The following is a 114,801-nucleotide window of genomic DNA, read 5'->3' on the forward strand; positions in this document are numbered from 1 at the left end:
AGGCCACAAACTCACCGTCAAGCAATTGCTCAATCTGTCCTTTAATGACGACATACAGATACTGCAATTCTTCGGCAGTTAGATGCTCATTTTTGGCAAGGTAGCGAATTTGAGTGTTTTTTCTAATGCTTTGGCGTTCAGCCAGACTCAACACATCAAAGGGCGGCTGGGTAAAATCAAGATGGGGCATGGCATCATCCTTGATGGCATATTTGATAAAAGCCACTTTACTATAGCATTATTAAAGCAAAAAACCTCTAATAGCCACAGTTAAATTGTGGTTATTAGAGGTTAATATCTCGCTTAATACTTTTAAATAGACTGCCTACGCACCCAGTAGTTTACGAATACGGCTGATCGCTTCACGGCTCTCATCGACACTAGCGACAAGCGCAATGCGCACATAACCTTGCCCAGGGTTTTTGCCATTGACTTCACGTGACAGGTAACGCCCAGCTAGTGCATGGATATTGGCCTGCTCGTACAAGGCTTTGACAAATAGTTCATCATCACCATTGAACTGCTTAGGTGCTTTGATCCAAAAGTAAAATCCAGCTTCTGGCATCCGCAATTCTAGTAGCTCACCAAGCTCAGACATCCATAAGGCAAACTTTTCTTGATACAGCGCACGGTTATGCTCAACATGCTTTTCATCCTGCCAAGCCGCGATAGAGGCAAGCTGATGGGGTATTGGCATTGCGCAGCCTTGATAGGTACGATATTGCAAATAAGCCTGCAAGATTTTGGCATCGCCTGCCACAAATCCAGAGCGTAAACCCGGTAAGTTTGAACGCTTGGATAACGAGTGGAATACCACGCAGTTTTTAAAGTCATGGCGTCCAAAAGCAGCGCAGGCTTGCAATAGACCAATCGGCACCGTATCAAAATATAGCTCGCTATAGCATTCGTCGCTAGCAATAATAAAGTCGTATTGATCTGATAGGCGAATGAGATATTCCCAATCATCCATTGTCATGACCGAACCTGTTGGATTATTCGGACTACAAACGAATAGTAACTGCGTGCGCATCCATACTTCTTTTGGTACCGCGCGATAGTCACCTTTAAAATCATCGTCTAGTGTACAAGGCACAAAGTAAGGCGTTGCTTGTGCCAGTATCGCCGCACCTTCGTATATTTGATAAAACGGATTGGGCATAACTACAGTAGGAGATAGACTGCTCTCCGGATTCGCTACGTCATGATCAACAACCGCTTGTACAAAACTAAAAATCGCCTCGCGCGTGCCCATGACTGGCAATACTTCCGTGTTGGCATCGACATGATTTAAGAAAAATCGCTTTTCTAGCCAATGGGCGATGGTTTGACGTAGCTCAAAAGTACCATTAGTAGTGGGATAACGGCTTATTTTGTCCAAGTTTTCACGTAATACGTCCAGTACAAATTCAGGTGGTTCATGTTTTGGTTCACCAATGCCGAGCTTGATTGCACTGTAGTTATGGGCTGGCGTGCTATTAGCAAGTAACGTTGCCATTTTAGCGAAAGGGTAAGGATGCAGAGAGGTTAAGTTGTGATTCATAAGTAGGGTAACTATAATAGACAATTAATAATAAAGTTATAAAGAAAATTTACATTCAAGCAGTGTAGCACTTCTCTTATTTTTTGTCTTTTGCTTATCATGGCTAATTTATCTCCTCTCGAATAGAGGCTCACAGCAAAATTGTGACGTGATAAGTAAATCTAAGGCATTGGCATAAGTTTGGTGCTTTATAACTGATAATAATATAAAAGTGACTGTCAGCGGTAACGACAGATTATGGTAAGGATAATTTGACATGGCTAGTGTCTCAAAAACTGATGATCTCAATGCCAAAAATATCCAGAATAAAAATTTGGGTAACAGTACGCCGCGCACAGAGTTATACAAACAATTGAAACAGCGTGAGAATCATTGGTGGCAGGCGCGCCATCATTTGATTCGCCTGCAAGAGCGGCAGATGTTTTGGTTCGGTGACAACAGCTTTATGATGTGGCTACTGTGGCAGTTGGTCAGCTATGTGGTCGTGGCTACGGTACTTATGTTACTTAGTAGGCTATTTAGCATATCGCTACCTTTGTGGCAGTATGTCGCTTTATTTGTGCTACAAACGCTGATTTTCATCATTATGCTGGCTTTCAAAGGTCGATTGGCCAACAACTTGCAACGCCGAATTAATGAACAGGAAGTACTGCGGGAAGAGGCACTAAACGAGATGATTATCTTGGCAGATGACAGTCTCTATCTCGATGTTCATGCCAAAGCACCTATTTCCTTGCAAGCGCTTTATGAGCATTATGATGCCAAGTTCCATCTTTCAAGTTTGCAGTGCTTGCTAAAAAAAGAGGTCGATGCTGGACGATTACTGTTAGGTCAACAACAGGTAGAGGCAAATATCTTGCCACCAGATTTGGCTGATGACGAGCTCAACGCTCATGCCAGCGAGATGATATATAGAAGTATCCTATAAACTCTGCTATCTATTCCGATAACTTTTTATCATGAAAGTAAGATTTTTACTGTATGAAAAATAGATTGATGCTAAACGGCATGACCTGCTTATCTAGCACCAATCTACTTTTTACGTTAAAGCGCCAATCCCAATCCACAATATTCGTTACTCGTTAAACTTCTTAATAGACCACACTGCTTAAGTTGCAGCACTATCGCTATGTAAGCTCAGACTCGTTGTCAATGCCGTTTTTAACGTTTCTAACTTGTCGGCAGACAAAGGCTCGTCATTTTGATCACTGATATAAAACATATCCTCTGCACGCTCGCCTAGTGTGGTAATGCGAGCCGCATGTACCTCAATTTTCTCCTGCAAGAATACCTGTCCCACCCGTGCCAGTAGCCCTGGCTGATCGAGGGTCTCTAAGCTCATAATGTGCTGACCTGATGCTTCATTAAACTCAAAATTAATCACCGTCTTCACCTCAAAATGTCTGAGCTGACGCGGCATTCGTTTATTCGTAAGCTTCAGTACGGTGGGGTCTTTAAAGGCATTGATTAAGCGCTGCTTAAGCTCTTGCTGACTGTCTTCATCGACCAATAATGTGCCACTAGGATCTAGCAGTACATAAGAATCCAACGCAAAATCACGAGTGGCAGTAATGATGCGTGCGTCTAAAACATCTAGATTCATTTGATCAAATACGGCCATAGTGACGGCAAATAGGTTTGTCTGATCTTGGGTGTAAACGAAGACCTGCACAGCATCAAGTGCCAGCTCGCGATGCTCTCGCAGTACAACCAATGGTGGGCTATCGGCATTAGAGGCAAGTCCAATCGGTGGATGGTTCAAAATGGCTTCGGTATGCCATAAAATATCTTCAGCAATCTCACGCAAGAAGTACTCATCACCTAAGTCATCCCACAGTCTAAGTACCTCACTGCGGTTCATGTGCTGATTATCGACGTTATCCAACATGACCATTGCTTGCTTGTGCGTGGCACTGATCATGTCTTGACGATTGGTTGGCGCATCGATATCAGCACGTAAAATACGACGCGTTTGCGAGTATAACTGTTTCATCAAGGTCGCCCGCCAGCTGTTCCACAACTGTGGATTGGTCGCGTTCATATCAGCGACGGTCAGTACGTACAGATGATTCAGGTGGGTAACGTTGCCAACCAAATCAGCGAAAAGTGTCACCACTTCTGGATCTGAAATGTCTTTTTTCTGCGCGGTCATTGACATCAATAAATGGTAGCGGGTCAGCCAACCAACCAAATTGGCATCTGCTTTACTCATGCCATGTGCCAAGCAAAACTCAATCGACTCAGTTTCACCAAGCAAGCTATGATTGCCACCGCGACCTTTCGCAATGTCATGAAACATGGCTGCTAATACTAAAATTTCTTTGCGCTCAATACGCTGAAAGAGGGAACTGACCAGTGGAAAGTCTTCATAAAAATTCGGATCGGTAAAGCGGTGCAAGATGCGGATCAAAAACAACGTATGGGCATCAACAGTATAACGATGGAATAAATCATACTGCATCAGACCGGTGACTTGGGAAAAAGCAGGAATATAATTGCCCAAAACGCCATAGCGGTTCATGGTACGCAGGCGATGAAACAAGTAGTTTTGTTCTTTTAAATTGGCCAAAAATAGCGTTTGGTGATTAGGGTTGTCGCGGTAAGTTTGATCGATACCGCGCGCGGCGATTTTTAGTGCTCGTAATGTATGCGTCCGGACGTTTTTGATACCGTACTGACCCATGAGTAAAAACATCTCTAGAATCGACTCAGGATGCTGAGCAAAAACGCGATGATGCGCCATGGCGATTTGGTCGCCAACTTGATTGAAACGCGCATTAATAGGCTGCTTTTTTGGGCGCTCATCATCAGGTAGATTGGGCTCTATGATTGTCTCATAATAGTGATTGGTCAGCATCTCAGACAGCGTTGATATCTGCATGGCACAGCGATAATAGTCGCGCATAAAGCGCTCAACAGCGGCATTGGGTTGATCATCCGGCTGTGCCTCATAACCCATCAGCTGGGCAATGTCACGTTGGTAATCAAACAGTAGCTTGTTTTCGTTACGTCCAGTCAATTCGTGCAAGTAATGCCGTATTTGCCATAAATAACCTTCGGCAAAGCTCAGCTCGTCGAACTCTTTTTCGGTCAAAAAGTTCTGCTGTACCAGATCATAGAGCTTAGTGACCCGAAAATAACGTTTGGTTACCCAGCCGATAATATGGATGTCACGCAGGCCACCAGGTGCTGTTTTGATATTCGGTTCTAGATTATATTCCGTCGCATTATGCTGCAAGTAACGCGCTCTGGCTTCCTCGGTTTTTACCTCAAAAAAAGCGCGCGGCGACCATTGCTTATTGACAATTTGAGCTGGAAAATCTTGCAAAGTATCATTACCAATCAGGAGCCGAGCTTCTAACTGCGCACTGGCAATCGTATGATCAAGCGCAGCTTCCAAAGCATCATTCACGCTACGTACAGAGAGGGCGGGCTCCAGCCCTATATCCCACAACAGCGCCACCAACCGATCGATTTTCCCACTGGCATCAGTGCCAACCTCATCAGGAGAGAGTAGTAAAATATCAATATCTGAATAAAGCGACAGCTCACCGCGACCATAACCACCGGTGGCAAATAATGCCAAATCGGTCTTATCCAGCTCAAACCATTTAAACAAGGCGATGAGTAAGCCATCAATAGCACACGCGCGTACTGCCACTAATTGACGAATATTGACACCACGCTCAAGCGCGCGGCTGATATCCAAATTTATTTGGGTTAACCATTCAGGAATACCGAGTAGGGTTTTTTCCGTTGCATTCGTCGCCGGTTGCAAGGAGTCGACAGTCGCGGTCTTAGATGAAAATGAAGGGAGCGGTGTCAGATCAATCGATGCGGCATCACAAGTAAACATGAGTGTTATCCCGTTAAGAGTTTAAAAATAAAACGTTTCAGCTGAAAAGCGTAGAATCACCAATGTGCTGGTAGCTGATAAAAGCCACAAATAGAAGTTACTAATATAAGTTATTAAGTCATCAGAGTATAAAGATAAAAAGCGGGTAAGCACAATACTCAATATGACCTAATTGTTGGCCAAAAAAAAGACCGCCTAAGCGATCTTTTATGATGTTACTGTGTTAAAAAACTTAAATCTTCTTCAGGGCGGGCAGTAAACACCTCACAGCCATTGTCTGTGACGACCATGGTGTGCTCCCACTGTGCTGATAGCTTACGGTCTTTGGTGATTGCCGTCCATTCATCAGGTAAGATTTTGGTCTGCCACTTACCTTCATTAATCATGGGTTCGATGGTGAAGGTCATACCTGTTTTTAGCTCGAACCCTGTGCCTTTTTTGCCATAGTGCATGACTTGTGGTTCGTGATGGAATTCATTACTGATACCATGCCCACAGAACTCGCGCACGATACTAAAGCGCTCAGGCTCGACCACTTCTTGAATCGCAGCACCTACATCGCCTAGGCGTGCGCCATCTTTGACAACACTCATGCCAGCATAGAGGGCATCTTGTGCCACTTTACAGATACGCTTTGCCATAATGGAGCCATTGCCCACGATCCACATTTTTGACGTATCGCCATAATAGCCATCTTTGATCACGGTCACATCGATATTAATGATGTCGCCATCTTTTAGCAGTTTCTTTTCACTTGGGATACCATGACAAACCACATGATTGACCGAGGTGCAGATTGATTTTGGGAAACCATTGTAATTAAGTGGCGCTGGGATAGCACCTTGTACATTGACAATATAGTCATGAGCAATTTGATTCAATGCTTCGGTGCTGACGCCCACTTTAACGTGCTCGTCTAACATTACCAGCAAATCGCTAGCAAGTTTACCGGCCACGCGCATTTTTTCTATGGCTTCTGGGGACTGGATAAGAGATTTTTTAATCATCATCATCTATCTTATAATTATGGGTTTAATGTGAGTAGATTATACCATAAATGGGTTGATGACAGTTTTACGTTAAGTGATAGCCAACCTATCATTATGATTGATAATAATTGCTTTACAGCCAAATAAGGGCGGTTATGACTGTTCAGTCACGGTAATATATTCATATTTTGACAAATTAGTTGAATGTTACAGAATATATAAGTAATGTAATTTTGTCTGCTAAAGGGATTAGCAGCAATCTTTACTCCTTTTGGGAGGTAAAGATAACCAAAATTATTGATGACAAGGATGTTGTTATGACTCTAAAGACCTCTTTTGCTGCAGCTGTTACGCCCAGCGCATTTTTACCTTCACTCGGTGCTATCGCTGCCGGCATTCTCCTGATGACCTTGCAAACCACATCTGCTCAAGCAGCTGGACAGTATTATAACTGTGCTAATGCCAACGGTTGCAAGCTGGTTGATAGTAAGTACTTCACCTCGAGCTACACTAAAACTCAGTATCCGGTCGTCATGGCTCATGGACTTGGTGGCTTCACTACGATGTTTGGGCTCGTTGATTACTTTAATGGAATACCTGGAGAATTGATGAAAGGTGGCTCAGAGGTATATACCACCAAAACATCAGCCGTCAATAACAGTGAGATTCGTGGAGAGCAGCTGCTACAACAGGTCAAGACCATCACTGCCATTTCAGGCAAATCTAAAGTCAATCTATTTGGGCACAGTCAAGGCGGTATAGACATCCGTTATGTCGCTGGTGTTGCGCCAAAATATGTGGCGTCAGTGACAGCAGTATCAAGTCCAGAGCAAGGGTCAAAAACGGCAGATTTTGTCAAAAACACGCTTGAGCCAAATAACAATACTGGAAGCCCGTCAAACATCACCACAGAGTTAGTATCAGGGCTGTTTAATTTGATTGGTGGCTTTACAGATATCGGCTCTGGTATCAGCTTCTCAGAGATTCAAGAACAAGATGGCTGGCAAACATTGATGGCGCTATCGACCGATGGTGCTGCTCAATTTAACGCTAAATTCCCTGCTGCCATGCCAACCAGTTATTGTGGTCAGCCGACTAGCACTGCTGCCAATGGCATCAAATACTATTCATTTAGTGGTGTTGGACAAATAACGAGCGTACTTGATCCTAGTGATTATATATTGGCAGTAACGGGTGTACCGTTTGCAGGCGAGTCTAATGATGGTTTGGTATCTGCCTGCTCAAGTCGTCTTGGTTATGTGATTCGTGATAATTATAGAATGAATCACTTAGATTCAGCCGATCAAGTGCTAAGTTTGACAGCATGGGGAGAGTCTGAGCCAAAATCTATTTATCGTACTCAGGTTAATCGTCTTAAAAATGCCAACCTTTAAGCTGACTTATAAGATAAGAACTCTCATTTATGTCGAATAATCGCCGTCCAGCCTATTTATCAATCGTTATAATTGCCGTGGTCACCATAGTCGTGACGGCGGCGGTTATTATGTGGTTCAAACCTGATCATACGAGTATGGCTCTAGCGCAACCAGCATCCAATGCTCTGGGCGAGGAGGCTGAGGGTACTCTATCAACTGCGCTGGCGGCGGGTCAAATGCTACCAACGACTGCGACCCAAAATCAGTCTTTATTTGTCACAGGATTGGAGCGTTTGCCGCGTTCCTTAAAGGGTACTCAAATTGATGGCGAAATCATCATTGATGAAAACAAACAGTTGGTCGTCACTCAAGGGCTACGGCGCTTATTTGATTATTTTTTATCCGCACTAGGAGAGGAGGACGAAGCCGTTATATTTGCGCGTGTTGAGAGTTACATTCGCCATCACACCCCAGAGCCTGCGGCCAGTCAAGCGGTCGCTATATTTGGCAAGTATGTTGCGTATCTTAAAGCGCTCCCAGAGATAGAAAAGCGTTATGGCAATCTACAACTACAAGCGACAAAAAGTGGTGAACTGGATTTAAATGCTGTGGCACAGCAACAACAAGATGTGACCAAGCTACGTCAGCAATATTTTGCAAAGGACACCATTAGTGCGTTTTTTGGTACAGAGGATGACTATGATGACTATAGTGTAGAGATGGTCAGAATCAACCAAAACAAACAAACCTCTGAGGCACAAAAAGAAGCCGCCAGACAAGACTATATCAGCCGCTTGCCAGATAGTGTCACCAAAGCCAATATCGTTCAGCAAGCCAATCTTGGTGAGCTTATGGCTCGTACTGAACAAATGAAAGCTCGTGGCGCGACGCCTGAAGCACTATACAATATGCGCCGAGAGCTAGTAGGTGCGCCAGCAGCAAAGAGACTGGCGCAAGTAGACCAAGAGGATGCCAGTTTTGACCAGCGCTTTACTCAATATCAAACACAAAAACAGCGTTTGTTAAGCCAAAGTGCAGATCAAGCTCAAGCGCAAATCCAGGTAAACCAACTTGAGCAGCAGCTATTTGACGATGCTGAGCGTAAACGCTTGTCAGGTTATGCGGCTCTACAAGAGACGAAGACTCAATAAGCGTATTTCATTAACATTAATTAACTTACAGTGATGTAAGAGACAAGTATGCTAAAAGTGCAAATAAGTTATGATCATTGGGAGAAGGACAGCCCACTATCTATAGCCTTAGTACAATGATATTTGTACTTTATTTGAACCAAAAGTGTTTTAAAACTATTCTAGGAGCTTATATGAAAAACATGACCAAAGCATTGATGACAGGTATTTTAATGGTGACAGTATTGGTAGGTTGCCAATCTATGTCAAGTATGACGGCACCTGCTACTGATCAGCCAAATATAACTGGTACAGACGTTATCTAAAGTGGTGGCTAATAATTTTACTGAAACCAGATTGATTATTTAAGGTATCAGTAAGCGGCACTAGCAGTCATATGCAGTGCCATATTATAGTTATACGACATCAAAACACCTCACTATTTAGTGGGGTTTTTTTATGTCAGCGCTCACCTGACACCATAGTCAGAGCACTTTTAAACCGCTACGGTGTTACCCGTCCTAGATGTACTCAGTGTACTATCTGTGGTCGGTCGCCTTGTAGCGATTCTAAAATTCCTTGACTATAAGGTGTATCATCATTTTAAGAACACTAACTATATCAATGTGCTAATTGAGGACACGCCCTAGCTGCTTTAGACAAGACATCAGTAAGGTGTTAGCATCGTTAGTGAATAAGGTCAATAGCAAAAATCCGGTCAACTTCGCATTGCAACAAAACCTACTTCAAGTAACCACTCAATTCATAATGACAGCTCATTGTGAGTCATACAAAATATCGCCATTGTTTAAAACAATGAATAAGACAATAAACGAATCATAATAAAACCAAAATTTTCACTAGGTCTGTAAAGGGTGCATTCACTGCAAGATTTATAAGTAGTGAAAATTTTAGGTTCAATAAGACGAGGAACTTATATGAAAAGCATGACTAAAGTAATGATGGTAGCTACCTTGGCCGTTGGTACGCTTGCCGCTGGTTGCCAGACTACCGCGAATCTACCTGCTCCAGTTAGTCAGCCAATCACTGCAGATATCTTACAAGCTCATCATTGGCAGCTTGTTGATGCCAAACGCAGCAATGGTGATAAGGTAACTCAGCTATTTTTTAATCCGGCAAAACCTTTAACTTTGAATTTCATGAATGACAACGGTAGAGATTACGTGGCATTTATGAACACCTGCAACAGCATGAGTGCTGGATATAGCGTTGTCAATGGCAATGTAGAGATCAAAAATGGCATCAGTACTATGATGGCGTGTCCTGAGCCGCAAGCAAGTTTTGATACGGCAACCATGGCAACCGTACAAGGTAAATATAGCATCAATAACAATGCGAATAATGTGCCTATCTTGACTATCCGCAATGACGATCAAGTTGCGTATTTCAAAGCTATTTCTAAATAATTTGATGATTGAGTAAAAATTAGATATTTCGGCTGAATTTAATAATGCCTCACTAGTCAGTGGGGCATTTTTTTATCCAAAATTTAGTCCGGTTTAGGATACACTAGAGTAATGTTTCTGTAATATATTTGATTTTTTTAGAGGGATAGTTTCGACTTTAGGCTCATCACTAGTGGTGCTCACCCTCTAAAACTCTCAACACGTTTATCATTAGGCTTTATTGGACATTACTCTATGCTAAGAACCTCTATGCTAAAAACCTCTATGTCAAAACCCGTTATAAATAGACTGACGATAAAAACGCCCATTGCCATTACGCTGTTTGTACTCCTCACAGGCTGTCAGACATTGAACAGCACATCAGTCAATAAGCCTATTAGTACAGTTGAGACCAATCCGTTGACGGCTCGGATGCCTGCGATCGATCGTCAAGGGCGCATAGCCTACGTGGATGAGCAGGGCACAGGTGCCGCAAAAATATCGACACTGTATAGCATCCGTCCTGATGGTAGCGATCGTCAATTAATTGATCAGCTTAAGGGCTATATCTATGCGCCTGCGTGGTCTGCGGATGGTCAGTGGCTTGCTTATAGCAAACAAGCACCACGTCAAAACCCCAAAATTTATATTTATGATCGTAGCAGCGATACGCGCAATCTAGTGGTAAATGCTGAAGGCAGTAACATGTCAGCGTCATTCTCACCTGATGGTCAAAAACTCCTCTATAGCTCAACCGTCGGCGGCAACGCAGATATTTATGAGATGCGTCTGAACGATGGCAATACCAAACAGTTGACTACACTATCAAGTACTGAGGTACAGCCAAGCTATGCGTCTGATGGCAAAAGCTTTGTCTATACCAGTGATAAAGTCCGTGCTGGACGCCCAAGTATCTATCGCTATGACTTTGCCACTGGCAATGCAATACCTATGCCGACTAGTGGCTATGTCGCGAGTCCTCAACTCAGTGCAGACGGTCAGCAGTTAGCGTATCTCAACGGTCGCAAGGCTGCGGTTATGACATTGGCTACTCGTCAAACCATCGATCTCGCAGAAACAGGACTTGATGAGCCTGCACGGTTATCACCATCTGGACAGTATGCGGTTTATCCAATGCGCAGCTCGCAAGTGAGCAGCCAAGGCACTAGAAATATAGGCAGCCTCGTCATCCGCTCGTTATCTGGCAACACAAGCTACAGTATTAATAGTGACGCTGGCGGGATGGTGCGTTCACCGATTTGGGGACGCTAATGGCGAAATCTATGTATTATAGAGTGAGATGTCTATATAATTAATAAAGAAACATAAGTTGATTCTATAGCTTAAGTTTTCATGAACATCATATAAATTTTATAAATGGTTCATCAAGATTCTGCGTATCAAAATACTATATAAACATGCTTTATATAGAGATACTGGATTAGGTGAGCAAAAGGAGAAAGTACGTAATGCAAGAGTCGTTTTTGATATTCATCACCAAAATCAGCTTGTACCCGACGATAGTCTTTACAGGATTGGTGATGTTTGTGACCTTGTATTGGATGGTTTCTCTACTTGGTATGGCAGATATGGATACGGTAGATATTGGTGATGCAAGTGGCGAGGGTAGTAATTTGACCTCATCAGGATTTGTGTCGGGGCTGCTGCTCAAATTCGGTCTGTATGGCGTGCCACTTATCGTCATTCTTAGCCTAATCAGTTTAATTGGTTGGTTGTTAAGTTACTTCTATACCAGTTTTTTACATCAAAATTTTGACTCAGGCATTTTATATTACCTATTCGGCACCGGAGCGCTAATCTTTGTATTGGTCATCTCCATGTGGCTGACAGGTATCATTATTTCTCCCATCCGCAACAAAATAGCCAAAATACCTAGACGCAATGCCGCTAGCAATATCGGCAAAATTGCGGTTGTGCGTACCCTTAGTGTCACGGACAAACACGGCGAAGTAGAATTGAATGATGGCGGTGCAGGATTGATACTCAAAATTCGCTCAGACATCAATGATGGCTCGCTGAAACAAGGTGATCGAGTGATGTTGGTGGAGTATTTAGAGGCAGCCAATACCTATCGTGTAACCCCTGTAAAAGATAAATAACCACTATAGTCACTCCACTATAAAAGTGTTACTGCGTTAACCTCGCTTGAAGTATTTGATATACATCTACACTCGGTTGCCTTGTACTACTTTTAAATTGAATCGACTATATAAATAATTTAGCCACTAGTAAGTAATTTAGTCACGATGATTCGCCATCGTTATTTTCAGCACATCATTATCGCTATTAGCACAGAATAAGTTCACAGAATGAACAGGGATTTAGCCAGAGGTTTTAGAAGAATCTCTGGTTTAGGCATAATATTTTTAGCAATGATTTAAAAGGTTTTAAATTTGGTGATAGTCGGTTCAGAATAATGCAGATATAAGAATGGTGCGTGACAGGGCTACAAAGCACACGTGCTATAAAAGGTGCTATAAACAGTAAATTTAACAAACCTGATAGCGTATCTGATTTATATAGAATTGATTATGGAATGTTTTAATTAAAGGAATGGATATGGACACACTCATTATCGTCGGCGTGGTTGTAGTGCTGGCGTTTGTTTTTATGATGGTCGCACTACTGATGCTCAAGGCCTTTTATTTTAAGGTCGAGCAGGGCAAAGCACTTATTATCAACGGTGTGAGTAAAATTGCCGTACGTTTTGATGGTGGTTTTGTTTGGCCGGTTATCAATAAAAAAGAATTGATGCGCATATCGCTCATCACGTTGGAAGTGGACAGACGCGGTAAAGAAGGTTTGATTTGCGCAGACAACATGCGTGCTGATATCACCGTGGCATTTTATTTACGCGTTAATGAAACCGAAGAAGATGTGCTAAAAGTCGCCAAATCGGTTGGGGTTGAAAGAGCCTCAGATAAAGTCGCTGTCAACGAGCTGTTTAATGCTAAGTTCTCTGAAGCGCTAAAAACGGTTGGTAAGCAGATTGATTTCGTCAAACTGTTTGAAAACCGCAGCGAGTTTCGTGACAGTATCGTTCAAGAAATTGGTAACGATCTGAATGGCTATGTCTTAGAAGATGTGGCGATTGATTACTTAGAGCAAACGCCAAAAGCGTCATTAGATTCAAGTAATATTTTAGATGCTGAAGGTATCAAAAAGATTACTCAATTAACAGCCTTTCAGAACGTCATCACCAACGAGCTTGAGCGTGACGAAGAGCTGGCCGTTAAGAAAAAGAATGTCGAAACCAGAGAGGCGATGCTAGAGCTTGAGCGTCAGCAAGCCGATGCCGAAGCCAAACAGCAACGTGAAATCTCGTCAGTAATTGCACGCGAAACGGCTGAAACTCGCAAGATTGAAGAAGAAGAGCGTAAAAAGTCTGAAACGGCCGTTATCTCGGTTGAGCAGGATTTGGCCATTCAGCGTGAGAATCAGCAGCGTGAAATCGAAGTAGCAGGTCAAAATCGTCTGCGTGCAGTCGTCATCGAAGAAGAAAAAGTGACGCGTGCTCGTGATTTAGAAATTGTCTCTCGTGAGCGTGAAGTTGATCTGCAACGTATCGAAGCTGAACGTGCGATTGAGCTTGAGAAAAAAGAAATCGCCAACGTCATTCGTGAACGTATCGCAGTAGATAAAACGGTCGCGCAAGAAGAAGAGCGTATCAAAGAAGTTCGCGAAATTAGCGAAGCCGAGCGTTCTAAGCAAACACGCGTCCTAGCAGCAGAAGCCGATGCAGAAGAAATCAAAGTACGTCAGGTAAAAAAAGCCGAAGCAGAAGAGCTATCTGCCAAGCACAAAGCCGTCGAAATCACCACATTGGCTGCTGCTAATCTTGAAGCATCTGCTAAAGATTCAGAAGCCAAAATTAAGATGGCCGAAGGTACCAAAGCAGAAGAGTCAGCACATGGCTTCGCTGAAGCAGCTATCCAAGAAGTCAAAGCGGCTTCTTTGGAAAAAGAAGGCATTGCGAAAGCCAATATTATTAGAGCGACTGGACAAGCTGAAGCGCAATCAGATCGTGAAAAAGGTATGGCAGATGCTGAGGTTATCGCCGCTCGTGGCGAGTCTAAGGCAAAAGCTGAGCGTGATATCGGTATGGTCGATGCAGAAATCATCGCCGCTCGCGGTGAATCTACCGCCAGAGCTGAGCGTGAAAAAGGCATGGCAGATGCTCAAGTCATCGCGGCTCGCGGTGAGTCAAATGCCAAAGCAGAACGTGAAGTTGGATTGGCAAAAGCCGAAGTTACTCGCGCACATTTCCAAGCCGAAGCAGATGGTCTGGTCGAGAAATTCAATGCCATGGGTAGCATGAGCAAAGAGGCACGTGAGCACGAAGAGTTCCGCATGAGCCTTGAGACGGCCTTGCAAGAAGCGCTTGCTTCTATTGACGCTGGTAAAGAGATTGCGAAAGAAAATGCTGAAGTATTGGCAGTTGCGTTACAGAAAGCCAAAATCGATATTGTTGGCGGCGAAGCGCATTTCTTTGACAACTTTGCTAAGTCACTGTCTATCGGTAAAGCCATCGATGGCCTAGCGGGCAAGTCAGACACATTGAGCGGTATCATCAATGGTGTGATGGCCAGTCAAGCCATGAAATCAAACCAAAAAAATGATGATAAAGCGGTTTAATGCTATATCAGGTCAAATTGACGGATATTTATATATCCAGAATTAGTAAGCAACATTAATATCAATAAATCATCTGTCGTTTAGGCGGCAGATTTTTTTGGCTAACTCAGGGTGATTCAGAATAACGAATCATGATGAGTTGGTTAATCTAAAAAAATAGCAGTGACCACTTGTTTTTTTAGATTAGCCAAGTGCTTCTTTACTTTCAATGATTCTTTATTGCCCAAAATTCTCTTGTAGTGGATTCAGTTTAAAAGAGATACAAGGCAACCGAGTGCAGATGTAACTGTGATACTTCAAGCGAGGTTAACGCTGTAGCTCTTTTATAAAGGATTGACTATATTATGTAAAAACAGAAACGGACGAGCAAAGATGGCGGACACGCAAAACTCAACAAATTCAGACAGCAACGATAACGCTAATCAAGCCAACCAAACCGATCAGGCAGTTGCTTCAGGCAATGCTTATGAGCTCATCAAAAAACGTCTGACGGAACAAGGCGGTCGTTTAGAGACGCAGACGCAGACGCTAAATAATGCGCGTCTCGAAGAGTTTGGCAGCACTCAAATGCAAGTCATTGCCCGTACCCGTATTCGTACTGAATACAACTGTGTGGCACAAGACATGGTGCAGGTCGGCGATTATTTGCTGTTTGGCTACAACGTTTTTATGGGGCTCAAACGCGCGAGCAACATCAAGGATGTATTATCGTTATATCGTCTGAACGAGCCAGCTGGTAATGAAGAAGAGTATCAGCTCGAAGAAGTCGATTTAAAAGGAACGTTTTTAGATCAAGATGCCTTTGTTCAAGACTTTAATGAGTTGTATCGATATTACAAGCAAACGCGCCTGATTCAAATAACGGTGAAAGACAGCAAATTGCTATTGGCGTTTCAGATTGGCGAGCGCATCACCGATATTCGAGTGTTTCGTTTTGCGCTAGATTTTAGCCAAGGCACACCAGAGTCAGCGCAAGTCGCTTATGTAGACAATCGAGGCGAGCGTGACATTGAACTGCCACCTGCTTATGATTTTGACTGGATTGAGACCACACGCGATCAAATGGTGAATGGCAAATATCCCCATATGAATATCTTAGACACGATATTTGTAGAAACGGTCGGTGGTGATTTGACCATTAAGATTGAGGACAATACGCAGTCGGGGCAAGGTATTTATAGCGAACCGGTCAATGACCGCACCCAGTCGCTGACGGACGCTGAGATTGCTTATGCCAAAGTTGGCAGTCTAATACTGCTCAAAATATTGCCCTATCGTGAAGAGGACTACCGTTATTTTGTTTATAACACCTTGACCGAAGCGGTGCTGCGATTGGATGCGATTGGTCAGTCGTGTGTTCAGCTACCAGAAGACCACGGCATCATGTTTCCGGGTGGTTACTATCTACAGACGGGTGAGTATAAGCTGTTTGAGGCCAATAACGTTGGCGCTACTGACTTACGGTTTAAGCGTAAAATTGTATCGCCGAATGGGGAAGATGTTTTATTCTTATTTTACGACCGAGACTTGGGCGTCACAGGGCTGTTTCCTTATAACTTGATTAAAAAGCAATTGGCAAATCCTATCTATTGTAACGGTATGGCTTTGGCTGAGAATGGCCGTTTGGTACTGTTCAGTGACCAAAGTGAGCCGTCTCGTATTCACCCGATGCAGATATGGCATACGCCTTACGCCTCGCATGAGTATGTCAGTGAGTTGCCAGAGAGCACGAGTTTCTATGGTAAGATTGGCAATAAAGAGCTGGTACGTGGTATCTCAGATCTTTATAGCATTACCCGCCTGATTGACAATCAAAGCGTGTCACAGAAGCTCTATGAAGAGCTTAGCAATAATACCAGTCGTCTCTTTGACAGCTATTACTGGTTGTCTGAGCCTGAGCTGAGCGAAGTCGCCAGTAGTATTAAAGAAGTGACGGCCACGGCTGAACTGGTCATTGACGAGTTCGCTAAAGTACAAAGTATCCAAAAGCAAACCCAAACCGCGTTAGCCGATGCCGATACGCAGCAAAGTGAGATTTTGCGGCAGATACGCGTTACTAGCTTTGAGTCGGCCAGTGATTATGTCGATCAGTTGTCAGCATTAAGACGCCAAAAAGGCCGTTTGGTCAGCTTGGAGGATTTGCGCTATCTAGATGCTGATAAGTTACAAGCATTGCAAAAGCAATTAGAGGAAGCAGAGAGCGAGCTGGCTGAAAAAACGGTATTGTTCTTAAGTGGTGAAGAGGCGCTATCAAGCTACGAAGGCATATTGGTCGATGTCAGTGAGCGCTTAAACACCGCTGAAACCAATGCTGAGCTAAAACCCGTACTAGAAAAAATCGATGAGACAGCGCAAGGGTTAGATCTATTAACCGAGTTGCTAGGGACGCTAGATGTGGCCGATGCCACAGTGCGTACGCAAATCATCGATGACATATCGACCATTTATGCCAGCCTGAATCAGAGTAAAGCCAAACTTAATCATAAACGCAAAAATCTAGGATCTGCTGAGGCCGTAGCGCAATTTGGTGCTCAGTTTAAACTGTTCGGTCAGTCGATTGCCAATGCGTTATCCATTGCCAATACGCCTGAGAAATCAGACGAGCAAATGGCAAAACTATTAGTGCAGCTAGAAGAGTTGGAGAGTCAGTTCGCTGATCCAGAGACCAATAGTGGCGATCAGTTTTTAGCCGACATCATCAGCAAGCGTGAAGAGATTTACGAGACTTTTGAAAACCATAAGCAGCAACTGCTCGATGCTCGCAACCGTAAAGCGCAAAATTTAGGTGATGGTGCGCTGCGAATGCTTGAAAGTATTAAAAAACGTACGCAAAGCACAGGTGTCACCGGCTTTACAGAGGAAGAAGCGTTAAATACGTATTTTGCGGCTGATGGTCTGGTGCAAAAAGTCCGTAATATCGCAAAAGAGCTGCAAGCGATGGGCTTTAGCGTAAAAGCCGATGACATCGACGCCCGTCTAAAAGCCATTCAAATCGAGAGCTATAAGAGTTTAAAAGACAAGTCGGACTTGTTTGAAGATGGTGGCCAAATCATCAAACTGGGTAAGCATCGCTTTTCGGTCAATACTCAGCCATTGGATTTGACCTTATTGAGTCGTCAGCAGTCAGATGGCAAGCGTGTGCTGAATTTGCATCTAACGGGTACCGACTATTATGAAGTGCTTAATAATACTGAGCTAAACGCCTTGCGCCCGTACTGGGACATGAATATTGCTTCCGAGTCTGACAAGGTATATCGCGCCGAGTACTTAGCCTATAGCATTATCGAAAGTGCTAAGAGCAGTCAAGACGGACTAACCGAAGAACGTTTATATCAAGCATACGATGCGACTGTCATTACCCTAGATGTTAATGGCGACATTGATAATGACAGCTCATTGTCTAAACTGGTCAAAGCTTATGCCACCCCTCGCTATCAGCTTGGTTATGACAAAGGCATTCATGACCATGATGCCACGCTATTATTGATGCAAATCCTGCCAACGTTGCGTGAGGCAGGGCTACTGATTTATACCCCGCAAGTACGTGCCTTGGCACAGTTGTTTTATTGGCAACTAAACATCGTACAAGCGCTTGGTTTAGATAGCTTACGCCAGTTCGGTTATGACAAATGGCTGAATGAATCAGTGCTGACACGTGCAAATAACTGGACGGATAGAGCCGCTACCGCCGAGCAACTGCGCCGTGCATTGGGCAGTGATACGGCTAAATCTTTACTGGTCGAGGACATGAGCCAAGTGATGCGTCATTTTGTTATGGCTCATAATGACGACAGTCTTAGCGCTGATAACGGTGCTAGCAAGCATTCAGAACCAGATTCAAATACCAGTGATACTCATAACGCCAACATCTTCAAACCAAGCTACGTTCAGCTTGCCTGTGAGTATCTCGTGAGTGTCATGGGGCAGTCGGCGGAATCGAATGCAGGTGCATATAACACAATAAAATGGCAAACCAGTCAACAAGCACAGCAGTTGTGTGAGCAGCTAAGCCAAACGTTGAATAGCGCTTCAGGTAGCACGCAAAATACCGCCAGTTTTGACCAACTACAATCTTCTATCAGTAAGCTTGGCTTCCAACCCAAATCAGCCTATGAGCTATTAGCCACATGGTTTCATGCACTACTTGATAAGACTTATGGTGGTACGGAGTCGGCTGATGGCACGGATGAGGCAGGCGAGACACTCAGTGAAGAGCAGCTTGCCGAGATTGAAACACAAAACGCGCTACGCAAGCAGCAATTAGAAAGTGGCCGTCATTATGTGCCCGAAGCCATTGCTGTCTTACTTACCCAGTTAAATGATGCTCAGCGTGAAGCCTTGGTGCAACGACTCATTGATTCAGGTGCTAGCTTTGATAAAGGGGCTTTTAATAAAGGGCTAAGTGCTAAAGGATTGGGCAATCAAGGTTTAAACAGTACAGGCGCAAATGCTACGCCATCAGCCTTGTCATTTTCTTCAATCACCTCGTCGGCTACGTCATCGACTACATCATTGACCAGTATTAATAATCCGCTCAATCAAGTGCAGAGCTTTGAACGTAGCACGGGTAAGGTATCGCTTGAGAGTCAGGTTAATAACTTACTGGGTGAGCATGCGCGTATTCATCAGCAGACCTTAACCTTTGCCGTCGATGATTTCTTAAATCGTCTACATCATCATGATACCCAAGTTATCCCTGCCTATAGACGTTATCTGGCCATGCGCTCAGAGATATTGCATGACTCAAAAGAGACGTTGCGACTGGACGAATTTATGCCGCATCCATTGTCCTCGTTTGTACGTAACCGTCTGATTAACGAGAGCTACCTGCCGCTCATCGGTGACAACCTCGCCAAACAGATGGGCACGGTCGGCGAGGATAAGCGTACCGATTTGATGGGTATCCTCATGATGATATCGCCACCAGGGTATGGTAAAACCACCTTGATGGAGTATGTGGCAAACCGTCTCGGACTTATCTTTATGAAGATTAACTGTCCGTCACTCGGTCATGACGTCACCTCATTAGATCCCGAAAAAGCACCTAATGCTACTGCGCGAGAAGAGCTGAATAAAATCAACTTGGCCTTTGAGATGGGCAATAACGTCATGCTGTATCTTGATGATATTCAGCATACGCATGCGGAATTTTTACAGAAGTTTATCTCATTGGGCGATGGCACACGCCGTATCGATGGTGTCTGGCAAGGTAAGACTAAGACTTATGATATGCGTGGCAAAAAGTTCTGCGTGGTCATGGCAGGTAACCCATATACCGAAAGCGGTGAAGCTTTTAAAGTGCCGGACATGCTCGCCAACCGTGCTGATATCTACAACTTAGGCGATATCATGAGTGGCATGGAAGAGGTGTTTGCACTCAGTTATATCGAAAACTCGCTGACCTCTAATACCGTCCTCGCACCAATGGCCAACCGTGACTTAAGCGATGTGCATCGTTTGATTAAAATGGCAAAAACGGACAATGCCAACCTCGCACAAGCACAAAGCAGCGATTTGACGTATCCGTATAGCACCTCAGAAGTTAACGAAATTATCGCCATCTTGCGCCATATGTTTAGGGTGCAAGAAGTCATTCTGGATGTCAACCAAGCCTATATTGCCTCCGCTTCGCAAGATGATAAGTATCGTGTTGAGCCGATATTCAAGCTGCAAGGCAGTTATCGTAATATGAATAAGATGACCGAAAAGCTATCGGCGGTCATGAATGAAAGCGAGCTGAACCAGCTGATAGACGATCATTATCTGGGCGAGTCGCAGCTATTGACCCAAGGCGCAGAGAGTAACTTGCTCAAGCTTGGCGAGATGCGCGGTGTCTTGACCGAAGCAGAAATGCAGCGTTGGGCGCAAATCAAAGCCGACTTTTTACGTAACAAAGCCATGGGCGGTGAAGATGGCGATACGGGCGCACGTATCGTTGCCCAGTTGGTCGACTTGGCCAGTGGCTTCAATGCCATCAGTAGCCAGTTTGAGACATACTTAACGAAAAACGATCCAGAGCAAATCGCTCGCTTACGAGAAGCAGGACAACAAGCGCAACTCGATGCCCAGCTAAACGCTCAATTAGAGTCACAAAAAATCCTCGCCGATAGTGTGGTCAATAATGCCAAAGTTGTCAGCGACAGTATCGATAATGGTTTTGAGAAAAGTGTGAGTCAATTGCTGCAAATATATAAGCACGATCACAATGCTGGAAAGGCAGAAGGTGAGTATCTCAAGCAAAACCAAGACGTGCAAAAAGCACTGATGGTGCAGCTGGTCGATGCCGTTGAACAACTTGCGCAAAAAATGGCGGATAGCCTGTCTAATAGTTTAACTGAGACCCTAGCTAAGAGTGATGAGAATCAATCGGCAGATAGCGATATCCCTGACATCCATCAGCAGACCGCACTGATGGCAACTGCACTCAAGCAAGCGCTAGAGCCATTAACGATGCGTATGGATGAAAAGCTAGCGATTGATACCAGTACCGATCAATCTGGCAAGCTAATCGTTAATAGTCTCAATCGCCTAAATAAAATCTTTGACGACTATGATTAATAGCTGACGATTAACAACTAATGGTTAGTTATTAACGCTTATGAGCAATGCTGATGATTAGCATTTATGAATAGGAATAGCACGTATAAATAGGGCTTATGATTAAGAGACAATGGTAATATAGTCGGCAACAGCTACTTTGGATACAATGATGGCGAGTAAGAGTGCTACAAACAGTATGTGAAGCAAGACTGACACCGTATCCGATGGTAGTGAATCGACTATATCAAACCAATGAGAAAATTATGGCGCACAAAAAAAAGAACGTCCGCAAAAAACTTTGCCCTGTCTGCGAGCGTGAATTTAGCTGGACTAAAAAGTTGGATAAAAATTGGGAGAGCATGGTCTATTGTTCCGACCAATGCCGACGGGTGAAAAAATATGAAGGACTGGATCATCAAAAAGAAGATAAGTAGGCAGTAAACATTAACCATAGATATTAGATATACGGCACAAGAGGGCAGATGATGGCACACAAAAAAGTAAATTTACCGCAAAAAATCTGCCCCGTCTGTCAGCACCCGTTTACGTGGCGTAAGAAGTGGGAGAAGGACTGGGAGCAGGTGATTTATTGTTCAGAGAAGTGTCGGCGGGGGAAGGGTAAAGATTGATTAGTTTAAATCTAAAAATTCAGCCGATCATAGATTGGCTGAATTTTTATTAAATTAATTACTACTAACAATCACACTACTTATCACTGCTACTTTGTACCTTTCAGGCAGTTGCTCATTAATTTTGAGCACAAGTTCATTGGTAAAACTGTGTAAATCATGAATCTAGTAAACCAGCCTTGATATTGGAATTAAAAAATTCACTAATTGTTTTCAATGAGTGCTTACTCTATTCGAGACCGTTATCTAATTTATAGAAGAGTTGATACCAGTCGTTTGTGTATAAACACTCTTGCCTAGAAAGACTAAAACCACTATGACTGCATAGCTTCACAGGCTGTCAGTAGCTGTTACTAGATTAAGGTCTTGAGAATTTAAACATCTCTTCATCGTCTATGACATCGTCTTGGTTATCATCTACTTCAATAGTAAGGGCAGTATTACCTGTCACTCGAGCGTAACGCGTGCGTGGTTCTGATAATCCAGTACCCGCGTTATCATCATAAATTATTGTAGTAGATAGTTGACCAGTAACAGCATTAATAGTGTAGTTTCCCCATTCCATACCATTTTCGGAATTATTGACTGAACCATCCTCATCAACTTGCACCTGGATATAAGTGCCATTTTCTAAGAATGCCAAGCCAAGTAGCTCGTTGTCATCAGCATCATCAAAATCCCAAGGTCCTAAGATACCTTCAGACTTAGTTTCTGAGAAGCGATAACTTTCGTTACTATCAATGATGCCATTTTCGTTCTCATCTACTTTCAGGATAAGCTTACTGTTAGATACTTGAGCATAACGCATGACAGAATCTGATAATCCAGAGGTACCGTTTTTATCAAAGATAGGCGTAGCGGTTAGTTTGCCTTCTGCACTACTGACGCTATAACTGCCTAATTCCATACCATTTCCAGCTTCACTGGTTGACTGGCTACCATCAACTTGGGTCTGTATATAGGTCCCATCATCCATGAATATAATTGTTGATAGTTCTCCATTAGGGGTATCATCGCTACTCCACATCCCAATGATTTCGGTATCTATATTAGGCTGATCGGGTTGTGTGATATCTGGTTGATCAGGTTGCGATGTTGGTGAGTCATCAGAATCGGAGTCGTCCCCACATCCTTGTAAAATGAGAGCAGTTGTAATGGCTAATAGTGTTAGTTTAAATGATTTCATTTTTATCGCTCCTTGATTTAAAAATATAAAATCTTACTCAGCTAAAGATAACTACCTTGAACCTCCTTAATACAATAATTAAAGAAAATATATACGTATGAACGAATATATCAAACATTTTTCAGTTAATCCAATCCAAAAAGTATTTTCTAAATCAGTAAAATGAAAAGGTTGGTTATCAGATAAAAGAGTGTAAAAACGGAAGAGGTCTATTGAAGGTAAATTTATTAGCAAAATAATCGTATTATTGAAGATTTTTTCATTGCGGATACTTTTGATGGAGGAGATTGAACAATAACAGTGTTTATTTTAAAAATAAGAAGATATACATAACGAAATACCGTCTGCTCTACTGCATTTTTACTAAATGAAGTAGAGCAGACGGTATAGCTACATATAGATTTACAGTAATTGACTGCATAATAAAGCACTCAATTACTGCAAATTAAAGAATTCCTCAGTAGTATTCTCTTGACGCATCATAATTTATGTTTTTTATAGTTTTCTGACTGATCACGGCTGATTTTACCCACGTTGAAGTATTCACTATCAAGATACAAGCAATAAAACCACTACTTACTATCTCTTTTCGCAAAAATATTCGCAACCAACGCACCACTAAAATTATGCCATACACTAAATATTGCACTAGGTAAGGCAGCGACAGGGTTGAAATAAGTTGCCGCAAGAGCAGCGCCTAGACCAGAGTTTTGCATGCCCACTTCTATCATAATCGCGCGGCGTTGTTTCTCCGTAAAGCCAAACAAGTGAGCGATTACATATCCCAAGGTATAACCCGTCATATTATGTAAGGCAACCACGATAAATACGATAGCACCACTATCCAAGATGGTCGCTTTAGACACGGCTACCACTGCCGCGATGATAATAGAGATACCCAATACTGATACCATCGGTAATACCTCGGTGACGAACTCGATCTTTTTACCCAAAAATTTATGAAAGATAACACCCAGTAATATGGGCAAGATTACGATTTTTGTAATAGTTATCATCATACTGGCCAAATCGATATCAATCAGCTGCCCCGCAAAAACACTGAGCAGAATAGGAGTCAGAAAAGGTGCAAGCAGGGTAGAGATAGAGGTAATCGCCACACTCAATGCCACATCACCTTTGGCTAAGAACGTAATCACGTTACTAGAAGTACCGCCAGGGCAACAACCAACCAAGATAACACCGACCGCGATTAAAGGATCAAGGTTGAAAATTACTGTTAATAAGTAAGCAATGAGAGGCATGAGCGTGAATTGTGCTAATAGACCAACCAGTACAGGTTTGGGGCGTTTGACAATTTCCAGAAAATCTTCCGTTTTGAGCGTCATGCCCATCCCAAACATAATGATGCCAAGTATGGGAACGATCAAAAAAGCCAACGAGGCAAAAAATTCAGGAAAAATAAATCCCAAAACAGCACTGACCAATGCCCAGATTGCAAAGGTTTTGCCAATCCAACTAGAAAGTAATGCAATCTGATTCATAGCCTATCTCACAAAGATAAAAGTAATAGAATAGACAATAATCTAGCATGGTTATTGTTAGCAAATGATGAAAGTATTTTACTATGAACGTAGCGATAAGTTTGCTGATGGTAAGCAAAATGAAATGCCATAAAAAATGGCTTACCCATATTAAATAAGTAAGCCAAAAAAGTACTATTAGGTTTCTATAAGTTGATTGGTCAATCGACTACAAATTCGGATTCAACCACTTCTCAGCAGTCTTCATATCCCAGCCTTTACGCTCAGCATAGCTCTCTAACTGGTCACGGCTGATTTTACCGACATTGAAGTACTCACTATCAGGATGCGAGTAATAGAATCCGCTGACCGATGACGCAGGCCACATCGCATAGCTTTCAGTTAGCGTTGTACCGATCGCATCTACCGTACCGAGCCAATCAAACAACTTGCCTTTTTCGGTATGCTCAGGACAAGCAGGGTAGCCAGGGGCAGGGCGGATACCGACGTATTTTTCTTTAATCATCTCATCATTGGTGAGTGACTCAGTCGGCTGGTAACCCCAATATTCTTTACGAATGAGCTCATGCAGATGTTCAGCGAATGCTTCAGCTAAGCGGTCAGACAGTGCCTGTACCATAATGGCATTATAGTCATCACCTGCCGCTTTATATTGTTCAGCGAGTACTTCTGTACCGACGATGGAGACGGTAAAGCCGCCCAAGTGATCGGTGTGAGTGTCTGATGGCGAGATAAAGTCCGCCAAGCTAAAGTTCGGCTTGCCGCTTGCTTTGTCGCTTTGCTGACGTAAGTGTTCAAACTGATAGGTTGGTTTGCCGCCATTAGCAGGCGCATTGTCATAGACTGTGACGGTATCGGCACCAGTACGACGCGCTGGCATGAGTTTAAACACGCCTTTGGCCACGAGTGATTTCTCATCGATCATCTTTTGCATCAGCTCATTGGCATTTTCAAATAAATCACGAGCCGCTTCGCCAACCACATCGTCTTGCAATATTTTCGGATACTTACCGACCAGTCCCCAAGAGATAAAGAACGGCGTCCAATCGATATATGGCAGTAGGTTGATAATAGGGTAATCATCCAATATCACTTGGCCTAACTTATTAGGCACTGGTGGCACATAGTTTTCCCAATCGTACTGAAATCCAATCTTGACCGAGTTCGCATAAGAGATCTTGGCCGCTTTTGGCTGACGCTTGGCCAGACGCTCACGTACCTTGACGTACTCTTCGCGTGTCTCATCGATCAGCGCTTGACGATGCTCTTTTGATAATAGCTTGGTGACCACACCAACAGAACGTGAGGCATCAGTGACGTAGATGACACCATCATTTTGATACTGCGGCTCAACCTTGACCGCAGTATGCGCTTTAGAGGTCGTGGCACCGCCAATCATCAATGGTAGCGTCATGCCGCGCTCTTGCATTTGCTTGGCCACGTACACCATTTCATCGAGACTTGGGGTAATCAAACCAGACAGTCCGATGATATCGACTTTTTCTGCAATGGCGGTATCGAGGATTTTTTCACAAGGTACCATCACACCCAAATCAACAATGTCATAGCCATTACAGCCAAGCACCACGCCGACGATGTTTTTGCCGATATCATGTACGTCGCCTTTGACGGTCGCCATCAGAATTTTACCTTTGGTTTCGCCTTCTACTTTTTCGGCTTCGATATACGGGTTTAGCCACGCGACTGACTGCTTCATCACGCGTGCAGATTTGACCACTTGCGGTAGGAACATTTTACCGGCACCAAATAGATCACCGACGATATTCATACCGTCCATGAGTGGGCCTTCGATGACTTCTAGCGGTTTGGGATATTTCTCCCACGCTTCTTTGGTATCGGCTTCGATAAAGGTGGTAATACCTTTTACCAGTGCGTGAGCAATACGCGCTTCGACGGTGCCTTCGCGCCAGCTCATGTCGACCGTGCTTTCTTTTTTCTTGCCACCATCTTGATAGTTTTCGGCAGCTGTCATCAGGCGTTCAGTTGCGTCCTGACCTGTTTCGCCTTGATTGCGGTTGAGCATGACATCTTCGATAGCGTCCCGCGCTTCCTTTGGAATGTCATCGTATAACTCAAGCATGGCTGGGTTGACGATACCCATGGTCAGGCCGTTTGTAATCGCATGAAACAGGAAGACAGAGTTGATGGCTTCACGAATCGGGTTACCACGGAAACTAAACGACACGTTGGATACGCCGCCCGATACCATAGCATTTGGCAAGTTATCTGTAATCCACTTAGTGGCGTTAATAAAGTCTGCACCGTAGTTATTGTGCTCAGTGATACCAGTAGCAACGGCAAAGATGTTCGGGTCAAAGATAATATCTTCAGAAGGGAAACCAACTTCGTTAACCAACACATCATAGCTGCGCTGACAAATCTGGATTTTACGCTCATAAGTGTCGGCCTGACCATCTTCATCAAAGGCCATGACGATAACGGCGGCGCCATAGCGCATACACAGTTTGGCACGCTCGACGAACTCAGCATGACCTTCTTTTAGAGAGATGGAGTTAACGACAGATTTGCCCTGCGTGCGTTTTAGGCCTTCTTCGATGATGTCCCATTTAGAGGAGTCAATCATGAGCGGTACACGGCTGATGTCTGGCTCGCCAGAAACTAGATTGACGAAATGAATCATCGCCTGCTTGGAGTCGAGCATGCCCTCATCCATGTTGATATCGACGATTTGCGCGCCACCTTCTACCTGATCACGCGCAACATCGAGCGCTTCGGTGTAGGCTTCCGTTTTGATCAAGCGCAAAAACTTTTTAGAGCCTGTCACGTTGGTACGCTCACCCACGTTGACGAACAAACTGTCTGCTGTGATGGTAAATGGCTCAAGCCCAGACAAGCGGCAGGCAGGAGCGATTTCAGGAATCACGCGCGGCGCATAGTTTTTCACCATGTTAGCGATTTGGCGAATGTGTTCTGGTGTCGTACCACAACAGCCGCCCACGATATTTAAGATGCCCGCTTTGGCAAAGCCTTCTAGCAGCGCAGTGGTTTCATCAGCCGTTTCATCATATTCACCAAACTCATTGGGTAGACCCGCGTTTGGATGCGCTGACACATAAGTATTGGCGATATTAGATAACGTTTGAATGTGTGGACGTAGCGCATCAGCACCAAGCGCGCAGTTGAAGCCAACTGACAGGGGTTTTGCATGACGAATTGAGTTATAAAATGCTTCGGCCGTTTGACCTGATAAGGTACGACCTGAGGCATCAGTAATCGTACCCGAAATCATAATCGGTAATTCAAAACCGATGTCATCAAACACGCCAGTAATGGCAAATATCGCCGCTTTTGCATTGAGCGTATCAAAAATTGTCTCAATCAATATAAGATCAACACCACCCTCTATCAAGCACAAGGTCGCCTCACGATAGTTCAGCACTAGCTCATCAAAGGTAATATTACGAAAGGCTGGATCATTGACATCTGGTGATAGCGAGCAAGTACGTGAGGTAGGGCCCACGACACCAGCGACGAAACGAGGCTTGTCAGGTGTCTTGGCAGTGAACGCATCTGCTGCACTGCGGGCAAGTTGAGCTGCCGTCTTATTTAGCTCAGGTACCAAATACTCCATGTCGTAGTCGGCCATGGATAGACGCGTACCGTTGAAGCTATTGGTCTCGATGATATCCGCACCAGCAGTCAAATGATCGTTATGGATGTCTATAATCATTTGTGGTTGCGAGAGTACGAGCAAATCATTATTGCCGCGCACGTCTTGGTCTATATCCGCAAAGCGCTCACCACGATAATCCGCTTCTTCTAATTTATAGGTTTGAATCTGCGTACCCATTGCGCCGTCTAACATCAAAATTCGTGACGCCATTTGCTCGGTGATACGGGCACGTGCGGTCAGTTGTTGTTTCTTGTAAGGAAACACGGCAGGTGGCGTGAGGATGAAATCATCAGCAGATTGCGCTGAGCTAGAGGTGGCGTCATGTTGAGAAGTAATCGTTTGAGTCATAGGAGCGCTGCTTATATCGTCAATGTCATAAAAGGAAGGAATAACAGATAGGGTGCAAAATTTTATAAAAGGAATAGGCAAATCCGCATTATTTTAGCATGAAAATAATATCCCACGCGGGATAGTGCTTATTCCTCTTTGGCAATATGGCAAATACAAAATCTGCTTTTTGAGCCATCAAGTTTGGAGTTTATTGCATAAAATAAATAGGCACAAATGACTATCATTTCGTTTAAAGATTACATAAAGCTTTGTTTTTAAGGTTAAAACCTATCAAGACTATTAAAAGTCCGACAGAACTTACATGCCTACGACAAAAAGTAGCGTAAAAGTGAATTCATAAGGCTTTTCTATATGTTAATTTAATTTCAGAAGAATTGGCTGTTGGTAAGAAAAACTTACAAGCAAGTGTTCATTGTTATTACTATTTGGTAAATATTATCAATAGCGCAATCAACACATTCTAAAGCCAATTATCTACTTTGTAAGTCAGTAATACAATAATCAAGAATGATTCAATCATGAAGGGATATATTATGAAAATTACTAAAATTGCTACTATCGGTACACTTGCTCTTTCAATCGCAGGCCTAAGCGCTTGTAATAATATGATGCCAAGCAAAAGCGCGGATATGAAAGCGCCAATGCACAGCCAATCTATGGCAAAAATGAACGTTGTACAAGTGGCTCAAAGCAATCCTGATTTTTCAGTGTTAGTAGAAGCAGTACAAGCAGCAGGTCTAGCAGGCATGTTGTCTGATCCTAATGCTCATTACACCGTATTTGCACCGACCAATGCTGCCTTTATGCAAGCATTACAAGAAACAGGTATGACCAAAGCGCAGTTGTTCGCCAACAAGCCTTTGTTAACTAAGGTATTAGGTTATCACGTCGTGAGTGGTGATATGGCCATGTACGCTAAAGACGTTAAGCCTGGTAATGTCATGACAGCCAGCAAAGATACCTTGATGGTAACTAAAGAAGGTAAGTTGATGGATGAAAATGGCCGCACAGCTAACATCTTGAAAACTGACATCGCTGCCAACAATGGTGTGGTACACGTGATCGATAAAGTATTGTTACCTAAATAAGAATAATTAAAACCTGATATCTCTATTTTCTATGAGGTAGAGATTGAACCAATAACAGCCGTTATCTGTATGAGTCAATAATCAGATAATGGCGTTTTTAGATATATGGCATGTCAAATAGTGCTACTTCAAAATAGCGTATTAGCAGTTATATCGCCAATACGCCATATCTAGAATAAAAGTCAACAACAGCGTACACGTGATTGATACAGTGTTGCTACCTAAGTAAGTACCAATTAAAAATTAAACCGTTAGAATTATAGTTATCGATATAGCGAATTTGATATCAGGACTGGATAATAAGTAGTCGGTACTGTCTGCAAGATATCAGTCACTTTTATCTTTATTCAAAATGAATATTTTTTAATCACATTATTTAATTAATTATTTACAAGGAAATACCTATGTTAAAGAAAAACTTACTATCTATCGCCGTAGTTACAGCCGCCATGTCACTAGCCGCTTGTAGTGACAAAGAAGCCGCTACTGATCCAGTTGAGCCTGAAGTTACCACCGAAGAAATGGCAGTTGAGCCAGTTGCTGAAGCTGATCCAATGGTTGAAGCAGAGCCTATGGCTGAAATGGACATGGAAGCTACACAGACTATCGCTGAAATAGCGGCAGGCAATGAGAACCTAACTATCCTTACAGCAGCGCTTCAAGCAGCTGGTCTTGATACTATGTTGATGGAAGATACCAAATACACGGTATTTGCCCCAACTGACGATGCTTTTGCTCCAGTACTAGAGAAGCTAGGCGTGACTAAAGAAGAGTTATTGGCTAACACTGATTTACTTAAGAAAGTACTTCCTTACCATGTAGTACCTATGGAAGTTAAAGCTGCTGATATCCCTTACGCTACTGATATCAAAACCGCTAACGGCGCAACGATTTCTATTAGCGATGCTAACGTCATTACAGATGCTACTGGTGGAACGGCTAACATCACTGGTACTGACATCATGGCAACCAATGGTGTGGTACACACTATCGATGCGGTATTAATGCCTGAGTAATTTTTTACAGACTACTGGTCATGACTTATCAGTAGTTGACGTATAGATAATACTGAAAGAGCCTAGCCATTGAGCTGGGCTTTTTTGTGCCAATATATTTATCTTGGTATTTTTTACGACGATCTATAAGAATATCGGCACAAAAAAGCCCGAGACAATAGTCTCGGGCTTTTTATACGCAATGAGTAGGATGTAGCAGTACCAAACTAAAGAATATTATACGTTGTCTTTACGTAGTGGATCTGCGTTCATTCTTTTTTGTTCAGCTAGATGACGCTCTTCCCAATACGGTGCGTTTTTGATACCAAATTTGGCAGGATCAAAACTATAGCGTTTCACGCCAGCTTTACGCTGAGCTTCATAATCTTTTAGCATAGTCAGTGTTGGACGAGCCACAATGAAGATGACCAAGATACCAACAATATTGAGCCAAGCCATGAGACCAACACCAATATCACCAATAGCCCAGATATAACCAGCTGAATTCAAGCCACCGTAGGCAACCATCACCATGATTAGAATTTTGACTAAGAATAGACCAGTTTTATTGGCACCGCGACCGAGGAAGCGAGTCAAGTAAGCCACGTTTACTTCAGCGATGTAGTAGTAAGCCAAAATCGTAGTAAAGGCAAAGAAGAATACTGCGATGGCAATAAAGGTATTACCATAGGTGCCATAGACAGATTCCATTGCCATTTGCGTAAAGGCAGGTGAGTTAATCTCAACACCAGCTGCAACATTCTGTACGATGAACTGACCATCTGGAAGCGTACCTTGAATGTTATACATGCCTGTAGATAAAATCATAAAGGCGGTAGCAGAACAGACTAGCAACGTATCGACATATACTGAGAATGCCTGTACTAAACCTTGCTGTGATGGATGCTCAACTTCAGCAGCAGCAGCAGCGTGAGGGCCAGTACCTTGTCCAGCTTCGTTAGAGTAAATACCACGTTTTACACCCCAACCAATAGCAGCACCGAAACCTGCTTGTGCAGTGAATGCATCACCAATGATCATACCAAATACATCTGGGATCAAGCTGACGTTAGAGAACATAATAATTAAGGCTAAAACGATATAACCTAGTGCCATAAAAGGTACAGCAAACTCGGTAAAAGTTGCAATACGCTTAATACCACCAAAGATGATGATACCTAGAACGACTAGAATGATACCTAGTGCCACTAAACGCATAGAGCCAACTTCTAGGCCTCCGACGTTCATGATAGTACCTTCACCCATCACCTGTGCGAATGCACTGATAACACCGTTTGCCTGTACGCCTGGTAAGAACATACCGCAAGCTAAGATAGAAGCGATGGCGAAGAGAATACCGTACCATTTTTGACCAAGGGCACGCTCAAAGTAATAAGCAGGGCCACCGCGATATTCGCCGGTAATCACATCTTTTTCTTTGTAGATCTGTGCAAGGGTAGACTCGACGTAGGCAGTAGATGCCCCTAAGAAGGCCACAACCCACATCCAAAATACTGCACCTGGACCACCGAAGCCGATAGCAGCAGCTACCCCAGCGATGTTACCCATACCCACGCGTCCTGCGAGTGAGACGGCAAGTGCCTGAAATGATGAAATACCTTGTGCGCTAGATTTACCGGTGAATAGTAATTTGATCATTTCACCGAATAGACGTACTTGTACGAAGCGCGTCATAATGGAATAAAACAGACCCGCACCCAGACACAGATAGATCAGTGCAGGGCTCCAGATAATTCCGTTTACTAAATTGACTAAACCTTCCATATGTATATTCCTAATACTGTCTCAAAGTGGCTATTAATACTAATACCGGCGTCAACCAATTGCTCTAGTGGCTCACTTAGTTTGCCTGCATAGACTTACACATCTCGTTAAGTCTTATATGTACTTAGCCACTCAGAATGGACTGTAGTTGTCTGTATTTATCCGCTTGGCCTATTCGCAACACTGACCATGTGTATACCGCTCATCAGAGTCAATTTCAAAATGAGCTGCAGTTGCAATCCTTTGCTGTCTTCATTATGCGGTACATCCAGTCATTACGTCATCGACGCAATAGCTGTTATAAATGGACCAGCGGATAAAACAGGCGGTTATATAATTAAATACTTATCAGTAAAGTGATAGCATTCAACTTGCTATGAGTCGTATCGATTGGCTACACTGGTAAAAGCTTGTCGATTTGTAAGTTGAGGCTTTGGCGATCCCTGAACAGAGTCAACCAGACGTTCGTAATCCTCTAATACTAAACAAACGATAAGTCCACTACCAAATGTATTCAAACCGTACGGCTACGTAACTGCAATTTGCCATATTTTTGGCACAATTACTAGAAATTTCTTTAAGAGTAGTAGGATATCTCGATGTTTGAGACGACAGACCCCACAATAAATAGCGATGAAACAAAGGAGTTTTGTAACTGCTACATTATTGTTTTACCCGCAGTCCGGAGCGAAATGGTTTATTAGTCAACATAATTAGGCTTTTGGATAAATATAACCATAGTGTAAGCAAGTATAAATGCCAATATAATTAGGCGTGGCGGTTGTGTTTTGGTAACGATGAATTGTAAAAAGTGGGTTATATCGCCATTATTGGCAGAATGTCTTGTAGGCTATAAAATGTAACCGTTACTGACGACTATCATTCTATTGAATAAAGTAGCAGTTGATGGACTGGATAATAGACGTACAGGATGGTTGAACAAGTGGTTATATCAGCTGTAAAAAACGTGTTACTAGGTATTTGTTATTTAACATTATTAGGAGAGACAACGATGACGCGTAAATCCATTGTAAAACCCATGTTGCTATCAGCAGTATTAGCGACTTCTACCGTTGGTTTGACGGGTTGTGGTTATAACAATCTGCAAGCACAAGATGAGCAGGTAACGGCTTCGTGGTCAGAAGTAGTCAACCAATACCAACGCCGCTCAGACCTAGTGCCAAACTTGGTCAAAGTCGTACAGCAATACGCAGAGCAAGAGCAAGAGGTGTTTACCCAAGTTGCTGAAGCGCGCTCACGTGCTGGTGGTATCACCGTGACCCCTGAGGTGCTCAACGACCCTGAAGCGATGGAGCGTTATGCGGCTGCGCAAGAGCAGATGACTGGCGCTTTATCGCGTCTAATGGCTGTCTCTGAGCGCTATCCTGATCTAAAGTCAGATGCCTTGTTCCAAGATTTGCAAGCACAGCTAGAAGGCACGGAAAACCGTATCGCCGTTGCTCGTAACCGCTATATTCAAGAAGTACAAAGCTATAATACGACGGTGCGTCAATTCCCAACCAATATCACTGCCAAAGTATTTGGTCTAGATACCAAGCCAAACTTTACAGTAGCCAACGAAGAAGCCATTTCAACAGCACCCAGTGTTGACTTTGGCGACGACGATGCAGCAGCTGCTCAGTAAAGTACGATGCATAATAAGGCTTGATGCTTAAAAGATAAACGAAGCTCATAGTTATTGCAGTATTCGCCATTCATTCAGCACAGACGTCATTTGAGGTGGTATAGATTAGATGAATCATTCAAAAGCAATCTTATCAGTATTACTATTCACACTGAGCATCAGTAGTGCGCCAGTGCTGTATGCGGCACCTAATGATACGGCAGTGGCTACCGATAGTGGCTCAAACAGCCCCTCGAATCTGCAAAACCGCAGTGTCGAGGATCTGGTAGCCATTGCCAAAGCAGGCGAGTCCAACGAAGCCATAAATGATGCGGTATTGGGTAACGAGGCAATTAACGAAGCCATACTGGGCAACGATGCGATCAACCCTAATGCGGCTGACAGTGACACGGCTAATAGTGAAAATCCAGCAACACGAGCGCCTGCTAAGCCAGCTGTTCAATCAAATGCTGAAAGTGTCGATGCGGACAAGCTCATATTAAACAGCCCTGTTATTGACCAAGCCAATATTTTAAACCCGCAAGAAAAGCAGCGCTTAGAGGCGCAGCTCAGAAGTATCTATCAACAAGGTTTGGCGCAGGCAGCTGTCGTCATTGTGCCGACTACCAATGGTTTGCCCATCTTTGACTATGCTTTGCAGGTTGCAGAGAAATGGCAGTTGGGTGATAAAGATATCGATGATGGTTTGCTGATTGTCGTCGCAGTCAATGACCGTGATATGTATGTCCTAACGGGTTATGGGCTAGAGGGTGTGTTACCAGATGCTGCGGTCAACCGTATTATTCGTGAAGACATCACACCATTGTTTAAGCAAGACAACTATGGCGCAGGGATACTAGCAGGTGTCGAGGCATTCAAAACGCGGCTGACTGCTGATCCTGACGTATTGGCCCGTGCCGATGCTCAAGCTGCGGAGCGTAATGTCCAACAAGGCTCAGATGAGCTACCGTCACCTATTTTCTTATTTATTATGGCAATGATATTTGGTAGTTTTATTACCAACATTTTAGGCCGAGTATTTGGTTCTATTATTACCGCAGGTGGTTTTTTTGCTGGCTCGCTGGCACTGGGCGGCGGGTTCTTCATGACATTGATTATGGCGATATTTATATGGCTGTTTTTGATCTCACGCGGCGGCGGTGGTGGCAAAGGTGGCGGCGGTAAAGGTGGCAGACGACGCGGCGGTATGATTTTCTTACCCGGTATGGGTGGCGGAAGTGGTGGCGGCTTTGGCGGTGGTGGTTTCGGAGGCGGCGGCTTTGGTGGCGGCGGTGGTGGATTTGGCGGTGGCGGTGCTGGTGGCTCATGGTAAGTAACTATTAAAAATTGGTTAGTAAAAACCAAGCAAATGAAGCCGCAGTAAAACAAACGCAAACAACCTGCAAAAATGATGTCTGTGAGGAAACAATTAAATGTCAGAAAACAATGCTCCAAAAGCCAGTTTTGCCCGCTGGTGGTGTCAGGTCTTATTCGTGCCTTTGCTGCACAGCAAATGGCTGACAGCAGAAGCCAAAGCCCGTTTGACAGATAAGGTCACTAGCGCAGAGCGTGGTCATCGTGGGGAAGTGTTTTTAATTATAGAAAACCATCTACCGATTCAGGATGCTTATCATATCGATTGCCGCGGACGTGCGGTTGATTTGTTTAGCGAGTATCGAGTTTGGGATACTGAGGAAAACACGGGCGTCTTGGTGTATGTCAATATCTGTGAGCACCAATTAGAGATAGTTGCAGATCGAGGTATTAGCGCTCATGTGAGCCCCACAGTTTGGCGGGCAATGTGTGAAAAAGCAGTATCAGGCATTGCGAATAAAAACACTGAAGAGAGCTTGGCTGAACTGTTAGACGAAGTTGGGCAAGTATTGCGCCAGTACTATCATCTTGAACATAACCCAGCAGGTAATGAGCTGTCCGATACGGTGGTATTCTTGAAATAGCGTTTATGAAGTAGCATTTATGAAGTGATGCTTATAATAAGGTAGAACGTTTTGATCTTAATCTATAGGGTTTTAGGCGAAATCCAAATATAATAGACTTTTAAACAAGAGGGCGCTTCCAAACACATCTATAGCCAGACGCATTTATAGAGAGCAATCCTCAGAAAGAAAGCCTTGAAAAAAGCCTTTATCAAAAACCATTACTGGAACACTATGATTGAGTTAATAAAGAAGCTACCAAAAGCGGAACTTCATCTACATATTGAAGGCTCGCTAGAACCTGAGCTGATGTTTAGATTGGCGAAAAAAAACCAAGTAGAGATTCCTTATACAGACATAGAAGATGTACGCAGTGCCTACAACTTCACCAACTTGCAAACCTTTTTAGATATCTACTATGCGGGTGCCAATGTCCTGCTCACAAAAGATGATTTTTATGATTTGACGTGGGAATATATTCTTAAATGTGTTGAAGACAACGTCATTCACACAGAGATATTTTTTGACCCACAGACGCATACTGAACGTGGTGTACCTTTTGAAGCCGTAATCACTGGTATCAAAGAAGCGCTCGTAGAGGCTAAAGAAAAGTATGGTATTACGTCTTGCATCATTATGTGCTTCTTAAGACATTTATCACAAGAAGAAGCGTTTGAAACCTTAGAGCAAGCATTGGCGTTCAAAAACGATATCATCGGTGTTGGTCTTGATTCATCAGAATTGGGAAATCCGCCATCAAAATTTAAAGAAGTATTCAAAAAGGCCAAAGAAGAAGGCTTTAAGTTGGTTGCTCATGCAGGCGAAGAGGCAGATTTTTCGTATATATATGAAGCTTTGGATTTGTTAGAGATTAATAGAATTGATCATGGTGTGCAGTCTATAAAAAGCCCAGAATTGATGCAAAGGCTCAAAGACGAGCAAATGCCGCTGACAGTTTGTCCGAACTCAAATGTCGAACTCAAGGTCTTTGAAAATTATAAAGAACACAATATCAAAGAGCTGCTGGATTATGGTTTGAACATTAGTGTCAATTCAGACGATCCAGCATATTTCAAAGGTTATATGAATCAGAACTTTATAAATATATGCGAAAACTTACCGCTAACGGAAGATGATGTTGTTACTTTAGTAAAGAACTCCTTTAACTCCTCATTTATCAGTGATGAGTTAAAAGAATCCTACTTAGCGAAGGTTGATCTTGCGTTGAAATAAGCTTTAATGCATTTATTTTTTAGCAGTAAAGGCTTAACGGTTGATATCAATCGTTAAGCCTTTTTTATTGTTCATTTTATACCCATACTTATAAAGCAGTAATTTCTTCTATAAGTAACGGCAAAATGACGCCAGCCTTTTCTGCTAAAGTGATATCAACGATGGTGTTTGGCGTCGGGTCGGGGTTTATCTCTATAATCTTGGCACCATTTTGCTTGGCTAGCTGTGCGAGACCTGCGGCAGGGTAAACAAGACTTGATGTGCCAATACTGATAAATACCTCGCAATTAGCCGCTGCTTCTTCTGCAATCTGCCATGCTTGTATGGGTAAGGCTTCTCCAAACCAAACAATATCCGGTCGGATATAGCCACCACAATGCGGGCAGGTCAGCAGTGCCTCATCGAAGCTCATGGTGTTTCGGTTATCGTATGAAGTTCTTGGTTGATCTTGATAGGGTGTCTGACATTGACCACAGCAGTTGCGCCACAGATGACCATGTAAATGAGTCACCGAGCTACCAGCTTGCTCATGCAAATCATCGACATTCTGAGTGATAAGAGTCACTTGCTGATCGGAAGTTTGCGCATGGTATTGCCACTGAGCCAACGCATGATGGGCTGGATTTGGCGCTTTATCTGCTACCAGCTGTCTGCGCCACTGATACCATGACCACACCAGCTTTGGATCACGAACGAACGCTTCAGGTGTGGCCAAATCCTCAACGCCGTAGTTCTCCCACAGTCCTGTCTGCTTGTCTCGAAACGTTGGAATGCCGCTTTCTGCTGAAATGCCAGCGCCAGTCAAAATGCAAATATGCTGTTTCGCTGCCAACAGTTTTGCCGCAAGTTTTACTTCTGCTATTAACGCTGGTGATAATTCTGCTAACATGAGCCAACCCTTGCTAATAATGGATATTTTTTCTTATGATAGACGGAATTTGGTGGCTTGTCATATTGTTCGCTGTCATCGCAGCCTTATGGTTCGCGGCAAAATCGCGCGGGGCAAAAGTAGGCGAAAAGACTGGCAATTCAAAGTCAAAAAATGCGACACCTAATGATGCTCTGCAAAAAACATCAGTGCTATTAAAGCAGTACTTTCCTGATTATCGAGTCACACGTAAGGCAAATCATTTACTCGTTAGCAAACAAGGCAAGAAAGTCGCAATGATTACAATTGATAAGAAGATTGCCGCAAGTCAGCGCCGTCTAGGCGAGATACCTGTCATTAATTACCACAGAGTCCCCAGCCGTGAACAACTGACTGCAAATTTGCAAGAGGCAGAGTAAATTTTGATATATAGTCAATTCTCTATAAATTGGGTACGGTGTCAGTCTCGCTCAGTCTACTATTTGTAGTACTTTCACTCGGCTTCCTTGTATCCAAATTATACCGAACCGACTATAGGTGAGAGCCTCAGAAGTATACGGGCACAGAAAAACCGCAAAAATTTTGAAGTGTAGGTTTGATGAGTATGGATAGTTTAGGGCAGTGCTAAGGAAATGGTGGAGCGAGGTTGTAAACATCATAATTGGTGCGCTCGGCGGGAATCGAACCCACGACCCCCGGCTTCGGAGGCTAGAACCACCATATTTCATTAAGTTATATTAATGTATAACAACCTACCATACTATACAAATAAAGGGGTGTAAAGGATTTATCGGTGTGACGTTTAGCGTATTTTAAAGGGGTTTATAGCAACATAAATATCAATTTTGGTCACTAGTTAAGTATAAAGTTTAATCATTATTTATGGTTTTAATGTATGTATTTTATACTTAAATTTTTCATAAATTACTGATTAAGCGAATTATTAACTCATCAAAGTAATATCGGAATAAATTACTGTAGAAATGAGTTGCTATAATTTCGAAAAAATAGTCAGGCATTTCAGCCGTAGTTTAGATCTTAACGAGTTTTCGAATGCGTTGAAGAAACTGTTCTGGACTACACTTGCAAATACGCTGATATTGAGTTTTTGACAACAACGTTTTGAGTTTATCTTCTTTTGATTTACCTTGTTAAGCCATCAATAATCCTACAGTAACCTCAAAAAAATACTCATCTTTGATAGTGATACTAACCGTACCTTTATGAGCATTAGCGATAGCCTGAACGATAGACAATCCCAATCCTGTGCCTGAATGCTGATGGCTAGTCTTATCGTGACGATAGAATCGCTCAAACAATTTATCAGCTTCACTCTGGTTTAACGGTTTATCTAAGCGATTGGTCATAGTTACTCTTAACCATGGCTGCTTTGATGGTCGAACCTCATCTTTAGCCACATTAAGTGAGGTGGTTGAGGTGAGGGCGGTAGCGGATATCATGATAGTACTATCACTAGCTGCGTAATAAATGGCATTTGACATCAGATTGGCAAACAGCCGCTGCAATAGGCCTTCATCACCTAATACTGTCTTAAATTCGCCTGATCTTTCAAAAGTTATCCCTCGATCCTCTGCAATCATTTCATAGTAATCAACGAGCTTGGTGATTAGGTTTTCAGTATCTACGTGACTAATTTGCGAGTCACTTAATCCTTTCTGAGTTTTTGCCAGTAGCAACATATTGTTTATCATGGCTGACAGATGCTCTAACGTATCATGCTGATGATGTAGTTGCTCGATGTATTCGTTGCCTTCTCTTGGCTTAGTTAACATGACCTGCGTTTGTGTACTAAGCGTCGCTATTGGGGTGCGGAGCTCGTGAGCGATATTGTCTGAAAATCGTGACAAAGATTCAAAGTTGCTTTCAAGCTTGACCATCATTGAGTTGTAAGATTCTGCTAGCGGTCGCAGCTCTAATGGCATGTCACTGACAGTTACTCTTTCATCCAACCTTTCAGGATTGATTCTTTTCATTTTTTGTACGATAGTGGCCAAAGGCGCAAAACCCCAATACACACTCAATGCCGCTACTGAAACCAATAATAAGGTGATGGCAGTAAGTATCAAGGTCAGCTGGCGATTAAACTGGATAAGATATTGATGATGCACATCGATAGGTAATGCAATAAACGCCAAAACCTCTTGATTTCGAATAATAATTGCTCGGTAATGCCTATTATTTATCTTGATCATAAACTGCTGATCGTGATGATCCTGCCATAGTGATAACAAGCTAAAATCGGGCGGTAAATTATAAATGAAATTACTAGGGTCACTGGATAATAATTTGCCTTTTTTATCTGCTACTAAGGTTTTTAAATCATAATCTAGCCAAGAGGAATGCAAGTGATTGTCATTAATTAGTGATTGGGACTTTGACACTGTGAATGGTTCTATGTGATCGTTAACATCACCCATGCGTTTACGCAGGTTAAAAGCCGCATGGGTGATAATCTCTGAGTCCATTTGCTCAAAGTGTCCACTCACAGAGCGCTGCACCCACGCATAGATGATGACCTGAGAGATAATAACGAAGACTGTCAATAAGAAAATAGTTCGCCATAGCAATGACCAGCGCCGATTTTTGAGTTTATAGTTCATGCTATTTAGAATAGTCTCCGTCCGCACCACTTTGGACTTCAGTAGCTAGCGCCTCCAATCGGTAGCCCATACCACGCACAGTATGAATCAGCTTCGCCTCATGCTCATCATCTATTTTTATGCGAAGACGCCTTATCGCCACATCAATCACATTGGTATCATTTTCAAAATTCATATCCCATACTTGAGAGGCGATGACTGAGCGCGGTAGCACCTCACCTCGGCGCTCTAATAAAAACTGTAATAATGAGAACTCTTTTGCCGTGAGCTTAATAGCCTTGTCTTTTCTATGCACAGTGCGCTTGGCAATGTCCATTTTAAGATCCGCTATTTGCATAATCGTACTTTGATAATCGGATTGATTGGCACGTCGTAATAAGCTTTTGATTCTAACGATCAATTCTGCAAACGCAAAAGGCTTGGTTAAATAATCATCGCCCCCAATCTCAATCCCTTTTATCTTATCACTTAAGTCATCTTTTGCCGTTAGAAACAGCACGGGCGTACGCTTACCTGCCGCTCGGTAATTGCGCACCAGCTCAAAGCCACTAACATCAGGTAGCATGACATCCATCAGTATCACGCTAAATTCTTCCGTCATCAATGCATGATAGCCATCTAAACCTGTTATGTGATGATCCACAATAAACCCAGCTTCCGTTAAGCCTTTTTTTATGTACTCGCCAAGCTTCAACTCATCTTCTACCAGCAGTACTTTCATGGTGATTCCTCAGTACGATTATAATTATTTAACGTTTTAACCCACACAGATGACAAAATTGACTGCTAGCTGACAAAGATGTCATCTGTTCGTAATCAGATTGTCAGTCTTCTTTTGCTAATCTGTATGAATGAAACATAGTTGTTCATACCTAGCGACTATGAATTATTTTCACAGGTAATCAATTCAAATATCTAACAACTTAAATATCTAACAACTTACAAAAGAGGTTTTACATGAAAACATATGGTTCATTCAAAAAAGCAGTACTGCTATCGGCTTCTGTACTTATTGGTATTACTGCGGCTAATGCGCACACTACCGAGCTAAGTACTTCAATCATCAATAACTGTGATGCGGTTACTGACTTTGCAAAAAACTTGGATCACAACGATGCTCAGCTCTCAAATTCACAAATGAAAAGTTATATCGATGCGAGAGTGGCTTGTGAGATTGAACACAAAGATCAACATCTACAGTCTGAAAAATACTTCATCAACAAATATGGTAGCGATAAGTAACATTAGCTCTGATGTTATACTAAAGGATTGATGACAACATTAAAAACTAAAAACAGCAAGATGACAATATTGTAATCTTGCTGTCATCTCTCTGTCAGAATCAATGAAGTATGCTTTAAAATAACTTAACATCCCAAAGATTTTTTGACTTTATACCAAATCAAATAAGGATTTACCATGTCATTATTCAAATCAATGCCACTATCTAAATCAATCGTAGCCACTGCTATAGCCTTGGTCGTTTCAACGTCAGCTTTGGCGCACGACCCAAAAATGCATGCGCAGAAAGATCAGATGAACTGCGAAAAGATGGAAAAGCATATGGATATGATGGGAAAAATGGATCATAGCAAAATGGATATGAACGATCCTGCTATGAAAGCCATGATGACCAACATGAGCAAAATGAAAGCGATGTATCAAAAGCACTGTGTTACTAGTAAAAGTGACTCTTAGGCATTGATCTTATAGAAGTGGATCGTAGAAATTCAATATTATTGTTAGATGGTTTTGTCGAGCAGTAATTGGATATTAACAAAAATGGATTTTTAGGACAAACCTATGAAGTTTTTACTAGGAATACTGTTTACCGTCTTTGTCGCGATTGTGGGTGTTTTTATTGTAGTGACGAGTGGTGTGATAAATATCGGCGCTGATCAAGCCCATAGTCCGCTAGTTTACAATTTTTTAGAGACTGCCCGCACGCGTTCAATAGCGAATGCTAGTAAGGACATTACGGTTCCCAACTTAGAAAAGACAGAAATGATCAGCTCGGGCGGTGCCGATTACAAAGATATGTGTGCAGGTTGTCATTTGTCTCCTGGGGTAGAAAGCACTGATTTTAGTGCAAGTTTATATCCTAAGCCGCCAAGTTTTACCAATACTGAATTGGTTGAACGCTATAAAACAGATGCCGGTGCTCAGCAAGCTTTTTGGGCCATCAAACACGGTATTATGGCATCAGGTATGCCAGCATGGGGCGCTTCGCACGATGACGATAGAATGTGGGCAATGGTCGCTTTTATCAGATCGTTACCTGACTTAGATGAAAATCAATACACCATGCTAACGACTAGGATAGACGATGATATGTTAGACATGTCATTTGATGGCAATATGAATATGTCAGATGATGGTGAGATGGATATGTCTGGTGATGGATCCGGCATGCAACATTGATTATTCGTAAGAAATGCAGTACTAAATAGTGCTGCCTTTTGCGATTTAAGCTTTACCAATACTACTTTGGTCAGTGTTACGGCTTTAATTTTTATAAATTTGATCGTCAGATAAACGCTCAGGAGTGATTTTATGAGACGCTATACCAATATATTTTCTAGTGAACACAACCGGTTATCTGGTCGTGTTCTTTTAGTGATGATGACATCTTCACTATTATTAGCGGCTTGTAGTCAACCTAACGCTGCTGCTGACTCAACACCAGCGACTGAGCCAACGACCGCTACGCAAACCGCGCAAACAGAGCAACCAAAAGCGGAAATAATGCCTGTCAGTGCTCATTCAGACACCCAGCCAACTATCCTAAAAAATATCTCAGCCACCGTTTATAAAGATGCCAATTGTGGCTGCTGTAAAGAATGGGTCGGTTATGCCGAAGGTCATGGCCTAAATGCAACCGCACAGAACGTCGAAGATTTGTCCTTGTTTAAAGAGCGCTACAGCGTACCGCAGCAGATGCGCTCTTGTCATACCGCCGTCACTACTGACGGCTATGTATTTGAAGGTCATGTCCCTGCCAAATATATGGCACAGTTCCTAAAAAACCCACCAAGTGATGCGATTGGTCTTGCCGTACCTGGCATGCCAGTTGGTAGCCCTGGTATGGAATATCAAGATAAATTTATGCCGTATAAAGTGATGCAACTTAACAAAGATGGCTCAACAGCCATTTATGCAACCATTGAATCACCGCAGCAGCAATTATAGTTTGAGTGACGTTTAAATAGCTTATCCAGCTCTACTAATGGGCTGTCGAAGACATAAGCTTGACTGATAAATATATAGACTCAACTCCCATTTCATGGATTAAGTTAGGTAAATAATTATGAACAAGAATATGCTTAACCGCAGGCGTTTTTTGACAGGGTCCTCTACTCTATTAGGGGCCTCCATGCTATCCACACTGCCATCTATTGCCAATAGTGCGCTCGGTAAAGGTCAACAAAACGTAGCCGTCAATAGTGATAAATCTGACCATATCGTACCTATCCTAACCGGTAATGAGTTTGACCTGTATGTCAGCAAGAAGCCCGTTACTGTCAATGGTAAGTCGAGTATGGCAACCCTCATCAATGACTCACTGCCAGCGCCAACGCTAAAGATGCAAGAAGGCGATACCGTGACCATCCGTGTCCATAACCAGATGAATGAGTCGACCTCTATTCACTGGCATGGCTTGCTCGTCCCATTTGAGATGGATGGTGTGCCAGGTATCAGCTTTGATGGTATTCCCGCGAACAGTACCTTTACCTATAAATTCAAACTGATTCAATCGGGTACGTATTGGTATCACTCCCATACTGGCTTTCAAGAGCAAACTGGAATGCGCGGCGCTATCGTCATTGAGCCTAAAGGCCGCGAACGCCATCCAGTCGCCGAAGATCACGTGATTTTATTGAGTGATTGGACACACCGCGATCCGCATAACTTGTTAAAGCTATTGAAGCAGCGTGCTGACTTTGATAACTACCACTTGCCAGATTTTAAAAAGCTGCTGTCTGATATTGCCGCAACAGATCTAGAAGCCGCTTATGACAAGCGCAAAATGTGGAATAAGATGCGCATGATGCCGACAGATTTTACCGATCTATCTGGTGAGAAGACCTTTACTTACCTTATGAATGGTAAAACCACCGCCGCCAATTGGACACAGCTAGTAAAAGCGGGACAGCCCGTCAAACTGCGCTTTATCAATGGCTCAGCACAGACGATATTCGATGTGCGTATACCGGGTCTAAAAATGACCGTCGTCTCAACGGATGGCAATGATGTCGCGCCTGTTGCGATTGATGATTTCCGTATTGGGGTGGCTGAGACTTATGATGTCATCGTCACGCCGACCAAAGATGCGCATACGATATTTGCCCAAAACATTGATCGTTCGGGCTATGTTGCGACCACGCTTGCGACCAAAAAAGGCGCTCGTGCTGCAATACCTGCTATGGACAAGATCGAATGGCTGACCATGGCTGATATGATGGGTGCGATGGGTGATAAAGGCTACAAAGCAAAACATGCTAAGACCGAGTACGACTTTAAATCTGATATGCGCGTCGACAGTCCACGTATGAACCTCGATGACCCCGGTATTAACCTGCGTGATATTAATAGAAAGGTTTTGACTTATGACCAATTACGCTCCGTGGATGAGCAAGTATTGGCAGAGCAGCGCAAACCTACTAGAGAGATCGAGCTACATTTAACGGGTAATATGGAGCGCTATATCTGGGCGCTAGATGGTGTGATGTTCAAGGATGCAACGCCTGTCAATATTAAGCCAAACGAGCGCGTGCGTATTACCTTAGTCAATGACACCATGATGAATCACCCTATGCACCTGCATGGTATGTGGAGTGACTTGCGAACCCCATCTGGAGACTTTCAGGTACGTAAACATACGATTGTGGTGCAGCCAGCGCAAAAGATTAGCTTCGATGTGACGGGTGAAATTGGACGATGGGCATGGCATTGCCACCTGCTTTATCACATGGAAGCTGGTATGTTCAGAGAAGTTGCCGTCGTTTAACAAACCTTCGAATATGAGGCTTATTATGAAAATATCTAAGAAAAATCTGCCATTCATTGGTTTGTCATCGCTAGTCTTGCTCACCTCATCGTTTGCAACGGCTGCTGATATGTCTGGCATGGATCACAGCGGTATGGATATGTCAGGCGATATGTCTGGTATGGATCATAGCGGCATGGATATGTCAGGCGATATGTCTGGTATGGATCATAGCGGCATGGATATGTCAGGCGATATGTCTGGTATGGATCATAGCGGCATGGACATGTCGGGCGATATGTCTGATATGGATCATAGCGGCATGGATATGTCAGGCGATATGTCTGGTATGGATCACAGTGGCATGGATATGTCAGGCGATATGTCTGATATGGATCACAGCGGCATGGACATGTCAGGTGATATGTCTGGTATGGATCATAGCGGCATGGATATGTCAGGCATGGATCATGGCAGTATGGATATGTCTGGGATGCAAGGCGGGCAGCCGCCAGCCGATGCTCGCAGTCCAGACTATTCAAACGGTGTTCCCTATGGGCAGTATGGTAAGCCAATGATGATGGGCAGCATGCCGTTATGGGGAGTATCAGTAGACGACTTGGGCTATCAGTTTGATGAGGATCAAATCAACTTCGAAGCGACGGGTTGGTATGGTACTGACAGTAATCGTATCAGGCTACGCACTGAAGGTAGTGCTCAAACTAAAGATGATAAAGAAATCGATAGCTTAAGCTCGCTTGCTTATTGGAAACCACTGAGCATTTTCTGGAATGGTGAAGCTGGTGTCGCTTACGATACTGAAAACGATAACGCTGCCCTTATGGCAGGTATTGTCGGTACCGCGCCGTATTTTATCGAAACAGATGCGAGAGCCTATTTATATACCGATGGTCAACTTCGCCTTGATTTAGGCGCAGAGTACGAATGGCGTTTGGATCAGCATTGGGTGGTCATACCAGAGGTGGGGTTAACTGCCTTTAGTAAAGATGACCATGATAATGGTATTACCAAGGGCTTTAATGAGATGGAAGCTGAGGTCAGGCTGACTTACGAGACGTTCAGTCGCCAGCTAGCCCCTTATGTGGGTGTCAGTTATGAGACAGCGCTTGGCAAGGCTCGTGGTCAACGACGTCAAGAAAATGAATCGGTTGATAGCAGTAGTTTGACTGCGGGGGTCAAATTCTGGTTCTAATATTATTAAAATAATAGGGGATATACTATGAATGCTTCAGATCAAAACAACATGGATCATCAACAGGGCATGAACCCGTATGTAAAGTTCACTCTGATGATTGTGACGTCTACGATTGTGATGTACATCATGATGTATTTCAATACTTATGAATGGAGTCATATTTATTTTAGTGAAACCCGAGCTTATATGGCGCTCTATATGGGTGCTGGTATGGCAGTGGTCATGTTGGCATTTATGACTAATATGTATAAGAAGACCAAGGTCAATTTGATGATCTATGGTCTGAGCGTATTGATGTTTGCTGTTGGTATTTGGGGCGTTAGATCTCAAGCGACTGTCGATCAAGTCGATTGGATGCAAGCGATGATACCGCATCACTCGATTGCTATTTTAACCAGTAGTCGTGCTGATATTGAAGATCCGCGTGTACAACAGCTTGCTGACGATATTATAAAAGCGCAAAAGCGTGAAATCGCTGAGATGCAAGCGCTTATCACAGATCTAGAGTAAAAGATTATAAGAGTGTTTTAAACTAAGGAAATAGTAATCTATCGAATGGTTACAGTACTCATGTAGGTCCCTTCACTCAAAGTTCTCATCCACCGCAGATTCAAAATCCTACTAGTCAAAAAGGTAGTGAAAGGATTAATAGGCATGGAACAAAACAGAACGACTCGTTATCAGCAAGATAGCCTAACCTTATCAGGCACAGTTATGCTAGGTACCGGTGTCATGATTGGCGCCGGTATTTTTGCATTGACTGGGCAGATGGCTCAGATGACAGGTTCGCTTTTCCCATTGGCTTTTTTGGCTGCTGCAATCGTTGTTTCTTTTAGTGCCTATTCCTATATCAAAATATCTAACGCCTATCCGTCAGCTGGTGGTGTTGCGATGTACTTGCATCAGGCATACGGAGATCGTTTGCCAACCGGGTTTAACGCCTTACTGATGTATTTTTCTATGGTTATTGCACAGAGCTTTCTGGCTCGGACGTTCGGGTCATATACGATGCAGCTGTTCGGTGGTGATGATAGTGGCCGTATGGTGTCCGTCCTTGGCGCAGCACTTATTCTTGCCGCATTTCTAATTAACCTACTCAGTAATCGTTGGATCCAAGGGGTCGCCTCCTTTATCGGTATCCTAAAGATTGTCGGTATTCTCGTTTTTGGATTGGTAGGTGTATGGCTGGCCGATAGTCTTGCAGTTGACTCTTCTACTTTAGGCGATGCGAGTACCGTTGGTAATTTTCTTGGCGCAACGGCGCTAGGTATACTGGCATTTAAGGGCTTTACCACAATAGCTAATAGTGGCTCAGAGGTAAAAGATCCACATCGTAATGTTGGTCGGGCTATCGTTATTTCGATTGCAATCTGCGTAGTGATTTATACACTTGTGGGTTTCGCTGTAGCAAGCAATCTATCTCTTGCCGAAATTATTGAAACCAAAGACTATTCCTTGGCTGCTGCAGCACGGCCAGCGCTTGGCGATTATGGTCTGTGGTTCACAGTGGCAATCGCAATGGTAGCTACCGCTGGCGGTCTCCTTGCTAGTATCTTTGCAGTCTCGCGGATGCTTGCTATGTTGACCGAAATGAAGCTAGTACCCCATCGTCATTTAGGGATGCCAGGAAGCGTTCAAAAACACACGCTCGTCTATACCGTAGTTCTAGGATTGGCTTTCACGACATTGTTTGATTTGTCACGGATTGCAGCGCTTGGGATTGTTTTTTATCTAATCATGGATATTGCCATTCATTGGGGTGTTCTGCGATACCTTCGGCAAGACGTGAAAGCTGTGATATGGGTACCGGCAGTGGCCATACTTCTTGATCTTTTGGTTCTCGGGGGCTTTGTCTGGATTAAACTGAATTCAGATCCATTTGTGATTGGCGTGGCAATTGTCACTATTATAGTGATTGCTGTGGCTGAGCAGATTTACCTCAAGTCGTCAGCAAGGAAAAAGGCTATAGAAAATGATGCGCTTGCACACCAGCATTGACAATAACATTACTAGCTGTAGGGATATGCTATGATGAATGAAACAATGATGCAAGGCATGGGCTGGGGCGGTGTGATTATCTGTATGCTATTTGCTGTACTGTTTCTCACCGTGCTCGTGTTGGCTATTATGGCAATTCTGAAATATTTGCGCAAAGAAAGCAGGGAAAAAGCGTTGTGAATGAACTATTTGAACACGCTGGCGCTTGGGGCATCGCGCTAATTGTTATTGTTTTGATTTCTTGGTTCTTTTACCGTTATTTCGCACCGAAGAACTGGCGTGAATGGGCTGGAGCCGGCGTAGTTCAGGCTTTTATTATCGCGCTCTACGCAGAGATGTATGGCTTTCCGCTCACCATTTATTTATTGATCCGTTTCTTTGGTTTGGATAGCGAATATGTCAGTGCCAGTTTATGGTCAACTCTTGTTGGTCTAGGTGAGACGGGCATGATGATCTCAATGCTACTTGGCTATGCTATTGCATTTTTAGGAGTTGGTCTTTTTGCTCAAGGTTGGCGCCAAGTCCATAAAGCACGGGTCGAAAATCGCCTAATGACTGAAGGACTTTATGCCTACGTGCGACATCCCCAGTACACTGGGCTGTTTATTGCGCTATTCGGGGAAGGCGTAGTGCATTGGCCAACGCTATTCTCAATCGTTCTATTTCCAGTGATCATACTAGTGTATACATGGCTCGCTCGACGTGAGGAACAACATATGCTCGAAACATTTGGTGAAGACTACCTTGCCTATAAACGGCAAGTGCCGATGTTCATCCCCCGTTGGGGACGTTGGCGCCAGCTGGCTGCCGCCTCACAAGTTAAAAAGTGATGTCAATTCAGCATGAAAATTTAACTCACACCAAGTGTTTATAGTTGAAATAGATAATCAAACGGTCGGTGAGCTAGCATGGAATGTGTTTTGTAAAACTAAGGAGAGTCAAGATGAACGAAGTGAATTCAAAAGCGAATACTTTAGGAATTGGCTCTGTGGGCAACAGTGTGTCTCTGTTTCTGCTCATCAGCTATCTCTTGTGCATAGGCTTTGGCCTACTCGCACCTGAGCAGATAAGTATGCATGAGGCTTGGGCACCGCTGCTACCTGGTTTTGAATGGCTGACATGGTCAGGTTTCCTAATTGGATTTGTCGAATCCTATCTTTATGGTTGGTATTTTGCGATTGTGTTTGTACCGCTATATCGCTGGTTTGCCAAAGCAGGATGAGTCTAGCGTAGCCATTGAATCTTCGGCTCAGATAGGTCAGCTATGCTTAGAACGACGAACAGTGCCCTAATCTTGGATGGGATCAAAAGCTGGCGACTTAGCCCTAAACTATCATTGCAATCAATAACGGGAACATAGTCATGAAACACGATACGACAAAAAATACTTCGAACAGCGAAGACCATGATTGCTGTGACGGTACAGTGAATACAGGCATAGAACCTAATAAAGATATCACTTACGATAAGGTGCCAACTGGCTATAGCGGAACCGTTTATACCTGTCCTATGCATCCCGAAGTGAGAGACGTTACAGATAGCGGCTGTCCCATATGCAAAATGTCTCTTAAACCTGAAGACACTGTTACCGAGATGGTAGCAATGAAAGATGACCATACAAGCTGCCATAGCCCGTCAAATACCGATGCCCATTCTACTGAAGATAGTAAGTACGATAAAGTACCAGAAAATTATAGCGGAACCGTTTATACCTGCCCGATGCATCCTGAGGTCAGGGATACTGAAAAGAGCGATTGTCCGATATGCGGCATGTTCCTTAAACCTGAAGACGAGGTTGTTGATGAAGACAGTCATGCAAGTTGTCATGGTCATGGAGCGGATACTTCTAACAGCACTGATGTAAAATCTATCAAAGGCGGTAAATACGACAAAGTTCCTGCTGATTATGATGGCACGGTCTACACCTGTCCTATGCACCCTGAAGTCAGAGATGTTGAGAATAGTGGCTGTCCAATATGCGGCATGGCACTTGAGCCTGAAACGCTTACTATCGGTGAAGAAGATACCTCAGAGCTCGATGATATGACTCGTCGATTCTGGGTTTGTACAGTACTGACTGTACCGCTATTAATATATGTGATGAGCGGTATGTTTGACGTAAACGTAGTTAATTTCAGTCAGTATGGTATCTCATCACAGATCTTACAATGGGCTGAGTTAGTGCTTGCGACCCCTGTCGTGCTTTGGGGCGCCGCCCCGTTTTTTGTCCGTGGTTGGCAGTCTATAAAAAGTCGCAATCTCAATATGTTTACTTTGATTGCGATAGGCGTAGGCGCTGCTTATATTTTTAGTATTGTCGCGACTTTTTTTCCCAATATTTTCCCAGACAGTTTCAGAGACGCTAATGGTCAAGTCGGTGTGTATTACGAAGCGGCAGCTGTCATTGTAACCTTAGTACTTTTGGGTCAAGTATTAGAGCTCAAAGCCAGAAGTCAAACTTCAGGCGCGATTCGAGCATTGCTTGAGCTCGCACCGCCGACTGCAAGACGTGTCGATGAAAATGGCAACGAAGTCGAAGTCTCGCTTGATGAGGTCGTCACTGGCGATAAGCTACGGGTTAAACCGGGTGAGAAACTACCCGTAGATGGTACAGTGATCGATGGCAATAGTAATGTTGATGAATCAATGGTAACGGGTGAGCCAATCCCTGTATCAAAAGCACAAGGAGATACAGTCACTGGCGGTACGGTGAATGGCACCGGAACACTATTGATCGAAGCGGTCAATGTTGGAGCAGATTCGGTATTATCCAAAATTGTACAAATGGTTGCTGAAGCTCAGCGTAGCCGCGCACCTATACAGAAATTGGTAGATAAGGTAGCTGGGTGGTTCGTACCGATTGTGCTTATCTGCTCCGTCATTACCTTTATTGTCTGGGCGATATTCGGCCCTGAGCCCGCTATGGCTTATGCTTTGGTTAATGCGATTGCGGTACTGATTATTGCTTGTCCTTGTGCCCTTGGTCTGGCGACGCCGATGTCAATCATGGTTGGTACTGGCAAAGGCGCACAAAACGGCGTCCTCATCAAAAATGCTGAAGCGTTAGAGAGTATGGAAAAAGTCGATACTATTGTCGTCGACAAGACCGGAACATTGACCGCTGGTAAGCCCGAGCTTACTGCAATTGACGCGCAGGTAGGTCAAGATGAAGACGAGTTCCTCGCATTGGTAGCCGCAGTAGAAAGTGCCAGCGAGCATCCTTTGGCAGAAGCTATCGTTAGAGCGGCTCAAGAAAGATCACTCATTATTCCTAAAGCTACTGACTTTAATTCGACTACTGGCGAAGGCGTACAAGCCGTGGTCGATGGTAAGAACGTCGCTATTGGTAACTCTAAGCTTATGGAAAGCCTAAATAGTTTTGATAATGAGCTGTCCATTAAAGCTGATGTCCGTAGAAAAGACGGTGAAACGGTAATGTTTGTGGCTATAGATGGTAAAGCTGCTGGTATTATTTCAGTTGCTGACCCTATTAAACCAAGCACCAAAGAGGCTATTTCACTGCTTCATGACGCGGGACTAAAAGTCGTCATGCTAACGGGTGATAACGAAAAAACCGCGCAGGCAGTCGCCAATAAATTAGGTATCGATGAAGTCCATGCCGACGTCTCACCAGAGGACAAAAACCGTATCGTCAAAGAGATGCAAGATAGCGGTAAATTGGTAGCAATGGCAGGTGACGGTATCAACGATGCGCCCGCACTAGCGCAGGCGAATGTTGGTATCGCTATGGGTACAGGAACAGATGTGGCGATGGAGAGTGCGGGTATTACCCTGCTAAAAGGTGATTTAATGGGTATTGCTAAAGCTTATAAGCTTAGCCACGCCACCATGCGCAATATCAGACAGAACCTGTTTTTTGCCTTTATTTACAATGCACTTGGTGTCCCAATTGCCGCAGGTGTGCTCTATCCCGTATTTGGGCTTCTACTTAGTCCAATGATAGCAGCGGCAGCTATGAGCTTGTCGTCATTCTCGGTGATTGTTAACGCGCTTAGACTACGTAGGTTAGACTTGTGATATGAATGTTAGGAAAAATTGTCAAAACGTAATGCCCAATACGGGTTTTATTAGAATTTAAAAATAAGGATATCGTTATGGGTAGTTTTTCTATTACACATTGGCTGATTTTATTGGTTGTGGTGGTGGTCGTATTTGGCACCGCTAAGCTTAAAAATGCTGGTAAAGATTTAGGCGGTGCAGTAAAGGGTTTTAAAGAAGCAGTCAAAGATGAAGAAACCGAGCGTGCTCGCAATAATCGTTCACTTGACCATGAAAATAGTACGCCAGCTACAAGTAATGATTTAAATACGCAGGTAGGGGCTCAGGCTGATGGTACAGAAATCAGCCCTGTCACCACTGATGATCAGCACAAAGTATGAAGCGAGCCGCTTATAATTAGCGGCACTAAATAGTCTTTTAATATATGTGACTGTTATGTTTGATATCGGATTTTCCGAGTTACTCTTGTTTGGCGTCATAGCCTTAATCGTATTGGGCCCAGAAAAACTGCCGCAGGCCGCGCGTACGGCTGGGCAATGGTATGCCAAACTGCGCCGTACAGTATCCACTCTACAGTCTGAAATAGAAGCTGAGCTTGATCTGGCTGAAACGCGCCAACAAATGCAAAATGAGCTTGCAAAAATTCGTCAGACTGAGTCAGATATGAAGCGTGAACTAGCAGAGATGCGCGGTAGTATGCAAAAGTTTGAAGACTCGCAGAACCAAAGCTTAGATGCTTCACATCAACCAATCACCTCTTATGATAAAGAGCATCAACCGAATACTTCCTCCTCGTTCATTAAACAGGAGGCGGATCAGTGAGCCTATTTGAAAAGCGAAAAAGTCGACAAGAAAAAATCGCTGCTACGGAACTTGAGGCGCCAACAGATACAACACAGAATAATGAGTCTGGAGATAGGTTAGGTACGCTCAGTGATATGCCTATTACCGAACATTTAATAGAGCTGCGCAAGCATCTCATCAAAATATGCGTGGCCGTCTTAATTATATTCTTAGTATTGGTAGGATTTTCACGCGAGCTTTATAATCTTTTATCAGACCCATTAGTGGCTCAGTTACCCATCAATTCGACCATGATTGCCACTGATATAACGTCAAACTTTATGGCTCCCATTCGCTTAACGATATTCGTCGCCGCATTTTTAGCAATGCCTTATATCTTGTATCAAATTTGGTCATTTATAGCTTCTGGCTTATATAAAAAAGAGAAGAAAATTGCTATTCCTGTGCTGTTGTCTTCGATATTTCTATTTTATACGGGGGTTGCTTTTGCCTACTTTGTCGTGCTCAAAGGTGTATTGAAATTTTTTATCCTATTCGCGCCGCAGAACGTTATACCGATGACCGATATTGATAGTTATCTGAGCTTTGCCCTCAAGTTGTTTATGGTGTTTGGACTGACTTTTGAGATTCCAGTGGTTACCTTACTACTGATAATGGTTGGAATCGTTTCTACTCAGAATTTAGCAGACAAGCGTCGTTATATTATTGTCGGCTGCTTTGCGGTTGCAGCGGTAGTAACACCGCCTGACGGCATATCTATGCTATTGCTAGCGATTCCGATGTGGCTACTGTTCGAGTTAGGTTTGTTTTTAGCAAAAATGTTAATCAAAGAAGAACATAAAACTGTCTAACCTCGCAAAATAGCTATAGCGCACAATGACTATTTTATAAAACAACTATAAAAACAACCTTATCTTAAACATTTCAAATACCTTTTTTACTTTGGCTGTTTTCTAAACCTTATCAGCATACCCACTAAACTTAGTAATGAGATTTAAATGGAACACCTAAGCAATAACCAAGATAAAGTGAATGACAATCTTGCAGATCAACTTAATAAAGAGTGCTATTGCCGTACTTTAGATCGTAAAGTACTTAATATTATCCTTCAAAATCAATTGTCAGACACTAGAGACAACCCAATAGGAGCTAATGAGCTTAATAAGATTTTTTCAGCAACACCGGTGTTTGTCCCTAAAACAGAGATAGAGACAATGGTGCGAATCGTCGCAGCTATTGAGTCGGCTGCTAAACTTCCATCTTACCAACAGCAAGTATTGTCATGGGCACCCAAAATTGCTGCTTTCGATCCAGGGCCAATAGGAGCCTTTATGGGTTATGACTTTCACTTAGGTAGCGATGGCCCTCAACTTATTGAGATCAATACTAACGCTGGAGGCGCATTTTTAAACGTAGCACTTGCCCGCGCACAAAAACAATGCTGCCACCCTTCCGAGCAAAGTGCTGAGACTACTAAAATGCTTGATGGGTTTGAAGAAGCCGTCACTAACATGTTCATACAAGAGTGGCAGCGACAATCGGCTACTGCCATGCCTAATCGCATAGCTATTATCGATAATGATCCCAAAAGCCAGTTCATGTATTTAGAGTTTCAGCTGGCTTGCCGACTACTTCAAGCTAAGGGCATTGATACTGTTATACTTGATCCGTCTGAACTTAACTATGTTGATGGCAAGCTGACAGCGCATGGTAAGCCCATTGATATGATCTATAATCGGTTGGTCGACTTTGCATTTGAAAACCCTAATCACGCCGTGCTTAAAAGTGCCTATCTAGAGGATGCTGTGGTGGTGACACCCAATCCCCATGTGCATGCTATATTTGCGAATAAGCGTAACTTAGCCTTACTATCCGATCCGCAGACATTGCGCGCTTGGGGACTAGATGAGGCTGCAGCGAGGTACCTTGAAAAGTCTGTACCAAAGACTAAGCTTGTATCAAAAGACGAGGCAGCAGAGTTGTGGCGTACTCGGCGACAGCTGTTTTTTAAGCCAGTTGCTGGTCATGGAAGCAAAGGGGTCTATCGCGGTAGCAAGCTGACTCGACGCGTTTTTGAGAACATTCTGGATGAGGATTATATCGCACAGACCTTTGTTCCTGCAGGAGAGCGATCAATAAAAATCGATGATGTTGTGACGACCAAAAAGGTAGATATACGTCTCTATACCTATGCAGGACAGCTGTTACTAACTGCTGGGCGTATCTATCAAGGTCAGGTGACTAATTTTCGTACACCAGGGGGTGGATTTGCGCCTGTTTTCCAAGTGTAATGGTGTAGTGAACTAAATAGCACCAACTGCCTTTAATGCTAACCTCTATTACTTGGATATCTGCCAACCTAAGAACATCCATTTGACAGTGTAGATTAACAGTATCGGAATGACCACCCACTGAACGAGCGGCAACGCACCTATGCTTAGTAACGGAACATCAGGCATCAGCCCACTATAATTCCACCTTTGGCCAGCGCCAGTTGCCCAGTATTCAAAGAGTATTGTTATGGTCAGGCCAACGGCAAGGTATATCGATAAAGTCGACAGACGCCACGGCTTTGCAATCCAGAGCCAATCTTTTACAAACAATGCCGCAAGCACGTAAGCGCCAAAAGCAATATTGGCATCACCGACGGTCGCACGTGTACAAAGCCAGACCACGTCCCAGTGTCTCGCTTCGGCCATGCCGGAGAAGAACGGTACCTGTGCCATCTCCCAAAAAAAATGGAGAAAGAAACTTACGCTCCATACCATCAGGGCAAGCACTGCTGATGTTGCTGCTCGGCGGGATTGGCTTACAAGAGTCATCATTCCTCCAAAAATAGCCATAGCAATAAATACAGTTCCATGTTTACTCGTTCGTTATTATCAGACCGAAACGCCGTTTACTGGGGTCTCCCGACGGCAGATTAGTATGTTGCCTGCTGCACGTGTTTATCAAGGTCAGGTGACTAACTTGCGTACACCAGGTGGTGGATTCGCACTTGTCTTTCAGGTGTGAAGGTATACCTCAGATCGTGTATGATACTCTTAGAACACTTTTTAAAACACCTTCTTAGTTCGGAAAAAGCGATGAGTCAAACCGTTATCCATTATTTTCTACATTTTGGCATGCCGTTGATCATCGCCTATATGTTTTTTCGTAGTGACTATAAGCGAGTTTATTTGATTCTGTTAGCAACAATGCTAGTTGATTTAGATCATCTGCTAGCGACACCTATCTTTTCGCCCAATCGCTGTAGTATTAATTTCCATCCGCTACATACTTATTATGCGATGGCAGTATATGCGGGCATGTTGTTTTTACCAAAGCCCTATAAGATAATTGGTTTAGGGTTATTACTGCATATGTTGACTGATTTAAATGACTGTATAATGACCTATATTGATTGTCCACAGTGTTTGAGTCAGGCTCCTGCCCGTGAGTTGGTAGCGTGGTTAGGTAGAGCTATTAAGTTTTAATACGGTTGTGATTACATCCCTTTGTATCTCTCTCATAAATCATCTCTTTAATGACTCCTAGAAGTAGATATATCGCTATCCAATCCTGAATAAGTCCTCGCATTAGACCGCTTGTGTTCCAATTCGAGGATTAAGTTTGTCTAGCTTGTTACTCTAAGCTTAGTGAGATAGCTCTGTTTCTAATCAGGCATAGCGGAAAGAACTAACCGCTACTTCTTCAGTTTAGTATGACTATTCAATGTGCCACGTGTTGTATCAAGCAGATCGGCGACGTTATTTAATAAAATATAGTCTCTTTATCAACAAAAAAGGAATTTAAGCTATATCATTGATGATATTAGACAGATAAGTGGTTATGCAAGAGACGTGGGTATACTGGATAAGCTAGGCTACCATACGGTAGAGGAGCAGTCATCAAAGGTTGTTAGTTGCGTTGTTATCTACACTGATCAAGATAAGGGAAATAAGCTACCTATAGTTTAACTGCTGGCAAATCGATTGACAGGTGGAAGGCATGCACACAAACTCATAGCTCATTCATTGTTAAAGAGTAGACTGTCTCTTATGTTTTTATATGTATAAAATAGCCAGCCCTTATAAATAAAAGGCTTAATCTAAAATTCAAACACAAAAAAACCTCAAACAATATAATGCTTGAGGCGAAATTTGAACAAAACTTAAGCTATAAATAGTGGTGCGCTCGGCGGGAATCGAACCCACGACCCTCGGCTTCGGAGACTGTGAGCAAGCAATATTCAGTTACAGAAGTTTACAATTTAGTTAGTAAGGACATTAACGGTATTGCTTCTAATCATTCTCAAAAGTTATCAATAAGCACCTGCAGCCAAGCCTTATTGATAACTGTTTGTTATATCGTTGAGTTTACGAAATCTTTTCTACTGCTCCCACGTATTGCGAATAATCAAGGTGTGCATAGCGCATCGTACTAGATATGTCATTGTGTCCCAATAGCTCTTTTATCGTGTAAATGCCTACGCCACTTTGAAGCAACCAGCTCGCATATGTATGCCTTAAATCATACATGGTACAAGTCAAATTTGCTCTATCTTTGCAGCGCCCAAACGATTTTGTAAAGCTCTTATAACGGTCATTTGTCTTTAGGTTCATAAACACATATTTACCCTGTCTTTGTCTTTTGCTCAATACCTCCAACGCTATCGAGTTCAGGTACTTGTAAAGCGTTTTATTCGATTTACTGTAATAATTGCGGACTATGAACTGCTTATGTTCTAAGTGTACATTGCACCATTCGAGCGTTAATAACTCCTTAGGACGGCAGCCTGTCATTGTGAGCATGACTATAAAATCATGTAGATCAGTATTAGACGTTATCAAGGCGGACTTTAAAAGCCTTTGATATTCTGAACGTGTCAGGTAGTTTGCAATGTGGTCTGTCTCAACAAATTTTACCTTGTTAAAGGGGTTGTTCAAGTGAATGTCATAATCTTCATTTACTCTATTAATTGCAGCCCTCGCAAAACTGCATTCTCTGTTTATGGTGGCATTGGAGACTTTGCAGCGCCTTAACGCTGCATACTCTTTTACGTCCTTTTTCCTCAAATCCTTTAAATCCCAGACATCAAAAAAGCGCAAATTATGCGCTCTGTAATGATATTTGTTTTCTGTTAAATGATAAGACTGATAATACTCTATTACGTCACTTAGTTTACTAAACATAATTTCACCTATTTGTTAAAATCAAATAGGCTCAACCGTTCTCTTTTGCACTGTCTGTCCGTCACTGTCCTTGTCTCTCTCCAATTGCCTAGACTTTGGCATCATTCCGAACTCATTAACCATCTTACGGCAAATGCTGTCGTCAATAGCTAACAGTTCGCCATACTCATTCAAGGCCATGCAGGTTTCATTGTTCGATACAACGGACACAGGGAGTATATCAGGTGATTTCGTTAGCTCAACGATATGATCGGCTAGATATTTTGTTTTCAAATCCTCTATTTCGTTTTGAAGGGCTAATATTTTTTGCTGTTCTGTCTGTGTTTCGGCTTGATTGTCCAATGGTTCACCGTTTTCATCAAGCCTTGCTTGCTCATTGGCTTTGATTATGTCAGTTTCTCCATTTTGTACCATTGCTTTAATGGGGCTGGTATTGTAGCGCCATACCATTATGGCTAGAAGAAACGATATGCCTAGCAGCGCAAGCGTCCATTCCTTTGGCATCTTGAACTTCATGGAGTCATGAGCAGACGCAGATTTGTAGCAGTTATAATACTTTTTATTGAATTTGAACGTCTCTTTCTCAAAAACATCGTCCATCGTCGATTTTGAACGTGGAGTCGTTTTGAATTCATTCCATTTGTATATTTTTGATTGATTTAGTGCGTTGAACCTTTTGACGTGATAGTGGAACTCTACGAGGCCACGTAAATGTGTATGTATGTATTGAGGGAATTGCGTTATCAATACGAAGATAAAATCCTCATGACCATGCTCATTCATTGACATTGTAGTGCCATGTTTAGATAGCATACCTGTGCTATCTTTTATCCAATCTACCTTGTGACATTCGTCATAGATGAATATTGAGCCAGCTTTAGGACATATAAAGTCATCAGGTTTTGCTTTATCGTCATGCTCTCCAAACCATAAAGGCGTTTCACCAAAAACAGCCCACTGATTTTGAACTGATGGTAATTGAACTGGTGTACTTGGCGCATTTATCCCAGCTATATCGCAGTATATTTCCCTAGCTTGTTTGCCTTGCTCTTCTCTTTTCTTATTTTGCTCGATAAAGTCTAATATCATTTTCATGACATATTGACTTTTGCCGTGTCTTGGCTGACCTGTTACCACGTAAATCATGTCTTTTATCCTTTAGGAGTAGGCGTTAAAATTTACGCCGTGCTCGTACCTGTGCGCGGCGTAAAAGTTAAGCGCCTACGCCTGTCAGCTTAATACCCATAGCTTTAATTGCTGCACAGATAACCATTGCCCCTACAAGTATGCTAATAGCGTCATCAAGTCTAGATAAATTCATTATCATGCCAATAGATTCCGTTTGAAGTAATTCAGACAGGGCAGCGTTTATATATTTTGATATTAGCCTCTGAGTAAAGGCGTAACTAACCAATCCCAAAAAACCCGTAAATAAATACTTAAAAACGGCATAGATTAAATCACGAGTAAGAAAACCGAGAACAATACCAATAATAGCAGGCATCAGATTGTCCTTATAATGAGCATACCGCCACTTAAATAAGCAACCGCAACGATTATTCCTGATAGCTTGCCTAAAATGATGCAAAGGGGCTGATAGCTCAAATCTATGCTTCCCATCATTATGTTTATCGTTTCATCAGGAGGACATTGACCTTCTGCATTGATATAGCTCTCTCCTATATCCTTATCATCAAATTTAGTCGGATCGTCAATTTCTGGCTTATACTCGTCATCTGGCCCAGCTTCCAAAGGCGGTTCTTGATTATAATCATCAATGAAGTCGCAGACTTTCCACGCCCAGTCACAAAATTCTGGCCATTCATTTTCTTCTGGCTGTGGTTCAGGTTCAGGTGGCAAAGCATCTTTTTCTGCTTCTCTGTCTTTGTACCAGTCTATGAAATCACAAACTTTAGATGCCCAAGTGCAAAAGACTGGAAACTCTGCTACAGCACCATCTTTGCCGTCTAATCCATCTTGACCATCTTTGCCATCAATGCCATCAGCACCAGTTAAACCAGTTGCACCCATTCGACCTGTTGCGCCATCTGCACCATCTTTGCCATCAATGCCATCAGCACCATTTAAGCCATTGATACCATCTTTGCCATCAATGCCATTAGTACCATTCAAACCATCTTTGCCGTCTAATCCATCTTTGCCGTCTAATCCATCTTGACCATCAAGGCCGTCCAATCCGTCATCACCCTTATCGCCTTTATCGCCTTTATCGCCTTTATCGCCTTTATCACCCTTATCGCCTTTATCGCCTTTATCGCCTTTATCGCCTTTATCGCCTTTGGTTGGGTCATTAGGTTCATCAGGATCACCAGGTTCGTCGTCACATTGCCAATCATCAACAAAAACAGAGTTAACAGATACAGCAAAATTTGCATTGTTTGCATGAACTGCTGAAAAATTTACGGTACAAGTAGAGACACTGACAGGATTAACGGGGCAATTGTCATTAGAATAAGAATAACTACGAGATGGGACGTCATCAATTAATTGCTGTATTCTGCCATATTTAGCAGCAAAGACAGGTGACGGATTTTTGACACCAGAAGAAGTATAAACCCATGCGCCTCTTGTGCCCGCAGGACACTCCCAAGAACCACCAGCACCACCACCACCCATACCATCATCAGCTATTGCGGAAGTTGAAAGGAAGAGAGCAAGAATCAGAATTATTTTATTCATTTGATTCAACTATTTAATGTATTGAAAAATAGGTTAAGAGCAGCGACAAATGAAAAAACTATCAACCAATTAAGAATATGGGCTTCAGGCATTTTGCAATCCTTTTAATTAACTTTGTAATACTGCCTACGATTATTTGTAAGCAGCACTCAAAGCAAACTTTGATTAAGACAGTGAACGCTTAATCATTTTGTAACCTACAAATAGGGCAACGAGCGTTAAGACCGCAAGCATTACCGTTTGCATTGATGCACTATTACTAGCGACTTCCGTTTCAAGTGCTGTGGTATCAAGCGCAGCAAATGCAGGAGCAGTAAGTGCAAAGACACTAGCACCCAAGCCGACTTTACCTAGCTTTTCAGTGACTTTTGTTTTTGCAGGTGCTTGAACTTCATTGATTTCTGACATGGTATTTCTCCGTTGTTTACGTAGACAAGCTTACGCTTGCATCATTGTCTTCCCTATTAATCCGCCAATATAAGCAATTACTAACAAGGTACAGATTGCTATTGTCAGCCCTGCTGCACTTTCTTTGGTAATAGCTAACGTGTCGAGTAGAGAAGTTTGCTCGACCCACTCATAACAAACATTGTCAACGAGCGTTTGGCAGACGTACATGATTAAACCTTATTCGTTGTTTGTTGCGGCTTTGCTAAGGTCTTTACGTCCTTAACAATAAGCTTTGTTCTTTTGCCGCTTGTTACCAACTCGACTTTGATATCCGCATCAACTGGAAAATCTAGCGAATCAAAATCTTTCATATCTTCGGCAGTTTTATAATTAAATTCTTGCACGGACTGACCTTTTCCGCCTGTGCTGTCGTCCAGCGCAACCAAAACATACAACTTTGTTGTATTCTCGACGTAATCTTCAATCTTAAAATCTGACGGTTTAGCGCCAACGATTGTTACGCCTTGCATTGTTGATATTAATGACATAGTGAAACCTCTTTTTTATGCAGCCATGAGAGCCTGTTGTAAAAACCAAGCGTGGGGAAGATGAAGCCTATCGGGTATTGCCTTAGCATCATCATTTTTTATCAGCTCGATAATCTCGGTATCTGATAGGAACGTTCTAAAAAAAGTCATGTATTTCCCTGTCTGGTTCTTGATCCAGTCAAAGGCATGATTTATTTGTACTTTCGATGTTAGGCGATTGGTAGCGATTCGGCAGGACGTTTCATACATGAAAAGACCTTCAAAGCAAGGATACGACCCCATTGCATAGGTGGAGGGGTTGAGCAGTACGTCAAACGGTATAACACGGTCAACGCCTTTATATTCAACCTCACAGCGAACCCATGCACTGTCTTTATCTCCTTCCTTTTTACCTTTTTCGTAAAATCTGCAAAATTTACCACTTGCTCTATTGCCAATATTTAACGTGCGTCCTTTATTGTTTGGGTCTTGATACTTCCAGTTGCCTAAGTGACTAACCGTGGGCTTTGCGCCACCACAATGGAAACCACCATTCGTTTCAAGTTCGTCTATAGATTCAACGTCTAAGTAATTGCCTTCTAAGTCATCATGAGCTAAATCAACACGGGTTATCTTTGGCTCTATGGCGTACTTTGTTAGCCACTCATAAACGTACTGCTGCCAACCGTCAGGCGCTAATGCACAACCTGTACCGTTAATCATTATTTGAAACTTACCACGCTGTCCACCAATGCAAAGCAAACCGTAGTTTTCGCCAATCACAAAGCTGTACTTAAAGAAGTTGCGACCTGTTTGATTTTGTTTTGTTATTGCGAAACGTTTGCCAAACATTCTAGTGATTAATACGCTTATATCTAGAGCCGCCGACTGACAAAGAGACATGTACTGTTCATCATCTTCATCTGTCCTACGGTACTTTTCTTCGACTGATGCGATATCAGCAGTTATAGATAGCCAATCAATGAAGAATTCTTGACCATTGCACGGCACTGGTACAGATTTAAGAACTGGTTTATTATTTTTACCTGTTAGAACTATTGTGTCCGTGGTAGAAATTGCGTTTTGTTTCCTTTGCATTAAGCGTAAGGCAAATTTGGCACGTAAGTCGGGGTTGTCGCCCTGAGTTACCCTCATGTTATTGATGAGGGTATCAACTTTCGAAATCGAGCTATCAGCGAATTCATTGGGCGTTAGTGTGGGGTAATCATTCTGGCGCATTATTTTCTCCACCCATCTTGGTCATCGTTTTTGTCATTTTCTTCGTTGACTAAATCATAAAAGGTATTGATTGTTGTATTGCTATAGCTTGCAAAAATGGCGGTATAAGATAAAACTTGTAAGGCCTTGCATTCGTCATGCACTGGATTGCCATCACGTAAAATATTACTAGCACGGTCAAAGACCATACGAGCGGCAATATCTAAGGCAGCTTGGTTATGCTCTCTATCCGTCATGTAATTGTGCATTGCCATACCTGTTCACCTTTTAGCCTAAGTAAAGACTCTGTAAGATTTGATTGCTTAGCGACATTGTTTGTCGTCTTTGGGTCAATCATTAAGGTTAAATAACGATAAAGCCTGTTATCTAACCTTAATAATTCGACCTTATAAAAAAGGCCTAATTATTAAATTTTGCTTAGCTATTTATGAAACCTGCTACTTTCTTTTGTAATTTATGAACATCATTCACATAATCAATAAAGATTTTCTGAACTGGTTTGATGCTTATCTGCTGTACTTCCTGTTGTTGCAATGCTATTTCATAGTTAAAAAAGGCATCAACAATAATCTGCAATTCCTCTTGTGTGAAATCGTCTATCGAATTTTCGTTAATTGCTTGACCCATCTCTATTGAACTCCTTTTGCTGTGTTGGCTTCATTGGTAGTTGCTGTTGACCAGAATAAGGCACTAAGTCGAACCAGCGCATTTGCAACCACATAAAATAAGATAGCCGTAAATATAAGGAATAGGATCAGCGTAAATTTGTTTTGATTTATCTCAAGAAGCAAAGGGTCTGAAATCAAAACGTTCATTTCTAAAAACGATTGATAATTCATCTTTTGACCCCTTTACTATTGGCATAATGAATGCCCCCGTCCAACTCACCAATGGCATCTAAGACGGCATTGGTAGAGGTTTCGGGAGGACAGGGGCAAGCGGTATTGTTATTTTTCTTATAAATAGGGCGTAAAAAGAAGTAATGCTGTGACTTGCTAAGATACTCATACATAAAAAACACTCCCGAATAGTGTAATATTGAATTGTCGTTATCTGTGATAAAGAACGATTAATCAAATTTATACCACTTATTCAAATTTTGCAAGCGGAGAGAATGACATGAAACTAGAAATGCTAATTGCAAGGGCAAAATATTTTGAAAGAACTCAAAAAGACATGGCTAAAAAACTAGGTACTTCACCTAGCAGATTCGCAGACTGGAAGAACGGTAAAACGAAGCCATCACCTTATGAAATATTCAAGATAGCAGAGATGGCAAGGCTTGAACCAGAAAGTACGTTCTATGATGTAATGACAGAAATTGACGAGGATAATGCAGATTATTGGTGCGCTCGGCGGGAATCGAACCCACGACCCTCGGCTTCGGAGACTGTGAGCAAGCAATATTCAGTTACAGAAGTTTACAATTTAGTTAGTAAGGACATTAACGGTATTGCTTCTAATCATTCTCAAAAGTTATCAATAAGCACCTGCAGCCAAGCCTTATTGATAACTGTTTGTTATATCGTTGAGTTTACGAAATCTTTTCTACTGCTCCCACGTATTGCGAATAATCAAGGTGTGCATAGCGCATCGTACTAGATATGTCATTGTGTCCCAATAGCTCTTTTATCGTGTAAATGCCTACGCCACTTTGAAGCAACCAGCTCGCATATGTATGCCTTAAATCATACATGGTACAAGTCAAATTTGCTCTATCTTTGCAGCGCCCAAACGATTTTGTAAAGCTCTTATAACGGTCATTTGTCTTTAGGTTCATAAACACATATTTACCCTGTCTTTGTCTTTTGCTCAATACCTCCAACGCTATCGAGTTCAGGTACTTGTAAAGCGTTTTATTCGATTTACTGTAATAATTGCGGACTATGAACTGCTTATGTTCTAAGTGTACATTGCACCATTCGAGCGTTAATAACTCCTTAGGACGGCAGCCTGTCATTGTGAGCATGACTATAAAATCATGTAGATCAGTATTAGACGTTATCAAGGCGGACTTTAAAAGCCTTTGATATTCTGAACGTGTCAGGTAGTTTGCAATGTGGTCTGTCTCAACAAATTTTACCTTGTTAAAGGGGTTGTTCAAGTGAATGTCATAATCTTCATTTACTCTATTAATTGCAGCCCTCGCAAAACTGCATTCTCTGTTTATGGTGGCATTGGAGACTTTGCAGCGCCTTAACGCTGCATACTCTTTTACGTCCTTTTTCCTCAAATCCTTTAAATCCCAGACATCAAAAAAGCGCAAATTATGCGCTCTGTAATGATATTTGTTTTCTGTTAAATGATAAGACTGATAATACTCTATTACGTCACTTAGTTTACTAAACATAATTTCACCTATTTGTTAAAATCAAATAGGCTCAACCGTTCTCTTTTGCACTGTCTGTCCGTCACTGTCCTTGTCTCTCTCCAATTGCCTAGACTTTGGCATCATTCCGAACTCATTAACCATCTTACGGCAAATGCTGTCGTCAATAGCTAACAGTTCGCCATACTCATTCAAGGCCATGCAGGTTTCATTGTTCGATACAACGGACACAGGGAGTATATCAGGTGATTTCGTTAGCTCAACGATATGATCGGCTAGATATTTTGTTTTCAAATCCTCTATTTCGTTTTGAAGGGCTAATATTTTTTGCTGTTCTGTCTGTGTTTCGGCTTGATTGTCCAATGGTTCACCGTTTTCATCAAGCCTTGCTTGCTCATTGGCTTTGATTATGTCAGTTTCTCCATTTTGTACCATTGCTTTAATGGGGCTGGTATTGTAGCGCCATACCATTATGGCTAGAAGAAACGATATGCCTAGCAGCGCAAGCGTCCATTCCTTTGGCATCTTGAACTTCATGGAGTCATGAGCAGACGCAGATTTGTAGCAGTTATAATACTTTTTATTGAATTTGAACGTCTCTTTCTCAAAAACATCGTCCATCGTCGATTTTGAACGTGGAGTCGTTTTGAATTCATTCCATTTGTATATTTTTGATTGATTTAGTGCGTTGAACCTTTTGACGTGATAGTGGAACTCTACGAGGCCACGTAAATGTGTATGTATGTATTGAGGGAATTGCGTTATCAATACGAAGATAAAATCCTCATGACCATGCTCATTCATTGACATTGTAGTGCCATGTTTAGATAGCATACCTGTGCTATCTTTTATCCAATCTACCTTGTGACATTCGTCATAGATGAATATTGAGCCAGCTTTAGGACATATAAAGTCATCAGGTTTTGCTTTATCGTCATGCTCTCCAAACCATAAAGGCGTTTCACCAAAAACAGCCCACTGATTTTGAACTGATGGTAATTGAACTGGTGTACTTGGCGCATTTATCCCAGCTATATCGCAGTATATTTCCCTAGCTTGTTTGCCTTGCTCTTCTCTTTTCTTATTTTGCTCGATAAAGTCTAATATCATTTTCATGACATATTGACTTTTGCCGTGTCTTGGCTGACCTGTTACCACGTAAATCATGTCTTTTATCCTTTAGGAGTAGGCGTTAAAATTTACGCCGTGCTCGTACCTGTGCGCGGCGTAAAAGTTAAGCGCCTACGCCTGTCAGCTTAATACCCATAGCTTTAATTGCTGCACAGATAACCATTGCCCCTACAAGTATGCTAATAGCGTCATCAAGTCTAGATAAATTCATTATCATGCCAATAGATTCCGTTTGAAGTAATTCAGACAGGGCAGCGTTTATATATTTTGATATTAGCCTCTGAGTAAAGGCGTAACTAACCAATCCCAAAAAACCCGTAAATAAATACTTAAAAACGGCATAGATTAAATCACGAGTAAGAAAACCGAGAACAATACCAATAATAGCAGGCATCAGATTGTCCTTATAATGAGCATACCGCCACTTAAATAAGCAACCGCAACGATTATTCCTGATAGCTTGCCTAAAATGATGCAAAGGGGCTGATAGCTCAAATCTATGCTTCCCATCATTATGTTTATCGTTTCATCAGGAGGACATTGACCTTCTGCATTGATATAGCTCTCTCCTATATCCTTATCATCAAATTTAGTCGGATCGTCAATTTCTGGCTTATACTCGTCATCTGGCCCAGCTTCCAAAGGCGGTTCTTGATTATAATCATCAATGAAGTCGCAGACTTTCCACGCCCAGTCACAAAATTCTGGCCATTCATTTTCTTCTGGCTGTGGTTCAGGTTCAGGTGGCAAAGCATCTTTTTCTGCTTCTCTGTCTTTGTACCAGTCTATGAAATCACAAACTTTAGATGCCCAAGTGCAAAAGACTGGAAACTCTGCTACAGCACCATCTTTGCCGTCTAATCCATCTTGACCATCTTTGCCATCAATGCCATCAGCACCAGTTAAACCAGTTGCACCCATTCGACCTGTTGCGCCATCTGCACCATCTTTGCCATCAATGCCATCAGCACCATTTAAGCCATTGATACCATCTTTGCCATCAATGCCATTAGTACCATTCAAACCATCTTTGCCGTCTAATCCATCTTTGCCGTCTAATCCATCTTGACCATCAAGGCCGTCCAATCCGTCATCACCCTTATCGCCTTTATCGCCTTTATCGCCTTTATCGCCTTTATCACCCTTATCGCCTTTATCGCCTTTATCGCCTTTATCGCCTTTATCGCCTTTGGTTGGGTCATTAGGTTCATCAGGATCACCAGGTTCGTCGTCACATTGCCAATCATCAACAAAAACAGAGTTAACAGATACAGCAAAATTTGCATTGTTTGCATGAACTGCTGAAAAATTTACGGTACAAGTAGAGACACTGACAGGATTAACGGGGCAATTGTCATTAGAATAAGAATAACTACGAGATGGGACGTCATCAATTAATTGCTGTATTCTGCCATATTTAGCAGCAAAGACAGGTGACGGATTTTTGACACCAGAAGAAGTATAAACCCATGCGCCTCTTGTGCCCGCAGGACACTCCCAAGAACCACCAGCACCACCACCACCCATACCATCATCAGCTATTGCGGAAGTTGAAAGGAAGAGAGCAAGAATCAGAATTATTTTATTCATTTGATTCAACTATTTAATGTATTGAAAAATAGGTTAAGAGCAGCGACAAATGAAAAAACTATCAACCAATTAAGAATATGGGCTTCAGGCATTTTGCAATCCTTTTAATTAACTTTGTAATACTGCCTACGATTATTTGTAAGCAGCACTCAAAGCAAACTTTGATTAAGACAGTGAACGCTTAATCATTTTGTAACCTACAAATAGGGCAACGAGCGTTAAGACCGCAAGCATTACCGTTTGCATTGATGCACTATTACTAGCGACTTCCGTTTCAAGTGCTGTGGTATCAAGCGCAGCAAATGCAGGAGCAGTAAGTGCAAAGACACTAGCACCCAAGCCGACTTTACCTAGCTTTTCAGTGACTTTTGTTTTTGCAGGTGCTTGAACTTCATTGATTTCTGACATGGTATTTCTCCGTTGTTTACGTAGACAAGCTTACGCTTGCATCATTGTCTTCCCTATTAATCCGCCAATATAAGCAATTACTAACAAGGTACAGATTGCTATTGTCAGCCCTGCTGCACTTTCTTTGGTAATAGCTAACGTGTCGAGTAGAGAAGTTTGCTCGACCCACTCATAACAAACATTGTCAACGAGCGTTTGGCAGACGTACATGATTAAACCTTATTCGTTGTTTGTTGCGGCTTTGCTAAGGTCTTTACGTCCTTAACAATAAGCTTTGTTCTTTTGCCGCTTGTTACCAACTCGACTTTGATATCCGCATCAACTGGAAAATCTAGCGAATCAAAATCTTTCATATCTTCGGCAGTTTTATAATTAAATTCTTGCACGGACTGACCTTTTCCGCCTGTGCTGTCGTCCAGCGCAACCAAAACATACAACTTTGTTGTATTCTCGACGTAATCTTCAATCTTAAAATCTGACGGTTTAGCGCCAACGATTGTTACGCCTTGCATTGTTGATATTAATGACATAGTGAAACCTCTTTTTTATGCAGCCATGAGAGCCTGTTGTAAAAACCAAGCGTGGGGAAGATGAAGCCTATCGGGTATTGCCTTAGCATCATCATTTTTTATCAGCTCGATAATCTCGGTATCTGATAGGAACGTTCTAAAAAAAGTCATGTATTTCCCTGTCTGGTTCTTGATCCAGTCAAAGGCATGATTTATTTGTACTTTCGATGTTAGGCGATTGGTAGCGATTCGGCAGGACGTTTCATACATGAAAAGACCTTCAAAGCAAGGATACGACCCCATTGCATAGGTGGAGGGGTTGAGCAGTACGTCAAACGGTATAACACGGTCAACGCCTTTATATTCAACCTCACAGCGAACCCATGCACTGTCTTTATCTCCTTCCTTTTTACCTTTTTCGTAAAATCTGCAAAATTTACCACTTGCTCTATTGCCAATATTTAACGTGCGTCCTTTATTGTTTGGGTCTTGATACTTCCAGTTGCCTAAGTGACTAACCGTGGGCTTTGCGCCACCACAATGGAAACCACCATTCGTTTCAAGTTCGTCTATAGATTCAACGTCTAAGTAATTGCCTTCTAAGTCATCATGAGCTAAATCAACACGGGTTATCTTTGGCTCTATGGCGTACTTTGTTAGCCACTCATAAACGTACTGCTGCCAACCGTCAGGCGCTAATGCACAACCTGTACCGTTAATCATTATTTGAAACTTACCACGCTGTCCACCAATGCAAAGCAAACCGTAGTTTTCGCCAATCACAAAGCTGTACTTAAAGAAGTTGCGACCTGTTTGATTTTGTTTTGTTATTGCGAAACGTTTGCCAAACATTCTAGTGATTAATACGCTTATATCTAGAGCCGCCGACTGACAAAGAGACATGTACTGTTCATCATCTTCATCTGTCCTACGGTACTTTTCTTCGACTGATGCGATATCAGCAGTTATAGATAGCCAATCAATGAAGAATTCTTGACCATTGCACGGCACTGGTACAGATTTAAGAACTGGTTTATTATTTTTACCTGTTAGAACTATTGTGTCCGTGGTAGAAATTGCGTTTTGTTTCCTTTGCATTAAGCGTAAGGCAAATTTGGCACGTAAGTCGGGGTTGTCGCCCTGAGTTACCCTCATGTTATTGATGAGGGTATCAACTTTCGAAATCGAGCTATCAGCGAATTCATTGGGCGTTAGTGTGGGGTAATCATTCTGGCGCATTATTTTCTCCACCCATCTTGGTCATCGTTTTTGTCATTTTCTTCGTTGACTAAATCATAAAAGGTATTGATTGTTGTATTGCTATAGCTTGCAAAAATGGCGGTATAAGATAAAACTTGTAAGGCCTTGCATTCGTCATGCACTGGATTGCCATCACGTAAAATATTACTAGCACGGTCAAAGACCATACGAGCGGCAATATCTAAGGCAGCTTGGTTATGCTCTCTATCCGTCATGTAATTGTGCATTGCCATACCTGTTCACCTTTTAGCCTAAGTAAAGACTCTGTAAGATTTGATTGCTTAGCGACATTGTTTGTCGTCTTTGGGTCAATCATTAAGGTTAAATAACGATAAAGCCTGTTATCTAACCTTAATAATTCGACCTTATAAAAAAGGCCTAATTATTAAATTTTGCTTAGCTATTTATGAAACCTGCTACTTTCTTTTGTAATTTATGAACATCATTCACATAATCAATAAAGATTTTCTGAACTGGTTTGATGCTTATCTGCTGTACTTCCTGTTGTTGCAATGCTATTTCATAGTTAAAAAAGGCATCAACAATAATCTGCAATTCCTCTTGTGTGAAATCGTCTATCGAATTTTCGTTAATTGCTTGACCCATCTCTATTGAACTCCTTTTGCTGTGTTGGCTTCATTGGTAGTTGCTGTTGACCAGAATAAGGCACTAAGTCGAACCAGCGCATTTGCAACCACATAAAATAAGATAGCCGTAAATATAAGGAATAGGATCAGCGTAAATTTGTTTTGATTTATCTCAAGAAGCAAAGGGTCTGAAATCAAAACGTTCATTTCTAAAAACGATTGATAATTCATCTTTTGACCCCTTTACTATTGGCATAATGAATGCCCCCGTCCAACTCACCAATGGCATCTAAGACGGCATTGGTAGAGGTTTCGGGAGGACAGGGGCAAGCGGTATTGTTATTTTTCTTATAAATAGGGCGTAAAAAGAAGTAATGCTGTGACTTGCTAAGATACTCATACATAAAAAACACTCCCGAATAGTGTAATATTGAATTGTCGTTATCTGTGATAAAGAACGATTAATCAAATTTATACCACTTATTCAAATTTTGCAAGCGGAGAGAATGACATGAAACTAGAAATGCTAATTGCAAGGGCAAAATATTTTGAAAGAACTCAAAAAGACATGGCTAAAAAACTAGGTACTTCACCTAGCAGATTCGCAGACTGGAAGAACGGTAAAACGAAGCCATCACCTTATGAAATATTCAAGATAGCAGAGATGGCAAGGCTTGAACCAGAAAGTACGTTCTATGATGTAATGACAGAAATTGACGAGGATAATGCAGATTATTGGTGCGCTCGGCGGGAATCGAACCCACGACCCTCGGCTTCGGAGACCGATACTCTATCCAACTGAGCTACGAGCGCATAATACGAGTTGACTGCTAGGTTGCTCAATACTGCGTTTAATTGAGTATTCTTGGCAGGGCAGTCTGTCGAAAAATAAAGACCGCCTAGTCTAACAAATAAAAGCCAGAAAGCCAATGAGCGAAGCCCGCTATTGACGTTTTTTAAGAAAAAACAGGATAGTCAGTAAACAAGCATGGCAATTTGCCCGTCTTTTCCCTTATAATGTCAGGGAAAATTCATATTTATAATCACCGATTACAAGTGCGCGCGCTGACGGGATGGCTGTTTGCTATTGATGACGAAATGTTTGTCGTCGAAGGAGGATAAACAGAATGTCCAAATCATGCGAGCCCTTGTATCTGTAATAAGAGAACGTGACGAATGAGAAAAGTAGTGATGTTATCGGCAGCTGCCATTCTAGGAATTGCTAGTATCGCGGTGAGCCAAGCGGAAGATGTTGCAGGCACACCTGTAACTGTCTCTGATGTAGCAGAAGCGCAAGATGTGGTCGAAAACGCGCCACAACAGTTAGGTGATGATACCCAAGCTGCCGCCGATACTACAGATGACACTGCTGCGGTCGATGCGAGCGGGCAAGCAGACGGTACTACAGATGACGCTGCGGCAACGGAAGAAGTAGCAGCAGCGGCGGATGAAGAACCCATTCCACAAGATACGCCGCAAGTACAAAAGCTCATTGCTTTGTATCCTAACTTGATTGCTCGTATTCAGCCTGTCGCTACAGTATGTTTCGAAGACGATGAGGTTTGTGATGTAACGGCACGCTCATCAGGTCCTTCGGCAGGTGATGGCCCTCGCGATGGCAAAGCAGTATACAATGCCGTGTGTCAGACTTGTCATGCTTCAGGTTTGCTTGGTTCACCTATGTTAGGGGATACAGGGGCTTGGGGACCACGTATAGCAAAAGGTAAAGATACTCTATACACCCATGCGATCAATGGCTTCAACGCGATGCCTGCTAAAGGTGGTGCGGATATCCCTGATGAAGAAGTTCAAAATGCGGTAGATTATATGGTTGGTGAAGCCAGCTAATTATTGCTCAGCCATTACTGACCGTGATGAATAGCTTACTAAGCTTTTAAGATACGCATTGACTAAGCGCTTATTTCATTTAATGAGGTAGGCGCTTTTTTAATGATGAGTATTATTAATATGGTGCTTCTAATAGAACACAGTTGAAATTCGTTGCTAATAGCCTCACCTTAAGACATTAGATTGTCTCTTCCAAATATTAGGGCCTGTCATCAATTAGCGTATTTATACATTTGCTGGTCTTAAAATAACTAAAGCCTGTTAAACACTGTCAGAAATGTTGTCAATATATTCATATCTACGGCGATTTCCTTCTTATTTAGCAGCAGTATTTCTCATTTTAAGCCGCACGATCTAAATGATGCCACGCCCTAGTATTTTAATAGTCAATTTCCACATAAATTTATAACAAATAAAGAGGTTTGCATGTCTGAGGCACCAGCGCTTACGATAAAAAATTTATCCAAGACTTATGACAATGGCTTTTCGGCATTGAAGGGAGTAGATCTCACAGTACCACAAGGTGGATTCTTTGCGTTACTTGGTCCCAACGGGGCGGGTAAATCAACAATGATTGGCATCATCAGCTCACTTTTTAAGCCCACAACAGGCAGTGTGCATATTTTTGGCAATGACTTGTTAGAGAACCCTTCGGTTGCTAAGCAGTATCTTGGCGTAGTACCGCAAGAGTTTAACTTTAATATGTTCGAAAAAGTCGAAGATATTCTGATTACACAAGCAGGCTATTTTGGTATTTCTGCCAAAGAAGCAAAACCTCGGGCCGAGAGACTATTGACCGCCCTTGGTTTATGGGACAAGCGCGACAGTATGTCACGCGAGCTGTCAGGTGGTATGAAACGTCGTTTGATGATTGCCCGAGCGTTGATCCACAAGCCTAAACTATTGATTCTCGATGAACCAACCGCAGGGGTAGATATTGAGCTGCGCCGTTCTATGTGGGAGTTTATGCAGCAGATTAATATCGAAGAGAACACCACGATTATTCTGACCACTCATTATCTTGAAGAGGCAGAGCAGCTCTGTAAGCGTATCGCTATTTTAGACCATGGTGAGATTCGAATTAATACGGATATGAAGGATTTGCTCGCGCAGTTATCGGTTGAGACCTTTGTCTTTGATATTTCTACTCCGCTTGAGCATCCGTTACAATTAACAGGTGTCACCGAAGTGACGCAGCCAGACGATTTTACGCTTGAAGTGACCTTAACAGAAGGTGAGTCATTGAATGGCGTGTTTGCGCAATTGTCTGAGCAAGGTATTACGATTGCTAGTATGCGTAATAAATCCAATCGGTTAGAAGAGTTGTTTATGCGCCTTGTCGACAAAAATATCCAGAATGGAGACAGTATGAAGGAGTCAGGACTATGAATCAGAAAATAGTAGTAGACCCTAGTGACAGCATGTCATGGTCCAAAAAATGGATTGCTTTTCAGACGATTTTGCTAAAAGAAGTGCGCCGTATTTTACGTATTTGGCCACAGACTTTATTGCCACCCGTAATTACTATGACGCTATACTTCGTTATCTTCGGTAGGATGATAGGCGATAGAGTGGGTGAGATGGGCGGTGTGCCTTATATGCAATTCATCGTTCCTGGTCTTATTATGATGGCGGTGATTACCAATAGTTACTCTAATGTGGTCTCCAGCTTTTTTAGCGCCAAGTTTACTTCGAGTATTGAGGAGCTGTTGGTTTCTCCTGTCTCTAAGCACGCTATCTTGATGGGTTATGTCAGCGGTGGTATCTTCCGCGGCTTGGCCATCGCTATTATCGTCTCCATCGTCGCGCTATTTTTTACAGATCTTGGCATTGAGCATTTATTTGTGACGGTATTTACTGTGCTTGGCACTTCGATACTCTTTTCGCTTGGCGGCTTTATTAACGCCGTCTTTGCTCGCTCATTTGATGATATTTCTATTATTCCAAGCTTTGTATTAACCCCTTTAACTTTTTTGGGTGGGGTATTTTACTCAATGGAAGGGTTATCAACATTTTGGCAAACTGTCTCCTTACTCAATCCCATTGTCTATATGGTAAACTCGTTTCGCTACGGGATTTTAGGGTATTCTGATGTCAATGTCTGGTATTCAATGGCAGCGATTTTTGTATTCTGTGTGGTGTTTTATATCATCTCGTATCGTCTGCTCAGTGATGGTTCGCGTGTGCGTTTATAATGTCTATGATTTAACTTATGATGTCTATGATTTAAAAGACAGCGCATGCACTGTCTGATTAGTATTTTTAGAATCAATTTTTAACTGTTCAATATTAGGAAGACAGATGAGTATTCACGGCATCTTGGGTGAGCAAACCACCGACTATCCAACTGAGTATAGTCCAGAAACCTTGTATCCTATTGCCCGCAGTATGGGGCGCGCTGCTATTGGCTGGCAAGACGATAAGTTGATGGTTGGCGTCGATTGGTGGCAGGCATTCGAGATGTCTTGGCTTAACCAGCAAGGTATTTCACAGGTTGCCATCGCGCGCTTTAGTATACCCGCTAGTTCTCCATTTATCGTCGAGTCAAAATCACTCAAGCTATATCTAAACAGTATCAACTTTACTGAATTTACTAATTGGGTAGAAGTGCAGACGCTGATTGCCAAAGATTTATCCGCCTGCGTGCAAGCAGACGTACAAGTTGAGTTGTTTGGTCTAAATGATGACCTGAATGATAAAGCAACAGGCTTATTGATTGCTCAGCCTGAGGGTGTCTGTATCGATGATGCCTTAGCAGGTAGCAATGATAAAATCGCATTATGCGAGCATCCTGATGCATCGTTATTGAGTGAGGCCAAAGCGCATGCTAATTTTGAGATAGACAGCACTCAGCATTATAATTTTTATTCAAATCTATTGCGTAGTAATTGTCCGGTGACCAATCAGCCCGATTGGGGCACGCTTGCGGTTTCGATTATCAGTGATAAGACATTCGACGAAGCTGCAATGCTGCGTTATATTTTAAGTTTCCGTCAGCACAATGGCTTTCATGAACAGTGTGTGGAGCAAATATTCGCTGATTTGAGTCAGTACTATGAGCCAAGCGAGCTGATGGTTCGTGCGTGGTATACGCGCCGAGGCGGTATCGATATCAACCCTTGTCGCGTGAGTGATATAAGCTTATTGCCGAAGCCAAGCCGCTTAATTCGTCAGTAGACTAAGAGTGCTTGCTAATATTCATCAAATCCGTTTATATACTTATATAGGCAAATGTTATTTTGCTTTGCTTGGGAGGTCGAGATGAAAGATGCAACTGGTTTTTTGACGGCGCTAGCAGTAGCTGCTTTGTCTGTTTCTCTCATGCAATCGGCACAAGCGGAGTTTATCGAAAATCAATATAACTGTGAAGACGCTTATATGGAAGTGGCTTATGATTGTGGTAACGATGCGATTATAGTCGAAAAAAATCGTCTTAATAAAGTTTATATGAGTGCTTATCGTACTTTGAATACGACACAAAAAGAGCAGTTGGATAAAGAGCAGCGTATATGGTTAAAGGATCGTAATGATAAGTGTGACTTTGAATACGAAGGTCCAATGAATAATTCTGTGGTGTACGCCCAGATTTACGCTAATGTCTGTACTGCTAATGAGAGTCAGAAACGTAGTAAGGCGATTGCTAAAAAATATAATATCAAATAACAATTTTCATTTTTTTATAAGTAAAAAAAGCGCCTATCTCATTAATCGAGATAGGCGCTTTTTATGGCACAGTCTGTGCTAATCAGACTATTTGCCGCTTACTTTTGCTATGACTTCTTCACGGCTAAGCATTTGCTTTTCTGTTTCACGGCGATTGACGTACTCGTATTTGTCTTCAGCAAGATTGCGGTCAGAGACCACGATACGATGCGGAATACCAATCAATTCAAGATCAGCAAACTTAACGCCTGGACGCTCGTTACGATCGTCGAGCAACACATTGACACCTTGAGACTTTAGCTCTTCATACAGCGCAGTAGCGGTTTGCATGACGGTCTCTTCTTTCGACTTCATCGGTATGATAGCCACTTCGAACGGTGCAATCGAGTCAGAAACAGTCGGCGTTTTTGGCCACATGATACCGTTTTCATCGTTGTTCTGTTCGATTGCAGCGGCGATGATGCGACTAACACCAATACCATAGCAACCCATCATTAGGGTAACTGGCTTGCCATCTTCACCTGAAACCTTACAGTTCATCGCTTGTGAATACTTATCACCCAGTTGGAAGATATGACCCACTTCGATACCGCGTTTGATTTTTAGGCTACCTTTACCGTCAGGAGAAGGATCGCCCTCTTGCACATTTCGAACATCGACGATGCGGGTGAGACGGGTATCTCTTGCCCAGTTCATGCCAATAGTGTGCTTGTTAACTTCATTCGCACCAGTGACAAAGTCTGATAAGGCTGCTGCCGAGCGATCGACAAACACAGGCATATCTAAGTCAACACCGATATAACCTTTATGCAGACCAGCTGCTTTCAGTTCTTCATCAGAAGCTAGCGTCAACGGCACGTTGGCTTCTTCGATTTTTTCTGCTTTGATGGTGTTTAATTGATGATCACCGCGCAGCACAATCGCAATCAGCTGTGGCTCATCGTCTTCGGTATGACCATGGACGATTAAGGTTTTAACCGTGGTTGATAATGGGATGTCTAAGTGTTCTGCAACCATTTTACAGCTGGTCATATCTTCGGTTAAGACGTCTTCACGTGCCATCTTAGGCGGCTGACGCTCAGCAGTGCTGACAGATTCTGCTAGTTCAACGTTGGCTGCATAGTCAGATGAGTCTGAGAATGCAATATCATCTTCGCCACTGTCTGCCAAGACATGGAATTCATGCGAGGCAAAACCACCGATAGAGCCTGTGTCCGCTTGTACTGCACGGAAATCTAAGCCCAAGCGGGTAAAGATACGCGTATAAGCGTCATACATATCATGATAAGTTTTAGCCAGTGAGGCCTGATCAACATGAAATGAATAAGCATCTTTCATGGTGAACTCACGCGCACGCATCACGCCAAAACGTGGACGAATCTCATCACGAAATTTACCTTGAATCTGAAAGAAGGTAATCGGTAGCTGTTTATAACTACGTAGCTCGCCCTGAGCAAGATTGGTGATGACTTCTTCATGGGTTGGACCAAGCACAAAATCGCGATCATGGCGGTCTTTAAAGCGCAACAGCTCAAGACCGTAATCATCAAAACGTCCGGTCGTTTGCCAGAGTTCTGCTGGCTGAGTCATTGGCATGAGCACTTCTTGTGCACCGACATTTTGCATCTCTTCACGAACAATACGTTCGACTTTTTGTAAGATGCGCAGCCCCATGGGCAACCAAATATACAGTCCAGAAGCGATTTTGCGAATAAGACCGGCGCGCACCATCAACTGGCTAGAGGCGATATCAGCATCACTAGGGGTTTCTTTTAGAGTGGCAAACAAAAATTGACTGGCTTTCATAAATAAAGCGTAACCTTATCAACGATAAAAAAAATAAGAAATAGTAGGATGTTGAGCGTGTGGCTGAGAGTTTCAGAACCGCCGCAAGCTTACCTTTATTACTTGGTAATAGGCTAGGACATCGCCTAGCTAAAGGATGATTTCACAAAAAATACTTCAGTAACTACTTCCTGCATACAGCAGGGGAAGTTTTTAATTTATGCATCAATATATCGGGCTATTCAAACACCAATTTTCAGGTTAGAAGCCCGAAAAATAAATATATGCTGACATTTTTGTTCATGCAATCTGACTATGTTAGGTAAAGTTTGCCTAAGACGCAATGACTTTTTGTTTTTTCAGGCCGAACGTGACGTAAACAGGTAAATATCACCACAGTAACCCGATGATTTACTGATTTTAAAGGCATTTGTGTGGAAATGTGCGGAAAGATATCGTGCTTTACATAGAGGTATTCATTAAAAATTATGTAGAGGATTGGTAGTTATTACTTGAAGTCGTTGCTCAAAAATAGCATTTATCATTTAGGACGTGATCTTTTGTATAGTCCTAAATGTATAGTCCTAAATGTGTAGTCCTAAATGTGTAGTCCTAACTGTGTGTAGTTATAAAAATAAACGATGAAACTTTAAAGGTGCTTATATGAACCGTCCTGATAATCGCTCTCCTGTTGATAACCGTTCGACTAACACACAAGCGAAAAAACCCATTGCTTTGATGTCGTGGCTGGTGTTACTTATTGGGTTGGTCGCTATCGTTTTTGCTATTTATACTGCGCAAAATATAACTGAAGAAGCGCCGATAGAGACCATCACTCGTGAGGGTGTGGTCACGAAGATTCAGCAGCTCAATCGCCTACAAACGGTCGCCTTTAGCGTAGATACTGTCATCACAAGCCAGCGTCCAGGGAGCTGGATGAAGTTATGGCAAGATGAGCAAAAGGGCTTGTTTATCGCCCGTGGTCGCGTAGAGGCAGGGATTGATCTGAGTGCATTGACGCCTGGAATGGTGCAAGTGATACCACCTACTACAGCACAAATTAATGCCACACTAGAGGAAGCGCAGGAAGGCGATAATAATACATCAGCTACTCCAGCTTCTATAATGCCGCAGATTAATATTACTTTGCCACCTTCAGAGATATTTTCAGTCTATTTGGATGATATCGAGATTTATGATTGGCAGACAGGGGCTTTTGGCATGATGCAAGTTGATCCTAAAATATTTGACCAAGCTCAAAGCATGGCAAAAAAAGAAGTGTTAGAGCGTGCCTGCCGTGGTGATGTCATGAATATGGCACTACAGAACGCCCAAACGCAGTTGCAGCAACTGTTTGCGTTGACAGGTGCAATTGTGACGGTTACCACTCAAGGGGCAGGCGCGTGTCAATTGCCAGTAAGTACGTCGTAGATTTTGAGACCTAAATGCTTATTGAGGGCTCTAGTCAAGGCATCTCTTCATTTGTAGCCCACTTAGTTGTTTCCATTCAGATTGAGGACACGCCCTAATATTTTTAGTTTAAAATTATCGATAACCACGCTATCATAGTGGTATATAATGAATTTATTCTAAAAAAAGAATAAAGTACTACTGAAATTGATTTTTCAAAGGCTACGTCTAAATGATGACAAGTCCTAGAAAAATTTATACCAGTCTTATAAATATTGATGATAAGAAAACTCATATAATATAAGAGGTGATGCATATGACAATTTTCAATAATCAACCTGCTGCTAATGATAAGCGCGATAAATCGAATAAAAACCTCAAGCTGACAGAAAGACTTCCGTTTGCGACATGGATATTGTTAATTATCAGCTTCACCTTATTAGCATTTGCTTTATATAGCATTCTAATAAAAACATTAGAGACGCCAAATAACACTCACAATGTTGATGTTCCCGAAAGCACTATGACGGAAGTTAAGTAGCGAAGCGGTTAGTCAGTCACGTGTTTTTTAGCCAATAGACCTTATTCTATGAATATTCGTCTCCCTATGATGCCGTGCTTCATTATTTTTTAAATTCAGCAATCGCCAGTTGCCGTACCGCTTTGTGTTCGACCATTGGTGCGGGGTAATCTACCTTCCCAAACATATCGTCGGTGTTGATAGCTTTACGTATTTTGTCTTCGCTATGCAAGGTGCTGGCAGGCATATCCTTTAATTCAAGTAACCATTCCTTTATAAATTCCCCATCAGGGTCATGCGTTTTGGCTTGGCTAAAGGGATTCATAATACGGAAGTAGGGTGCAGAGTCCGTACCGGTCGAGGCGCTCCATTGCCACCCGCCATTATTTGAGGCAAAGTCGCCGTCTATCAGCTGCTGCATAAAATAACGCTCGCCCCACCGCCAATCAATCAATAAGTCTTTGGTCAAAAACATCGCGGTGACCATGCGCAAGCGATTGTGCATAAACCCCGTGGCATTTAAGCACCGCATCGCGGCATCGACTAAGGGCACACCAGTCCTGCCCGTACACCACGCATCAAAATCATCCTCATTGTATGACCAATTAATCTTAATATCGGTCTCGTGTTTATAAGCCTGATGCTGAATAAGCTTTGGTTTATCCGCTAATACATGACGATAAAAGTCTCGCCACGCCAGCTCACTGATCCAGCGGTTAATATCTTCATTGTCGCCATCATTACCATGCAGTTTCTCTTGTGCTTTAGCGGCTTGCAAGTAGCAAAGTCTGGGACTGATGACCCCAATCGTCAGATACGCTGACAACTGGCTAGTGGCGTGCAAGCTTGGCACATCGCGGCTCACATCGTAGTTATGAATATCATCCGCAACGAATTGATCTAAGCGGTGACAGGCGGCGACTTCTCCAGCAGGATAGGCGTCACGTGCGTTAGTAAGCTGTGCCTCACTATCAATATGACTGAGCTGGGTATTATCTGCTAATGACTGTTGGTAGTCTTCAACCACTTTTTGGCTTAACGCTTCTATCGCGTCGACAGTATTGACGGCCTGTTTTGATATTTCCAAAGTAGCCTTGTTGCTATCGATAGCTAAAGCTTTATGCATTTGTATGTTGCTAACTTCTAAAGTATGCCGCCACTTTTTATAAAATGGGGTAAATACCTGATACATACTATTGTCATTGGTGGTGATGCTTTTCGGTGGTAAAATGCATTGATCATGCCAGCGTATAAATTCGATGTCGTTTTTTGCTAGCAGCTTGTTCGCTTGTGCATCGCGCTCAATCTCATTGCCCTCGTATTCATGATTGGCCATGACGCCGCTAATATTATTGGCTGCACATAAGGCGTTTAATGAATCCGCACAATCAGAGAAACTATCGCAAATCTGTACATGCAAGGTGATATTTAATTGTTTGTGCAAGTCATTTGCCAATATAGGCAAGGTACGGGCGATATGATCGAGTTGAACCAATGACATATCGTGCGTTTGCCATTGCTCAGGCGTGAGGAAAAATACAGCGCTTACTGATGCGTCATTATCATGGGCACGCTCACAAAGCGCTGCTAAAGCAGTGTTGTCATGTAGGCGTAGATCACGGCGAAACCACATCAAATAATGGGCGGGGCTAGTGCTGGTATTATCATTGTTATTGTCATCGTTGTTATCAATGGTATTGGTAGTTGCCGACGCAGTGTTAGACATTAAGTATCCTCATATTAATCAATCGCAATCATAAACAAAACTATGAATAAAAGTATGCTAGGATAAGTTTTTGGATGCAATTGATTTACTCATTGAGTAACAAATCCTCATCATTTTATGCTTAATCGCTATGACAGCCAATCACTGGCTGCTGTACTTTAAGGTCACACCATGCACGTGAAGTTTTGCGGGTTTACCGACGTAGCTGATATTCATACCGCCACCCAATTGGGTGTAGATGCGGTCGGCTTGGTATTCTATCCGCCCAGTCCGCGTGCTGTGACCATTGAACAAGCCAAAACCTTAAGCACCGCCGTTCCTGCCTTTGTCAGCGTCGTCGCCTTGGTGGTTAATATGTCACACGAAGCGCTGGTTGAACTGGCGGATAATGTCGCATTTGATATCATTCAATTCCACGGTGATGAAAGCCCTGAGCAGTGCCAACAATTGGCAAACGCGGTCAATAAACGCTGGATAAAAGCCTTACGTATCAATGCGGAGCAAGACACCCTTGCTAGCGTGAGCGCGTGTATTGATAGCTTTGCAGCGGCAGGGGCGAGTAGTATTTTGCTCGATGCCTATCATCAGCATAAATATGGCGGTACAGGTGCGCGCTTTGATTGGAGCCTTATCCCACATAATAGCTCGTTACCGATTGTCTTAGCGGGCGGTCTTGATGCCCAAAACGTCGCTGCGACGACAGCGCTACCCATTTATGCCGTTGATGTCAGCGGTGGCATCGAGGCAGCTAAAGGTAAAAAAGATGCTGCCAAAATGCGCGCCTTTATGAAAGCGGTCAAACGCGATCGATGGCAAAGCGTGACGGTCACTGACGCCATCTAAGCGATTCATAAAGCACCTTTATCCTTATTTGCTCGTTATTCCGATTTTCTGCTTAAATCTTATTTTTTCGTTCTCCACTATTTATATTAAAAAATACCACTTATTACAGTAGGAATTATCATGAGTCATGTCGCTAACAAAGATTTATCAGCCACGGCACAAGCCGTCAATACCTTTACCAATCCAACTGATGTGCAAGACTTCAATCAGTATCCCGATGCTCGTGGGCACTTTGGTGTGCATGGCGGTCGTTTTGTCTCTGAAACATTGATGGCAGCACTAGAAGAGCTAGAAGCGTTATATAACAGAGTTAAAAAAGACCCTGCATTTTGGGAAGAGTACCATAACGATTTGGTCAATTACGTCGGTCGCCCAACACCGCTTTATCATGCTAAGCGTCTCAGTGATGAGATTGGCGGCGCGCAAATTTACTTTAAGCGTGAAGACCTTAACCATACTGGTGCGCATAAGGTAAATAATACCATTGGACAAGCCTTGCTTGCCAAAATGAGCGGCAAGCAACGTATCATCGCTGAGACGGGCGCAGGGCAACATGGTGTTGCGACTGCAACGATTGCCGCACGTTTAGGGTTAGAATGTATCGTCTATATGGGTGCCGATGATGTCGAACGCCAAAAGATGAACGTTTACCGTATGCGTTTGCTTGGTGCGACAGTAGTGCCGGTCACTTCTGGCTCACGTACCCTTAAAGATGCGATGAATGAAGCGATGCGTGATTGGGTCACCAATGTCGATAGCACTTATTACATTATTGGTACGGTCGCTGGCCCGCATCCTTATCCTCTACTCGTGCGTGATTTCCAAGCGATTATCGGTAAAGAAGCGCGCATTCAGCATTTGCAAATGACTGGCAAATTACCAGACGCCCTAGTCGCCTGTGTCGGTGGTGGCTCAAATGCGATTGGTCTGTTCTTTGACTTCTTAAATGATACTGATGTCAAAATGTATGGCGTCGAAGCGACGGGCGACGGTATCGAAACGGGTCGTCATTCAGCGCCACTTGCTGCTGGTCGTATCGGCGTATTGCACGGCAATCGTACTTATCTAATGGCAGATGATGATGGACAGATTCAAGAGACGCATTCTATCTCTGCTGGTCTTGATTATCCTGGCGTTGGCCCTGAGCACAGCTTCTTAAAAGATATGAAGCGCGTTGAATATGTGGGCTGTACTGATAAAGAGTCGTTAGAAGGCTTTCATGAAGTGACGCGCAAAGAAGGTATCATCCCTGCGCTCGAATCTGCGCATGCCGTCGCTTATGCATTGAAGCTAGCTAAGACGATGACACCTGATCAAACGATTATTGTCAATATGTCGGGTCGCGGTGATAAAGATTTGCATTCAGTAATGAAGGCAGAAGGGATTGAGCTTTAGATTACTACGATTTTAGAGTTCCTATCATTCGAATCTACTTTAGTTCCATTATTAACTTGAGAGTTATCTGATGTTGAGGGTACGGTGAATCATAATTTATTTGAGCTAAATAGCTTTCCAGATAAGCTAACACTTAGCCTGCCCTTGAGCATTAATACGCTACTGCCTAAGAAAGAACTAAAGTTTTTTCAAAGTGAAAAGTTTGTTGATAGTATGCAACTAGCTTTGCTCTCGGTAGCGATCGGCTTTATTTTGTATCTAGCAGAGAAGTTCTTAGGTAGTAATGATTTATTAAAATTTCAATCCATTTTTGTTATATGTAGTATGTTCATGTTATGGCACATATTTTCTCATTACTTAGCATTTCGTAAAGAAAAAGGCCAAAACTTACCTAGTAAATATGTGGCAAAAAATATTGATTGGCATTTAGAACCTATTCTGTCTATTACCTCTGATAAATTAAGAGTCCTCTCAAATAGTCGCCGTAAAGAGAAAGTGATTTGTTTTGATAATATAGATGAAATTGTTTATAACATTGAAAAAGATGATAGTGGTATTTCAGTACTCTACAAGCCTAATACCAGTGAAAGGTTCGAGGATAATATTATTCCTGACTCACTTGATGGGGATGGGTTATCAGAATTTGTACTATTAAAGTCAACGCTTGGAAGTTATGTTTTAAACGATAATTTAGACAATCATTATCAGATTCATAGAATACAAGTAGCGTTATTATTAACTCATATACTCTATAACCGTACCGAACAGCTAAATATCGACTGGTAAGGTTATTAGTAGAGAGACTATGTGTGTTACGCGACTCAATAATAAAAGATTAACTTTAAATTAATTAAGAGAACACTATGACCCGAATTGAAAGCACTTTTAAAACGTTAAAATCACAAAATAAAAAAGCCCTTATTCCTTATGTAATGGCAGGCGATCCCAATCCAGAGACGACAGTAGGCTTGCTTCACGACTTAGTGAAGCATGGTGCAGATATGATCGAATTGGGCTTACCATTCTCTGATCCAATGGCTGATGGCCCAGTCGTTGCCTTAGCAGGTGAGCGTGCATTAGCCGCAGGTACCAGTACGCGTGATGCCTTAAAAATGGTCGCTGAGTTTCGTCAAACAGATACGCAAACGCCAATCATTTTAATGGGTTATCTCAACCCAGTTGAAATCATTGGTTATGATAACTTTGTTGCGCTGTGTGAGCAGTCTGGCGTCGATGGTATCTTGATGGTTGATTTACCACCAGCAGAGGCGGGCAGCTTTACCCAGCACTTAACTGACAACTCGATAAATGAGATTTTCTTACTATCACCAACCACTTTGCCTGAGCGCCGTAAGCAAGTATTAACCCATTGTGGCGGTTATATCTATTATGTGTCATTGAAAGGCGTGACAGGTTCAGCAACGCTAGATACAGCTGCCGTGGCGACCCAAGTCCAAGCCATTAAAGCCGCGACAGACCTTCCAGTATGTGTCGGGTTTGGTATCCGTGATGGGGCTTCTGCAAAAGCGATTGGTACTTATGCGGATGGTGTCATCGTTGGCAGTGCGTTGGTACAGAATTTTGCTGATATAGATGCGAGCGATGCGACGGCTGTTGCGGCTGCTCAGCAAAAGATCATGGCTAAGATGGACGAGCTACGCGGCGCGTTGGATAGCTTGAGCGCTTAGATTTATATAGTCATTGCCTTATATGGCGATCTCCTATAAACATCATCGGTAGAGCAGAATGGGTCGCGGTTGCTGATGGCAGGCGACTCACTGGCATTCATCATCGAAATTATATAAGTTCCACTGTGTGAACCTGAGAAATAGTCAGTAGCGTAGCCACGTTAATTTATGGTTTATAAAGACTTAATATTTATGAGCGCTTAGTATTTATAAACACAAGATCAAATGACTTTGCTAAATTTAGTTTACGAGTGTAAACTAATATAATTATGATAGTGGTTTTTAAAATAGCATTTATTGATACTCCTATCGCCGATCTTTATCCATAAGTACGATAGACTGCGATATGGATATGTAAACGTGTCCCATAACTGCTCATGTTATGCTGGTATTTGACACTTTGTTTAGACAACCATTAAACTCTCAAGGACAAGGGAATGAGCCAACTTGTCGATAAGCCTTTGATGATGGCAAATAATATGACTGATACAATAACAAAACCTGATATGACTAATCCTAATAATACTGAAAAAAACAACGTCGAGCCGAACGGCAACACCGCTGGGCAATCGTGGTTTAATCGTTCGGTACCAGGCATCAAGCAGCAATTGACGGCGCCTTTGACGGCAGTAGAAACCGAACCGTCAACCAAGTGCAGTAATTGTCATTCGATGATTACCAACACTGCCCTTATCTTTAACTGCTATGTATGCCCGCACTGCGATCATCATTTACCGATGAGTGCTCGCGAGCGTCTGCATTGGATATTGGATCAAGTAGATGGTGAGCTTGGGCAAGAGTTTACGGCAAAAGATCCGCTGAGATTCGTCGATAGTAAGCCATATCCAAAGCGTATGAGTGAAGCACAAGAAAAAACGGGCGAATCTGAAGCGCTGATTGTCATGTATGGTAAGTTGCGCAATCTTGACGTCGTCGCTTGTGCTTTTGATTTCCGCTTTATGGGCGGCTCTATGGGGTCAGTCGTCGGCGATCGATTTGTCCAAGCGGCTGAAAAAGCGCTTGAAGATAAAGTACCTCTAATATGCTTTGCAGCCTCAGGCGGTGCGCGTATGCAAGAAGGACTATTGTCTTTGATGCAAATGGCTCGTACCGCAGCGGCGATTGAACGCTTAAGAATTGCTGGCGTGCCGTATATCGTCGTGCTGACCAATCCCGTTTATGGCGGTGTGACCGCATCGCTCGCTATGCTCGGTGATATCCATCTGGCAGAACCAAAAGCCATGATTGGCTTTGCTGGCAAGCGCGTGATTGAGCAAACCGTCCGTGAGACATTAGAAGAGCCATTCCAGCGTGCCGAATTCTTGTTAGAGCATGGCGTGGTCGATGAAGTGGTACATCGTCATCAGCTTATCGATACCATTTATCGCTTGCTGGCGAAGTTATGCCGCGTTCCTAATGTTAGTGCTTAGCACCAAATAAACAGCGGATTAAGTTTATAAGTTTTATAACTGCTTAGCAGCGTGTTAATATCTCTAAAATATGCAAAACTCCTTAATAGCATTTATCGTCATATAACGGTAAATGCTATTTTTGGTTTTAGTTAGCAGATACACGGTTTTTATTTTCATAAAATTATATATAGGTTTGCGCCATGTCTGATTCTCAAGCTTCTAATCCCGCTAGCCCCAATGATAAAGCCGACTTAACGGAATGGCTTGATTATATGCAGCAGATACACGTCTCAGCGATAGATATGGGCTTGTCGCGCGTGTTGCCAGTCGCTGAAGCACTGGGTGTGGTACAGTCAGCGAAAGATGATGCTTATGTATTTACCGTGGCAGGCACCAATGGTAAAGGCTCAACGACGGCAGTGATTGCACAGATGTGCCAAGCAGCAGGCTATAAGACAGCTCTCTATCAATCACCGCATCTCAGCGCCTTTAATGAGCGGGTCCGCATCAATGGCGAAATGGTCAGCGACCAAACGTTGATAAATGCTTTTAACAAAGTAGAAGCGGCGCGGTTACAGTGTGCTTTGACCTTATCGTTTTTTGAGATGACGACATTGGCTGCTTTATTGATATTTTCCGAAGCTGATTGTGATGTATGGGTATTAGAAGTGGGACTCGGTGGGCGCTTAGATGTGGTCAATATCATTGATCCTGATATGGCAGTGATTACCAATATCGGCATCGATCATGTTGATTGGCTCGGTGACAATGTCGAAGATATTGGTCGCGAGAAAGCAGGAATCTTACGCAATGGTATTCCCCTGATTTACGGCGCTACCGACATGCCAACCAGCGTGCAACAGGCTATCGATAAGAATCAGGCGATTTGTTATCAAGTTGGCAAAGACTTCCATTATCGCGAGATTGATGCAATTACTTGGCAATATAGTAATGCCGCTGTTACTCTACAATTGCCACGACCAGCACTATCGTTAACCAATACTGCCAATGCCTTATCAGCAGTGTTAGCCAGTTCATTAGCTGTCGATATTGCTGCTATTGAGCAGGCGCTACAGACCGTTAAATTGGCAGGTCGCTTTGATTATCGAGAGTTAGAGAATCGTCACTGGCTATTTGATGTGGCACATAACGAGCAAGGGGTTGAGTTTTTATTGGCGCAATTATCACCGCTCTGGCAGCAGCATGTGGCGAAGCAAAGTAGTGATGAACAAACCAATAGCGCACCTGCAACTATTAAAATGCTATTTTCCATGCTTGCGGATAAAGATATCGACAATGTCGTGCAGCGTTTGACCGAATCAGGCTTGCCAATTAGTGATTGGTTCATCGCTGAAATTGATTATCCACGCGCGGCAAGTACTCAGCAGTTGCAAAATATCTTAAGCAACTATGTGGATAGTGCGCAGATACATGAGTTTAAACGTTTATCAGAAGCGACACAGGCCGTTATAAATAGCAGTCAACCACAAGATCTCATTGTCGTTTGTGGCTCCTTCCATACTATTGGTGAGGCATTGGCGGCACTTGAAAAATGAGAAATTAAGTGAAAATATGACGGGTTTAATGTTAATCTTAACAGCAGCGTGAGAGCAGACAGCATAAAAAATATACTTTATAATCAAAGAGCTTTTGCAAACAAAGAGGCTTTTTATAAGGTATTTTATAAAGTGTTTTGTAAAAAGTACTTTCATAAAGAATAGCTTTCATAAAAAAGTGCTGTTATAAATATGACATAATCTTTGAGAGAGGATGGCAGTAACTGGCGGCAGTGGCTATTTATCAAGACGACTGGTAGGATATTAGCTGATAGGGTTTTAACAATAACCGCGCTGACCAATCAACCTTATTACCAACTAAGAGACGTAAACGGATGAACTTTTCGAGACAAGCCTTATTGGGCATTGGGATGATTATCGGCGGTAGCGTGATGCTATATGCCATGGTACAACAAATTGGTGATGGTAATACATCCGAGCCAGCGACGGCAATGGTCGATAAGCCAAGTGCCGAGCAAGAGGCGCCGCAGCCACTGACCACTGACATCGACACTGAAAAGCGTATCCTGGCGCAAAAGCAAAAAGAACGTGCTGCGCGGGTAGCTGAGCAAGAAAAACGGGCGCAGCAGTTTTTGACGGAGCAAGAGACTGCGGAGGCGCAAGCCTTGGCAAAATCGCGTGCGGAAAATCAGCAGTATATAGCCAATAGTGCACCCGCTGCCGCCGATGACGACAGTTCAGAAGTTGCTCAAAATGTGGTTCAACCCTCAAGCGCACAGCCTAGTACTAATGATGAAGCAACTGCCGCGGCGACCAACACGAGCGATAGCGATAAGCAAAAGGCCGCTCAAGCCCAGCAACAAGAAGCCAAAAAACAGGCCGCACTAAAAGAACAAGCTGCCGCCAAAAAAGAAGCAGAAGCCAAACGCCAAGCGGAAGCTAAAAAGCAAGCTGATGCTCAGACCATGGCTGAAAAAAAGAAACAAGCGGTGGAACAAGCAGCAGAAGCCGCCAAAAATGAGCCACCAAAATCGCCTTCTGACTATCAAGTAAAAAGAGGTGATGGGCTGATAAAACTGGCGCGACAATACAACATGCCCGTAGAAGTTTTGGCACAAGCGAATAACCTTTCGCCATCGACATCGCTACAACTGGGTCAGAGTATTACTATTCCATCGCGTAAGCAGGTGGATCGTTTAGCACGTGAAGCAGTAGCAGCTGAACAGGCTCGTGAAGAAAAACGCAAAAAAGAAGACGCGCTCGCAAAAAAATCGACTGATGCCAAACGCGACGCTCAGCAAAAACTCAGTGAAGCCCGTAAAGAAGTCAAAGAAACCGATGCCAAAGGCAGCTTTGGGGTACAAGTTGCACTGGCGAATGACCAAGCTAAAGCCGATGAGCTGGCCAAAAAATTCAAATCAGCAGGCTATCAAGTGAAGACCAGCGCTACCAGTCGCGGCGTCCGAGTCGTCGTCGGTCCTGAGCGTGGCAAAGTCGCGGCCTTGGCATTAAAAGACAAAATTAATAGTGATCCCAAAGTAAATACGACGAGCGCTTGGGTACTTTACTGGCGTTAAGATAGAGGCTCGTCTACTATCATTAAATGATTACATCTGAATAGAAGAGATATTTTTCAAGATATTGGTTGGGTCTTTATTCGCTTTCTATCAAAACACGACAGTTACTGTCGTGTTTTTTGCTTTATAGATTGCCGATTGGCGCATCCTTAGTTAAGATGAGCGCCATTTTTATTATCTCTTTTTGTATAACCTGTCAGCCTATAAAGGTTGCCCTGCTGTGATCGGCCTGTCATGGATTCAGTGCGAATGATGACACTCAGCCAATCACTTTCATATTGTATAAGGTAAAACCATGTCATTTGGCGTTATATTTTTAATATTGGCTGTTGGGTTTTTAGGGCTGATTACCGTACCAAAGCTATTGAAAAAACCCCCAGTCGTTGAGCCTGATCCAAAGCCTGTACGTGGCGATGAGCTGGCTATTTGGCCATTTGCACCGATGCCCATCATGACCGATACCGAGGTAATATTTTTTAATAAGTTAAAAAATGCATTGCCGGAATATCATATATTTGTCCAAGTTCAGCTGTCACGCATCATCGAAGCCAATAGTGATGAGACCTCTGAGCGTAGCTTTTGGTTCAATCGTATCTGCCGTCAAAGCGTGGATTATGTGATCGTGGATGTCGATGCTCAGACTACATTAGTCGCTATAGAACTTGATGATTGGACGCATAGTAGCAAAGCACGTCAAAAAGCAGACGATAAAAAAGACAAAGCTCTAGCCAGTGCAGGCATTGCTATGGTTCGCTTTCACGCTGAGCGCATGCCCAGTGCCGATATGCTCAGATATGAGCTGATGCAAGTGATTGAGAGTTATTGAGCGTTAGTAGATAAAACTTTTAGGAAAAATACTTAATCAGTCGCTTTTCTCATCATGCTGCTTCGGGTAAATGACGATGGGTCTATCACCTTCAAAGTATAATCCTGTTTTTAAGATACCGTTTTCAGAATGGATAAGTACCGACGGACGTCCATCATAAAAGTCGCGTTTGCTAAACCATTCAATATAATGAGCAGCGCGCAACTCTTTGATATCAAGCGTCGCGAGAGTGCTCGTGTCGTACTTATCGCACCATTCGTGCATGGGAAAGCTTGGTGTTAGCCAAGACGTATGGACGAGATTAGTGATGTTCTTTGGTAAAAAGAATCTCCCTTTTATCACGCCATAACGCTTGTCGATTTTGACTTGCCCATGATTTTCGGTATCTACCCATACGGTGCGAAACTGCTTGGTTTGCATATGGGTCATTTTGCGCTGCAAATTGTCATTGGAGTTAATCCCCACCCAATTCTCCGGCTCAAACGGTGCTGATCCCATAAAAAACTTAATCGCCAGCTCCCAATGCTCGACCAGATTTTCCGCATGGTTATGCAATATCAAATCCAGCTCACCAGTCGTCTGTTTGCCGTTAAATAACTGGACGTTACTGGCTAGCGTCTCGTACGGATGCAATTTGCGCGCAAATCCATCCTCTAACCAAAATGACAGCAACCCCTCAAAGTGAAAACCTAGTCGATTGGGACTTGGGCGCTTGAGTAAATAACGGGTCAGCGCCTGATAAGCATTGGTAGTATCTAGCACTTCTAAACGCTGCTGATACGCCTCAAACTGCATTTGCCAAAAGCTTGCGCTATGTACGGCGATGGCATGGGTATTCTGATGTGGCGCAAAGTCCAGCCATTCGGTTAAGACGTTAGGGCATGCCAGCACATACGCCAGATCACGCACATAAGGTCGTCGGTACGCTTCCCAATGGGCAGCATCTATAAGGCGGGTAGATGTGGGTTGATCGACAGGCTCGGACATAGGATAAACCATCGTAACGTTGTAGCATTTACCCTAACTGTTGGCTCTATGAAAGTCTATAGGACACGAGTATCGGCTAGGGTAGTGCTTAGTTTTTTGACTTTAAAACATTATATTAATGTGATGGATATGAATACTGATATCAGGCGGTGATAGCAAGTAAGGCAATAGAATACTGAGTACTATTTTAAGTATTGGGAGTAGCAATTTTGATAAGTTGCTAGGCGCGTTATGCGGTGGCTGTTGTTCTAAATTATGTGAGGTATGATTTTGCTGAGTCATTATTTAGCTCCATATTTGCCGTAACTTGATTGATACGGCTGGTATGGATGTATTCTATGAAATAGGGTAGTTCGATAGTTCTATATAGAAAATGACAGAGTTCTATAGAACTTCATTAGCCTTCTTTAACCATTTTGCAATAAAGTCTTTTTTAACTGATAATCCCAACACTTCAGATTTTGCTTGAATAAGCTTATTAAATTCTCCATAAGGATCGGCTAGGTCTGCTTTATCATATTCAGCCATTTTGATAAGTGTGGTGACTAACGCTTGCATAGAACCTACACTTTTATGGTGTGTTGGCTCGTCACCAACTGAGTTATCTTCTAATTCAGCTTTGGTTTGTTCCAGTTGACTTTCAAGATATGCCACCTTTTCTTGAGCTTCTTTTAATTTGTCGTTACTAGCTTCTATCTGCTTACTAGATTTGTTATTGATTAAAGGTTTAGCTGGCTCAATAGCCATCCAATCATTAAATCCTCTAAAGAAATAGCCGTTTTGACCTAAGTAATCTTTTAAATCAGCAGCTAATATCTTATCTTCACAGATATGTAAATCGCCATCTTTTATTGCAAGCTCAATCATCAATTTATAACTAATATACTCTGAAAATACTTGAGTGAACTCAAGGTGACTTTGAAATTTTCGTATCTCTGTTGGACTATCACCTGACAGTAGGCAAGCTGCATACATAACGCTATAAGTATCAAGTACCGCCAATTTATCTCGAGCAAACTCATTTATATTAAGTTCGTGTATTTTATTATGCTCTGGGTTTTCAAGATCAAGACCATCGTCTGCAATCCTAAAGATATATGGATTAATCTCATTATTGTATTTTCTCGAAGCCTCACCTACTTGAAACATAACACTTCTATCAAAATCGATATTTAAATTTTGTATACATTCAATAGACTCTAACTCATCTATTGAAAATAAGAAGTCATCATTTAAATCATCCTCTTCACTGTATAAAAAATATTTACATAATGAGAACTTTATAGAATCGCAGTGTCTTAGGTATTCTCTAGTATTTAAATCAAAACCAAAATTTTCTCTATGAAGATCTTTACTATAGCTTTTACCATTTTGAGAGTAGTAAGAGGTTACTTGCTGGTCAAAATTTTCATCTATAAGATATGCAGCTATGCGTTCGATTTTTACATTAGGTCTAGTACTAAAGGAAATTAACTCTATAAAATCAGAAGCATAAATATACTTACTATCTTCTAATGATTTCTTATAACTTGAAAGCTCCATGATTTATAAACCCTTGAACGAAAATAGGCACAAGATAAGCCAGTACAAAGTATTGTGAATGGCTGATTTAGGATAGTTATCCCTAAACTTACGAAATATTTTATGCTAAATGTTAGTCTTAAAAGTTGACTAAAGTTTAACTTGTTGTTCCTCTATTGCATCATGTATTAGCTAACCAAATTTAGCACAAAAAAAAGCCAACCATTGAAAACAATGATTGGCTTTTCTCTTTACTACTATGTTTGGTCGGAACGGCAGGATTTGAACCTGCGACCACTACACCCCCAGTGTAGTGCGCTACCAGACTGCGCTACGCCCCGAATGACTGACTATTTTACGCAAAATTAGGCATATTGCAAGGGCTATTTATTTTAGCCAAAATCTATAACCTTAATTTACGTATCACAGTCAGCATAACCAATCAGCAATTAACCCAGTAGCTCTTTTAGAATTTGGTTGACTTGCTGCGGGTTGGCACTACCGCGACTGGCTTTCATGACTTGACCGACCAGACCGTTAAAGGCTTTTTCTTTACCGCCACGATACTCATCCACCATTGCTTCGTTTTTAGCAATGACTTCTTCAACGATGGCTTTGATAGCGCCCGTATCGGTTTCTTGCTTGAGACCTTTTTCTTCGATGATTTTGTCAGCGGCATCATCAGCATCGCCGCCCGCGCGTTCATACAGGGCGCTAAAGACTTTCTTAGCCAACTTGCCAGATAGGGTATCGTCTTTGATACGCGCTAGCATGCCAGCCAATTGCTTGGCGCTGATAGGGGAGTCGACGATGTCTTTATCGTCTTTATTCAGTGCACCTAGTAGATCGCCCATGACCCAGTTGCCTGCCATTTTGGCATCTGATTGTCCTATTTCAGCGACGACGTCTTCGAAGTAATCGGCTAGCTGACGGCTACCAGTCAAGATGCGAGCGTCATACTCTGACAGACCAAGCGCTTCTTCAAAGCGAGCACGACGAGCCACTGGTAGCTCAGGCATCGCAGCTTTGATCGCATCAACCGTATGCTGCTCGATACGAACAGGCAACAGGTCAGGATCAGGGAAGTAGCGATAGTCGTTGGCATCTTCTTTGGTACGCATGGTGCGGGTTTCATCGCGCTCTGGATCATATAGCATCGTTGCTTGCACGACTTTACCACCGTCTTCAACGATGTCGATTTGACGCTCGATTTCACGATTGATGGCGCGCTCGATAAAGCGGAACGAGTTTAAGTTTTTCAGCTCAGTACGCGTGCCCAATTCTGCACCAGGCTTACGCACAGAAACGTTACAGTCGCAGCGGAACGAGCCTTCTGCCATGACCGCATCTGAGATACCCAACCACGTGACCAGCTGATGAATGGCTTTGATATAAGCCAGTGCTTCGTGAGCAGAGCGCATGTCTGGCTCAGAGACGATTTCGATTAATGGTGTACCAGCACGGTTGAGATCGACACCTGTCATACCATCGACGGCATCATGGACAGATTTACCAGCATCTTCTTCTAAATGCGCGCGGGTGATACCCATACGTTTCGGATATTCGTTCTTTTCGCCTTCATTAACCACGACATCGATATACCCTTCGCCAACGATAGGGTTGGCCATTTGAGTAATTTGATAGCCTTTAGGCAAATCAGGATAAAAGTAGTTTTTACGGTCAAAGGTATTAAATAGACCCAGCTCAGCATTGACGCCAATGCCGAATTTTAGCGCACGATCGACCACGCCAGCATTTAGCACTGGCAAGACACCAGGCAGACCTAAATCTACAATACTGGCTTGTGTGTTTGGCTCGTGACCAAAGTCAGTGGGCGCGCTAGAGAATATCTTACTTTCAGTATTGAGCTGACAGTGAATCTCAATACCGATGACGACTTCATAGCCATCGACGAACAGCTCTTTACGCACAGCGTGCTCGCGAACGGCATTGTTATCAGTAGTTGCTGTGTTCATTATACCGTCTCCTTTGCGATGGCAGAGTGCTGTAGATGATGATCCGTATGCTGCTGGAATAGATGCGCAGTCGTGAGCAGTTGACTCTCTTGCCAATGCTTACCGATTAACTGTAAGCCAATAGGTAGGCCTTCTGAGTTTAAACCAACCGGCTGGCTCAGCGCAGGCAGACCGGCTAAGTTAACACCGATGGTATAAACATCGCCCAGATACATGGTGGCAGGATCGAGGTCTTCAGCAAGCTTGTAAGCAGCCGTTGGTGCCGTTGGGCTGGCGATGACATCACAGTTGGCAAAAGCGTCTTCGAAGTCTTTAACGATTAAGCGGCGGATTTTTTGTGCCTTAGTATAGTAAGCATCGAAGTAACCAGCAGATAACGCATAAGTGCCCGTCAAGATACGGCGCTGTACTTCAGGGCCAAAGCCTTCAGAACGTGAGCGCGTGTATAGATCGATGAGATCTTTTGGATTCTCACAGCGATAGCCAAAGCGTACACCATCGAAGCGTGACAGGTTTGATGACGCTTCTGCAGGGGCTAGCATGTAGTAAGTCGCCAACGTGATCTCAGGATCGGTGATATTGACTTCTACGATGGTTGCGCCCAGCTCTTCGTATTTTGTCAAAGCAGCGCGTACGGCTGTTTCTACTTCAGCATCAAGCCCTTTACTAAAGTATTCTTTAGCAACACCGATACGTAGACCAGCAAAGGGTTTATCACCAGCGGCTGCTTCTGCATCGTTGATGTCTTGTACGTAGTTTGGCATGTCATACTTGATAGACGTTGCATCGCGTGGATCGTGCCCAATCATTGGTTGCAATAGATAGGCGCAATCTTTGGCACTACGACCCATACTACCAGCTTGATCCAAACTTGAGGCATAGGCAATCATACCGAAGCGAGAGACGCGACCATAAGTGGGCTTGATACCGGTTAGACCACAAAATGACGCAGGCTGACGAATAGAGCCGCCCGTATCACTACCGGTTGCGACTGGCACGAAACCTGCGGCAACTGCGGCAGCACTACCACCTGATGAACCACCAGGGACGCGCTCTAGATTCCAAGGGTTTTGCACCGTACCATAGTATGAGCTGCTATTGTCTGAGCCCATCGCAAACTCATCCATATTGAGCTTACCAAGGCTAATCATGCCCGCTTTGTCGATGTTTGACACGATAGTGGCATCATAAGGCGAGATAAAGTTATGTAGCATTTTAGAGCCACAAGTGGTGAGCACCCCTTGGGTACAGAAGATGTCTTTATGCGCCATCGGTACGCCAAGTAGTGGGCGCTGATCGCCTTGCGCCCGCATCTCGTCCGCTGCTTGCGCTTGTGCGCGTGCTGTCTCAGACGTATGAGTGATAAAGCTATTAATCTTGCTGTCTAGCGCATCGATACGCTTGATATAGTGTTCTGTCAGCTCAAGGCTACTAAATTGTTTGTCTTGCAAGCCCGTAATAAGCTGCTGGGTACTTAATAAATGAAGTTCAGACATAAGGTGTCGTCCGTCAAAATGTTAATAGCATAAAATAAAATGAGACAAAGGCAGAAATAGAGCCGACCAACTATTCAATCACTTGAGGCACTAGGTACAAGCCCTCTTCAACTGCTGGCGCGACCGATTGGTTACGTTCACGATTGATATCGTGTTTGGCGACGTCGGCACGCAAGTCTTGGCAAGCTTCATGGATATTCGATAGTGGTTTAACATCAGTCGTGTCCACATTACCAAGCGTATGCATCAGTTTTAATACTTTGCTGATTTCGTTGGCATAGCTGTTGGCGGTCGTTTCATCGACACCCAAGCGCGCAAGGCTGGCAACTTCTAGGATTTCTTCACGGCTGACATTGCTGTCAGACGTTGCTGGTTGCTGTGACATAGTTTCTCCAGTGAAGGACAGTTTTTGTTAGAGTAAGTAGGTTTAAAAGTAGCGCTTAAAATAAGCACTTAAAAAGCCGCTGTTAAAACCAGTAATGAAAATTAAATCGCTGTTAAAAGCAACCACTATAACTGGCTACTAAAATAAGAGTGAGATAGCATAGGCTTATTATAAAGCATCTGACCCAAGTTTACAGAGCCTGACGCTTGATTGCTGCACAATCTCAACTAAGCCACCATGATTCACAAAGATTTGCAAAATTGACCGCATGATTCTCAATTGCTTACCCATTACGTTCTGAAATACGTTACAGTATGCACCTGTGATGCTAGGCAAAACTATCATTTGCCTGTAGAGCCTTGTTAGTTATTGAATTAAATGATGTTTCATTAGATCGAATGGTATTCACTGCCATTTCAAACTTTGTAACAACTTTTAGCGTTTAAGATCAAAATCCTGCCTTACTGATGCAAATACCTGTGTTTTTTTTGAGCTAAATCGGTATAATTTAGCTCAGTTTTGTCATTTCATCATTATTGCTTAGGTTTGACTTGTTGCGATGCACCAATTTCGCCACAGTTGATGTCTAACGACGACCTGCTCAACACTGACGAGTAACCCTCTCAGTCACTCTCATTCGCCTCATTCGTAAGACGCTGGATATATTAGTCATGAACCTGTTTGGATTTTTATCAAATAATATCGCTATCGACCTTGGTACTGCGAACACTTTAATTTTTATTCCTAATAAAGGCGTGGTGCTCGATGAGCCTACGGTGGTCGCGCTACGAAGCAATCGTACCCATAACCCTACCGTTGCTGCGGTTGGCATCGATGCCAAGCAGATGCTTGGTCGTACGCCTGCCAATATCACGGCGATTCGTCCCCTAAAAGACGGCGTGATTGCTGACTTTGAAGTGACCCAAAAAATGCTTAAGCACTTTATCGGCAAGGTAAAGGCGAAGCGTTTTATGGCACAGCCCAACGTGGTCGTTTGTGTGCCATGCAAATCAACTCTCGTTGAACGCAAAGCTATCCGTGAAGCCGTATCATCAGCGGGCGCAAGCAAAGTGCTATTGCTAGAAGAGCCGATGGCCGCTGCTATTGGTGCTGGCATGCCAGTGCATGAAGCGAGTGGCTCAATGGTGGTTGATATCGGTGGTGGTACAACTGAGATTGCGGTTATTGCTCTATCAGGTTGCGTGTATGCCGAGTCGATTCGTATCGGTGGCGACATATTTGATGAAGCCATCATCACTCATGTACGCCGTACCCACGGTTGTGTGATTGGTGAAACCACTGCTGAGCGTATCAAAAAAGAAGTTGGCTCTGCATTGAACGAAGAAGGCCAGCTAGAAGTAGAAGTTCGTGGTCGTAGCATGGCAGAAGGCGTGCCAAAAACCTTTACGGTCAATTCAGAAGAAGTGCAAAAAGCGTTAAGCGACCCACTAAGCGGTATTGTCAGTGCGGTAAAAGCAGCACTTGAGCAAACCCCACCTGAGCTGTCATCAGATATTGCCGAGCGTGGTATTGTCTTGACCGGTGGCGGTGCATTGTTGCGTGATTTAGACAAGCTGATTTCAAGAGAGACGGGTTTGCCAGTGACAGTCGCTGACGATCCATTGACTTGCGTCAGTCGTGGTGGCGGTATCGCCCTCGACTTTATCAATAATAAAAGCTTAAACATGATTTTTGTTTAAGTGATCATTTGTTTAAGTAGCTTTTTATTTAAATGAACATCAGTTGCTGTTAACCGTGATTTTTTACAAGCATGCTTCAGTGACGGTTAACACGATTGTCAAACATTCGATTTAACGATAACAGTAAATAACGATAAAGGTAGCCAGTTGCGCTGCCTTTAATCATATTACTAATTGCCAGCTACAAGCATCGCCACTAAATGCTGATAACGATGAGATCATTAAACATTGTTATAATTAGCGCTAGGTATTGCTCACATTAGAAAACCTTAATTAGATGACTTATGACGCCAAGTATTTTTGCACGCCAGCCATTAGCATTTCGTAAGGCTGCTATTGTATTGATAGTAGCGTTGATAATGATGTGGTTCGATAGCAAAAATCCGGAATGGTTCAGTCCTGTACGCAATACCAGCCATGCCGCTATGCAGCCTATCTATGAATTGTCACTATTGCCAAGCTATGCTAAGCATTGGGCAAGTGGCAGCTTACAATCAAAAGAAGCGCTACGCCGCGAAAACATGCAATTAAAATCGCAGTTGATTCACGCGCAGGCCAAGCTCCAGCAGCAAGATTATATTTTGGCACAAAATGCGCGCTTGCAAGGCATCTTGTCGACCACCAAACCTGAACAGTTTGAGCTAAATTTGGCACAGGTTATCGGTACAGACACCAATTTACTTCGCCAAATCGTCGTGCTCAACAAAGGCGCGCAAGATGGGGTGCAAGTCGGTCAAACGGTCATCGACGAAGACGGCATATTGGGTCAGATTATCAATGTCTATCCCAATACTAGCCGCTTACTACTCATTACTGATGAGCAGCAGTCGGTAGCAGTAACGGTTAAACGTACGGGTCAGCGGGCGATTGTGACGGGTCAGGGAATACCCACTTCTTTAAGCCTCAATTATGTCTTCAAAACCTCAGACGTGCGCGTGGGTGACGAGCTGGTTTCTTCAGGTTTAGGTGGTCGCATTCCAGCAGGCTATCGAGTCGGTAGGATCGCTCATGTCAAAGACACGCAAGCAGATAACTTCAGAAGTATTGAAGTCACGCCAGCGGCAAATTTTATCGATAATGCCTACGTATTAGTGCTTCAAGACAAGCTGATAGATAAAAGTAATGTGGGTTTCGATAGCAATGGTGGCTGATATTCAATTTATACATCGCTAACCACTTTGCCGGGCTCGCTCTATAGTGTCTTCACCCATACCTTTTTAGTGATGTTTTTTCAGCTAAATAGACGTTCAAATGGCCGCTGCCAAACACTCGCTAAGGTAGGTATTCATGACGTATTCTGACTCTAGGCACCCAATCGGGATCTTGCTCATTGCGATTGTTACCAGCTTTGTCGTTGCCTCATCGCTCAATGTCTATCCATTAAGTCCTAGTATGGCTACCTTGCGTCCCATGATTATGATCATGGTGCTGATTTTTTGGCTGCTGTTTCAGCCACGTTACGTTGGTATCTTTACCGCATTTACCATTGGTTTAGCGGCAGACCTTTTGATGGACACCCATTTAGGTCAGCAAGCCTTTGCTGCTGTGATGGTGGCACTTGTTATCAAGATCAGTAGCATTTATGTCAGAAAATTAAACACTGTCAATGCTTGGCTTATCGCCTCATTAGGCTTGCTGCTGTTTCAACTGAGTTTGTGGATGCTACAGATGTTTATCCAAAACATTTTTGTCGCGCAGTCTGCCTTTTCTTTATTGATGAGTATAGTCAGCTGGCCTCTAGTGCTACTAGTGTTACGAAAATTTGCGCGTTAATCAATTCAGTTATTACCTTAATAATTGCTTTTGAGAGCCTTTCTGTTATTAGTAGTGTTAATGTGATTGGCAGTAGAATTTATGCTCAACATGAAAGCTGCCAATCCTGAAAGTCTCTGTGCCTTTGATAATTGGTATGATCATAAAATAAGAGAATAGCGATGGATATTATTTTAGCCTCTGGTTCACCGCGTCGTCGGGAGTTGCTCGCTAGAGCGCAGCTGGATTTTACGGTTATGAGCGTTGATATCGATGAAACGCCACAAGATAATGAGCTACCAAAAAACTATATTGAGCGCATGGTCGCTGCCAAAGCGGCTGCCGCAGTACAACAGCTAAATGACAACACCGTTGAAACAAACAAAGATAACCTCGCTGAGCAGCTTATTATTTTGACCTCTGATACCATTGGTGTACTACCAGATGGTCAGACGGTACTGGTAAAACCAGCCGATCGCGAGCACGCTTATCGCATGTGGCAGCAAATGTCAGATAATACCCATGAAGTATGGACGGCGGTACAAGCTACCCATGTATCCTTAGTTTCTACGCACACTCATACAGAAAGCCATGAGCCAGTATTCCAAGTCGTCAAGCAACAACAACTCACCGAACGTACGGCAGTCACCTTTATACCTCTGACGACGGAGATGATGAGCTGTTATTGGGAGAGTGGCGAACCTGCTGATAAAGCAGGTGGCTACGGTATTCAAGGTTTGGGTGCTGCATGGGTTAGCCGTATCAATGGTAGCTATACCAATGTCGTCGGCTTGCCGCTTTCGCAAACGCTGGCATTGCTTAAAGATATTCTAGATACTGGCACTCATTAAAAAGCCACAATGGTAGAGCAGCCCTTGTCAATGCGCTAAAAGCCCGCCGTTCATTGTCTGCACATAACGACACGCTAGGGTAATGGGCAAGAGCAAGTTGCATTTGTTACACTGTAAATCTAATAGACGATGACTGTCTAACAAGAAAGTTGAAAGATAAGAGAAAACATTATGTCCGAAGAGCTGCTGATTAATATTAGTCCAATGGAGTCGCGTGTCGCCGTGCTAGACAACGGTATCCTAGGCGAGATCTATATTGAGCGACATCACAAACTGGGTTTGGTCGGTAATATCTATCTGGGTACTGTTGTGCGTGTCCTGCCGGGTATGCAAGCGGCCTTTGTTGATATCGGTCAGTCACGGACAGCGTTTTTACATGTCAATGATATGCAGCGCGAGCCTCGCCCAGTAGTAGAAAGAAAAAGTAAAGCACCTGAGGAGGGTAAGAAGGAGGCAAATACAAATACAGACAACACTGTGGTGGAAAACGGTGTTGATAGTCTAGACGTCAGCCCGCCAGTGGTCAGTGCGCAAAGTACCGATGTCGTTCCTGTTTCTAAAACCCTTATCCAACACCGCTTGCACGAAAGCCAACGTATTCTTGTCCAAGTGACAAAAGACCAGCTGGGCAGTAAAGGCGCTCGCCTGACCACCAACGTCTCTCTGCCGTCGCGCTATCTGGTATATTTGCCATCGAGTGATCATATCGGTATATCACAGCGTATCGATGGCGAAGAAGAGCGTAACCGTCTCAAGACTGAGCTAAATAGTTTGATGCAAACCGTCAACCTAAAAGGCGGATTGATTGCCCGTACGGCTGCCGAGCGCGTGCCTGTCGATAAACTAGAAGAAGACATTTATTATTTGTTGCAGCTTTGGCGGACTATCTGCGCGCGTCGTCAGGAAATCAATCATCATCAAAGCTCAGAGCTTATTTACCAAGAGTTGGCTCTACCACTACGCTCGATTCGTGACCTAGTACATACCGATACCGCAAAAGTCGTCATTGATAATGCACAAATCTACGAGCAAGTCAGGCAGTTCGCTAAAGAGTTCGTGCCTTTCGTCTATGATCGAATTGTGCATTATACCGCGGAGCAATCCTTATTTGACGTTCATCGGGTTGAAGACGATTTACGTGATGCTTTAAAACGTCGCGTTGACTTAAAGTCAGGTGGTTACTTAATTATTGACCAGACCGAAGCGATGACCACGATTGATGTCAACACAGGCTCTTTTGTTGGTGGACGTTCATTAGAAGATACGGTTTACAAAACCAACTTAGAAGCCACTCATGCCATCGCTCGACAGCTGCGTTTGCGTAATCTTGGCGGTATTATTATCCTAGACTTCATTGATATGCTGGAGCAGCAGCATAAAGATGACGTGCTGGAGAGTTTGCAGTCGCAACTGGCACAAGACTATGCCAAGACGAAGATTACCCAAGTCAGTGAACTTGGTTTGGTAGAGATGACCCGTAAACGTACTCGTGAATCGCTAGGGCAGCAGTTGTGTGAGCCGTGTTCAACTTGTCAAGGCCGCGGCTTTGTCAAAACCGCTGAAACCGTCTGCTTTGAGATATTTCGTGAAATCATGCGCTGTGCTCGTACCTATAATTCTCCTAAGAAGTTTACGGTGGTTGCCCATGCCGCAGTCATTGACTTGTTACTAACTTCAGAGTCGGATACGGTAGCAGATTTAGAGTATCTGCTGGGTAGAGTGATTACTTTTGATGTCGAAAATCTCTATACCCAAGAGCAGTACGATATCGTTTTAGACTAATGGTTTGCCCATTACTAAAATATTCGGCGCAAATTATTGACTACAAGTGACATTGTTTATAAAGCCTAATATCTTGAAATGCCATAGATATTGCTCTTGCAATGACTGAAATACTATGTATAATATATACCACTGAATTATATATGCGCAGCCAATCAAACAGCTGGCGCTATGACAGCTAGAGCATCGTTTCTAGCACTATTTCATTATGCCTTTGCTGACATCCTATTATGGAAGGGTCGGCGGGGCTTTAAACTATTTTGCTTTTGGCACGCTACAAGTTCGGATAAAGAACTCATTCTGGTTAAGAACAGAAGGCAGCTTTAAGTAAATATTTAACCAAACGGCTTTTGGTCATATCTTTGCAAAGCAAGAATGACGAAAGCACATATTAGGAGCTTGCTGGCATGGCTAACCAGAGAATCCGTATCCGTCTTAAGTCTTTTGATCATCGTCTGATTGATCAATCTGCACAAGAGATTGTTGATACTGCAAAGCGCACCGGTGCGCAAGTTTGTGGTCCTGTACCGTTGCCGACTCGCATTGAGCGCTTCAACGTTCTAACTTCACCACACGTAAACAAAGACGCTCGTGATCAGTACGAAATCCGTACTCATAAGCGTATGGTTGACATTGTTCAACCTACCGATAAAACTGTGGATGCGCTAATGAAGCTTGACTTAGCGGCGGGTGTTGACGTTCAAATTGCTTTGGGTTAATGCACATAAACACCCAACCCATTAATATAAGATATAAAGAGGTCTAAAATGGCGATCGGTTTAGTCGGTAAAAAATGCGGCATGACCCGTGTCTTCACTGAAGCAGGCGCATCTATCCCTGTAACAGTGGTTGAGATCAGTGCTAACCGCATTACTCAAGTAAAAAATACTGATGTAGATGGCTATCAAGCCATCCAAATCACCACAGGCACCCGTCGTGACAGCCGCGTAACAGCAGCTCAAAAAGGTCACTTCGCTAAAGCCGGCGTTGCCGCTGGTCGTGGTGTTTGGGAATTTCGTGCCAATGACAGCGATCTTGAAGGTCGTGAGATTGGTGGTGAGATCCTAGCTGACTTGTTTGAACAAGGTCAGATGGTTGATGTCACAGGAAACAGTAAAGGTAAAGGCTTTCAAGGCGGCGTGAAGCGTCACAACTTCAGCATGCAAGATGCCACTCATGGTAACTCAGTATCTCACCGTGCCATTGGTTCAACTGGTCAAAACCAGTCACCAGGTAAAGTCTTCAAAGGCAAAAAAATGCCAGGTCAGATGGGTAACAAACGCGTTACCGTTCAAGGCCTAGAAGTGATATCGGTTGATGTTGAAAATGGGTTACTTGTCATCAAGGGTGCTATCCCAGGTGCCACCGGTGGCGATGTCATCGTACGTCCGTCAGTCAAAGCCTAAGCAAGGGGATTAACGTGGATTTAAAAACAGTTACAGGGGCGGCAGTTGAGCTTTCTGATACGGCTTTCGGTCGTGAATTCAACGAAGCACTAGTGCATCAAGTCGTCACCGCATATCTTGCTGGTGCTCGCCAAGGTACACGCGCTCAAAAGACCCGTGCCGAAGTTTCTGGCGGTGGCATTAAGCCATGGCGCCAAAAAGGTACTGGTCGTGCTCGTGCAGGCTCTATTCGTAGTCCTATCTGGCGTGGGGGCGGACGCACATTTGCGGCCAAACCACAAGATTGGTCACAGAAAGTCAACCGTAAAATGTATCGCGGTGCTATGCAGTGTATCCTAGCCGAATTGATTCGCCAAGAGCGTTTGATCTTGGTTGAAGAGTTGAGCGTTTCTGGACCTAAGACTAAAGAGCTTATCGCAAAGTTAGGTGAGTTAAATGCATCACGCGCATTAATCGTCACCAAAGAAGTTGACGAAAACTTATACTTAGCTGCTCGAAACATCCCACATGTCAATGTACTTGATACAAGTGAAGTGGATCCAGTGAGCTTGATCGCTTTTGATAAAGTGATCATGACAGTCGAAGCTGCGAAACAATTTGAGGAAGCACTAGCATGAATAACGCAAGACTTTATCAGATCCTAAGAGGACCTGTATTCTCAGAGAAATCTCAAATGCTTGGCGACTCACTTGGTGTGCAGGTATTTAAAATTGACTCTAACGCTACTAAGTTAGAAGTTAAAAAAGCAGTTGAGATGATGTTTGAAGGTGTTGAAGTTTTAAAAGTAAACACATTGAACGTTAAAGGTAAGACAAAGCGTTTTGGTAAAAGTATCGGCCGTCGTAATGACTATAAAAAAGCCTATGTTACCTTAAAAGCTGGTCAAGATGTACAAATGGCTGATGCTGGTGAAGAGGTCGCAAATACGACTGCTTCTACTAGTGAAACAGCGAATAACGAATAAGGATTACACTCATGCCTATCGTAAGAGCAAAGCCAACATCACCAGGCCGTCGTTTTGTTGAAAAAGTAGTGCATCCACACCTTTATAAAGGTCGTCCGTTTGCAGCGCTTCTAGAATCAAAAAGCAAGACCGGTGGTCGTAACAATAATGGCCGTATCACTACTCGTCACATCGGCGGTGGTCATAAGCAACATTATCGTATTATTGATTTTAAACGTACTAAAGACAATATCCCAGCTACAGTAGAGCGTATTGAATACGATCCTAACCGTACTGCGCATATTGCTTTACTTAAGTACGCTGACGGCGAACGTCGTTATATTATCGCTGCTAAGAAGCAAGTAGTTGGCGATACTGTAATGTCAGGTGAATTATCACCAATTCGTCCAGGTAACTGTTTACCGCTAAAAAACATACCACTAGGTACTGTGATCCATAATATCGAACTTAAAATCGGTAAAGGTGCACAGATGGCTCGTTCTGCGGGTGCCAGTGTTCAGTTGCTAGGTCGTGACGGTATTTATGCTATTCTACGTATGCGCTCTGGCGAAACACGCCGTGTACACGTGAACTGCCGTGCTGTTATTGGTGAAGTTTCTAACACTGAAAACAACTTGAAATCACTTGGTAAAGCTGGTGCTTCACGTTGGCGTGGTGTTCGTCCTTCTGTTCGTGGTGTCGCTATGAACCCGGTTGATCACCCACACGGTGGTGGTGAAGGTCGTAATAAAGGTCGCCATCCAACTAGCCCTTGGGGTCAGAAGTCTAAAGGACTTAAAACGCGTCACAATAAGCGTACTGACAACATGATCATCCGCCGCCGCGCCAAGAAGAAATAAAGGAAGAATTTCATGCCTCGTTCATTGAAAAAAGGTCCATTCATAGACGCGCACTTATTTGCTAAAGTTGAAAATGCATTAGACACCAACTCACGCAAACCAATTAAGACTTGGTCGCGCCGCTCGATGATTCTGCCACAAATGGTTGGCCTAACTTTATCTGTTCACAACGGCCGTACTCACGTACCGGTTATTGTGAGTGAGCAGATGGTTGGTCATAAACTAGGTGAATTTGCCCCGACTCGTACGTATCGTGGTCACGGCATTGACAAAAAAGCTAAGAGATAAGGTGCTTACCATGGAAGTAACTGCAAAATTACGCGGTGCCGCCATATCGGCACAAAAAGTTAGACTCGTTGCTGATGAAGTTCGTGGCAAATCTATCGAGCGTGCTTTGGATATCCTAACGTATAGTAATAAAAAAGGCGCTGTGTTTGTTAAGAAATGTCTTAACTCAGCCATCGCCAATGCCGAAAACAACAACGGTTTAGATATTGATACGCTTAAAGTATCAACCATCTACGTTGATGAAGGCATTACGCTAAAACGTATCCTACCACGTGCCAAAGGTCGCGCTGATCGTATCAGTAAGCGTACCTGTCACATCACTATAAAGGTAGGAGAATAAGTTATGGGTCAAAAAGTACATCCAATCGGAATTCGTCTTGGTGTTGTAAAAAAGCATAATGCAAATTGGTATGCTAACCCTAAACAATACTCAGAATACCTCATTAACGACATTCAAGTTCGTGAGTATCTACGCAAAAAGCTAGATAACGCTATGATCAGCAACATCATGATCGAGCGTCCTACTGGCGCCGCTAAGATTACCATCGCCACTGCGCGTCCTGGTATTGTTATCGGTAAGAAAGGCGAAGATATTGAAAGACTTCAAAAAGAATTGACCAAAATTATGGGCGTACCTGCTCAGGTCAACATTGAAGAAATCACGTCACCTGATCTTGATGCACGTTTGGTAGCAGACGGTATCGGAAGCCAGCTTGAGCGTCGTGTTATGTTCCGTCGTGCGATGAAACGCGCGGTACAGAACAGCATGCGTTCTGGTGCTAAAGGTATTAAAGTTGAGCTGTCTGGTCGTCTTGGCGGTGCTGAGATTGCTCGTAGTGAGTGGTATCGTGAAGGCCGTGTGCCATTACATACACTTCGCGCTGATATTGACTATGCGTCAGTACGTGCAGAGACAACTTACGGCACCATCGGTGTAAAAGTTTGGATCTTCCGCGGAGAGATCCTTGACGGTATGAACAGTGTTTACAATCCCGTCAAAGAAGAGCAGACTCGTGCGCCAAAACGCCGTGGTCGCGGAAACGGAAACCGTCGAAACTCAGACAGAGGTTAAACTATGTTACAGCCAAAACGTACCAAGTTTCGTAAAATGCATAAAGGTCGTAACACTGGGCTAGCTCATCGTGGAAGCACCGTTGCATTCGGACAAATTGGTCTAAAATCATTGACGCGCGGTCGTATGACAGCCCGTCAAATCGAAGCAGCACGTCGTACCATCACTCGTAAAATTAAGCGTGGCGGTAAGATTTGGATTCGTGTATTCCCAGACAAGCCTATTACCAATAAGCCATTAGAAGTACGTATGGGTAAAGGTAAAGGTCCTGTTGAATATTGGGTATGCGAAATCAAACCTGGTAAAGTGCTATATGAAATTGAAGGGGTACCAGAAGAGCTTGCACGTGAAGCTTTCACGCTTGCTGCAGCAAAACTGCCCTTTAAAACTACCATTGTTAAGCGGACGATAATGTAATGAAGATCAGTGAATTACGTGATAAATCATTAGAAGAACTGACCCAGTTACTTGATGAAAAGCAACTTGATGCTTTCCGTATTCGTATGGCTAAAGCAACTGGTCAGTTGGGTAATACCCATGAAGTCAGAGGCAATCGTCGCACGATTGCTCAGATTCAGACTTTGATTAACGAGAAACAACGAGGCGACTCATGAGCGATAACAATCAAACAGCTAATGCTAGCGTATTGACAGGAAGAGTTGTCAGCGACAAGATGGACAAGTCCATCACAGTTTTGATTGAACGTCTTGTACGTCATCCTTTGTATGGCAAGCAGCTTCGTCGTTCTACAAAAATCAAAGCTCATGATGAGAATAACGTTTGCCAACAAGGCGACCTTGTCCGCATCAAAGAAACGCGTCCAATCTCAAAAACCAAGTCTTGGACTTTGGTTGATGTGGTTGAAAAAGTAGAAAAAATCTAAGTAAATTGCATTAAAAGCCAGAAGCTGTTAAAATAGCCGCCTTTTTAAGGATGCTGATTGCGCCGAGCGTATATCACTCACATTAAGAGTAGCAGCGGTTATTTATATTACAATGCCGACTACTCATACTGTGCTAGCGGCAGCAACTGGTTTTTATTGCTCATACGTGTGGAGTAACGCTATGATTCAGGTTGAGTCAATGCTGGAAGTTGCAGACAATAGCGGTGCAAGGCGAGTTCAGTGCATTAAAGTACTGGGTGGCTCTCATCGTCGTTATGCATCAGTTGGCGACATTATTAAAGTAACGGTTAAAGAAGCCATTCCTCGCGGTCGTGTTAAAAAAGGCGACGTGATGAATGCGGTAGTTGTACGTACCAAAAAAGGCGTTCGTCGTCCTGATGGTTCTGTTCTGCGTTTTGATGACAATGCTGCGGTATTGTTGAACCAAAACAAAGCACCGATTGCAACTCGTATTTTTGGACCGGTAACTCGTGAACTACGTGGTGATCAGTTTATGAAAATTGTATCCCTAGCACCAGAAGTATTGTGAGGTAATCCATGTCAAAATTACGTAAAGGCGATACAGTTATCGTGATTGCTGGTAAAGATAAAGGCAAACAAGGTACTGTACAAGCTGTAAAAAACGATCGTATTAAAGTTGAAGGCATTAATATTGTTACTAAACATCAGAAGCCAAATCAGGCAACTGGCGTTGAAGGTGGCATTCTTAAGCAAGAAGCTTTTCTGCATATCTCAAATGTCGCAATATTAAATGCGCAAACCCAAAAAGCTGATCGTATTACTTATCAGTTCGGCGAAGACGGCAACAAACAACGCGTCTATCGTTCGAACGGTGAAGTAGTGGCGACTGCGTAAGACACTAAGGGTGTAATGGTAATGGCAAGATTAAAATCTTTATATAACGATGAACTAAAGCAGCAAATCAAAGAAGACCTTGGTTTAGCGAATGTGATGCAAGTGCCTAAAATCACTAAAATCACACTTAACATGGGTGTAGGCGGCGCGTCTCAAGACAAGAAATTGCTTGAAGGTGCTGTAGCTGATATGACCGCGATTGCTGGTCAAAAACCTGTGGTCACTAAAGCGCGTAAATCAGTTGCTGGCTTTAAGATTCGTGAAGAATGGCCAATTGGCTGTAAAGTAACGCTACGCGGTGAGCAAATGTACGAATTTTTAGATCGTCTCATTGCCATTGCAATTCCTCGTATTCGTGATTTCCGCGGTTTTTCACCTAAAGCCTTCGACGGACGTGGTAACTACTCATTGGGTATCAAAGAACAAATCGTATTCCCAGAAGTAGATTTTGACAAAATTGATCGTATCCGCGGTATGGATGTGACAATCACCACGTCAGCTGGTAATGATGAAGAAGGTCGTGCGTTACTCAAAGCATTCGGCTTCCCATTTAAATAAGGTAAAGACGTTATGGCAAAGAAGAGCATGATTAACCGCGAATTAAAGCGCGAAAAAATGGTTGCTAAATATGCTGAAAAGCGTATCAAGCTAAAAGAAACTATCAGTGATATGACTGCAAGTGACGAAACTCGTATGGAAGCGATGCTAGAGCTACAAGCTCTTCCACGCAATTCATCACCAGTACGTCTGCGCAATCGTTGTGCTATCACCGGTCGTCCTCACGGTTACTTCCGCAAGTTTGGCTTATCACGCAATATGCTGCGTGAGCGTGTCATGCAAGGCGATGTGCCTGGTGTTCGTAAAGCAAGCTGGTAAGGAGTAACTATATGAGTATGCAAGATACCGTTGGGGATATGCTAACCCGTATTCGTAACGCACAAATGGCTAACAAAGTATCGGTAGCAATGCCGAGCTCTAAATTACGTAAATCAATTGCTGATTTACTGGTTAGCGAAGGTTATGTAGCGAACGCTGTTGTTACTGAACAAGACAACAATAAAGCCACATTGACTATTGAACTGAAATACTTCGAAGGCAAAGCTGTCATCGAAACTATCCAACGTTTTAGCCGTCCTGGTTTACGCCAGCATCGCGGTAAAGACGCTATCCCTACTGTTAAGCAAGGTATGGGTGTTGCTATCGTATCGACTAGCCAAGGTATCATGAGCGATCGTGCTGCACGCGCTGCTGGTATCGGTGGTGAAATCGTTGCATTCGTTGCCTAATTAGCATTTATGCTATTGGTGATGAGACGACAAAGTCTACTTGAACCCCTTTAAGCTGTTGTAAGTCCATAATGATTTGTAATGAGCTTAAAGAAAGCTAAGCATTTGAAGTTGATAAAATTGAATAGTGCTTAATGGGAACAACTATGCTAAACTAGCAGGCTTTTTAGCCTGTTAGTTTTTTCGCTAATATAAAGAAGTTAATTTTTTAAGGAATATTCCTATGTCTCGTGTGGCTAAAGCCCCAGTGACGCTGCCAAACGGCGTAAGCGTTACTTTGAACGATCGGCAGGTCGAAGTGAAAGGCAAGAACGGCAATTTGTCTTTACGCCTGCATGAATTGGTCGAGCTGAAACAGGAAGATGATGCGATCATTTTCTCACCTACAGTCGATTCAAAAGAAGCCATGATGCACACTGGCACCATGCGCGCCCTGCTTAACAATTATGTTACTGGCGTGAATGAAGGCTTTGAAAGACGTCTTCAATTAATTGGTGTTGGTTATCGCGCGCAAGCTACTGGTAATAAAGTAACGCTAAACGTTGGTTACTCTCATCCAGTAGAATATACGCTACCTGAAGGTGTGTCAGCTGAAACCCCAACGCAAACTGAAATTGTTTTGAAATCAAACAATAAGCAGCAGCTTGGTCAAGCAGCGGCTAATATCCGTGGTTTCCGCCCACCAGAGCCTTATAAAGGCAAAGGTATTCGTTATAGCGACGAACATGTGGTTCGCAAAGAAGCTAAGAAAAAATAAGGTGAGTTGAAATGTTTGATAAAAAAGCAGCTCGTCTGCGTCGAGCTAAGAAAACCCGCGCGCATATCCGTCATTTAGGCGTACATCGCTTAACGGTTAATCGCACGCCAAAGCACATCTATGCCCAGATTATCTCTCCGAACGGTGGTGAAGTGATTGCTCAGGCATCTACCTTAGACGGCAGCTTGCGCTCAGGCGCGACTGGCAACGCTGATGCAGCGACGTCTGTAGGCCAAATGATCGCAGAACGCGCAAAAGCAGCTGGGGTTACTAAAGTTGCCTTTGACCGTAGTGGTTTTAAATATCATGGTCGAGTTAAAGCTTTAGCTGAAGCAGCTCGCGAAAACGGATTGGAGTTTTAATCATGGCTAGAAATGATAAAAATGATAAAAATGAGCAAACAGACGGTTTAGTAGAACGCTTAGTTACCGTTGACCGCGTCGCAAAAGTAGTTAAAGGTGGTCGTATTTTCTCTTTCACCGCATTAACTGTTGTTGGTGATGGCAATGGTCGTGTTGGTTTTGGTCGTGGTAAAGCACGTGAAGTGCCAGCTGCTATTCAAAAAGCGCTAGAAGCTGCCAAACGCAATATGATTACTGTTGAGCTAAACGATGCAACTTTGTATCATCCGATCAAAGCACGTCATGGTGCTAGTAAAGTCTACATGCAGCCTGCATCTGAAGGTACTGGCGTAATCGCTGGTGGCGCAATGCGTGCTGTGTTAGAAGTTGCTGGTGTCAAAGATGTTTTGACTAAATGTTATGGTTCTACCAATACTGCTAACGTGGTTCGCGCTACGTTTAACGGTTTACGTGATATGTCAACTCCAGAGAAGATGGCAGCAAAACGTGGTAAATCTGTAGACGAAATCTTGGGTTAACTTAGACTAGGTGAGTTACGATGAAAAAAATGAAAGTCACTCAATTTAAATCGGGTGCCCATCGCCTAAAGAGCCACAAAGCGAGCTTGAAAGGATTGGGTTTACGCCGTATTAATCATACTGTTGAAGTAGAAGATACTCCTTCAACCCGTGGTATGGTCAATCGCGTCAACTACATGGTAAAAGTGGAGGAAGCGTAATGGGTCTTAGATTAAATGAATTATCACCAGGTGTTGGCGCAAAGAAAACTGCCCAACGTCGTGGTCGTGGTATCGGTTCAGGTCTTGGTAAGACTGGTGGTCGTGGTGTAAAAGGTCAGAAATCTCGTTCAGGTTCTAGCATACGCTCAGGATTTGAAGGTGGTCAAATGCCTTTATATCGCCGTCTACCAAAATTTGGTTTTACCAGTAGAATGGCAATGACGACTGCTGAAGTCCGTCTGTCTGAATTGAATAAAATTGAAGGCGATGTGGTCAGCATTGAAACACTTAAAGCTGCTAACCTTATCCGTCATGATATGAAGCGTGCTCGTGTAATGTTGTCAGGCGAAGTGACTAAAGCTTATACCTTTAAAGGTATTAAAGTGACTAAAGGCGCTAAGCAAGCAATCGAAGCTGCTGGTGGTAGCATCGAGGAGTAGTAACGTGTCAAAACAATCAATGTCATCGGCTGGTATACCGCTTAATCCATTTGCCTTCATACGCAAGTATGACGAATTATGGACGCGTTTATTATTCTTAATCGGCGCATTGATTGTTTATCGTTTAGGGTCACATATTCCAGTTCCGGGTATCAACCCAGTTAACTTGGCTGATCTGTTTTCGCGCAACGAAAACACCATTCTGAGCATGTTTAATATGTTCTCAGGTGGTGCGCTAGAGCGTATGTCTATTATGGCGCTTGGCATTATGCCATATATTTCAGCATCGATTATTGTACAGATGATGTCTGCAGTACTGCCATCGCTTGAAGCCCTCAAAAAAGAAGGTGAAGCGGGACGACGCAAGCTAAACAAGTACACCCGTCAAGGGACACTTGCTTTAGCTCTAGTACA

The 114,801-nt window shown here is 43.0% G+C and carries 121 protein-coding genes, 2 tRNA genes and 1 pseudogene (2 of these 124 only partly in view); 78 read left to right on the forward strand and 46 right to left on the reverse strand.

Annotation, left to right across the window (positions count from 1 at the left end):
- Together ACMFL8_RS02625 and dapC are read right to left on the reverse strand one after the other, a co-directional pair.
- Positions 1–190: the 5' portion of a DUF294 nucleotidyltransferase-like domain-containing protein gene (locus ACMFL8_RS02625; protein WP_413190019.1), read on the reverse strand. 1,751 nt of this gene lie to the left of the window's left edge; 190 of the gene's 1,941 nt are visible here — the first part of the coding sequence; the start codon lies at positions 188–190; the stop codon falls past the left edge of the window.
- A gap of 135 nt (positions 191–325) precedes the next feature.
- Positions 326–1,540: a succinyldiaminopimelate transaminase gene (gene dapC / locus ACMFL8_RS02630; RefSeq protein WP_413190020.1), complete on the reverse strand. Its 1,215-nt coding sequence runs from the start codon at positions 1,538–1,540 to the stop codon at positions 326–328.
- Between the two features lie 256 nt (positions 1,541–1,796).
- Here dapC and ACMFL8_RS02635 point away from each other — a divergent pair, with 256 nt between their 5' ends.
- Positions 1,797–2,468, forward strand: coding sequence for a hypothetical protein (locus tag ACMFL8_RS02635; protein WP_413190021.1), 672 nt, complete (start codon positions 1,797–1,799; stop codon positions 2,466–2,468).
- Positions 2,469–2,648: 180 nt separating this feature from the next.
- Here ACMFL8_RS02635 and glnD read toward each other — a convergent pair whose 3' ends face one another.
- Together glnD and map are read right to left on the reverse strand one after the other, a co-directional pair.
- Positions 2,649–5,396 carry a [protein-PII] uridylyltransferase gene (gene glnD / locus ACMFL8_RS02640; RefSeq protein ID WP_413190022.1) on the reverse strand — a complete coding sequence of 916 codons (2,748 nt, stop codon included), beginning with the start codon at positions 5,394–5,396 and terminating at the stop codon, positions 2,649–2,651.
- A 215-nt stretch (positions 5,397–5,611) separates the two neighbouring features.
- Entirely contained in the window at positions 5,612–6,406 is a 795-nt protein-coding gene (gene map / locus ACMFL8_RS02645) for a type I methionyl aminopeptidase (protein WP_189586849.1), read from the reverse strand.
- A gap of 296 nt (positions 6,407–6,702) precedes the next feature.
- Between map and ACMFL8_RS02650 the strand changes: the two genes are divergently transcribed.
- The 10 genes from ACMFL8_RS02650 (at position 6,703) to ACMFL8_RS02695 (ending at position 22,122) form a co-directional block, all read left to right on the forward strand.
- The gene (locus ACMFL8_RS02650; protein ID WP_010196527.1) at positions 6,703–7,779 is read left to right on the forward strand and encodes an esterase/lipase family protein; all 1,077 of its coding nucleotides are present in this window, start codon (positions 6,703–6,705) and stop codon (positions 7,777–7,779) included.
- A gap of 29 nt (positions 7,780–7,808) precedes the next feature.
- Entirely contained in the window at positions 7,809–8,912 is a 1,104-nt protein-coding gene (locus tag ACMFL8_RS02655) for a lipase secretion chaperone (RefSeq protein WP_201593517.1), read from the forward strand.
- Between the two features lie 173 nt (positions 8,913–9,085).
- Entirely contained in the window at positions 9,086–9,217 is a 132-nt protein-coding gene (locus tag ACMFL8_RS02660; RefSeq protein WP_264623034.1) for a hypothetical protein, read from the forward strand.
- 612 nt (positions 9,218–9,829) lie between these two features.
- Positions 9,830–10,318 (forward strand): META domain-containing protein, encoded by a 489-nt coding sequence (locus tag ACMFL8_RS02665; protein ID WP_413190023.1) that lies wholly within the window; start codon positions 9,830–9,832, stop codon positions 10,316–10,318.
- A gap of 234 nt (positions 10,319–10,552) precedes the next feature.
- The gene (locus tag ACMFL8_RS02670) at positions 10,553–11,569 is read left to right on the forward strand and encodes a Xaa-Pro aminopeptidase (RefSeq protein ID WP_413190024.1); all 1,017 of its coding nucleotides are present in this window, start codon (positions 10,553–10,555) and stop codon (positions 11,567–11,569) included.
- A gap of 197 nt (positions 11,570–11,766) precedes the next feature.
- Complete coding sequence (locus ACMFL8_RS02675; protein WP_189586854.1) at positions 11,767–12,417, forward strand: DUF1449 domain-containing protein; 651 nt, start codon at positions 11,767–11,769, stop codon at positions 12,415–12,417.
- Positions 12,418–12,877: 460 nt separating this feature from the next.
- On the forward strand, positions 12,878–14,953 hold the full coding sequence (locus ACMFL8_RS02680; protein WP_194365113.1) for a flotillin family protein: 2,076 nt from the start codon (positions 12,878–12,880) through the stop codon (positions 14,951–14,953).
- 372 nt (positions 14,954–15,325) lie between these two features.
- Positions 15,326–21,511 (forward strand): DNA repair ATPase, encoded by a 6,186-nt coding sequence (locus ACMFL8_RS02685; protein ID WP_413190025.1) that lies wholly within the window; start codon positions 15,326–15,328, stop codon positions 21,509–21,511.
- A 245-nt stretch (positions 21,512–21,756) separates the two neighbouring features.
- The gene (locus ACMFL8_RS02690; RefSeq protein ID WP_010196547.1) at positions 21,757–21,927 is read left to right on the forward strand and encodes a DUF2256 domain-containing protein; all 171 of its coding nucleotides are present in this window, start codon (positions 21,757–21,759) and stop codon (positions 21,925–21,927) included.
- A gap of 51 nt (positions 21,928–21,978) precedes the next feature.
- Complete coding sequence (locus tag ACMFL8_RS02695; protein ID WP_413191359.1) at positions 21,979–22,122, forward strand: DUF2256 domain-containing protein; 144 nt, start codon at positions 21,979–21,981, stop codon at positions 22,120–22,122.
- Positions 22,123–22,480: 358 nt separating this feature from the next.
- Here the strand turns inward: ACMFL8_RS02695 and ACMFL8_RS02700 are convergent, their stop codons facing one another.
- From ACMFL8_RS02700 to metH, 3 genes are all read right to left on the reverse strand, one after another.
- Positions 22,481–23,308, reverse strand: a complete 828-nt coding sequence (locus tag ACMFL8_RS02700) for a hypothetical protein (protein ID WP_413190026.1) — start codon at positions 23,306–23,308, stop codon at positions 22,481–22,483.
- 572 nt (positions 23,309–23,880) lie between these two features.
- Complete coding sequence (locus tag ACMFL8_RS02705) at positions 23,881–24,810, reverse strand: bile acid:sodium symporter family protein (protein ID WP_413190027.1); 930 nt, start codon at positions 24,808–24,810, stop codon at positions 23,881–23,883.
- Between the two features lie 208 nt (positions 24,811–25,018).
- Positions 25,019–28,705 (reverse strand): methionine synthase, encoded by a 3,687-nt coding sequence (gene metH / locus ACMFL8_RS02710; protein ID WP_413191360.1) that lies wholly within the window; start codon positions 28,703–28,705, stop codon positions 25,019–25,021.
- Between the two features lie 644 nt (positions 28,706–29,349).
- Between metH and ACMFL8_RS02715 the strand changes: the two genes are divergently transcribed.
- Positions 29,350–29,904 carry a fasciclin domain-containing protein gene (locus ACMFL8_RS02715; RefSeq protein WP_189586864.1) on the forward strand — a complete coding sequence of 185 codons (555 nt, stop codon included), beginning with the start codon at positions 29,350–29,352 and terminating at the stop codon, positions 29,902–29,904.
- 404 nt (positions 29,905–30,308) lie between these two features.
- Positions 30,309–30,920 carry a fasciclin domain-containing protein gene (locus ACMFL8_RS02720; RefSeq protein WP_010196572.1) on the forward strand — a complete coding sequence of 204 codons (612 nt, stop codon included), beginning with the start codon at positions 30,309–30,311 and terminating at the stop codon, positions 30,918–30,920.
- Between the two features lie 216 nt (positions 30,921–31,136).
- Here the strand turns inward: ACMFL8_RS02720 and ACMFL8_RS02725 are convergent, their stop codons facing one another.
- Positions 31,137–32,684: an alanine/glycine:cation symporter family protein gene (locus tag ACMFL8_RS02725; protein ID WP_010196574.1), complete on the reverse strand. Its 1,548-nt coding sequence runs from the start codon at positions 32,682–32,684 to the stop codon at positions 31,137–31,139.
- Between the two features lie 1,012 nt (positions 32,685–33,696).
- Between ACMFL8_RS02725 and ACMFL8_RS02730 the strand changes: the two genes are divergently transcribed.
- From ACMFL8_RS02730 to ACMFL8_RS02745, 4 genes are all read left to right on the forward strand, one after another.
- Complete coding sequence (locus tag ACMFL8_RS02730; protein WP_240216665.1) at positions 33,697–34,329, forward strand: LemA family protein; 633 nt, start codon at positions 33,697–33,699, stop codon at positions 34,327–34,329.
- A 109-nt stretch (positions 34,330–34,438) separates the two neighbouring features.
- Entirely contained in the window at positions 34,439–35,641 is a 1,203-nt protein-coding gene (locus ACMFL8_RS02735; protein ID WP_413190028.1) for a TPM domain-containing protein, read from the forward strand.
- A 100-nt stretch (positions 35,642–35,741) separates the two neighbouring features.
- Complete coding sequence (locus tag ACMFL8_RS02740; protein ID WP_413190029.1) at positions 35,742–36,266, forward strand: TPM domain-containing protein; 525 nt, start codon at positions 35,742–35,744, stop codon at positions 36,264–36,266.
- 213 nt (positions 36,267–36,479) lie between these two features.
- The gene (locus tag ACMFL8_RS02745) at positions 36,480–37,478 is read left to right on the forward strand and encodes an adenosine deaminase (protein WP_413190030.1); all 999 of its coding nucleotides are present in this window, start codon (positions 36,480–36,482) and stop codon (positions 37,476–37,478) included.
- Positions 37,479–37,566: 88 nt separating this feature from the next.
- On the opposite strand, the gene ACMFL8_RS02750 is transcribed toward ACMFL8_RS02745, so the two are convergent.
- Positions 37,567–38,367: an SIR2 family NAD-dependent protein deacylase gene (locus tag ACMFL8_RS02750; RefSeq protein WP_413190031.1), complete on the reverse strand. Its 801-nt coding sequence runs from the start codon at positions 38,365–38,367 to the stop codon at positions 37,567–37,569.
- Between the two features lie 35 nt (positions 38,368–38,402).
- Between ACMFL8_RS02750 and ACMFL8_RS02755 the strand changes: the two genes are divergently transcribed.
- The gene (locus ACMFL8_RS02755) at positions 38,403–38,765 is read left to right on the forward strand and encodes a hypothetical protein (RefSeq protein WP_413190032.1); all 363 of its coding nucleotides are present in this window, start codon (positions 38,403–38,405) and stop codon (positions 38,763–38,765) included.
- A 732-nt stretch (positions 38,766–39,497) separates the two neighbouring features.
- Here ACMFL8_RS02755 and ACMFL8_RS02760 read toward each other — a convergent pair.
- On the reverse strand, positions 39,498–40,967 hold the full coding sequence (locus ACMFL8_RS02760; RefSeq protein WP_413190033.1) for an ATP-binding protein: 1,470 nt from the start codon (positions 40,965–40,967) through the stop codon (positions 39,498–39,500).
- A gap of 1 nt (position 40,968) precedes the next feature.
- Positions 40,969–41,688, reverse strand: a complete 720-nt coding sequence (locus tag ACMFL8_RS02765) for a heavy metal response regulator transcription factor (RefSeq protein ID WP_413190034.1) — start codon at positions 41,686–41,688, stop codon at positions 40,969–40,971.
- Positions 41,689–41,924: 236 nt separating this feature from the next.
- Here ACMFL8_RS02765 and ACMFL8_RS02770 point away from each other — a divergent pair, with 236 nt between their 5' ends.
- From ACMFL8_RS02770 to ACMFL8_RS02845, 16 genes are all read left to right on the forward strand, one after another.
- On the forward strand, positions 41,925–42,209 hold the full coding sequence (locus tag ACMFL8_RS02770) for a hypothetical protein (protein WP_413190035.1): 285 nt from the start codon (positions 41,925–41,927) through the stop codon (positions 42,207–42,209).
- 177 nt (positions 42,210–42,386) lie between these two features.
- Positions 42,387–42,665: a hypothetical protein gene (locus ACMFL8_RS02775; protein WP_201588556.1), complete on the forward strand. Its 279-nt coding sequence runs from the start codon at positions 42,387–42,389 to the stop codon at positions 42,663–42,665.
- A 105-nt stretch (positions 42,666–42,770) separates the two neighbouring features.
- A complete protein-coding gene (locus tag ACMFL8_RS02780; protein ID WP_413190036.1) occupies positions 42,771–43,388 on the forward strand; it encodes a c-type cytochrome in 618 nt (205 codons plus the stop codon).
- A 132-nt stretch (positions 43,389–43,520) separates the two neighbouring features.
- Positions 43,521–44,156, forward strand: a complete 636-nt coding sequence (locus ACMFL8_RS02785) for a DUF411 domain-containing protein (protein WP_352311118.1) — start codon at positions 43,521–43,523, stop codon at positions 44,154–44,156.
- Positions 44,157–44,274: 118 nt separating this feature from the next.
- Positions 44,275–45,975: a copper resistance system multicopper oxidase gene (locus tag ACMFL8_RS02790; RefSeq protein ID WP_413190037.1), complete on the forward strand. Its 1,701-nt coding sequence runs from the start codon at positions 44,275–44,277 to the stop codon at positions 45,973–45,975.
- A 25-nt stretch (positions 45,976–46,000) separates the two neighbouring features.
- Positions 46,001–47,167, forward strand: a complete 1,167-nt coding sequence (locus ACMFL8_RS02795) for a copper resistance protein B (protein WP_413190038.1) — start codon at positions 46,001–46,003, stop codon at positions 47,165–47,167.
- A 27-nt stretch (positions 47,168–47,194) separates the two neighbouring features.
- A complete protein-coding gene (locus ACMFL8_RS02800; RefSeq protein WP_413190039.1) occupies positions 47,195–47,680 on the forward strand; it encodes a DUF305 domain-containing protein in 486 nt (161 codons plus the stop codon).
- Between the two features lie 144 nt (positions 47,681–47,824).
- Entirely contained in the window at positions 47,825–49,168 is a 1,344-nt protein-coding gene (locus ACMFL8_RS02805) for an APC family permease (RefSeq protein ID WP_227670039.1), read from the forward strand.
- Positions 49,169–49,198: 30 nt separating this feature from the next.
- Positions 49,199–49,348, forward strand: coding sequence for a hypothetical protein (locus ACMFL8_RS02810; protein ID WP_194621053.1), 150 nt, complete (start codon positions 49,199–49,201; stop codon positions 49,346–49,348).
- Entirely contained in the window at positions 49,345–49,998 is a 654-nt protein-coding gene (locus ACMFL8_RS02815) for a methyltransferase family protein (protein WP_194621052.1), read from the forward strand. The genes ACMFL8_RS02810 and ACMFL8_RS02815 overlap by 4 nt, the downstream gene beginning before the upstream one ends.
- A 113-nt stretch (positions 49,999–50,111) precedes the next feature.
- Complete coding sequence (locus tag ACMFL8_RS02820) at positions 50,112–50,390, forward strand: DUF5676 family membrane protein (protein WP_194621051.1); 279 nt, start codon at positions 50,112–50,114, stop codon at positions 50,388–50,390.
- 140 nt (positions 50,391–50,530) lie between these two features.
- Positions 50,531–53,206 carry a copper-transporting P-type ATPase gene (locus ACMFL8_RS02825; protein WP_265087676.1) on the forward strand — a complete coding sequence of 892 codons (2,676 nt, stop codon included), beginning with the start codon at positions 50,531–50,533 and terminating at the stop codon, positions 53,204–53,206.
- 77 nt (positions 53,207–53,283) lie between these two features.
- Positions 53,284–53,568, forward strand: coding sequence for a Sec-independent protein translocase subunit TatA (gene tatA / locus ACMFL8_RS02830; RefSeq protein WP_194621050.1), 285 nt, complete (start codon positions 53,284–53,286; stop codon positions 53,566–53,568).
- Between the two features lie 55 nt (positions 53,569–53,623).
- Complete coding sequence (gene tatB, locus ACMFL8_RS02835) at positions 53,624–54,010, forward strand: Sec-independent protein translocase protein TatB (RefSeq protein ID WP_194621049.1); 387 nt, start codon at positions 53,624–53,626, stop codon at positions 54,008–54,010.
- Positions 54,007–54,843: a twin-arginine translocase subunit TatC gene (gene tatC, locus ACMFL8_RS02840; protein WP_194621048.1), complete on the forward strand. Its 837-nt coding sequence runs from the start codon at positions 54,007–54,009 to the stop codon at positions 54,841–54,843. Before tatB ends, tatC begins: the two co-directional genes overlap by 4 nt.
- Positions 54,844–54,990: 147 nt before the next feature.
- Positions 54,991–56,283 carry a hypothetical protein gene (locus tag ACMFL8_RS02845; protein ID WP_194621047.1) on the forward strand — a complete coding sequence of 431 codons (1,293 nt, stop codon included), beginning with the start codon at positions 54,991–54,993 and terminating at the stop codon, positions 56,281–56,283.
- A 48-nt stretch (positions 56,284–56,331) separates the two neighbouring features.
- On the opposite strand, the gene ACMFL8_RS02850 is transcribed toward ACMFL8_RS02845, so the two are convergent.
- Positions 56,332–56,691, reverse strand: coding sequence for a hypothetical protein (locus tag ACMFL8_RS02850; RefSeq protein ID WP_227670038.1), 360 nt, complete (start codon positions 56,689–56,691; stop codon positions 56,332–56,334).
- Between the two features lie 387 nt (positions 56,692–57,078).
- On the opposite strand from ACMFL8_RS02850, the gene ACMFL8_RS02855 reads away from it, so the two are divergent.
- Positions 57,079–57,468 (forward strand): DUF6122 family protein, encoded by a 390-nt coding sequence (locus ACMFL8_RS02855; protein WP_194621046.1) that lies wholly within the window; start codon positions 57,079–57,081, stop codon positions 57,466–57,468.
- A gap of 882 nt (positions 57,469–58,350) precedes the next feature.
- On the opposite strand, the gene ACMFL8_RS02860 is transcribed toward ACMFL8_RS02855, so the two are convergent.
- The 24 genes from ACMFL8_RS02860 to ACMFL8_RS02975 form a co-directional block, all read right to left on the reverse strand.
- Positions 58,351–59,166, reverse strand: a complete 816-nt coding sequence (locus tag ACMFL8_RS02860; RefSeq protein WP_413190040.1) for a tyrosine-type recombinase/integrase — start codon at positions 59,164–59,166, stop codon at positions 58,351–58,353.
- 21 nt (positions 59,167–59,187) lie between these two features.
- Positions 59,188–60,312 (reverse strand): zonular occludens toxin domain-containing protein, encoded by a 1,125-nt coding sequence (locus ACMFL8_RS02865; RefSeq protein ID WP_413190041.1) that lies wholly within the window; start codon positions 60,310–60,312, stop codon positions 59,188–59,190.
- A gap of 67 nt (positions 60,313–60,379) precedes the next feature.
- Positions 60,380–60,670 carry a DUF2523 family protein gene (locus tag ACMFL8_RS02870; protein ID WP_413190042.1) on the reverse strand — a complete coding sequence of 97 codons (291 nt, stop codon included), beginning with the start codon at positions 60,668–60,670 and terminating at the stop codon, positions 60,380–60,382.
- Entirely contained in the window at positions 60,670–61,866 is a 1,197-nt protein-coding gene (locus ACMFL8_RS02875; RefSeq protein WP_413190043.1) for a virulence factor TspB C-terminal domain-related protein, read from the reverse strand. The genes ACMFL8_RS02870 and ACMFL8_RS02875 overlap by 1 nt, the downstream gene beginning before the upstream one ends.
- A 165-nt stretch (positions 61,867–62,031) precedes the next feature.
- Positions 62,032–62,274 carry a major capsid protein gene (locus tag ACMFL8_RS02880; protein ID WP_413190044.1) on the reverse strand — a complete coding sequence of 81 codons (243 nt, stop codon included), beginning with the start codon at positions 62,272–62,274 and terminating at the stop codon, positions 62,032–62,034.
- A 30-nt stretch (positions 62,275–62,304) separates the two neighbouring features.
- The gene (locus tag ACMFL8_RS02885) at positions 62,305–62,484 is read right to left on the reverse strand and encodes a hypothetical protein (protein ID WP_413190045.1); all 180 of its coding nucleotides are present in this window, start codon (positions 62,482–62,484) and stop codon (positions 62,305–62,307) included.
- A 2-nt stretch (positions 62,485–62,486) separates the two neighbouring features.
- Positions 62,487–62,804: a hypothetical protein gene (locus ACMFL8_RS02890; protein WP_413190046.1), complete on the reverse strand. Its 318-nt coding sequence runs from the start codon at positions 62,802–62,804 to the stop codon at positions 62,487–62,489.
- A 15-nt stretch (positions 62,805–62,819) separates the two neighbouring features.
- On the reverse strand, positions 62,820–64,022 hold the full coding sequence (locus tag ACMFL8_RS02895) for a replication initiation factor domain-containing protein (RefSeq protein ID WP_413190047.1): 1,203 nt from the start codon (positions 64,020–64,022) through the stop codon (positions 62,820–62,822).
- Positions 64,022–64,276, reverse strand: a complete 255-nt coding sequence (locus tag ACMFL8_RS02900) for a hypothetical protein (protein WP_413190048.1) — start codon at positions 64,274–64,276, stop codon at positions 64,022–64,024. The genes ACMFL8_RS02895 and ACMFL8_RS02900 overlap by 1 nt, the downstream gene beginning before the upstream one ends.
- 163 nt (positions 64,277–64,439) lie before the next feature.
- The gene (locus tag ACMFL8_RS02905; protein ID WP_413190049.1) at positions 64,440–64,649 is read right to left on the reverse strand and encodes a hypothetical protein; all 210 of its coding nucleotides are present in this window, start codon (positions 64,647–64,649) and stop codon (positions 64,440–64,442) included.
- A 2-nt stretch (positions 64,650–64,651) separates the two neighbouring features.
- Positions 64,652–64,861 carry a hypothetical protein gene (locus ACMFL8_RS02910; protein WP_413190050.1) on the reverse strand — a complete coding sequence of 70 codons (210 nt, stop codon included), beginning with the start codon at positions 64,859–64,861 and terminating at the stop codon, positions 64,652–64,654.
- Positions 64,858–65,034, reverse strand: coding sequence for a hypothetical protein (locus ACMFL8_RS02915; protein ID WP_413190051.1), 177 nt, complete (start codon positions 65,032–65,034; stop codon positions 64,858–64,860). Before ACMFL8_RS02915 ends, ACMFL8_RS02910 begins: the two co-directional genes overlap by 4 nt.
- 522 nt (positions 65,035–65,556) lie before the next feature.
- Positions 65,557–66,372 carry a tyrosine-type recombinase/integrase gene (locus ACMFL8_RS02920; RefSeq protein WP_413190040.1) on the reverse strand — a complete coding sequence of 272 codons (816 nt, stop codon included), beginning with the start codon at positions 66,370–66,372 and terminating at the stop codon, positions 65,557–65,559.
- Positions 66,373–66,393: 21 nt separating this feature from the next.
- The gene (locus tag ACMFL8_RS02925) at positions 66,394–67,518 is read right to left on the reverse strand and encodes a zonular occludens toxin domain-containing protein (protein ID WP_413190041.1); all 1,125 of its coding nucleotides are present in this window, start codon (positions 67,516–67,518) and stop codon (positions 66,394–66,396) included.
- Positions 67,519–67,585: 67 nt separating this feature from the next.
- Complete coding sequence (locus tag ACMFL8_RS02930) at positions 67,586–67,876, reverse strand: DUF2523 family protein (protein WP_413190042.1); 291 nt, start codon at positions 67,874–67,876, stop codon at positions 67,586–67,588.
- On the reverse strand, positions 67,876–69,072 hold the full coding sequence (locus ACMFL8_RS02935) for a virulence factor TspB C-terminal domain-related protein (RefSeq protein WP_413190043.1): 1,197 nt from the start codon (positions 69,070–69,072) through the stop codon (positions 67,876–67,878). Before ACMFL8_RS02935 ends, ACMFL8_RS02930 begins: the two co-directional genes overlap by 1 nt.
- Positions 69,073–69,237: 165 nt before the next feature.
- Positions 69,238–69,480, reverse strand: coding sequence for a major capsid protein (locus ACMFL8_RS02940; RefSeq protein ID WP_413190044.1), 243 nt, complete (start codon positions 69,478–69,480; stop codon positions 69,238–69,240).
- Positions 69,481–69,510: 30 nt separating this feature from the next.
- The gene (locus ACMFL8_RS02945; RefSeq protein WP_413190045.1) at positions 69,511–69,690 is read right to left on the reverse strand and encodes a hypothetical protein; all 180 of its coding nucleotides are present in this window, start codon (positions 69,688–69,690) and stop codon (positions 69,511–69,513) included.
- A 2-nt stretch (positions 69,691–69,692) separates the two neighbouring features.
- Positions 69,693–70,010, reverse strand: coding sequence for a hypothetical protein (locus ACMFL8_RS02950; protein WP_413190046.1), 318 nt, complete (start codon positions 70,008–70,010; stop codon positions 69,693–69,695).
- 15 nt (positions 70,011–70,025) lie between these two features.
- Complete coding sequence (locus ACMFL8_RS02955) at positions 70,026–71,228, reverse strand: replication initiation factor domain-containing protein (RefSeq protein WP_413190047.1); 1,203 nt, start codon at positions 71,226–71,228, stop codon at positions 70,026–70,028.
- Positions 71,228–71,482 carry a hypothetical protein gene (locus ACMFL8_RS02960; RefSeq protein ID WP_413190048.1) on the reverse strand — a complete coding sequence of 85 codons (255 nt, stop codon included), beginning with the start codon at positions 71,480–71,482 and terminating at the stop codon, positions 71,228–71,230. The genes ACMFL8_RS02955 and ACMFL8_RS02960 overlap by 1 nt, the downstream gene beginning before the upstream one ends.
- 163 nt (positions 71,483–71,645) lie before the next feature.
- Positions 71,646–71,855: a hypothetical protein gene (locus ACMFL8_RS02965; protein WP_413190049.1), complete on the reverse strand. Its 210-nt coding sequence runs from the start codon at positions 71,853–71,855 to the stop codon at positions 71,646–71,648.
- A 2-nt stretch (positions 71,856–71,857) separates the two neighbouring features.
- A complete protein-coding gene (locus ACMFL8_RS02970) occupies positions 71,858–72,067 on the reverse strand; it encodes a hypothetical protein (protein ID WP_413190050.1) in 210 nt (69 codons plus the stop codon).
- Positions 72,064–72,240: a hypothetical protein gene (locus tag ACMFL8_RS02975; protein WP_413190051.1), complete on the reverse strand. Its 177-nt coding sequence runs from the start codon at positions 72,238–72,240 to the stop codon at positions 72,064–72,066. The genes ACMFL8_RS02970 and ACMFL8_RS02975 overlap by 4 nt, the downstream gene beginning before the upstream one ends.
- A 164-nt stretch (positions 72,241–72,404) precedes the next feature.
- Between ACMFL8_RS02975 and ACMFL8_RS02980 the strand changes: the two are divergent.
- Positions 72,405–72,488: pseudogene (locus tag ACMFL8_RS02980) on the forward strand (helix-turn-helix domain-containing protein); the annotation flags it as partial.
- 84 nt (positions 72,489–72,572) lie between these two features.
- Here ACMFL8_RS02980 and ACMFL8_RS02985 read toward each other — a convergent pair.
- Positions 72,573–72,649 (reverse strand) — tRNA-Arg (locus ACMFL8_RS02985).
- Between the two features lie 378 nt (positions 72,650–73,027).
- Here ACMFL8_RS02985 and ACMFL8_RS02990 point away from each other — a divergent pair.
- The 5 genes from ACMFL8_RS02990 to ACMFL8_RS03010 all read left to right on the forward strand — a co-directional run bounded on the left by ACMFL8_RS02990 (position 73,028) and on the right by ACMFL8_RS03010 (position 77,347).
- Positions 73,028–73,684: a c-type cytochrome gene (locus tag ACMFL8_RS02990; RefSeq protein WP_413191361.1), complete on the forward strand. Its 657-nt coding sequence runs from the start codon at positions 73,028–73,030 to the stop codon at positions 73,682–73,684.
- 426 nt (positions 73,685–74,110) lie between these two features.
- Complete coding sequence (locus tag ACMFL8_RS02995; protein WP_189586204.1) at positions 74,111–75,073, forward strand: ABC transporter ATP-binding protein; 963 nt, start codon at positions 74,111–74,113, stop codon at positions 75,071–75,073.
- Positions 75,074–75,105: 32 nt separating this feature from the next.
- The gene (locus tag ACMFL8_RS03000; protein WP_189586377.1) at positions 75,106–75,879 is read left to right on the forward strand and encodes an ABC transporter permease; all 774 of its coding nucleotides are present in this window, start codon (positions 75,106–75,108) and stop codon (positions 75,877–75,879) included.
- Between the two features lie 106 nt (positions 75,880–75,985).
- Positions 75,986–76,861 carry an NADPH-dependent 7-cyano-7-deazaguanine reductase QueF gene (gene queF / locus ACMFL8_RS03005; RefSeq protein ID WP_194621044.1) on the forward strand — a complete coding sequence of 292 codons (876 nt, stop codon included), beginning with the start codon at positions 75,986–75,988 and terminating at the stop codon, positions 76,859–76,861.
- A gap of 84 nt (positions 76,862–76,945) precedes the next feature.
- Entirely contained in the window at positions 76,946–77,347 is a 402-nt protein-coding gene (locus ACMFL8_RS03010; protein WP_194621043.1) for a lysozyme inhibitor LprI family protein, read from the forward strand.
- 87 nt (positions 77,348–77,434) lie between these two features.
- On the opposite strand, the gene ACMFL8_RS03015 is transcribed toward ACMFL8_RS03010, so the two are convergent.
- Entirely contained in the window at positions 77,435–79,153 is a 1,719-nt protein-coding gene (locus ACMFL8_RS03015; RefSeq protein WP_194621042.1) for a proline--tRNA ligase, read from the reverse strand.
- Between the two features lie 642 nt (positions 79,154–79,795).
- Between ACMFL8_RS03015 and ACMFL8_RS03020 the strand changes: the two genes are divergently transcribed.
- Together ACMFL8_RS03020 and ACMFL8_RS03025 are read left to right on the forward strand one after the other, a co-directional pair.
- On the forward strand, positions 79,796–80,563 hold the full coding sequence (locus tag ACMFL8_RS03020; protein ID WP_194621041.1) for a DUF4230 domain-containing protein: 768 nt from the start codon (positions 79,796–79,798) through the stop codon (positions 80,561–80,563).
- A gap of 295 nt (positions 80,564–80,858) precedes the next feature.
- The gene (locus tag ACMFL8_RS03025; protein WP_194621040.1) at positions 80,859–81,083 is read left to right on the forward strand and encodes a hypothetical protein; all 225 of its coding nucleotides are present in this window, start codon (positions 80,859–80,861) and stop codon (positions 81,081–81,083) included.
- 82 nt (positions 81,084–81,165) lie between these two features.
- Here ACMFL8_RS03025 and ACMFL8_RS03030 read toward each other — a convergent pair whose 3' ends face one another.
- On the reverse strand, positions 81,166–82,788 hold the full coding sequence (locus ACMFL8_RS03030; protein ID WP_413190052.1) for a cryptochrome/photolyase family protein: 1,623 nt from the start codon (positions 82,786–82,788) through the stop codon (positions 81,166–81,168).
- A 171-nt stretch (positions 82,789–82,959) separates the two neighbouring features.
- Here ACMFL8_RS03030 and ACMFL8_RS03035 point away from each other — a divergent pair, with 171 nt between their 5' ends.
- From ACMFL8_RS03035 to ACMFL8_RS03070, 8 genes are all read left to right on the forward strand, one after another.
- Positions 82,960–83,631: a phosphoribosylanthranilate isomerase gene (locus ACMFL8_RS03035; RefSeq protein WP_194621038.1), complete on the forward strand. Its 672-nt coding sequence runs from the start codon at positions 82,960–82,962 to the stop codon at positions 83,629–83,631.
- Between the two features lie 192 nt (positions 83,632–83,823).
- On the forward strand, positions 83,824–85,026 hold the full coding sequence (gene trpB / locus ACMFL8_RS03040; RefSeq protein ID WP_189586380.1) for a tryptophan synthase subunit beta: 1,203 nt from the start codon (positions 83,824–83,826) through the stop codon (positions 85,024–85,026).
- Between the two features lie 84 nt (positions 85,027–85,110).
- Complete coding sequence (locus ACMFL8_RS03045; RefSeq protein ID WP_189586233.1) at positions 85,111–85,812, forward strand: hypothetical protein; 702 nt, start codon at positions 85,111–85,113, stop codon at positions 85,810–85,812.
- Positions 85,813–85,889: 77 nt separating this feature from the next.
- A complete protein-coding gene (trpA, locus tag ACMFL8_RS03050) occupies positions 85,890–86,714 on the forward strand; it encodes a tryptophan synthase subunit alpha (protein ID WP_413190053.1) in 825 nt (274 codons plus the stop codon).
- 467 nt (positions 86,715–87,181) lie between these two features.
- Positions 87,182–88,144 (forward strand): acetyl-CoA carboxylase, carboxyltransferase subunit beta, encoded by a 963-nt coding sequence (gene accD, locus ACMFL8_RS03055; RefSeq protein ID WP_413191362.1) that lies wholly within the window; start codon positions 87,182–87,184, stop codon positions 88,142–88,144.
- A gap of 182 nt (positions 88,145–88,326) precedes the next feature.
- Positions 88,327–89,682, forward strand: a complete 1,356-nt coding sequence (folC, locus tag ACMFL8_RS03060; RefSeq protein WP_413190054.1) for a bifunctional tetrahydrofolate synthase/dihydrofolate synthase — start codon at positions 88,327–88,329, stop codon at positions 89,680–89,682.
- 335 nt (positions 89,683–90,017) lie between these two features.
- Positions 90,018–91,220 (forward strand): SPOR and LysM peptidoglycan-binding domain-containing protein, encoded by a 1,203-nt coding sequence (locus tag ACMFL8_RS03065; protein WP_413190055.1) that lies wholly within the window; start codon positions 90,018–90,020, stop codon positions 91,218–91,220.
- 295 nt (positions 91,221–91,515) lie between these two features.
- Complete coding sequence (locus ACMFL8_RS03070; protein WP_194621033.1) at positions 91,516–92,046, forward strand: DUF2726 domain-containing protein; 531 nt, start codon at positions 91,516–91,518, stop codon at positions 92,044–92,046.
- 36 nt (positions 92,047–92,082) lie between these two features.
- On the opposite strand, the gene ACMFL8_RS03075 is transcribed toward ACMFL8_RS03070, so the two are convergent.
- The 7 genes from ACMFL8_RS03075 to gatC all read right to left on the reverse strand — a co-directional run bounded on the left by ACMFL8_RS03075 (position 92,083) and on the right by gatC (position 98,411).
- Positions 92,083–93,033, reverse strand: coding sequence for a DUF1853 family protein (locus ACMFL8_RS03075; protein WP_413190056.1), 951 nt, complete (start codon positions 93,031–93,033; stop codon positions 92,083–92,085).
- Between the two features lie 102 nt (positions 93,034–93,135).
- Positions 93,136–93,315 (reverse strand): hypothetical protein, encoded by a 180-nt coding sequence (locus ACMFL8_RS03080; protein ID WP_413190057.1) that lies wholly within the window; start codon positions 93,313–93,315, stop codon positions 93,136–93,138.
- A 102-nt stretch (positions 93,316–93,417) separates the two neighbouring features.
- Complete coding sequence (locus ACMFL8_RS03085; RefSeq protein ID WP_413190058.1) at positions 93,418–94,575, reverse strand: hypothetical protein; 1,158 nt, start codon at positions 94,573–94,575, stop codon at positions 93,418–93,420.
- A gap of 243 nt (positions 94,576–94,818) precedes the next feature.
- Positions 94,819–94,895, reverse strand: a tRNA-Pro gene (locus ACMFL8_RS03090).
- 108 nt (positions 94,896–95,003) lie between these two features.
- On the reverse strand, positions 95,004–96,530 hold the full coding sequence (gene gatB / locus ACMFL8_RS03095; RefSeq protein ID WP_413190059.1) for an Asp-tRNA(Asn)/Glu-tRNA(Gln) amidotransferase subunit GatB: 1,527 nt from the start codon (positions 96,528–96,530) through the stop codon (positions 95,004–95,006).
- The gene (gatA, locus tag ACMFL8_RS03100) at positions 96,530–98,026 is read right to left on the reverse strand and encodes an Asp-tRNA(Asn)/Glu-tRNA(Gln) amidotransferase subunit GatA (protein WP_413190060.1); all 1,497 of its coding nucleotides are present in this window, start codon (positions 98,024–98,026) and stop codon (positions 96,530–96,532) included. Before gatA ends, gatB begins: the two co-directional genes overlap by 1 nt.
- 70 nt (positions 98,027–98,096) lie before the next feature.
- Complete coding sequence (gatC, locus tag ACMFL8_RS03105; protein ID WP_210541387.1) at positions 98,097–98,411, reverse strand: Asp-tRNA(Asn)/Glu-tRNA(Gln) amidotransferase subunit GatC; 315 nt, start codon at positions 98,409–98,411, stop codon at positions 98,097–98,099.
- A 671-nt stretch (positions 98,412–99,082) separates the two neighbouring features.
- Here gatC and ACMFL8_RS03110 point away from each other — a divergent pair.
- From ACMFL8_RS03110 to secY, 27 genes are all read left to right on the forward strand, one after another.
- Entirely contained in the window at positions 99,083–100,111 is a 1,029-nt protein-coding gene (locus ACMFL8_RS03110) for a rod shape-determining protein (RefSeq protein ID WP_413190061.1), read from the forward strand.
- Positions 100,112–100,395: 284 nt separating this feature from the next.
- Positions 100,396–101,262, forward strand: coding sequence for a rod shape-determining protein MreC (gene mreC, locus ACMFL8_RS03115; protein ID WP_413190062.1), 867 nt, complete (start codon positions 100,396–100,398; stop codon positions 101,260–101,262).
- Positions 101,263–101,398: 136 nt separating this feature from the next.
- The gene (mreD, locus tag ACMFL8_RS03120; RefSeq protein WP_194621027.1) at positions 101,399–101,884 is read left to right on the forward strand and encodes a rod shape-determining protein MreD; all 486 of its coding nucleotides are present in this window, start codon (positions 101,399–101,401) and stop codon (positions 101,882–101,884) included.
- Positions 101,885–102,045: 161 nt separating this feature from the next.
- The gene (locus tag ACMFL8_RS03125) at positions 102,046–102,714 is read left to right on the forward strand and encodes a Maf family protein (protein WP_413190063.1); all 669 of its coding nucleotides are present in this window, start codon (positions 102,046–102,048) and stop codon (positions 102,712–102,714) included.
- Positions 102,715–102,885: 171 nt separating this feature from the next.
- Positions 102,886–104,496: an Rne/Rng family ribonuclease gene (locus ACMFL8_RS03130; RefSeq protein WP_201592915.1), complete on the forward strand. Its 1,611-nt coding sequence runs from the start codon at positions 102,886–102,888 to the stop codon at positions 104,494–104,496.
- A 407-nt stretch (positions 104,497–104,903) separates the two neighbouring features.
- Positions 104,904–105,215 (forward strand): 30S ribosomal protein S10, encoded by a 312-nt coding sequence (rpsJ, locus tag ACMFL8_RS03135; protein ID WP_010196670.1) that lies wholly within the window; start codon positions 104,904–104,906, stop codon positions 105,213–105,215.
- A gap of 48 nt (positions 105,216–105,263) precedes the next feature.
- Positions 105,264–105,902, forward strand: coding sequence for a 50S ribosomal protein L3 (gene rplC / locus ACMFL8_RS03140; RefSeq protein ID WP_010196672.1), 639 nt, complete (start codon positions 105,264–105,266; stop codon positions 105,900–105,902).
- 14 nt (positions 105,903–105,916) lie between these two features.
- The gene (gene rplD / locus ACMFL8_RS03145; RefSeq protein ID WP_010196673.1) at positions 105,917–106,519 is read left to right on the forward strand and encodes a 50S ribosomal protein L4; all 603 of its coding nucleotides are present in this window, start codon (positions 105,917–105,919) and stop codon (positions 106,517–106,519) included.
- Complete coding sequence (rplW, locus tag ACMFL8_RS03150; protein ID WP_010196677.1) at positions 106,516–106,866, forward strand: 50S ribosomal protein L23; 351 nt, start codon at positions 106,516–106,518, stop codon at positions 106,864–106,866. The genes rplD and rplW overlap by 4 nt, the downstream gene beginning before the upstream one ends.
- An 11-nt stretch (positions 106,867–106,877) precedes the next feature.
- Positions 106,878–107,705 carry a 50S ribosomal protein L2 gene (rplB, locus tag ACMFL8_RS03155; RefSeq protein ID WP_010196679.1) on the forward strand — a complete coding sequence of 276 codons (828 nt, stop codon included), beginning with the start codon at positions 106,878–106,880 and terminating at the stop codon, positions 107,703–107,705.
- A 12-nt stretch (positions 107,706–107,717) separates the two neighbouring features.
- Entirely contained in the window at positions 107,718–107,993 is a 276-nt protein-coding gene (gene rpsS, locus ACMFL8_RS03160; RefSeq protein ID WP_010196682.1) for a 30S ribosomal protein S19, read from the forward strand.
- A 10-nt stretch (positions 107,994–108,003) separates the two neighbouring features.
- Positions 108,004–108,333, forward strand: coding sequence for a 50S ribosomal protein L22 (gene rplV, locus ACMFL8_RS03165; RefSeq protein ID WP_010196689.1), 330 nt, complete (start codon positions 108,004–108,006; stop codon positions 108,331–108,333).
- A gap of 3 nt (positions 108,334–108,336) precedes the next feature.
- Complete coding sequence (rpsC, locus tag ACMFL8_RS03170) at positions 108,337–109,065, forward strand: 30S ribosomal protein S3 (RefSeq protein WP_010196691.1); 729 nt, start codon at positions 108,337–108,339, stop codon at positions 109,063–109,065.
- Positions 109,066–109,068: 3 nt separating this feature from the next.
- Positions 109,069–109,482, forward strand: a complete 414-nt coding sequence (gene rplP, locus ACMFL8_RS03175) for a 50S ribosomal protein L16 (protein ID WP_010196693.1) — start codon at positions 109,069–109,071, stop codon at positions 109,480–109,482.
- Positions 109,482–109,679: a 50S ribosomal protein L29 gene (gene rpmC, locus ACMFL8_RS03180; RefSeq protein ID WP_010196696.1), complete on the forward strand. Its 198-nt coding sequence runs from the start codon at positions 109,482–109,484 to the stop codon at positions 109,677–109,679. The genes rplP and rpmC overlap by 1 nt, the downstream gene beginning before the upstream one ends.
- On the forward strand, positions 109,676–109,948 hold the full coding sequence (gene rpsQ / locus ACMFL8_RS03185; protein ID WP_010196699.1) for a 30S ribosomal protein S17: 273 nt from the start codon (positions 109,676–109,678) through the stop codon (positions 109,946–109,948). Before rpmC ends, rpsQ begins: the two co-directional genes overlap by 4 nt.
- A gap of 181 nt (positions 109,949–110,129) precedes the next feature.
- A complete protein-coding gene (gene rplN / locus ACMFL8_RS03190) occupies positions 110,130–110,498 on the forward strand; it encodes a 50S ribosomal protein L14 (RefSeq protein WP_010196702.1) in 369 nt (122 codons plus the stop codon).
- Positions 110,499–110,506: 8 nt separating this feature from the next.
- Positions 110,507–110,824: a 50S ribosomal protein L24 gene (gene rplX, locus ACMFL8_RS03195; RefSeq protein ID WP_010196703.1), complete on the forward strand. Its 318-nt coding sequence runs from the start codon at positions 110,507–110,509 to the stop codon at positions 110,822–110,824.
- A 21-nt stretch (positions 110,825–110,845) separates the two neighbouring features.
- A complete protein-coding gene (gene rplE, locus ACMFL8_RS03200) occupies positions 110,846–111,382 on the forward strand; it encodes a 50S ribosomal protein L5 (RefSeq protein WP_010196704.1) in 537 nt (178 codons plus the stop codon).
- Between the two features lie 12 nt (positions 111,383–111,394).
- A complete protein-coding gene (gene rpsN / locus ACMFL8_RS03205) occupies positions 111,395–111,700 on the forward strand; it encodes a 30S ribosomal protein S14 (RefSeq protein WP_010196705.1) in 306 nt (101 codons plus the stop codon).
- A gap of 11 nt (positions 111,701–111,711) precedes the next feature.
- A complete protein-coding gene (rpsH, locus tag ACMFL8_RS03210; RefSeq protein ID WP_010196706.1) occupies positions 111,712–112,110 on the forward strand; it encodes a 30S ribosomal protein S8 in 399 nt (132 codons plus the stop codon).
- Between the two features lie 223 nt (positions 112,111–112,333).
- Complete coding sequence (gene rplF / locus ACMFL8_RS03215) at positions 112,334–112,867, forward strand: 50S ribosomal protein L6 (RefSeq protein ID WP_010196707.1); 534 nt, start codon at positions 112,334–112,336, stop codon at positions 112,865–112,867.
- An 11-nt stretch (positions 112,868–112,878) separates the two neighbouring features.
- Complete coding sequence (gene rplR / locus ACMFL8_RS03220; RefSeq protein ID WP_010196708.1) at positions 112,879–113,229, forward strand: 50S ribosomal protein L18; 351 nt, start codon at positions 112,879–112,881, stop codon at positions 113,227–113,229.
- Between the two features lie 2 nt (positions 113,230–113,231).
- Entirely contained in the window at positions 113,232–113,747 is a 516-nt protein-coding gene (gene rpsE / locus ACMFL8_RS03225) for a 30S ribosomal protein S5 (RefSeq protein WP_010196711.1), read from the forward strand.
- 20 nt (positions 113,748–113,767) lie between these two features.
- The gene (gene rpmD / locus ACMFL8_RS03230) at positions 113,768–113,947 is read left to right on the forward strand and encodes a 50S ribosomal protein L30 (protein WP_010196714.1); all 180 of its coding nucleotides are present in this window, start codon (positions 113,768–113,770) and stop codon (positions 113,945–113,947) included.
- Positions 113,947–114,387: a 50S ribosomal protein L15 gene (rplO, locus tag ACMFL8_RS03235; RefSeq protein WP_010196716.1), complete on the forward strand. Its 441-nt coding sequence runs from the start codon at positions 113,947–113,949 to the stop codon at positions 114,385–114,387. Before rpmD ends, rplO begins: the two co-directional genes overlap by 1 nt.
- A gap of 19 nt (positions 114,388–114,406) precedes the next feature.
- On the forward strand, positions 114,407–114,801 hold the beginning of the coding sequence (gene secY / locus ACMFL8_RS03240; protein WP_173240232.1) for a preprotein translocase subunit SecY. 937 nt of this gene lie beyond the right edge of the window; the window shows 395 of its 1,332 coding nt (coding positions 1–395); it begins with the start codon at positions 114,407–114,409; its stop codon lies off the right edge, out of view.

Origin of the sequence: Psychrobacter sp. AT9 (genome assembly GCF_047272965.1) — a bacterium.
Taxonomy (GTDB): Bacteria; Pseudomonadota; Gammaproteobacteria; order Pseudomonadales; family Moraxellaceae; genus Psychrobacter; species Psychrobacter glaciei.

Excerpts from the sequence above, each read along its gene's own strand:
- rplV (WP_010196689.1), top strand. The coding sequence starts at position 108,004 with ATGGAAGTAACTGCAAAATTACGCGGTGCCGCCATATCGGCACAAAAA.
- ACMFL8_RS03110 (WP_413190061.1), top strand. The coding sequence starts at position 99,083 with ATGAACCTGTTTGGATTTTTATCAAATAATATCGCTATCGACCTTGGT.
- rpsS (WP_010196682.1), top strand. The coding sequence starts at position 107,718 with ATGCCTCGTTCATTGAAAAAAGGTCCATTCATAGACGCGCACTTATTT.
- ACMFL8_RS02785 (WP_352311118.1), top strand. The coding sequence starts at position 43,521 with ATGAGACGCTATACCAATATATTTTCTAGTGAACACAACCGGTTATCT.
- ACMFL8_RS02705 (WP_413190027.1), bottom strand. The coding sequence starts at position 24,810 with ATGAATCAGATTGCATTACTTTCTAGTTGGATTGGCAAAACCTTTGCA.
- ACMFL8_RS02790 (WP_413190037.1), top strand. The coding sequence starts at position 44,275 with ATGAACAAGAATATGCTTAACCGCAGGCGTTTTTTGACAGGGTCCTCT.
- ACMFL8_RS03075 (WP_413190056.1), bottom strand. The coding sequence starts at position 93,033 with ATGTCCGAGCCTGTCGATCAACCCACATCTACCCGCCTTATAGATGCT.
- ACMFL8_RS02680 (WP_194365113.1), top strand. The coding sequence starts at position 12,878 with ATGGACACACTCATTATCGTCGGCGTGGTTGTAGTGCTGGCGTTTGTT.
- ACMFL8_RS02795 (WP_413190038.1), top strand. The coding sequence starts at position 46,001 with ATGAAAATATCTAAGAAAAATCTGCCATTCATTGGTTTGTCATCGCTA.
- ACMFL8_RS02970 (WP_413190050.1), bottom strand. The coding sequence starts at position 72,067 with ATGAATTATCAATCGTTTTTAGAAATGAACGTTTTGATTTCAGACCCT.
- ACMFL8_RS03130 (WP_201592915.1), top strand. The coding sequence starts at position 102,886 with ATGTCCGAAGAGCTGCTGATTAATATTAGTCCAATGGAGTCGCGTGTC.
- ACMFL8_RS02945 (WP_413190045.1), bottom strand. The coding sequence starts at position 69,690 with ATGTACGTCTGCCAAACGCTCGTTGACAATGTTTGTTATGAGTGGGTC.
- ACMFL8_RS02755 (WP_413190032.1), top strand. The coding sequence starts at position 38,403 with ATGATAGACGGAATTTGGTGGCTTGTCATATTGTTCGCTGTCATCGCA.
- ACMFL8_RS02930 (WP_413190042.1), bottom strand. The coding sequence starts at position 67,876 with ATGCCTGCTATTATTGGTATTGTTCTCGGTTTTCTTACTCGTGATTTA.
- ACMFL8_RS02920 (WP_413190040.1), bottom strand. The coding sequence starts at position 66,372 with ATGTTTAGTAAACTAAGTGACGTAATAGAGTATTATCAGTCTTATCAT.
- ACMFL8_RS02870 (WP_413190042.1), bottom strand. The coding sequence starts at position 60,670 with ATGCCTGCTATTATTGGTATTGTTCTCGGTTTTCTTACTCGTGATTTA.
- ACMFL8_RS02665 (WP_413190023.1), top strand. The coding sequence starts at position 9,830 with ATGAAAAGCATGACTAAAGTAATGATGGTAGCTACCTTGGCCGTTGGT.
- ACMFL8_RS02765 (WP_413190034.1), bottom strand. The coding sequence starts at position 41,688 with ATGAAAGTACTGCTGGTAGAAGATGAGTTGAAGCTTGGCGAGTACATA.
- ACMFL8_RS02990 (WP_413191361.1), top strand. The coding sequence starts at position 73,028 with ATGTTATCGGCAGCTGCCATTCTAGGAATTGCTAGTATCGCGGTGAGC.
- ACMFL8_RS02670 (WP_413190024.1), top strand. The coding sequence starts at position 10,553 with ATGCTAAGAACCTCTATGCTAAAAACCTCTATGTCAAAACCCGTTATA.
- rpmC (WP_010196696.1), top strand. The coding sequence starts at position 109,482 with ATGAAGATCAGTGAATTACGTGATAAATCATTAGAAGAACTGACCCAG.
- ACMFL8_RS02800 (WP_413190039.1), top strand. The coding sequence starts at position 47,195 with ATGAATGCTTCAGATCAAAACAACATGGATCATCAACAGGGCATGAAC.
- ACMFL8_RS03020 (WP_194621041.1), top strand. The coding sequence starts at position 79,796 with ATGAACCGTCCTGATAATCGCTCTCCTGTTGATAACCGTTCGACTAAC.
- rplE (WP_010196704.1), top strand. The coding sequence starts at position 110,846 with ATGGCAAGATTAAAATCTTTATATAACGATGAACTAAAGCAGCAAATC.
- ACMFL8_RS02925 (WP_413190041.1), bottom strand. The coding sequence starts at position 67,518 with ATGATTTACGTGGTAACAGGTCAGCCAAGACACGGCAAAAGTCAATAT.
- rpsE (WP_010196711.1), top strand. The coding sequence starts at position 113,232 with ATGGCTAGAAATGATAAAAATGATAAAAATGAGCAAACAGACGGTTTA.
- mreD (WP_194621027.1), top strand. The coding sequence starts at position 101,399 with ATGACGTATTCTGACTCTAGGCACCCAATCGGGATCTTGCTCATTGCG.
- ACMFL8_RS02660 (WP_264623034.1), top strand. The coding sequence starts at position 9,086 with ATGAAAAACATGACCAAAGCATTGATGACAGGTATTTTAATGGTGACA.
- ACMFL8_RS02685 (WP_413190025.1), top strand. The coding sequence starts at position 15,326 with ATGGCGGACACGCAAAACTCAACAAATTCAGACAGCAACGATAACGCT.
- ACMFL8_RS03085 (WP_413190058.1), bottom strand. The coding sequence starts at position 94,575 with ATGGAGCTTTCAAGTTATAAGAAATCATTAGAAGATAGTAAGTATATT.
- ACMFL8_RS02810 (WP_194621053.1), top strand. The coding sequence starts at position 49,199 with ATGATGAATGAAACAATGATGCAAGGCATGGGCTGGGGCGGTGTGATT.
- ACMFL8_RS02690 (WP_010196547.1), top strand. The coding sequence starts at position 21,757 with ATGGCGCACAAAAAAAAGAACGTCCGCAAAAAACTTTGCCCTGTCTGC.
- rplX (WP_010196703.1), top strand. The coding sequence starts at position 110,507 with ATGTCAAAATTACGTAAAGGCGATACAGTTATCGTGATTGCTGGTAAA.
- tatA (WP_194621050.1), top strand. The coding sequence starts at position 53,284 with ATGGGTAGTTTTTCTATTACACATTGGCTGATTTTATTGGTTGTGGTG.
- ACMFL8_RS02740 (WP_413190029.1), top strand. The coding sequence starts at position 35,742 with ATGTCAGAAAACAATGCTCCAAAAGCCAGTTTTGCCCGCTGGTGGTGT.
- ACMFL8_RS02995 (WP_189586204.1), top strand. The coding sequence starts at position 74,111 with ATGTCTGAGGCACCAGCGCTTACGATAAAAAATTTATCCAAGACTTAT.
- ACMFL8_RS02700 (WP_413190026.1), bottom strand. The coding sequence starts at position 23,308 with ATGAAATCATTTAAACTAACACTATTAGCCATTACAACTGCTCTCATT.
- rplC (WP_010196672.1), top strand. The coding sequence starts at position 105,264 with ATGGCGATCGGTTTAGTCGGTAAAAAATGCGGCATGACCCGTGTCTTC.
- gatB (WP_413190059.1), bottom strand. The coding sequence starts at position 96,530 with ATGAACACAGCAACTACTGATAACAATGCCGTTCGCGAGCACGCTGTG.
- ACMFL8_RS03000 (WP_189586377.1), top strand. The coding sequence starts at position 75,106 with ATGTCATGGTCCAAAAAATGGATTGCTTTTCAGACGATTTTGCTAAAA.
- ACMFL8_RS02655 (WP_201593517.1), top strand. The coding sequence starts at position 7,809 with ATGTCGAATAATCGCCGTCCAGCCTATTTATCAATCGTTATAATTGCC.
- ACMFL8_RS02730 (WP_240216665.1), top strand. The coding sequence starts at position 33,697 with ATGACGCGTAAATCCATTGTAAAACCCATGTTGCTATCAGCAGTATTA.
- rplR (WP_010196708.1), top strand. The coding sequence starts at position 112,879 with ATGTTTGATAAAAAAGCAGCTCGTCTGCGTCGAGCTAAGAAAACCCGC.
- rplO (WP_010196716.1), top strand. The coding sequence starts at position 113,947 with ATGGGTCTTAGATTAAATGAATTATCACCAGGTGTTGGCGCAAAGAAA.
- ACMFL8_RS02845 (WP_194621047.1), top strand. The coding sequence starts at position 54,991 with ATGGAACACCTAAGCAATAACCAAGATAAAGTGAATGACAATCTTGCA.
- ACMFL8_RS02855 (WP_194621046.1), top strand. The coding sequence starts at position 57,079 with ATGAGTCAAACCGTTATCCATTATTTTCTACATTTTGGCATGCCGTTG.
- ACMFL8_RS02780 (WP_413190036.1), top strand. The coding sequence starts at position 42,771 with ATGAAGTTTTTACTAGGAATACTGTTTACCGTCTTTGTCGCGATTGTG.
- ACMFL8_RS02910 (WP_413190050.1), bottom strand. The coding sequence starts at position 64,861 with ATGAATTATCAATCGTTTTTAGAAATGAACGTTTTGATTTCAGACCCT.
- ACMFL8_RS02725 (WP_010196574.1), bottom strand. The coding sequence starts at position 32,684 with ATGGAAGGTTTAGTCAATTTAGTAAACGGAATTATCTGGAGCCCTGCA.
- gatC (WP_210541387.1), bottom strand. The coding sequence starts at position 98,411 with ATGTCACAGCAACCAGCAACGTCTGACAGCAATGTCAGCCGTGAAGAA.
- ACMFL8_RS02695 (WP_413191359.1), top strand. The coding sequence starts at position 21,979 with ATGGCACACAAAAAAGTAAATTTACCGCAAAAAATCTGCCCCGTCTGT.
- ACMFL8_RS03025 (WP_194621040.1), top strand. The coding sequence starts at position 80,859 with ATGACAATTTTCAATAATCAACCTGCTGCTAATGATAAGCGCGATAAA.
- ACMFL8_RS02885 (WP_413190045.1), bottom strand. The coding sequence starts at position 62,484 with ATGTACGTCTGCCAAACGCTCGTTGACAATGTTTGTTATGAGTGGGTC.
- ACMFL8_RS02675 (WP_189586854.1), top strand. The coding sequence starts at position 11,767 with ATGCAAGAGTCGTTTTTGATATTCATCACCAAAATCAGCTTGTACCCG.
- mreC (WP_413190062.1), top strand. The coding sequence starts at position 100,396 with ATGACGCCAAGTATTTTTGCACGCCAGCCATTAGCATTTCGTAAGGCT.
- ACMFL8_RS02865 (WP_413190041.1), bottom strand. The coding sequence starts at position 60,312 with ATGATTTACGTGGTAACAGGTCAGCCAAGACACGGCAAAAGTCAATAT.
- ACMFL8_RS02960 (WP_413190048.1), bottom strand. The coding sequence starts at position 71,482 with ATGGCAATGCACAATTACATGACGGATAGAGAGCATAACCAAGCTGCC.
- gatA (WP_413190060.1), bottom strand. The coding sequence starts at position 98,026 with ATGTCTGAACTTCATTTATTAAGTACCCAGCAGCTTATTACGGGCTTG.
- rplB (WP_010196679.1), top strand. The coding sequence starts at position 106,878 with ATGCCTATCGTAAGAGCAAAGCCAACATCACCAGGCCGTCGTTTTGTT.
- ACMFL8_RS02770 (WP_413190035.1), top strand. The coding sequence starts at position 41,925 with ATGAAAACATATGGTTCATTCAAAAAAGCAGTACTGCTATCGGCTTCT.
- ACMFL8_RS02875 (WP_413190043.1), bottom strand. The coding sequence starts at position 61,866 with ATGAATAAAATAATTCTGATTCTTGCTCTCTTCCTTTCAACTTCCGCA.
- ACMFL8_RS02915 (WP_413190051.1), bottom strand. The coding sequence starts at position 65,034 with ATGTATGAGTATCTTAGCAAGTCACAGCATTACTTCTTTTTACGCCCT.
- dapC (WP_413190020.1), bottom strand. The coding sequence starts at position 1,540 with ATGAATCACAACTTAACCTCTCTGCATCCTTACCCTTTCGCTAAAATG.
- rplF (WP_010196707.1), top strand. The coding sequence starts at position 112,334 with ATGTCTCGTGTGGCTAAAGCCCCAGTGACGCTGCCAAACGGCGTAAGC.
- rpsH (WP_010196706.1), top strand. The coding sequence starts at position 111,712 with ATGAGTATGCAAGATACCGTTGGGGATATGCTAACCCGTATTCGTAAC.
- ACMFL8_RS02715 (WP_189586864.1), top strand. The coding sequence starts at position 29,350 with ATGAAAATTACTAAAATTGCTACTATCGGTACACTTGCTCTTTCAATC.
- ACMFL8_RS02890 (WP_413190046.1), bottom strand. The coding sequence starts at position 62,804 with ATGTCATTAATATCAACAATGCAAGGCGTAACAATCGTTGGCGCTAAA.
- accD (WP_413191362.1), top strand. The coding sequence starts at position 87,182 with ATGGCAAATAATATGACTGATACAATAACAAAACCTGATATGACTAAT.
- rplN (WP_010196702.1), top strand. The coding sequence starts at position 110,130 with ATGATTCAGGTTGAGTCAATGCTGGAAGTTGCAGACAATAGCGGTGCA.
- ACMFL8_RS03065 (WP_413190055.1), top strand. The coding sequence starts at position 90,018 with ATGAACTTTTCGAGACAAGCCTTATTGGGCATTGGGATGATTATCGGC.
- ACMFL8_RS02940 (WP_413190044.1), bottom strand. The coding sequence starts at position 69,480 with ATGTCAGAAATCAATGAAGTTCAAGCACCTGCAAAAACAAAAGTCACT.
- ACMFL8_RS02805 (WP_227670039.1), top strand. The coding sequence starts at position 47,825 with ATGGAACAAAACAGAACGACTCGTTATCAGCAAGATAGCCTAACCTTA.
- glnD (WP_413190022.1), bottom strand. The coding sequence starts at position 5,396 with ATGTTTACTTGTGATGCCGCATCGATTGATCTGACACCGCTCCCTTCA.
- ACMFL8_RS02955 (WP_413190047.1), bottom strand. The coding sequence starts at position 71,228 with ATGCGCCAGAATGATTACCCCACACTAACGCCCAATGAATTCGCTGAT.
- ACMFL8_RS02745 (WP_413190030.1), top strand. The coding sequence starts at position 36,480 with ATGATTGAGTTAATAAAGAAGCTACCAAAAGCGGAACTTCATCTACAT.
- ACMFL8_RS03015 (WP_194621042.1), bottom strand. The coding sequence starts at position 79,153 with ATGAAAGCCAGTCAATTTTTGTTTGCCACTCTAAAAGAAACCCCTAGT.
- ACMFL8_RS02850 (WP_227670038.1), bottom strand. The coding sequence starts at position 56,691 with ATGGCCGAAGCGAGACACTGGGACGTGGTCTGGCTTTGTACACGTGCG.
- ACMFL8_RS02895 (WP_413190047.1), bottom strand. The coding sequence starts at position 64,022 with ATGCGCCAGAATGATTACCCCACACTAACGCCCAATGAATTCGCTGAT.
- tatB (WP_194621049.1), top strand. The coding sequence starts at position 53,624 with ATGTTTGATATCGGATTTTCCGAGTTACTCTTGTTTGGCGTCATAGCC.
- ACMFL8_RS03125 (WP_413190063.1), top strand. The coding sequence starts at position 102,046 with ATGGATATTATTTTAGCCTCTGGTTCACCGCGTCGTCGGGAGTTGCTC.
- ACMFL8_RS02825 (WP_265087676.1), top strand. The coding sequence starts at position 50,531 with ATGAAACACGATACGACAAAAAATACTTCGAACAGCGAAGACCATGAT.
- rpsJ (WP_010196670.1), top strand. The coding sequence starts at position 104,904 with ATGGCTAACCAGAGAATCCGTATCCGTCTTAAGTCTTTTGATCATCGT.
- ACMFL8_RS03010 (WP_194621043.1), top strand. The coding sequence starts at position 76,946 with ATGAAAGATGCAACTGGTTTTTTGACGGCGCTAGCAGTAGCTGCTTTG.
- ACMFL8_RS03080 (WP_413190057.1), bottom strand. The coding sequence starts at position 93,315 with ATGACTCAGCAAAATCATACCTCACATAATTTAGAACAACAGCCACCG.
- ACMFL8_RS02650 (WP_010196527.1), top strand. The coding sequence starts at position 6,703 with ATGACTCTAAAGACCTCTTTTGCTGCAGCTGTTACGCCCAGCGCATTT.
- rplP (WP_010196693.1), top strand. The coding sequence starts at position 109,069 with ATGTTACAGCCAAAACGTACCAAGTTTCGTAAAATGCATAAAGGTCGT.
- ACMFL8_RS02775 (WP_201588556.1), top strand. The coding sequence starts at position 42,387 with ATGTCATTATTCAAATCAATGCCACTATCTAAATCAATCGTAGCCACT.
- rpsC (WP_010196691.1), top strand. The coding sequence starts at position 108,337 with ATGGGTCAAAAAGTACATCCAATCGGAATTCGTCTTGGTGTTGTAAAA.
- ACMFL8_RS03070 (WP_194621033.1), top strand. The coding sequence starts at position 91,516 with ATGTCATTTGGCGTTATATTTTTAATATTGGCTGTTGGGTTTTTAGGG.
- ACMFL8_RS02735 (WP_413190028.1), top strand. The coding sequence starts at position 34,439 with ATGAATCATTCAAAAGCAATCTTATCAGTATTACTATTCACACTGAGC.
- trpA (WP_413190053.1), top strand. The coding sequence starts at position 85,890 with ATGACCCGAATTGAAAGCACTTTTAAAACGTTAAAATCACAAAATAAA.
- ACMFL8_RS02900 (WP_413190048.1), bottom strand. The coding sequence starts at position 64,276 with ATGGCAATGCACAATTACATGACGGATAGAGAGCATAACCAAGCTGCC.
- ACMFL8_RS02820 (WP_194621051.1), top strand. The coding sequence starts at position 50,112 with ATGAACGAAGTGAATTCAAAAGCGAATACTTTAGGAATTGGCTCTGTG.
- ACMFL8_RS02965 (WP_413190049.1), bottom strand. The coding sequence starts at position 71,855 with ATGGGTCAAGCAATTAACGAAAATTCGATAGACGATTTCACACAAGAG.
- map (WP_189586849.1), bottom strand. The coding sequence starts at position 6,406 with ATGATGATTAAAAAATCTCTTATCCAGTCCCCAGAAGCCATAGAAAAA.
- ACMFL8_RS02950 (WP_413190046.1), bottom strand. The coding sequence starts at position 70,010 with ATGTCATTAATATCAACAATGCAAGGCGTAACAATCGTTGGCGCTAAA.
- ACMFL8_RS02905 (WP_413190049.1), bottom strand. The coding sequence starts at position 64,649 with ATGGGTCAAGCAATTAACGAAAATTCGATAGACGATTTCACACAAGAG.
- rpmD (WP_010196714.1), top strand. The coding sequence starts at position 113,768 with ATGAAAAAAATGAAAGTCACTCAATTTAAATCGGGTGCCCATCGCCTA.
- ACMFL8_RS02975 (WP_413190051.1), bottom strand. The coding sequence starts at position 72,240 with ATGTATGAGTATCTTAGCAAGTCACAGCATTACTTCTTTTTACGCCCT.
- ACMFL8_RS03035 (WP_194621038.1), top strand. The coding sequence starts at position 82,960 with ATGCACGTGAAGTTTTGCGGGTTTACCGACGTAGCTGATATTCATACC.
- ACMFL8_RS02720 (WP_010196572.1), top strand. The coding sequence starts at position 30,309 with ATGTTAAAGAAAAACTTACTATCTATCGCCGTAGTTACAGCCGCCATG.
- rplW (WP_010196677.1), top strand. The coding sequence starts at position 106,516 with ATGAATAACGCAAGACTTTATCAGATCCTAAGAGGACCTGTATTCTCA.
- rpsN (WP_010196705.1), top strand. The coding sequence starts at position 111,395 with ATGGCAAAGAAGAGCATGATTAACCGCGAATTAAAGCGCGAAAAAATG.
- ACMFL8_RS02935 (WP_413190043.1), bottom strand. The coding sequence starts at position 69,072 with ATGAATAAAATAATTCTGATTCTTGCTCTCTTCCTTTCAACTTCCGCA.
- ACMFL8_RS02880 (WP_413190044.1), bottom strand. The coding sequence starts at position 62,274 with ATGTCAGAAATCAATGAAGTTCAAGCACCTGCAAAAACAAAAGTCACT.
- ACMFL8_RS03030 (WP_413190052.1), bottom strand. The coding sequence starts at position 82,788 with ATGTCTAACACTGCGTCGGCAACTACCAATACCATTGATAACAACGAT.
- ACMFL8_RS02760 (WP_413190033.1), bottom strand. The coding sequence starts at position 40,967 with ATGAACTATAAACTCAAAAATCGGCGCTGGTCATTGCTATGGCGAACT.
- folC (WP_413190054.1), top strand. The coding sequence starts at position 88,327 with ATGTCTGATTCTCAAGCTTCTAATCCCGCTAGCCCCAATGATAAAGCC.
- ACMFL8_RS02860 (WP_413190040.1), bottom strand. The coding sequence starts at position 59,166 with ATGTTTAGTAAACTAAGTGACGTAATAGAGTATTATCAGTCTTATCAT.
- queF (WP_194621044.1), top strand. The coding sequence starts at position 75,986 with ATGAGTATTCACGGCATCTTGGGTGAGCAAACCACCGACTATCCAACT.
- rpsQ (WP_010196699.1), top strand. The coding sequence starts at position 109,676 with ATGAGCGATAACAATCAAACAGCTAATGCTAGCGTATTGACAGGAAGA.
- ACMFL8_RS02750 (WP_413190031.1), bottom strand. The coding sequence starts at position 38,367 with ATGTTAGCAGAATTATCACCAGCGTTAATAGCAGAAGTAAAACTTGCG.
- ACMFL8_RS02635 (WP_413190021.1), top strand. The coding sequence starts at position 1,797 with ATGGCTAGTGTCTCAAAAACTGATGATCTCAATGCCAAAAATATCCAG.